The organism is Sphingomonas sp., assembly GCF_003248515.1.
Classification (GTDB): domain Bacteria; phylum Pseudomonadota; class Alphaproteobacteria; order Sphingomonadales; family Sphingomonadaceae; genus Sphingomonas_I.
The window spans coordinates 393,961-504,154 of record NZ_QFOB01000001.1 but is presented as its reverse complement, the minus strand read 5'-3'; the positions used below and the strand labels follow the sequence as shown (position 1 = coordinate 504,154).

The window sequence follows — 110,194 nt, the reverse complement described above, 5'->3', positions numbered from 1 at the left end:
AGGGGCGCGATGCGGGTTCAGGCGAAGATATGCGGGCTCTCGACGCCGGAGTCGGTCGAGGCGGCGTTGCACGGTGGGGCTTCCTGGCTGGGGTTCGTGATGTTTCCCCGCAGTCCGCGCAATGTTTCGCCGGATCAGGCGGCGGCGCTGGCTTCCGCCGTGCCTGCCGGGGTGGGCAAGGCGGCCGTGCTCGTCGATCCGGATGACGAGCTGGTGGCGCGTGCCATCGCGGCCGGGATGAGCCTGCTGCAGCTTCACGGGCATGAAACGCCCGATCGCGTTGCTGCGCTGCGGCAACGATTCTCAGTTGAAATCTGGAAGGCCGTTCCGGTGCGCACGCGTGCCGATCTGGCGGGGGCGGCTGCCTATCGCGGTGTCGCCGATCGCATTCTCTACGATGCCAAGACGCCGGATGGCGCGGCGCTGCCCGGCGGCATGGGGCTGCGCTTCGACTGGGCGCTGCTGCGCGGCCACGATCATCCGCTGCCCTGGGCGCTTTCCGGCGGGCTCGATGCCGGCAGCGTGGCGGAGGCCGTCTCGGTCACCGGCGCCCGGATCGTGGATGTCTCCTCGGGCGTCGAAAGCGCACCGGGCGTCAAGGATGTGGACAAGATCGCCGCCTTCCTCCAAGCGACCGCCCGCTTATGACTCTCGCCAACAGCCTCCGCTCGCAGCCCGATGCACAGGGCAATTTCGGCGCCTATGGCGGCCGCTACGTCGCCGAGACGCTGATGCCGCTCATCCTTGAGCTGGATCGCGAATATCGCGCGGCCAAGGCCGATCCGCTCTTCCGGGCCGAGCTGGAAAGCCTTGCCAAACATTATGTCGGCCGCCCCAGCCCCCTTTATTATGCGGAGCGACTGACCGAGACGATCCGCCGCGATGCGGCGCCGGGCATGGGCGCCAAGGTCTATCTGAAGCGCGAGGAGCTGAATCACACCGGCGCGCACAAGATCAACAACTGCATCGGCCAGATCCTGCTCGCCCGCCGCATGGGCCGCACGCGGATCATCGCGGAAACGGGGGCCGGCTCGCATGGCGTGGCGACGGCCACGGTCTGCGCGCGCTTCGGGCTCAAATGCGTCGTGTATATGGGCGCCAAGGATGTCGAACGGCAGCAGCCCAACGTCTTTCGCATGAAGCTGCTGGGCGCGGAGGTCATCCCGGTCACCAGCGGCGCGCAGACGCTGAAGGATGCGCTGAACGAGGCGCTGCGCGATTGGGTCGCCAACGTCCACGACACCTTCTACCTGATCGGCACGGTCGCGGGTCCACACCCCTATCCGGAGCTGGTGCGCGATTTCCAGTCGGTGATCGGTACGGAAGCGCGCGCCCAGATCCTGGAGGCGGAAGGCAAATTGCCCGATCTGCTGGTGGCGGCGGTGGGCGGCGGATCGAATGCGATCGGCCTGTTTCACCCTTTCCTCGATGATCCCGAGGTGGCGATGCTGGGGGTCGAGGCGGCGGGCCTGGGCGTGGATACGGATAAGCATGCCGCCAGCATCGGTGGCGGCAGCCCAGGCATCCTCCATGGCAATCGCACCTATCTGTTGCAGGATGAGGATGGCCAGATCATCGAGGCGCACTCCGTATCGGCCGGGCTCGATTATCCCGGGATCGGGCCGGAACATGCCTGGCTGCACGATATCGGCCGCGTCGCCTATGAAGGCGTGACCGATCAAGAGGCGATCGATGCCTTCACGCTGCTGGCCGGCGTGGAAGGCATCATTCCCGCGCTGGAAAGCGCCCATGCGCTTGCCGCCGTGCCCGCCAAGGCGAAGGCGATGCGGGAGGATCAGATCATCCTCGTCAACCTTTCCGGCCGGGGCGACAAGGATATGGCCACCGTTGCCGCCTCGCTGGGGGTGCAGATATGAGCCGCATCGCCGCTGCCTTCGCCCGCGCCCGCGCCGAGGGGCGCGCCGCGCTCGTCACGTTCATCACGGGTGGGGATCCCTCCGTGGAGGCGACGCCCGCCATCCTCGATGCGCTCGTCGCGGGCGGTGCGGACCTGATCGAGCTGGGCCTGCCCTTCACCGATCCGATGGCGGATGGCCCGGCCATCCAGCGCGCCAATCTCCGCGCTCTGGCGGCCGGCGCCACCACGGCGAGGATCATGGAGATCGCCGCCGGTTTCCGGGCGCGCCATCCGCACGTGCCGCTGGTGCTGATGGGCTATGCCAATCCGATGCTGCGGCGCGGGGCGGAGGCGTTCGCCGGATCCTGCGCCGAATCCGGCGTGGATGGCGTGATCTGCGTCGATATCCCGGCCGAGCAGGATGCCTCGCTCGGGCCGGCTTTGCGGGCGCAAGGGATCGCGTCCATCCGTCTCGCCACACCGACCACCGATGCCGTGCGCCTGCCGACCGTGCTGGAGGGGGCGGATGGCTTCCTTTATTATGTGTCCGTCGCCGGCATCACCGGCAGCCAGCAGGCTGCGCAGGCGAGCATCGAGGACGCCGTCACGCGGCTGAAGGCGTCCACCGATCTTCCCGTCGCGGTCGGCTTCGGCGTGCGCACGCCCGCGCAGGCCGCCGCGATCGGCCGGGTGGCCGATGGCGTCGTCGTCGGATCGGCCATCATCGATGTCATCGCGCAGGCCGCGGCCTCGGGCGGTGATCCGGCCGCCGCCACGCGGGAGATCGTGGCGGGGCTTTCCGGCGCGCTCGCCGGTGCAAGACAGGAGCAGGCCGCATGAGCTGGCTGGATCGCGTCCGCAATGCCGTTCCCTTCCTCCAGAAGAAGGAAACGCCCGACAATCTCTGGCACAAATGCCCGAGCTGCGGGACGATGGTGTTCACGCGCGAATATGAGGAAAATCAGTCGGTTTGCCCGAAGTGCGATCATCACGGCCGCATCGGGCCGGATGCGCGCTTCGATTCGCTGTTCGACAGTGGCGTCTATGTGCCGCTCCCCAATCCGCAGGTGCGGGAGGATCCGCTCAAGTTCCGCGATTCCAAGCGCTATGTGGATCGCCTGAAGGCGGCGCGGACGAATACGGGCGAAAGTGATGCGCTCGTGAATGCCAGCGGCCGGATCGAGGGGATGAAGGCGATCGTCGGCGTCCAGGATTTCGCCTTCATGGGTGGATCGATGGGCCTTGCGGTGGGCGCGGCCTTCGTGGTCGGCGTCGAGGCGGCGATCGCGGAACATTGCCCCTACATCATCTTCACGGCCGCCGGCGGCGCGCGCATGCAGGAAGGCATATTGAGCCTGATGCAGATGCCGAAGACGACCGTGGCGATCCAGAAGCTGCGCGAGGCGGGCCTGCCCTATATCGTGGTGATGACGGATCCCACCACGGGCGGCGTTACGGCCAGCTATGCGATGCTGGGGGATGTGCAGATCGCGGAGCCGGGCGCGCTCATCGGCTTCGCCGGCCAGCGCGTGATCGAATCCACGATCCGCGAAAAGCTGCCCGAAGGCTTCCAGCGCGCCGAATATCTGCTGTCGCATGGCATGCTCGATATGGTCGTCCATCGCCACAAGCTGCGCGCCGAGCTTGCCCGCCTGATCGGCTATCTCTGCGGGGATCGGGCCGCTGCCTGATAGGGGCGTTCGCTGATGGCGGACCACGCCGTTTCCTCCGATCCCGCCGTCCAGGCCCAGCTCGATCGGCTGTGGTCGCTGTCGCCCGGCGCCGACATTCTCGGGCTGGAGCGGATCACGGCGCTGCTCGCCCGGATCGGCGATCCCCATCGGTCGCTGCCGCCCGTCTTCCACGTCGCCGGCACGAACGGGAAGGGATCCACCTGCTCCTTCCTGCGCGCGGGGCTGGAGGCGGCGGGCTTCAAGGTCCATGTCTATACCAGCCCGCATCTGGTGCGCTTCAACGAGCGGATCCGGATCGCCGGCAGCCTGATCGATGATGCGCTGCTGGCCGCCCTGCTGGCCGAGGTGCTGGATGTCGGTGCCGATATCGGCGCGAGCTTCTTCGAGGTGACGACGGCGGCCGCCTTCCTCGCCTTCGCGCGGATTCCCGCCGATGCCTGCGTGATCGAGGTGGGGCTGGGTGGCCGGCTGGACGCCACCAACGTGATCGAACATCCGCTCGTCTGCGGCATCGCCCAGCTGGGGCTGGATCATCAGCAATTCCTGGGCGATCGGATCGAGACGATCGCCGCCGAGAAGGCCGGCATCGCCAAGGCGGGGGCGCCGCTGGTGACGCTCGATTATCCGGCGCGTGTCGCCGCGCCGATCGATCGCGCGGCGGAGGCTGCCGGCGCGATCCGGCTCGCTGCGGGGCGGGATTGGTCGGTCGACGGCACGCGCGGGCGGCTCGCCTATCGCGATTCGGCGGGTGCGCTGGATCTGCCGTTGCCTCGGCTGGCGGGAGCGCATCAGGCCGACAATGCCGGGCTCGCCATCGCGATGCTCCGCCATCAGCAGGCGCTTGCCGTGCCGCCGGCGGCGTTGCGCGCGGCGATGGGCTGGGCCGAATGGCCTGCGCGACTCCAGCGGATCGAGCGCGGTCCGCTTCCGACCCTGCTGGCGCCGGGCAGCGAGCTGTGGCTCGATGGCGGGCACAATCCCGCGGCCGGCCGCGTGATCGCCGAATATTTCCGCCTCCGCGTCGCCCCCGGCCGGCGCTTTCACATCCTGCTCGGCATGCTGGACAACAAGGATCTGGCCGGCTTTCTGGAGCCCTTCGCCGGCAGCGGCGCTATCATCCATCCCCTGCCGGTGGCGGGACATGCGCATCATTCGCCCGCTGCGATCGCCGCCGCCGCCAATCGCGCGGGGCTTGCGGCGCGCGCGGGCGGCAGCGTCGAACAGGCGCTCGGCGCGGTCGCGTCCGAGCATGATGATCCCGCGCCCGTCGTGCTCATCGCCGGATCGCTTTATCTGGCGGGCACCGTTCTTGCGGCCAACGGTTCGCCGCCTGCCTGATCTGTCCACCTTATTGCGATTGACTTGCAATAGCGGCAATGCCAGCATTCTTCCGTCGGACAAGGAGACGGTGATGCAAGCGAGCGGTTCCCAGGCAGCCGGGATGCTGCCCTTTACGGTTCCGGAGAGCGCCTATGCGCGGCTGCTGCTCTATGCGGTGCGGCGGATGGCGGCCGGCGGCCTGGATGATGCGTTCGCGGCGCAGGCCCTGATCGGGGGCTTCGGCATCAATTTCCGTCGCCCGCTGATCCTGTTGCGCGCATTCATGGGCGAATCGGCGCGGATCGCGGGCAAGAAGCTGATGGTCGCGCCCTGCTGCTGCGGGCGGATGACGGGCGACGAACGGGCCTTGCTCTCCTCGGTCGCGCTGGCGCAGGATCATCCGGAGCTGGCGCATGATGCGCTGTCGGAGACTCTCGGCGTGAAATCCTGCCTTGGCCTGCTCACGAGCGCACAGGCGGTGGCGGCAAGCTTCGCCGATCTCGGCATGCCGCTGTCGCCCGTACTGGAGAGTTGATCCCACGCGCCTGCGCTTCTCCCGCGATCCCGGCCGGCCGCTCACGGTGGGCGAGGCGGCGCTGGCGGCGCAGGCTTTCGGGGCTGGCCTCGATCCCGCGCGCGTGCGCGTCCATCGCGCGCGCTGGTGGCCGCTCCAGCCCAGAAACGTCATCATGGCCCCCGATGGGGACATATGGGTCCATCCGCACGACGGCCTGTGGCGGGAGGATTATGCGACGGCGGAATGGCCGCTGCGCGCGCTGTTCGTCCACGAACTGACGCATGTCTGGCAGCATCAGGCGGGCCTGTTCCTGCCGCTGCGCCGCCATCCCTTCTGCCGCTACACCTATGATCTCGCGCCCGGCCTCCCGCTGGAATCATACGGGATCGAGCAGCAGGCGATGATCGTCCAGCACGGCTGGTGGCGCCTCGCCCATGGCGAGGACCTTGGTCCCTATGGAGCGCTCCTGCCGGCCGTTCGTGGCTGAAGGGGGGCGGCCACCTAGCCGCTGGCAAGACGAAAACGATGCCGCAGGGCCAGCCGGTCCTTCAGCCCTTCACGCCGATCGCCGCGCATCCTCTACCAGCGCCAGCGCCAGCGCATCGCGAATCGCGCGGAGCGGGGAAACGGGCGGTACGGTCACGCCGCCCTTCCTCGCTTCCTCGGCCAGCTGCTTCTGCACGCCCTTGATCGTATAGCCGTCCTGATTCAGCAGCTGGTTGATGCGCTGCACCAGCGCCACATCGGCCGGGCGATAATAGCGGCGGTTTCCCGCGCGCTGGAGCGGTTTCACCTGCGGGAAGCGCGTTTCCCAGTAACGCAGGATGTGCTGCGGCAGGCCGAGCATCTCGGCCACCTCGCCGATCGTGCGAAAGGCCCCGTCGGACTTGCCGCTTTCCGACATCGCCGGCTGGATCAGCCGGCCTCGACGATGCTGTCGCGCATCGCCTGGCTCGCACGGAAGGTCAGCACGCGGCGCGGCGCGATCGGCACCTCGATGCCCGTCTTGGGATTGCGGCCCACGCGCTGCGCCTTGTCGCGCAGTACGAACGTGCCGAAACCGGAAATCTTGACGTTCTCGCCCCGATCCAGCGCGCCGCACATATGGCCCAGAAGATCCTCGACGATCTCGGCGCAGCCCGCGCGGGAAAGGCCGATATTCTCGTGGACGATCTCCGCCAGGTCGGCACGCGTCAAAGTCCCCGAATCGACCATCTTTTTCCCCCTAAACCCAGATTTGCCGTTCTAGCCCGGCTTTGCCGCTGCCAGCAAGTTGAAGCGATGCGGTGTAAGGGCTTGTTTCGGAGCGCGAGACGGCGCGCGCCCGTGCGCCCGTGCGAATCAGAAGCGCAGCGCGGCCGCGCCCCAGGTGAAGCCGCCGCCCATCGCCTCCAGCACCACCACGTCGCCGCGCCGGATCCGCCCGTCGCGCACGGCCTGGTCCAGCGCCAGCGGCACGGAGGCGGCCGATGTGTTGGCATGCTGGTCGACCGTGACGATCACCTTCTCGGCAGCGAGGCCCAGCTTGCGCGCGGTCGCGTCCAGGATGCGGCGATTGGCCTGATGCGGCACCACCCAGTCTATGTCGCGCGTCTCCAGGCCGGCCTTGGCGACGGCCTCTGTCAGCACGGCGGCGAGATTCACCACCGCGTGACGGAAGACCTCCTGCCCCTTCATGCGGAGCTTGCCGACGGTGCCCGTGGTGGAAGGGCCGCCATCGACATAGAGGAGCTGGTTGTGCCGCCCGTCGGCGTGGAGCGCGACCGAGAGGATGCCGCGATCCTCGCTCTCCTCCGCCCGCAGCACGATCGCGCCGGCACCGTCGCCGAAGAGCACGCAGGTCGTGCGATCCTCCCAGTCCAGGATCCGGCTGAACGTCTCCGCGCCGATCAACAGCGCGGTGCGGGCGCTGCCTGCGCGGATCATGCTCTCCGCCACGGAAACGGCGTAGAGGAAGCCGGAGCAGACCGCCGCGACATCGAAGGCCACGCAATCGGTGATGCCCAGCATATGCTGGATCTTGGTGGCGGAGGCCGGGAAGGTCTGGTCGGGCGTCGCCGTTGCCAGCACGATCAGGTCGATCGCGGAAGCGTCGATCCCGGCGGCGGCCAGCGCGTTGCGCGCGGCATCGGCGCCCAGCGTGGCGGTCGTCTCGTCGTCGCCCGCGATATGGCGTGCGCGAATGCCGGTGCGCTCGACGATCCACTCGTCGGATGTGTCGACCGTCTCCGCCAGTTCGTCGTTGGTCACGCGCCGCTTCGGCAGCGCGGATCCCGTACCGGCGATGACGGCACGCAGCGTCATGCGACCGTTTCCGCCGTGGCGCCGCGAGTGCGGGCCAGATCCTCGGCGATGCGATCGGTGATGCGCGCACGGGCGAGCTTGGCCGCCACCGCGATCGCATTGGCGAAGCCCACGGCGGATGCGCTGCCATGGCTCTTCACGACCGTGCCGGTCAGCCCCAGGAAGACGGCGCCGTTGCGCGTATTGGGATCCAGCCCCTGCCGCAGCAGGGTGATCGCGGGGCGCGAAAGCAGGAATCCGAATTTTGAGCGGAGCGAGCTGGTGAAGGCACGGCGGATCAGATCGCCGATGAAAGTGGCGGTGCCTTCCGCCGTCTTCAGCGCGATATTGCCGGAAAATCCATCGGAAACGATCACGTCTGCCTCGCCCCGGCCCAGCGCGTTGGCTTCGATGAAGCCGTCGAATCGCAGCGGCAGGTGCGGCGCGCTGCGCAGCAGGGCGGCAGCCTCGCGCACTTCGTCCGTGCCCTTCATCTCCTCGGTGCCGATGTTCAGCAGGCGCACCGAAGGCTCGGCCAGTTCATGGACGATTCGGCTATAGGCCGCGCCCATCACGGCGAACTGGAAGAGATTGCGCGCGTCGCATTCCGTGTTCGCGCCGAGATCCAGCATCACCAGATCGTGCGTGCCGAGCGTCGGCAGCAGGGCGGCGAGGGCGGGCCGGTCGATCCCGGCGATCGTGCGCAGCGCCACCTTCGCGGTCGCCATCAGCGCCCCGGTATTGCCGGCCGAGACGGCGGCGTCGGCCGCGCCGTCCTTCACGGCGGCGATAGCCAGGCCCATCGAGGTCTTCTTGGCGCGGCGCAGCGCGGCGCTCGGCTTTTCCTCGCCCGAAACGATTTCGGGCGCATGGCTGATCGTCACGCGATCGCCCAGCGCCCTGTGGCGCGCCACGATCGGCACGAGAATCGCCTCGTCGCCGAAAAGCGTGAAGGAAAGGGCCGGATCGTGGCGCAACGCATGGGCGACGCCGGCGACGGTCGTCTCCGGCCCAGTGTCTCCGCCCATCGCGTCGATCGCGAGATGCGGTGCCCCGCTCACGCCCGCTTCAATCCCCTAAGGATCGATCAGGCGCTGACCGGAAGGATCTCGCGGCCGTTATAATGGCCACAATGGCCGCACAGCACATGCGGCTGCTTCAGCTCGCCGCAATTCGGGCATTCCTGAAACGATTCGGCCTGCAGCGCGTGGTGGCTGCGGCGCATGTTCCGCCGCGAAGGCGAGGTTTTTCTCTTGGGGACGGCCATCTCGGCACCTGTTCTGCAGAGGTCAAAAAAATGCGCGACGGGCCAACGCCTGATCCCACCCGCGAACCGATCGGTTCGGGGAAGGCTTGGGGCCGGCTCGTCGCGAACGGTGCGCCCTATAGCGGATTCGGCCCGCGTTGCAAGCTGATGACGCACGCGGCAAGACTGTCTAAGCCGCCGCACCGGCCCGGTCCGGCCTTCTCCCGCCCCGAAAGAGGACCTTGCCCGATGGTGTTGCCGATCACGACCACGATGGCTGGAGCCGCCACCATCATCAATCTGTGGCTCGCCATTCGTTGCAGCCAGGTGCGCGTGCAGGGCAAGATCGATATCGGAGACGGGGGCAATCCCCGCATGCTGGCGCGCGGGCGGGCGCACGCCAACTTTGTCGAATATGCGCCCTTTTTTCTCATTCTGCTTGGCCTGATCGAATATGCGCGCGGCCCCGAATCGTGGCTGTGGATCGCATCGGCCTTGTTCATGGTCGCCCGCATCGCGCATCCGCTGGGCATGGAGCGGCCCTCGCCCAACAAGCTGCGCGCGGCAGGTGCCGTGCTCACCTGGCTGATTCTGCTGATTCTCGCTGGCTACGCGCTCTATCTGCCTTACGCCATGCCACGGTGAGGCCGGTGCCGATGCCGCCTTGGGCGCACCGGCATCACGGCCTAGCCTCGCGCCAGCACCGCATCCGCCACGAAGGGATTGCTCTTCCGCTCGTGCCCGAAATTGGACATCGGGCCGTGGCCGGGCACGAAGGCTGTGGCATCGCCCAGCGGCCACAGCTTGGTGGTGATCGCGTCGAGCAGATCCTGATGGTTGCCGCGCGGAAAATCGGTTCGTCCGATCGATCCCTGGAACAGCACGTCACCGACGATCGCCAGCCTGGACGGGGCATGATGGAACACGACATGGCCGGGCGTGTGACCGGGGCAGTGATAGACATCGAGCACCAGTTCGCCCACCGTCACCTGATCGCCGTCGACCAGCCAGCGATCGGGCTCGAAGGGCTTGCCCTCGATGCCATATTTCCGCCCGTCATCGTCGAGGCGGGAGATCCAGAAGCGATCCTCCTCGTGTGGCCCTTCGATCGGCACGCCCAGTTCCCTGGCGAAGATGCCGGTGCCGCCGCAATGATCGATATGCCCGTGCGTCACGAGCAGCTTCTCGATCGTCACGCCCGCCTGGGCGGCGGCCGCCTTCAGCCGCGGCAGATCGCCGCCCGCATCCACGAAGGCGCCGCGCATCGTCCTGGTGCACCAGATGAGCGAGCAATTCTGCTGGAGCGGCGTGACGGGCACGATGGCGGCGCGGAGCGGGGGCTGATCGGTCATGTCGCTCGAAATGAGGCCGCCGACGCTGGAGGGCAAGCCGCAAGCCCGTTTTCGGAACGGATCGCCTGTCGCGCTTTTCCGCCCCCTCGCTGGTGCGTTGGAGGCGGAAAAGAGCGGCGCGCGCAGTTTGCGGCGCGGCGGCTGCCCTCGTAAGGCCGCGCGCGATGCTCCCCGCGCCTCCTTTCGTGCTGCTCGACGATGCCCGGCCCGGCGGCCGCCCGCTCCTCTATCGCGATCCCGTGGAGATCGTCGTCGCGCGGACGCCCGCAGAGGTGCGCCCGGCGCTGGATCGGGTGCGCGCGCTCGTCGCTGCGGGCCATCATCTTGCCGGTATGCTCGCCTACGAGGCGGGGTTCGCGCTGGACGATCGCCTCGCGCCGATCGCGTGCGCGGGCGATCCGCTGCTGTGGTTCGGCGCCTTCCCGCCGCCCGAGGACCATCCGGGTGAGATGGCGTGGCCCGATCCGGCCGGCGCATGCGCCTCCACGCCCGAGCCGCTCGTCTCCCGCGATGCCTATGGCGAGGCGGTCGCCACGGTGCAGGGGCTGATCGCCGCCGGCGATATCTATCAGGCCAATCTCTCCTTTCCCGCGCGCCTGCGCGTTTGCGGTCACCCGGCCGCGCTTTATGCGCGGCTGCGCGCGGCGGCGGGGGCCGGGTGGGGCGCGCTCGTCGCGGATGGCGATCGCTGGCTGCTTTCCTTCTCGCCCGAAATGTTCTTCACGCTCGAAGGCGGCAGGCTGGCGGCGCGGCCGATGAAGGGGACCAGCCGGCGCGGGCATGATGCGCGGGAGGATGATGCGCTGGCCGCCGCGCTCGCCGCAGATCCCAAGCAGCGCGCCGAAAATCTGATGATCGTCGATCTGATGCGCAACGATCTCGCCCGCGTGGCGCGGGCGGGCAGCGTGCGCGTGCCGGAATTGTTCGCGGTGGAACGCTATCCCACGGTCCTGCAGATGGTGAGCCAGATCGAGGCGGATCTCGCGCCGGGGCGGGATGCGATCGATGTGCTGGAAGCGCTCTTTCCCTGCGGATCGATTACGGGCGCGCCGAAATTGCGCGCGATGGAGGCGATCGCGATGGTGGAGCGCGCGCCGCGCCATGCCTATACGGGCGCGATCGGCGCATTTGCGCCGGATGGCGATGCCAGATTCAATGTCGCGATCAGGACGATCGAATGGGGGGAGGGGAAGGATGAAGCGCGCCTCGGGCTGGGATCCGCGATCGTTTCCGATTCCCGTGCCGATGCGGAATGGACCGAATGCCTGCAGAAGGCGGCCTTCGTGAGCGCGGCGCTTCCGGCCTTCGATCTCGTCGAGACGCTGCGATTCGATCCCGAGGAGGGGCTGCCCGATCTGGAGCGCCACATCGCCCGCCTCAAGGCGAGCGCGCAGGCGCTCGGCTTCGCCATGGATCGGCACGCGCTGCGCAACGATCTCCACGCCGCCACCTTCCGCCGCACCGCCGAAAGCCGAGTGCGGGTGCGCCTCTCCCGCAGCGGCGCGGCCGCGGTGGAGGTGACGGGCGTTCCGCCGCGCCCGGCGGGCGAGGTGCGCGTTGCGATCCGCCCGCTGCCGGTGGATCCGTCGGACGTGCGGCTGCGCCACAAGACGAGCGATCGCGGCTTCTATGAGGAGATGCGCTCCGCCACCGGCCGCTTCGAGGTGATCTTCACCCTGCCCTCGGGCGAGATTACGGAGGGCAGCTTCACCACCGTCTTCGTGCCGGATGCGGAAGGCCGTCTGCGCACGCCGCCTCTGTCGCTGGGGCTGCTGCCGGGCGTGCTGCGCGATCGGCTGATCGAGGAAGGCCGTGCTTATGAAAGCCTGCTCACGCCGGCCGATCTGGAAGGGGCCTTCTTCGTCGGCAATGCTCTCCGGGGACTGATTCCCGCGCGATTGGGGTGAAAGGGGGCGCGGGCTTCGCTCCCCGCGCCTTCCGCGCATCTTTGTTTCAAGAAAGGTCGCCCGCGCGCTGCATGGCGGTTGCGGCGCCTGCATGCCCGCCTCTATAGGCGCACCGCCTCTTCCCTAGCGCAGGATAGATCCATGCCCTTCCTTTCGGCCGCGCTCGGCCGCATCTCGCCGTCTCCCACGCTCGCGATGACGTCGCGCACGCTCGAGCTTCAGGCGAAGGGCATCAAGGTCATCGGCCTGGCCGCCGGCGAACCCGATTTCGATACGCCGGATTTCGTGAAGGAAGCCGCGATCGAGGCGATCCGCGCCGGCAAGACCAAATATACCAACGTCGATGGCACGCCCGAGCTGAAGGCCGCGATCGTCGCCAAGTTCTCGCGCGAGAACGGCCTTGCCTACGAACCCTCGCAGATCAGCGTGAATTCGGGCGGCAAGCACACGCTCTTCAACGCGCTGGTCGCCACGGTGGAGGCGGGCGACGAGGTGATCGTGCCCGCGCCTTACTGGGTTTCCTATCCGGATATCGTCCAGTTCGCGGGCGGAACGCCGGTCTTCGTGCGCGCGGGCGCCAATCAGGGCTACAAGATCCTGCCCGAGCAGCTGGATGCCGCGATCACGCCGAAGACGAAGTGGGTGATCCTGAATTCGCCCTCCAACCCTACGGGCGCGGCCTATACCGAAGCCGAGCTGAAGGCGCTGGGTGAGGTGCTGCTGCGCCATCCGCACGTCTGGATCCTGAACGACGATATGTACGAGCATATCGTCTATGGCGATTTCAAGTTCACCACGATCGCGCAGGTGGTGCCCGAGCTTTACGAGCGGACGCTGACGGTGAACGGCTGCTCGAAGGCCTATTCGATGACTGGCTGGCGCATCGGCTATGCCGGTGGTCCGGTGGCGCTGATCAAGGCGATGTCGAAGCTCCAGTCGCAGTCGACGTCCAATCCATCGTCGATCAGCCAGGCGGCGGCGGTCGCCGCGCTGAACGGCCCGCAGGATTTCCTCGCCGATCGCAACGCCGCTTTCCAGCGTCGCCGCGATCTGGTCGTGCGCATGCTGAACGAGGTGGACGGCATCCATTGCCCGACGCCCGATGGCGCCTTCTACGTCTATCCGGACGTGACCGGCCTGATCGGCAAGTCCACGCCCAAGGGGCAGGTGATCGACAGCGATGCCGCGCTGATCGATTATTTCCTGGACGAGGTGCGCGTCGCCGCCGTCCACGGCGCCGCCTTCGGCCTCGAGCCGGCCTTCCGCATCAGCTATGCCACCTCGGAAGAGGCGCTCACCGAAGCCTGCACCCGCATCCAGGAAGCCTGCAAGGCGCTGCGCTGAGATTGGTTCCGGGCTCCGGCGAAGGCTGGAGCCCGGGGCTATCGGGCGCCGCGTCCGAAGCTGCGGGCTTCGGTTTCCGCTGGCGCATTCGGGGCTTCTCTCCGGCGCCCTTCAAACCAGCCCTGTAACTTTCCATATTGCGCCTTCGTATGGGGAATCATCCCCATCGGAGACGTGCCATGTCGCCCATTTCCTCCCGCCTTCTCGCCGGCATCGCCGCTCTCGGGCTCGGCTATGCCCTGATCGGGGGCACATCCAGCCTCGCCGCCGAAACGTCGCTGCGCGCGCCGGCGCCAGCCGTGGTGGCGCCCGCCACCGGCACCAGCGAAACGGCGTTGTTCGCGGGCGGCTGCTTCTGGGGCGTGCAAGGCGTGTTCCAGCATGTGAAGGGCGTCACCTCCGCCGTCTCCGGCTATACCGGCGGCAATGTGCGCGGCCCGGATTATGAGCGCGTCTCGGCCGGGGATACCGGCCATGCCGAATCGGTGAAGGTCACGTTCGATCCGCGCGTCGTCAGCTATGCCGATCTGCTGCGGGTCTATTTCTCGGTGGTGGCCGATCCCACCCAGCTGAACCGGCAGGGCCCGGATGTCGACACACAATATCGTTCGGCCCTGTTCCCCACCAGCGAGCCGCAGCGAAAGGTTGCGCAGGCCTATCTTTCCCAGCTCTCCGCCGCCAGGCTCTGGCAGAAGCCGATCGTCACCCGGATCGAGCGCGCCCAGCCTTTCTATCCGGCCGAGGCCTATCATCAGGATTATCTGACTCTCCATCCCGATGCCGGCTATATCCGCTTCAACGATCTGCCGAAGCTGGCCGCGCTGAAGCAGCTCTATCCCCAGATGTGGCGTGAAAAGCCTGTGCTGGTGAAGGGCTGATCGCTCTCCTCCCTTCCAGCGAGGGGAGGGGGCTTTCCCGCCGCCAGCGGGAAGCGCAGCATCCTGTCAGCCAGCGGCACCAGCGCTTGCGCCCGGCCGCCGCCCACCGCCCTGCGGATCACCGGATCATGCGCATCCATGCCGCCCGTCAGCGCGCCGAAGGCGGGCAGGATCAGCTTGGTCTCGCTCGCCACGAAGCAGCGCCGCGCTACATGCCGGCCGCGCAGCGTCAGCCGCAGCTTCGGGTGGAAATGGCCAGAAAGCTCAGGTCTCTTTTCGGCCGGATCCGCTTCGTGCGTCAGCAGCAGGCCATCCACCAGCGCCTCCGCCATCACCGCTCCACCGCAGCGATCGGCCATGTCGGCAGCGCCGCGATCGTGATTGCCTACGATCCAGTGCCAGCGCAGCGCACCGGTCAGCGTACGCAGCCGGGCCTGTTCGGATGGCGCCATCCGCGCGCAGCCCCCGGCATCGTGGAAGCTGTCGCCCAGGCACCAGATTTCGGCCGGCGCGCAGGAGGCGACGATCGCCTCCAGTTCGGCCAGCGTCGCGGCCGTATCATAAGGCGGCAGCATCTGGCCCGATCGGGCATACCAGCTCGCTTTCTCGAAATGCAGATCGGCCACCAGCAGCGCGCGGCGCGCGGGCCAGTAGAGCGCGCCGGAGCCCAGCGCGGCCAGCTCGACACCGCAGAACGAAAAGCGAACCATCGCCACGCCCATATCGTGCCACCAGCCGCCTGCGCAACCGGCCACTGGCGATGATCGGGGTGCATACCCACATCGGAAAGGCGCCAAGCTTTCCTTTCCGGCACTTCGGAGCTAAGGGGGCGCGATTTTTCAAGTCCCTTTTTCGATTAGAGGTTTTGTTTGGCGAAGGAAGAACTGCTCGAGATGCGCGGCCAGGTGGTCGAGCTCCTGCCCAACGCGATGTTCCGCGTCCGGCTCGAGAATGATCACGAAATCCTCGGTCACACCGCCGGCAAGATGCGCAAGAATCGCATCCGCGTCCTCGTCGGAGACGAGGTGCTGGTCGAGCTCACGCCCTATGATCTCACCAAGGGCCGCATCACCTATCGCTTCAAATAAGATGGGCGGCACGATGGTGCCCCCCGGCGCGAATCCGGGGCGTCTGATCCTCGCCTCCGCCAGCCCGCGCCGGCTGGATCTGCTGGCGCGCCTCGGCCTGGTGCCTGATGCGATCGATCCCGCCGACATAGACGAAACGCCGCTTCGGGCGGAGCTTCCGGCCGATCATGCGCGCCGCCTCGCCTCCGCCAAGGCCGAGGCGACGGCCGCGCGCCACCCCGGCTGCGTCGTGCTCGCCGCCGATACGGTCGTCGCCGCCGGCCGTCGCATCCTGCCCAAGGCGGAAGATGCGGCCGAGGTGGCGAAGTGCCTCGCCCTGCTGTCCGGTCGCCGCCATCGCGTGCTCACCGCGCTCAGCGTGATCGATGCGGATGGCGTCGCCCGGCATCGGCTTTCCACCACCATCGTCTGCTTCGCGCCGCTGACCGAGGCCGTGATCCGTGCCTATGCGGCAGGGGGAGAAGGCGTGGGCAAGGCGGGCGGCTATGCGATCCAGGGCGCGGCGGAAGGATTCGTCCGCCGCATCGATGGCAGCCATTCGGGCGTGGTCGGCCTGCCCCTGTTCGAAACGCGCGGGCTGCTGACGGCTTCAGGGCTGCTGACGGCCTGATCCATGGCCGAGTGGCTCCACGAGGCCGGCATCGGCGAACAGCGCGCCGCGCTCGTCGAAAAGGGCCGAATCGTGGAGATGCATGTCGATCCCGATGATGGCCGCCTGCGCGTCGGCGCGATCTGCGCCGCGCGGCTGGTCCGTGCCGCCGAGGCCGGTGGCCGCGCGCGCGTGGCCCTTCCCGGGGGCGAAGCCGATCTCGTGGCGGTGCCCCGCGGACTCAGCCTTGGTGCCGCGTTGGCGGTGGAGGTGATTCGCGAGGCTTTGCCCGAGCGGGGCGCCGTGAAGCTCCCCCGCGTCCGTGTCGCGGCCCAGGACGCTGTCGTCGGGGCCGGGCCGGATCTGCTGGCGCGAATCGCCGCGAGCGGCCTTCCCCTCCGGCGCCGCGACACGCCGGGAGAGGATGTGTTCGAGGCGCATGGCTGGTCCGAAAGGCTGGAGGAGGCGGCGAGCGGGATCGTCGCACATGACGATGCCCTGCTCCGCATCAGTCTGACGCCGGCGATGACGCTGATCGATGTGGATGGGGCGGGGCCGCTTGCGGCGCTCGCCATCGCCGGCGCCCGGCGGGCGGGAGAGGCGATTCGCTGCTTCGGCATCGCCGGCTCGATCGGCATCGATCTGCCGACACTCCCCGATCGCGCCGAACGGCAGGCCACGGCCGCCGCGCTGGATGCCATCCTGCCCCAGCCGTTCGAGCGTACCGCCGTCAACGGATTCGGCTTCCTCCAGATCATCCGCCGCCGGGAGCGGCGCTCGCTACTGGAGCTGATCGCCGCCGATCCGGCGCTGGCCGCTGCCCGCGCCCTGCTACGCCGGGCCGAACGCGCGCGTGGCGCGGGCGCTGTCGCGCTGGCGGCGCATCCGGCGGTGATCGCCAATCTCGAATCCCGGCCGGAATGGATCGGCGCGCTGGCCCGCAGGATCGGTGCGGACGTGCGGTTGCAGGCTGAGCCCGGCCTTCCCATGTCGGGCGCCCATGCCCAGCGCACCTATGTCTGAACCCCGCCGCCGCAATGCCTGTCCGGGCTGCGGCAAGCCGCCTGTCGAGGCGTACAAGCCCTTCTGCAGCCAGGGCTGCAAGGATCGGGATCTGCTGCAATGGCTATCCGATGGCTATCGCATTCCGGGCGCACCATCGCAGGAAAGCGAAGATAGAGGCGAAGACGGGGTAGACAGCTAGGCCGACCCGTCCCTATAGGCGCGCCTCCCAACGCTTCTCCTGCCCGGGTAGCTCAGTTGGTAGAGCACGTGACTGAAAATCACGGTGTCGGCGGTTCGATTCCGTCCCCGGGCACCACCGCGCTTTGGCTAGCGCGTGGAGATGTTTTCGCTTTTTGCCGGGGCCTTGGGCTTTACCCCACATTCCTTCCCTCATTTTGATGCGGACGGATAGCGAATGGCTGCGCGCGATGGCCCGCCCCAGGATTGCCGGAATAGCGCTTTTTTGCGATTCGCCATGCATGCCGCGATCGAGGCCAGCATGGATAGGGCGAGCCTTGCCGATCAGTGCGGCGTAAGTGCCAGCAGCGCGACGCGGTGGCGGCTCTTCGAGCGCCACGGGATCACGCGCAAAAGACCCGCCACGCGACGGAGCGGAATTGCTCATACACCCCGAGGCCGGGCGAGGCGTGGTTCGAACTGGAGCGCCATTTCCTGAAGGAGCGCGCATCGGGTGCCGTGCAGCCAATCGCAGGACGAGAGGATTTCTGCGCCAGACTATTCCACGAATCGTCAATCGAGGACGGTGCGACACCCGCCACATCTCAGCTGGCTCTGGACCGCCCAAATAGCGCGCACGCCGGCTCCTGGCGCGTGCCGTCGCCTCAGTCGAACAGCGAGGAGACCGAGCTTTCGTCCGCGATGCGGCGAATCGCTTCCGCCAGCAGCGGCGCGATCGTGTTCACGCGGATCTTCCTGGCGGCGGCCACGGCCTCGTTGGGGGCGATCGAATCGGTAATCACCAGTTCGCGCAGCGCCGAACCTTCCACACGCGCCACGGCACCGCCCGAAAGCACGCCGTGCGTCACATAGGCCACGACATCCTCGGCGCCCGCATCGCGCAGCGCGGCGGCGGCGTTGCAGAGCGTGCCGGCCGAATCGACGATATCGTCGATCAGGATGCAGAAGCGCCCGGTGACGTCACCGATGATGTTCATCACCTCGCTCTCACCGGCGCGCTCGCGGCGCTTGTCGACGATGGCGAGGGGGGCGTTGTTCAGACGCTTGGCCAGCGCGCGGGCGCGGACCACACCGCCCACGTCCGGCGAGACGACCATCAGATTCCGGTCGCCGAAGCGGGCCTTGATATCTTCGGACATCACCGGCGCGGCATACAGATTGTCCGTCGGGATATCGAAGAAGCCCTGGATCTGGCCGGCATGGAGATCCACCGAAAGCACGCGATTCGCGCCTGCCGCGGTGATGAGGTTGGCGACCAGCTTGGCGGAGATCGGCGTGCGCGGGCCGGGCTTCCGATCCTGGCGGGCATAGCCGAAATACGGAAGGACGGCGGTGATCCGGCGGGCCGATGCGCGGCGCAGCGCATCGATGCAGATCAGCAATTCCATGAGATTGTCGTTGGCCGGAAAGCCTGTCGACTGGAGCACGAACACGTCTTCGCCGCGCACGTTCTCGTGGATTTCGACGAACACTTCTTCATCTGCGAAGCGGCGGACGGAGGCGTCGGTGAGCGGAATCTCCAGATAATCGGTGATCGCCCGGGCGAGCGGCCGGTTGGCGTTGCCGGTCATCAACTTCATTGCGCGTGTCCCTCGCGGATATCGCGGCCGCTCATAGAGCCGGAGGGACATTTGGCAATCAGGTTACAGCCAGCCGCGCGACCGGAGCAGCGCGACGCTGTCCCGCGCGACGGGCACGTCGAGCCCGTTGGAGAGGCGCAGGATAGTGGCGCGATCCCGACGCTCCATGCCCGTCACGGCCGCGCGCGCTACCCACCAACTGCGATGGACGCGCTCGCCCTCCATCCCGGCCAGTTCGGAGACGGCATCGCGCATCCGCATCAGGATCAGCGTCGATCCCGCCTCGGTGTGCGCCCGCACATAATGATCCTCCATTTCCAGGCAGAGCAACGCCTGGCCCAGATGCGGCGGAAGCCTGTCGAGGAAGGCCGGCTGCTGTGAAGGGGGTGGCGCGGGCACCTCTCCGGAATATGGAGACGAGGCCGGAGCGGGCGAGAGAGAGGCGGGCGTCGCTGCCGCCGTGGTTTCCGCGAGCGCCGCCTCGCGTCGGGTGAAGAGCAGAAACTGGATCGTCGTCGCCAGCCCGCCGATCAGCACCACCTGCGGATAGGAATGGGCAAGCGACGCGGGATCGAGGCCATGGCCGAAGAGCAGCCCGATCATCGCGGTCAATGGCAGCGAGGCGATGATGCAGGCCAGCGCGATCGCCAGCACCAGCGGGATGTGCGTCTGTTCGGAAAGCGATCGCCCGGCGGCGATCACCGGGCGGAAGCAGGCATAGCCGCCGATCGCCATCACCAGCCACACCGCCACCCGCGTCGCGAGTGGCAGCGAAAATGTGCCGAAAGGCCCGAGCAGGCCCAGAACGAGCCCGATCATCGCCATCACGAGCAATTCCGCCGAAACCTGCCTCCATCGCGCCATGCGCAGGCTTGTACCACTCACGCTTCGTGAACGGTACATCCGCTTCGCTGGCGAAGGCCGGGGCGCATCCCGCGCAGCCGCGCTTGAGGATGAACGGGGTTCGGCCATTCAAGGGGCGATCCCAGGAGACCGACATGACGAGCCCCGCCACCACAGCCGCCGCGCCCGGCGCTCTTCCTCTTCCCGTCGTGGGGCCTGCCGCGCGGGGCCTCATCCTCGCCGGGGCATTGCTCGTCGGACTGCTCGTGGTGACGGCGGGAACGCGCCATTTCACGATCGGATCGCCGACGACATCCCTGTCCCCGATCTGGCTGCCGCTGCATCTGGCGACCGCGATCCCCTCCATTCCGCTGGGGGCATGGGTTTTGCTTCGCCGGAAGGGCGATCGGCTGCATCGTCTGCTCGGCCGGATCTGGGCTGTGCTGATGCTCGGCGCCGCGCTCACCAGCTTCGGGCTGGCGGGCATTTTCGGGCATGTCGGGCCGATCCACATCCTGTCGCTCGCGGTGCTCGTCGGCATACCGCGCGCCGTTCTGGCTGTGCGGGCGGGGCGGATCCGCTCGCACGTGCGCGGCATGACGATCATGTATGGCAGTGTCGTGCTGGCGGCGCTGTTCGCCTTCCTGCCCGGCCGGATGCTGGGCCTGTGGCTGTTCGGCTGAGGTTCAGAAAATCGCGCAGCTTATCGATAATGATTTGCAATATCTAAATTGGTCCGTATCGGGGCGGTTATCCGTTTCCGAACAAGGACCCTGCCCGAATGAACTTTCTCCTCGCGCTTCTCGCCGGTGCCGCGCCCGATGCCGGTGCGGCCGTGGAACCTCGCTCGGCCGATGATATCGTCGTCACCGCCCAGCGCACCGAGGGGAATGGCGATTATACCACGACGGTGCAGAGCACGGCCGTCCGCCTTCCGCTTTCCAAGCGGGAGACGCCGCAATCGATGAGCATCGTGACGAACGCGCAGATGCGCGATTTCCAGCTCAACGACGTCAATCAGCTGCTGACGACGGTGCCGGGCGTCAACGTGCTCGCGGTGGAGACGGACCGCGTTTATTATTCGGCGCGCGGCTTCGACATCCAGACCTTCCAGATCGATGGTGTCGGCCTGCCCTTCGCGTTCCAGATCCAGACGGGCTCGATCGACACGGCGATCTACGATCATATCGAGGTGATCCGCGGCGCGCCGGGCCTGCTGTCCTCGACCGGCAACCCTTCCGCCGTCGTCAACTTCATCCGCAAGCGGCCGACCAAGGATCTGAAGGCCACGTTCAGCGCGCAATATGGCTCGTACAACAATCTGCGGCTGGACGGAGACGTGAGCGCGCCGTTGACCAGGGACGGGTCGCTGCGCGCTCGCGTCGTCGGCGCACTCGTCGATACGGACAGCTATCTCGATCGCTATCATTTGCGCCGCTGGACGGGCTACGGCATTGTCGAGGGCGATATCGGCGCCAGCACGACCGTGAGCGTCGGCTACGGCTATCAGAACCACAAGAGCAACGCCGCGATGTGGGGCTCGATCCCGCTTTATTATACCGATGGCACGCGGATCGATCTTGATCGGTCAAGCAGCACGGCGCCGGACTGGTCGAGCTGGAACGTGATTGACCGGCAGATCTTCGGCGACGTGACGCACCAGTTCGGCGGTGGCTGGATCGGCAAGGTCACGGCGGTGCGCCGCGCGATCGACGAGCGGGATCAGCTCTTCTACGTCTATGGCAACCCCGATCGGGCCACGGGGCTGGGCGTATACAGCTATCCGGGCGCGTTCGACGGCCCGACGCGCAACCTGACGCTGGATGCCTATGTGGGCGGCCCGATCACGCTCTTCGGCCGCCAGCATGATCTGATGTTCGGCGTGAATCGCAGCGCGCAGGATTACAAGCAATATTCCTCCTATGATACCAGCACGATCGGCGTGTCGGTGCCGCTGTCCCAATTGCTGACAGGGAGCTTTGCGCGCCCCAGTTTCCCGACCAGCTACACGCTGAGCCTGAATCAGCACACGAAGCGCGAGACGGCCTATGGGCTGGTGCGCCTGAGCCTGGCGGATCCGCTGAAGCTGATGCTGGGCGCGAACGTGACCCGGGCGACCAGCGAGGGCGATTCCTATGGCACGCCGAGCAACTACAAGAAGAGCCGCTTCCTGCCTTATGCGGGCGTCACGCTGGATCTGACGTCGAACATCAGCGCCTATGCGAGTTTCACGACCATCTTCAATCCGCAGACGCAGGTCGGCGCGGACCGCGCCGTGCTGGCCCCCATCCAGGGCAAGAATCTGGAAGGCGGCGTGAAGGGCGAATGGTTCGGCGGGCGGCTGAATGCCAGCGCGGCCATCTTCCAGACCCGGCAGAACAATACCGCCGAGGCGGCGGGCTTCGATACGACGCTGGGCCAGACCATCTATCGCGGCGTTGATGCCAAATCCGAAGGCATCGAGCTGGAATTTGGCGGCCGCCTGACCGACGAGATCCAGGCGACCGGCGGCTATACGATTATGCGCGTGCGGGGCGAGAATGATACGCCGGTGCGCACCTTCGTGCCGCGCCAGACAGCGCGCTTGAACATTACCTATTCGCCGGCCGCGCTCTCCGCGCTCAAGCTGGGCGCCTCGCTTCAATATCAGAGCAAGATCTATTACGTGCCCGGCACCGTGGCGACGACCGGCGTGCCGATCAAGCTGCAGCAGAGCGGCTACGCGCTGCTCGATCTGCTCGCCCGCTACGAGATCAACGATCATCTGATGCTGAGCGCGAACCTGAAGAACGTGACCAATCGCAAGTATCTCACCTCGCTGGTTGTCGATCAGGGCTATTATGGCGCGCCGCGCACCGTGCTGGGCACGGTCACGGTGAAATATTGAGGCAGGACAGGGTATTCAGGGTAGCGGCATGGCGCTTTCGCAGGCAGCGGTGAAGGGATGGTATCTGGTCCATAAATGGACCAGCCTCGTCTGCACCGTTTTCCTCCTGATGTTCTGCGTCACCGGCCTCCCGCTGATCTTCGCGCACGAGATTGACGAGGCGACGCGCGCGCCGCAGCTGGCGCAGGGCATCGCGCCGGATGCGCGCGCCAATCTGGATGATGTGGTGAAGGCCGCCGTGGCGGACAGGCCGGGCTGGAAGACGCTCTACATGACCTGGGACGAGGACAAGCCGCTCCTCTACGTCACGGTCGGCCCCACCTTCGGCGCCCGCGCGGAGGAGATGAAGTACAAGCTCTTCGACGCGCGCACGGGGGCCGAGATACAGACCGCGCCGCTGGACGAGGGCGTAATGGCCTTCCTGCTCGATCTCCACGCGCATCTGCTGCTGGGGCTGCCGGGCGAACTGTTCCTGGGGGCGATCGGGATCGTCTTCCTCGTCTCGGTCGTCTCCGGCGTGGTCGTCTATGCGCCCTTCATGCGCAAGCTGCGCTTCGGTACGGTGCGCAAGGATCGCAGCGCGCGCCTGAAGTGGCTCGATACGCACAATATGGTCGGCATCGTCACCCTGGGCTGGGTCAGCGTCGTCGGGCTCACCGGCTTCATCCTCACCATGTCCCTGCCGATCACGATGATCTGGCAGGCGGACGAACTGGCGGAAATGTCTGCGCCCTATGCGGGCGCGAAGCTGCCGGATCGGCTCGCCTCGGTCGACAGGGCAGTCGCCACGGTGCGCGCGGCCGTGCCGGATGCGCGGGTGAGCTTCGTCGCGTGGCCGGGCACCGATTACAGCACCAAGCATCACTATATGGTGGCATTGGCGGGCGCCACGCCCCTGACCGAGCGGCTCGTGAACCCCGCGATGGTGGATGCCGAAACCGGCCGGCTCACCGATCTCAGGCAGATGCCGTGGTATGTGAAGGCGGTGTTCGTATCGGCCCCGCTCCATTTCGGCGATTATGGCGGCCTGCCGCTCAAGATCATCTGGGCTCTGCTCGATATCGCGGCGATCATCGTGCTGGGCACCGGGCTCTATCTGTGGCTGGGCAAGCGGCGCGTGTCGCTCGATCGGCGGGTGCTGGAATTGCGCACGGGCGGAATGTCCGTGCCGGAGCCGGCCGAATGAGGGAGCGGCCGGTTGGCGCGCAGGGCAATTGGCGGATCTTCCGCTGGCCGCTAGCGATCGGCCTCGCCAGCGCGGTGGGGCTGGTCGCGGCGCTGATCGGCGATGGCCCCTATGATATCGTGTCCTGGATCGCGCTGGGGCTGACGATCGTGGTGATGATCGCGGCATGGCGGGGCTGGTCCGCCGCCTGAGGGGCGGGAGCTTTGCGGCTTTCGGAACGGGTGCGGTTCGGCATCCTTGCCGGTGCCTTCCCTGATGGCGCAGCCGCCCGGCCGGTGATAAGGGCCGCCGCCTTCGGGGCGTGGCGGATCTTATGCACAAGGGACAGGAGCGGATCGGCTATCTCGATGGCCTTCGGGGCATCGCGATCCTGCTGACGGCCGCCTGGCACTTCATGGGCCCGATCTACCAGATGCACCTGCCCTATTCGCGCGCCTTCGAATGGTGGCCGGGCGTGCGCTATGGCTGGGCGGGGGTGAACCTGTTCTTCCTGATCTCCGGCTATGTGATCTTCATCACGCTGGAGCGATGCAGCGGCTTCGTCGATTTCATCCTTCGGCGCTGGGTGCGCCTGTTTCCCGCGATGCTCGTGGCCACGCTCATCCTCTATGCGGCGCGCCTGCCGATGGGCGATGCGATGCCGGGCGGCCATGCCGTGCCGGGCGATCTCGTGCCGGGCCTCGTGCTGCTCAACCCCTTCTATGTCCGCTGGCTGGGGCTGGAGGCGCATAGCCTGGATGGTGCCTTCTGGTCGCTCTATGTCGAGGCGGCCTTCTATGTGGTGATCGGCCTCGCTTTCTTCCGTATCGGCTGGGCGCGATCGATCGCGCTGCTGCTCATCCTCTATGCGCTCAGCCTGATCGTGCCGCATATCGTGAATCACCATCATATCGGCTGGGCGCGCATGCCGACGCTTCTTTTCTATCATGCCGGCTTCCAGAATTTCGGCTGGTTCGCGAGCGGCGCCCTGTTTCTCAAGGCGCGGGTGAACAGCGACAGGGGCCTGTTCTGGATGGCGGTGGCGATCGGCTTCTGCTCGGCCTGCACCACGGTGCTGCCCGGCGGCATGGAGAAATCCTCGCGCGCGGCGCTGTTCGTCAGCCTCGCTTTGTTCGCCGCGATCCAGCATGCGGCGCTGCTCCAGCGCGCGCTGGAGGCGAAATGGATCCTGTGGCTCGGCTTCGTCAGCTATCCTTTCTATCTCACACATAGCGCCATCGGCGTCGGCCTGATCGCCAAGATGGGCGGCGCGCTGCCCGGCCTGCCGGCGATCCTGCTGCCCTTTCTCGCGCTGGCGATCATGCTGGCGATCGCATGGATCGTCGCCGCCCGGCTCGAGCCGCCCATCGCGCGCCTGCTAAAGCCGCTGACGGACCGGATCCGCCGCCTGCTCGGCGTGGTGCCCTCCAGCCAGACGGCCCGCGCATCCGGGGAACCCGCATGACCATCGTCACACGCTTCGCTCCGTCGCCCACCGGCCGCATCCATGTCGGCAACATCCGGGTCGCGCTCCACAACTGGCTATGGGCGCGCAAGGCGGGCGGTCGCTTCCTGCTGCGCCTCGACGATACGGATCTGGCACGCTCCACAGAGGAGAATGCGGAGGCGATCCGGGCCGATCTCGCGTGGCTGGGCCTCGTGCCCGATGCCGAATATCGCCAGTCCGCCCGCTTCGATCTCTATGAGCGGCGCTTTGCGGAGCTGCGCGCGGCCGGGCGCGTCTATCCGGCCTATGAGACGGCGCAGGAGCTGGATCTCAAGCGCAAGATTCTCGCCGGGCGCGGCCTGCCGCCCATCTATGATCGCGCGGCCCTTGCGTTGACGGAGGAGGAGCGCGCCAGGCTGGAGGCGGAAGGGCGCCGGCCGCACTGGCGTTTCAGGCTGGATCATGACGCGCCGATCCGGTGGGACGATCTGATCCGGGGCGAACAGCGGATCGATCCCGCGCTGCAATCCGATCCGGTCATCCGCCGCGAGGATGGCAGCTGGCTCTACATGCTGCCCAGCGTGATCGACGATGCGGACATGGGTGTGACCCATGTGGTGCGCGGCGAGGATCATGTGACCAATACCGGGCTGCAACTGCAGATGTTCACAGCGCTCGGCGCGCCCGCCCCGGCCTTCGCGCATGAGGCGCTGCTCACGGGGAGCGAGGGCAAGCTTTCCAAGCGGCTCGGCGCGCTCGGCGCGGATGCGCTGCGCGAAAGCGGGATCGAGCCGCTCGCCATAGCCGCCCTGCTCGCGAAGCTCGGCACCAGCGATCCGGTGGAGCCCGTGGCGGAGATCTCCACCCTGATCGAGGGGATCGATTTCGCGCGCTTCGGTCGCGCGCCGGCGCGATTCGATCTCGATGAGCTGGCGGCGGTGAATGCGCGCACGATCCACCTGATGCCCTATGCGGCGGTGGCGGACCGGCTGCCGGCCGCGATCGGCGCGGCCGAATGGGCGGCGATCGCCCCCAACGTCTCCACCGTGGTGGAAGCGGCGGAATGGTTGCCCGTGCTGGCGGGCGACATGCCACCGCCAGCCTTGCCGGCGGAGGATGTCGCCTATCTGGCCGAGGCCGTCACCGTGGCGCGCGGGCTGGACTGGAACGAGGGCGTCTGGACGGCGCTCACCGCAGCACTCAAGGCGGCCACGGGCCGCAAGGGCAAGGCTTTGTTCCTGCCGCTGCGCCAGGCCCTCACCGGGCGGGATCACGGGCCGGACATGGCGGCCCTGCTGCCACTGATCGGGAAGGATCGGGCGGTGGCAAGGCTGGCGGCGGCCTCCGCGCGTGGCTGAGACGGGCGCTTTTCTCCCGGCTTCCTTTTGTATGTTTCTTCAATACGACAGTTGGAGTCGAGGCATGGAACAGCGCATCGTCGTCGCCCTGCTCGGGGAAGCGCCATCCTGTTCCTGGCGGCGATCGCGCTGGCGGCCACGCTTCGGCCCGCGGCGGACGGGCTGATCTGGCTGGCGGGTCGGGGCAGCGCCGCGATGGCCGTCTCGGGGCTCGCCTTGCTGATCGCGTTCAGGCTGCTCCGAAACCGGCAGGCGGGCTAGCCGGCCTGCGGGCTGGCGCTCCCGGCGCCCAGCCTTTATTCTGGCGCGCATGCCCGTTCTTCCCCGTCCAGCCCGGCCCAGGGCGCTGATCGCCGATATCAAGACGGCGTTTTCCGGCAATCGGCGCCATCGCCTGATCTTCGCCGCCGCCGCCGTGGGGATGACGTCGCTCATCATCACCGGCTTCATCGTCGAATCGCGCAGCGGCATCCTGCCCGGCGCCTCCACCGTCTATGCCGCCGACTGGTCCGAGAATCGCACCGATGCGGAAATCATCGCGCAGCAGAAGATCGACCAGAAAGAGATTGAGGCGGCCAAGGCCGAACGTCGCCGTCAGTTCAAGAAGGTGGACGATTCGCTGAAACGCTGGGGGCTTTGACGCCCGATCCACGCTGGATGGCGGCCGCACTCGCGCTTTCGGAGCGTGGGCGCGGGCGGACGGCGCCCAATCCCAATGTCGGCTGCGTGATCGTGAGGGATGGTATCGTGGTCGGGCGAGGCTGGACCCAGCCGGGCGGCCGGCCGCATGCCGAGGCGATGGCGCTGGCCGAGGCGGGCGCGCAGGCCCCGGGCGCAACCATCTTCGTGACGCTGGAGCCGTGCGCGCATCGCAGCGCGCGGGGCCCTGCCTGTGCCGATCTGCTGATCGGCGCGCGCCCGGCCCGGGTGATCGCCGCGATCGAGGATCCCGATCCGCGCACGGCGGGGGAGGGCTTCGCGCGATTGCGCGCGGCGGGAATCGCGGTAGAAACCGGCCTTCTGGCCGATGAAGCGCGGCGCGCCATGGCCGGTTTCCTCATGCGACGCGCGCATGGGCGTCCCTTCGTGACGCTGAAGCTCGCCACGTCGCTCGATGGGCGGATCGCGCTGGCGGACGGATCGAGCCGCTGGATCACGGGCGATGCGGCGCGCGCGCACGTCCATCTCGAACGCAGCCGCCACGAAGCGATCCTCGTCGGGCGCGGGACATGGGAGGCGGATGCCCCCCGGCTCGATGTGCGCCTGCCGGGGCTGGAAGGGCGCAGCCCGAGGCGGATCCTTCTGTCCTCGCGTCATCATTCCCCGTCCGGCGGGGATGACGGGGAATGCATCGGCGGGATGGATGCCATCTCCACCCTTTCCGGAGTGGACCATCTCTTCGTGGAGGGCGGCGCGGAGACGGCGGCGTCCTTCCTGCGCGCCGATCTGGTCGATCGCCTGCTCCTCTATCGCGCGCCCATCCTGATCGGGGCGGGAAAGGCGGCGCTGGGCGATATCGGGCTCACCCATCTGGCCGATGCGCATGGCCGCTGGCGGATGGAGGACGCGCGCATGCTTGGCAGCGATCGATTCGAAGCCTACCTGCGCCAGCGAAACTGACAGGCCCGACAGGATAAGTTGCTCGACTTCCTCCGCTGAAGGGCCGCTAGGAAAGATATGTTCACCGGCATCATCACCGATATCGGCACGGTCGAGACGATCGAGAAGAAGGGCGATCTGCGCATCCGGATCGGCACGCGCTACGATACTGCCTCGATCGATCTCGGCGCCTCCATCGCCTGTTCCGGGGCATGTCTCACCGTGGTCGAGAAAGGCCCCGGCTGGTTTGCCGTGGACGTGAGCGGCGAGACGATCGCGCGCACGGCGGGCGCCGTGTGGACGGAGGGAGGCCGGATCAATCTGGAGCGCGCCCTGCGCGTGGGCGACGAACTGGGCGGCCATATCGTGACCGGCCATGTCGATGGCGTGGGCCGTATCGTCGCGGCCGATCCGGTGGGCGGATCCACGGCGCTGAAAGTGTGGGTGCCCGATGATCTGGCCGCCTATGTGGCGCCGAAGGGATCCGTCGCCCTGGATGGCATATCGCTCACCGTGAACACGGTGGAGGATGGGCCGGAAGGCACGGTGATCGGCCTCAACATCATTCCGCATACGGCGGAAATGACGACATTCGAGATATTGGAACCCGGCCGCGCGCTGAACATCGAGATCGATGTGCTCGCGCGTTATCTCGGCCGGATGGAGGAACTGAACCATGCCCGCAAGCGCTGAGGTCGCCCGGTTGCGCCACGCATTCCTCTCGTCGCCCGAGGAGATTATCGACGAGGCGCGCAACGGCCGCATGTATATCCTCGTCGATGACGAGGATCGGGAGAATGAGGGCGATCTCATCATCCCCGCGCAGATGGCGACGCCGGATGCGATCAATTTCATGGCCAAGCATGGCCGCGGGCTGATCTGTCTGGCGATGGCCAAGGAACGGGTGGATCAGCTTGGCCTGCCGCTGATGAGCCGCAACAACGGCACGCGCCACGAAACCGCCTTCACCACCTCGATCGAGGCGCGCCATGGCGTGACCACGGGCATTTCGGCGGGCGATCGCGCGCGCACGATCGCGGTGGCGATCGATGCCGGCAAGGGCCCGGAAGAGATCGTGACGCCGGGCCATGTCTTCCCGCTGGTGGCGCGCCCGGGCGGCGTGCTGGTGCGCGCGGGCCATACCGAGGCCGCGGTGGACGTGTCGCGCCTGGCCGGCCTCAATCCCTCGGGCGTGATCTGCGAGATCATGAACGAGGATGGCACGATGGCGCGGCTCGACGATCTCGTCGCCTTCGCGCAGCGCCACGCGCTGAAGATCGGCACGATCCGCGATCTCATCGCCTATCGCCGCCGCTACGATCATCTGGTCGAGAAGGTGGCGGAAGCCGGCTTCACCTCGGATTATGGCGGCGAATGGAAGCTGCTCACCTATCGCGACAAGACGGACGGCACTCGCCATCTCGTATTGCAGAAGGGCCGCGTGATTCCCGGCGAGCCGACGCTGTGCCGCGTCCATTCCATCTCGATTCTGGATGACATGCTGGGCCGGCAGGGTGCCCGCAAGCGCATGTTGCAGCGGGCCATGGCCGAGATCGGGCGCGAGGGCGCCGGCGTGGTCGTGCTGCTCGTCAACCGGACGACGCCGGATATGCCCCCGATCGAGGGCGGCGAGGATATGGATCTGCGCAGCTACGGCATCGGCGCCCAGATTCTGGCGGATCTCGATATCCACGATGCGGTGCTGCTCACCAACGCGCACCGCAACATCGTCGGCATCGAGGGTTATGGTATCAACGTGGTCGGCGAACGGCCCATTCCGGAGGCGCTGTGATGGCCCGTTTCCTGATCGTGGAAGCCCGCTTCTACACGCATCTGAATGATCTGCTGCTCGAAGGCGCGCGCGCCACGCTGGAGGATGCCGGCCACTCGCACGAGACGGTCACGGTCCCCGGCGCACTGGAAGTGCCGGCGGCGATCGCGATGGCGGCGGAAACCGGGCGCTATGACGGCTTCGTGGCGCTGGGCGTCGTGATCCGGGGCGAAACCTATCATTTCGAGGTCGTCTCGAATGAAAGCGCGCGGGGCCTGATGGCATTGACGCTGGATGGCCTGCCGATCGGAAACGGCATCCTCACGGTGGAGAATGAGGCGCAGGCGCTGGCCCGCGCGCGCCGGACCGAGAAGAACAAGGGAGGCGAGGCGGCCCAGGCCGCGATCGCTATGCTCGCCCTGAAGGAGCAGCTCGGCTGAGGCCCGGATTGCGGGCGGCCGGGCGCTCGGGCATCTTCGGATGCGGAGGCCCTGCATGTTCGATCGCCTGTTTCTCGCGCATCCCCGTTCGGTCGGTGAAAGCTATGGCGAGCATATGCGGGTGGCGGGGCGCGTCGGCTTCCTGCTGATCGGCGGCGGGATCGCGGCGCTGATCCACGCCATCTTTCCCCGCTATCACCAGACCACGGGCAACAGCCTGATCCGCCGTCTGGCGGCCGAGCTGGACGGGCGCGGGTCGGCACCTGCGAAGGATTCTGGTCAGCCGGATTGACGTGAGCGCCTTCGCTCCAGGCGCGGGTTCAGGCGGCGCGGGGATCCGGAATGGCTTCCGGGCCGACGAGCCTGCGCACGGCGGTCATGAAATTGTTCACCGTCACGGGCTTGGAAATATAGGCTTCGGCGCCCGCGGCGCGAATCCGCTCCTCGTCGCCCTTGGCGGCATAAGCCGTCACCGCCATCACGGGGATCCCGGAAAGCGCGGCGTCGCGCTTCAGCATCTCGATCAGCTCGATCCCGCTCACGTGCGGCAGCTGGATATCCATCACGATCAGATCGGGTGAAAAAAGCCGCGCACGATCAATAGCTTCGCGCCCGTCGCGAACGGGCGTCGTTTCAAAGCTGTGTGCCTGCAAAAGATCGCAGAACAGCTTCAGATTGAGTTCGTTATCCTCGACAACGAGTACTTTTTTCGCCACGTACACCTCGCACTCTACGCCCGACTGAACGATCACGACTGCGAAACGATCCACAGTGTTGCACGAACGGAACGATGCGCCAACCGTCGCCTTGCGCGCTCTGGCCTGGATCCTGGGCGACGTGCAACGTTCTTCGCGGTTTTTGGCGCTAACCGGCCTCGCCCCGGACGATCTGCGCGATCGCATCGCGGATCCGGAATTGCATGCGGCGGTCGTTGCGTTTCTCGCCGGCCAAGAATCGGATCTGATCGCGTGCGCCGGGGATATCGGGCTCGCGCCGGAGGCGATCCAGGCGGCCGCGCGGGATCTGCGCGCATGAGCCGCCCGCTGCTCATCACCGATTGCGATGAGGTACTGCTGCACATGGTGCGCCACATGAGCGCATGGCTGGATGAGGTGCATGCGATCGATTTCCGGCCGACGGGCGGCTTCTTTGCGAAGGCTGCGCGGCGCCGCTCGGATGGATCGCTGGTTTCCGACGAGGAATTGTGGGCCTTTCTCGACGGTTTCTTCGCGACGGAGATGCAGCGGCAGACGCTCGTTCCCCATGCGCGCGAGGCGCTGGAGCGGATCGCGCGGGTGGCCGATGTCGTCGTGCTCACCAATCTGGGCGAGGAATGCCTGACCGGCCGGGTCGATCAGCTCGCCCGCTTCGGGATCGAGCACAGGATCGTCTGCAACGGCATGGGATCGAAGGGCGCGCCCGTCGCGCGGCTGATCGAGGAATATCGGCCGTCCGTGGCGGTTTTCGTGGATGATCTCGCGCCGCATCACGCTTCGGTCGCGCGCGCCGCGCCGGACGTGTACCGGCTGCACATGATCGCCGAACCGGATATTGCGGCGGAGGTGGCGCCCGCACCGGATGCGCATGCGCGGATCGATGATTGGGCGGAGGCGGTCGATTGGGTGCTCGCGCGCTTTCAGGGGCAGCCGGTTTCGGTTTGAAGGAAGGAATGGACATGAGCATCGACGATCGGCTGGCGGAACTGGGGCATGAATTGCCGGCGGCAGCCGCCCCGGTTGCGGCCTATGTGCCCACCGTGCTGGCGGGCGGCCTGCTGCATGTATCGGGGCAACTGCCCTTCCTCGATGGCGCGCTGATGGCCGGCCGCTGCGGCGAGGATCGCGACGAGGATTATGCGCGGAAGGCGGCCGAGCGGTGTGGGCTTATGCTGCTCGCCCAGGCCAAGGCGGCACTGGGATCGCTCGATGCGATCGAGCGCGTGGTGAAACTTGGCGTGTTCGTCAATTCGGCCGGCACCTTTGCGGCGCAGCCGAAGGTCGCGAATGGCGCATCCGAGCTGATGGTCGCGGTCTTCGGCGATGCGGGCAAGCATGCGCGCAGCGCCGTGGGCGTCCCGGCCCTGCCGTTCGGCGCGGTGGTTGAGGTCGACGCGATCTTCGCCGTCCGGGGCTGATTCCATGGCGGATGTCGTGGCGAGGATGGCCGGCGGGATCGCCGCCTTCTCGCCCGACGACTGGGATGCCTGCGCGGGCACGGACAATCCCTTTGTCAGCCACGGCTTTCTCTCCGCGCTGGAGGATTCGGGCAGCGCCACGGCGACGACGGGGTGGCAGCCCGTGCCGATCGCGATCGACGATGCGCAAGGGCGGCCGGCGGCGATCCTGCCCGCTTATGCGAAAAGCCACAGCCGGGGCGAATATGTGTTCGATCATGGCTGGGCGGATGCGTGGGAGCGCGCCGGCGGCCATTATTATCCCAAGCTTCAGATCTCCGTTCCCTTCTCGCCCGTGCCGGGGCCGCGTCTGCTGCTGCGCGACACGAGTCTCGCGGCGGGATTGATCGCGGCGGCGGAAAGCGTCGTCGTCCAGAATGGGCTTTCTTCCGCGCACGCCACCTTCGTCGCGCCGGAGCAGATCCCGCTGTTCGAGGCGGCCGGCTGGCTGATCCGCACCGATACCCAGTTTCACTGGGCGAACCGCGATTATGCCGATTTCGATGATTTCCTCGGCGCGCTTTCGTCCCGCAAGCGCAAGGGCATCCGCAAGGAACGCGCGATGGCGCGCGAGGGGCTGGATTTCGTGCACCTCTCCGGGGGCGAGATACAGGAGCGACATTGGGACGCCTTCTGGCGCTTCTATCAGGATACCGGCGCCAGGAAGTGGGGCACGCCCTATCTCACGCGATCCTTCTTCTCGCTGCTGGGCGAGCGGCTGGGCGACAGGGTGATGCTGATGCTGGCGCTGCGGGATGGGCGGCCCATCGCCGGCGCCCTGAATCTTGTCGGCGGCGAAACGCTCTACGGGCGCTACTGGGGCTGCACGGAGGACGTGCCCTGCCTCCATTTCGAGCTTTGCTATTATCAGGCGATCGACGTGGCGATCGCGCGCGGGCTGAAGACGGTGGAAGCCGGCGCGCAGGGCGAACACAAGCTGGCGCGGGGCTATGAGCCGACGCTCACCTGGTCCGCCCACTATATTCCCGATCCCGGGTTCCGGCGCGCCGTAGCCGAGTATCTGGAGCGCGAACGCGCGGCGGTGGAGCACAATGCCGGGGCGCTGGCCGAGGAGGGGCCGTACCGGAAGGGATAGGATCCCGTTCCGTCATTCCGGCCAAAGCGGGCCGCCGCCGCCTTTCTCCGCCATGCCGGCCGGTGCCGGCAGCGGGCGTGGTCAGGCCGCCTTGCGCTCGATCTCGCTGATCGTGGCGCGGGCGAGGCGCTGGGCCTCGACGATCTCGCGGCCTTCCATTTCGGCGGCGATCTCCGCGCGCCAGGCGAGCGCCGGGCGATAGCCGCACAGCGCCGCCACGTTCAGCCAGCGATGCGCCTGCACCAGATCCAGCGGCACGCCGCTGCTGCCGCTGGAATAGGCCATGCCGAGTTCGAACGCGGCTTCCGCGCTGCTCGTCTTGGTGGCACCATCGGTGCCGGTCACGCCGCAAATATTGCTCACCGTCGATCGTCCTTACCGAAGTTGCCTTCTCCCACATTAACGACATTGCGCGACGGGGCTTGAGTCCCTGCGCGCGCATTTTCATCCGGCGTTGCCGCGCGGGGCGCCTTCGCCTAGACCGCGCCCGTCATTTTCAAAGCTTGTGAGCGTTTCCGTGCCGGCACATCGCATCGTCTTCGCCAACGAAAAGGGCGGATCGGGCAAGTCCACCAGCGCCGTCCATGTCGCCATCGCGCTGGCGAGCGCGGGGCGGCGCGTGGCCGCGATCGATCTGGATACGCGCCAGCGCACGCTGGGCCGCTATCTCGACAATCGCGCCGCGATGGCGAAGCGGCTGGGGCAGGAACTGCCCGGCGCCCGCTATGATACGTTCGATCCCGCCCGGGGCATGCCGATCGCGCAGCGGATCGAGGAACTGGCGGATGGCATGGACGTGATCGTGATCGATACGCCCGGCCGTGACGACGATCATGTCCGCGCCGCCATCTCGATGGCGGATACGCTGGTGACGCCGATCAACGACAGCTTCGTCGATCTGGATCTGATCGGGCAGGTGGATGCGGAAACCTTCAAGGTCACGCGGCCGAGCTTCTATGCGGAAATCGTGTGGGATGCGCGCAAGGCGCGCGGCAAGCGCGATGGCGCCACGGTGGACTGGATCGTGCTGCGCAACAGGCTGCAGCATCTGGAGGCGCGCAACATGCGCCGCGTCGCCGCGGCGCTGGGCGAACTTTCCAAGCGCGTCGGCTTCCGCACCATTCCCGGCCTGTCCGAACGCGTCATCTATCGCGAGCTTTTCCCCAAGGGCCTCACGCTGCTGGATCTGGGCGTGATCGGTGCCGAAGCCGGCATGGGGCATATCGCGGCACGACAGGAATTGCGCGAGCTGGTCGCCGGGCTCCAGCTGCCCGCGATGGAGCCCACAGCGAGGATCGCCGAGCCCGCATGATGGGCCTCGTGCTCCTCGCCGCCGGCGCGGCCGGCTATTGGGCGTGGAAGACAGGGAAGCTGCGGTCGATGCGCGTGGGCGATGTGGCGGCGGCGGTGGCGATGCTGATCGCGGTGCGTTTCTTCAGCCGGGGCGATCTTCTGTCCGCCGTGGTCGCGGCGGGAGGTGCCGGCTTCTGGCTCTGGCTTCGCACGCGCAGCAATGGCAGGATGCGTGATCGGGGGATGAGCCCCGCCCGCGCCCGAGCCCTTCTCGAAGTGGGCCGGGGGGCGAGCGTGGCCGAAATCCGCGCCGCGCACCGTCGTCTGATGATGCGTGTCCACCCGGACGCGGGCGGCTCCACGCAGCTGGCCGTCGAAATTAATGCGGCACGCGACGCGTTGCTCGCAACGGAAGTGAAACGATAAACGTTCTTATCGCTGCACTGCGGCAAAGTAAGCCGGTCAACAGGAGGATTCATGACGCATCGCTTCGACCCTACGTCCCTGCGCGAATATGACATTCGCGGCGTCGTCGGAAAGACGCTGGGGACAGAGGATGCCTATGCGATCGGGCGCGGCTTCGCGACGCATGTGCGCCGCGCCGGCGGCACGCGCGTGGCGGTGGGCTGGGATGGGCGCGTCTCGTCCGAAAGCCTGCGCGACGCGCTGGTGAAGGGGCTCACGGAAAGCGGCGTCGATGTGGTCCGCACGGGCCTCGGCCCCACGCCGATGCTCTATTATGCGGAAGCCACGCTGGAGGTGGATGGCGGCATCCAGATCACGGGAAGCCACAATCCGGCCGATTATAACGGTTTCAAGATGGTGCTGCAGCACCAGCCCTTCTTCGGCGCGGATATCCAGTCGATCGGCAAGATGGCCGAGGAAGGCGATTGGGATGAGGGCGCCGGCGAGGTGACCGACGCCGATGTCGAGGATCTCTATGTCGATCGCCTGCTGGCCGGCTATTCGGGCGGCGAATTCCGCATCGGCTGGGATAATGGCAATGGCGCGGGCGGCCGCGTGCTGGAGAAGCTCGTCGCCCGGCTGCCGGGCGAGCATCACCTGCTCTACACCGATATCGACGGCAGCTTTCCCAATCACCATCCCGATCCCACCGAAGAGAAGAATCTCGCGGATCTGAAGAAGCTGGTCGCCGAAAAGGGCCTCGATTTCGGCATCGCCTTCGATGGCGACGCGGACCGGATCGGCGCGATCGATGGCATGGGCCGCGTCGTGTGGGGCGATCAGATCCTTTCGATCCTAGCCGAGCCGGTGCTGAAGGCCGTGCCCGGCGGCACGATCATCGCGGACGTGAAGGCCAGCCAGGCGCTCTATGATCGCGTGGCGGAACTGGGCGGCATCCCGCTCATGTGGAAGACCGGCCACAGCCTCATCAAGGTGAAGATGAAGGAGACGGACAGCCCGCTGGCCGGCGAGATGTCCGGCCACATCTTCTTCCGCCACGAATGGTATGGCTTCGATGACGCGCTCTATTCGGCAGTGCGGCTGATCGGCGCGGTGCGCGCGCTCGGCGGCTCGCTGACCGAGCTCAAGGGCAAGATGCCGGAACTGGTCAACACGCCGGAAATGCGTTTCCAGGTGGACGAGAGCCGCAAGTTCGCGGCGGTCGAGGAAGTGCTCGACCGGCTCGAGGCGGCGGGCGCGGAGGTGAACCGCACCGATGGCGCGCGCGTGAACACGGCCGATGGCTGGTGGCTGCTGCGCGCATCGAACACGCAGGACGTGCTCGTCGCCCGCGCCGAGGCGAAGGACGAGGCGGGCCTTGAGCGGCTGATGCACCAGATTGACGAGCAGCTTGCCCTTTCGGGCATCAAGCGCGGCCCCCAGGCCGGGCACTGAGTTCGTCGTGAAGAAGGTCGGGCGCGCATCCCGCGATGCGCGCCCGGCGCCCTTTTCTGTCCCGGCCTTAAGTGCCGGGGCGCCTCATCAGAAGCCGAGCGAGGCGTGCAGGAAGCGATCGGCGCGCGTGAGCATGTCGATCCGCGCGCTCGAATCGTCGAGCTGATGATCCAGCTCCGGATAACGCACCAGTTCGCTGCTTTTACCTTTCTCCCTTAGCGCGCCGTCCATCGCGATCGATTGCGCGACAGCGACGTTCATGTCCTTGTCGCCATGAAACATCAGGACGGGCGACTGAAAGCGATCCGCGTGGAGATGCGGTGATCCTTCCGACAGATGTGGCCCCCGCCCGATATAATCGCGGACGACTTCGGTGTTGGTGAAGCCGGCGGATTCGTCCCGCGCCATGAAAAGATCGGTGACCGGAGCGATCGCCACCGTCGCCTTGAACAGGCCCGGCTCCAGCACATTCGACTGGAGCGCCGCATAGCCGCCATAGGACCAGCCGACGATGGCTAGCTTGCCGGGATCGGCGATTCCTTCCTTCACAAGCCATTGGCCCGCCGCGGTCACGTCGCGGACCGCGATCTTCCAGGATTTGAAGCCGTTATCGGCATACCAGGCGTCCCCGAATCCGGTCGATCCGCGAAACTGCGGCTGGATCACGGCGAAGCCACGCGCCGCGAAGAATTGCGCAAGCCAGTCGAAGCCCCATTCGTCGCGCGCGGCGGGGCCGCCATGCGGCATGACGATCGCGGGCAGGCCCTTGCCCGTGCTTCCCGGAGGCAGCGTGAGATAGGCCGGCACCGATGAGCCGTCGCCCGCCGGATAGGCGATCGTACGGACCTTCGTCGTGGCGACGCCTTCCAGTTCCGGCCGAACCGGCAGCACTTCCGAAAGGCTGCGCGTCTTCCGGTCGAAGAGAAAGAAACGGCCGCCGTCCGTATCGCTGGATGCGCGGATCAGGAGTGTCGATTCATCCGCGCTGGCGCTTACGAAATTGACGAGCGGCAGGTTCGGCAGCGCTTTTGAAAGGCCGGCCGCGAGCGATTTGTACGCCGGGTCGAAATATTCGCCGGTCCTGCGATCGGTCACATATTCCACGCCGATCACGCGGCCATGGCGCCCGATGGTGATGACATCGTCTATGTCCACCCCGGGATTGGCATAGACGAGTTCGCTTGTGAGGCTGCCGTCCAGCCTGATCTTGTAGAGCGCCGCCCGGCCATCGAGCGATTTGATGGCGTAGGCGACGTCCTCCCTGCCATCCACGGCGATCGGTCGGGCCTCGGTCGTCGGCCCGCTGTATGGCACGCGTCCGAAGGCCCGCCAGCGGCTGTCGCCCGCGACGCGATAATAATAATCTGACCAGCCCCGCAGGACGCCATTGTTGCTGGCGGCCTCACGCGAAACGATCCGGACATGGCCATCGCCATCCGTCATGAACCCGGATGCGTCGGGGTCGGCCCGCTCGACCACCGTGGAATGAAGTGATCGCGTATCAACCCGATCGACGCCATAGCCATCCGCCGTCGAGGCCGATCGCCGCCCTGTCGTCTGTTCCGGAATATGATCGCGCAGCATCAGCACGTTCGGCGTCGAGCCATCCAGCCAGTCGATGATCCCGCCGGTGAACTGGCTGGTGCGGATCGTCTGGCCATGATTCTCGGCAGAGAGATTCTGCATGTTCTTGCCATCCGGATCCATCGCGATGACCCGGCTGAAGCCGGCCCTCCGGCCCAATGTCGTATCGAAACCCCGGAACTGGCAGACGATCCGGTCGTCGGACGACCAGCCGCACGAAGTGAGGGCGAGTTCGTTATTGGAATAGGTGACGGGTCTGGGCTTCCCCTCCGCGACGTCGAAGACATAGACGACGCGCGCCCGGTTCGCGGCCGAGGCGATCATCACGATCTTCTTGCCGTTCGGAGACAGCGCTGCCGAATAGAGATTCGGCCGCGTGCCGAAGATGCGGGCCGCCTGATCCAGCGGCATGGGCTCGGCGGCGGTGGCCGTGCCGCTCGCGCCGAGCGCCAGCGCGAGTGACAGCAATATCCTGCGGTTCATCCTGATTTTCCCCCGGGAAGGAGACATGCACCGGGGAGAAGGGGCCGATCAAGCGGCGCGCGTTGCGGGGCGCCTTGTGCCCGGAAAAATTGTCGCCGGGCGGGTTGCGGCTCCCGCCCGGCGACTGCCGACGGATGGGATGGGGCCATCCGTCGAACCTGTTTGGAGTATGATCCGTCCGTCGATCAGCCGGCATCCCCCGTCTGGGGAAGCGCCATCCGATCGACGTTCTTCTGCGTCTCCTGCTCTTCCTTGACGATGCCGGCCAGCGCATCCCGCACGCCCTGCGCATAGGCCGGATCAATTTTTTCGAAATGGCCCAGCTGGCGATCGATGATGAACTGCGGAATGCCGTGCATCGCGGCCGCGAGATTGCCGTAAAGCCGCGCCTTCTGCGCATCGTCGAACAGGGCCCACAGCGCGCGCGGCTGCTTGTAATCCTCATTGCCCTCGCGATGGTTCCAGCGTTTGGCGACGCCGTTCACCGGCAGTGGCGGCTCCAGATAGGAGGGATCCTCCACCGGGCCGCCGAAGCTGTTCGGCTCGTAATAGGCGTCCGGCGTGTCGTTCCTGTCCTCCATGAAGCGCAGCAGCCCATCCTTGTGATAGGTGTGCACGGGCGCCTGCGGGCGATTGACGGGCAGCGCCTCATAATGCGTGCCGAGCCGGTGCCGGTGCGCATCCGCATAGGAAAAGATGCGCGCCTGCAGCATCTTGTCCGGTGAGAAGCTGATCCCCTTCACCACGTTGGAGGGCGAGAAGGCGGCCTGCTCGATCTGGGCGAAATAATTGTCCGGATTGCGGTTCAGCTCCAGCTCGCCCACCTCGATCAGCGGATAATCGCCATGCGGCCACACCTTGGTGAGATCGAAGGGGTTGAAATCACTCGCATCGGCCTGCGCGGTCGTCATGATCTGCACGTACATCGTCCACCTGGGGAAATTCCCCGCGTCGATCGCGCCGTACAATTCCTCCTGATAGCTTTCGCGGCTCCGGCCGATCACCTCGCCGGCCTCATCATTCGTGTAGTGCCGGTGGCCCTGCTGCGTCTTGAAGTGGAACTTCACCCAGTAACGCTCGCCCGCATCGTTCCAGAACGAGAAGGTGTGGCTGCCATAGCCGTTCATATATTGCGGGCCGACGGGCAGGCCGTGATCCGAGAAGAGGATCGTCACCTGGTGGAGCGATTCCGGGCTCAGCGACCAGAAATCCCACATCGCCGTGGGCGAGCGCAGGTTGGTTCTCGGGTGGCGCTTCTGCGTGCGGATGAAATCCGGAAATTTATAGGGATCCCGCACGAAGAAGACCGGCGTGTTGTTGCCCACCAGATCCCAGTTGCCGTCCTCGGTGTAGAATTTCAGCGAGAAGCCGCGCACGTCGCGCTCGGCATCGGCCGCGCCCTGTTCGCCCGCCACGGTGGAGAAGCGCAGCAGCAGATCCGTCTTCTTGCCAATCGTGCCGAAGAGCTTGGCGTTGGTATATTGCGTGATCTCGGCTGAGGTGATGGTGAGCGTGCCGAACGCGCCCCAGCCCTTGGCATGGACCACGCGCTCCGGAATGCGCTCGCGATTCTGGTGGGTCAGCTTCTCGATCAGCTGATAATCCTGCAGCAGTAGCGGGCCACGCTCGCCCACCGTCAGGCTGTTCTGATTGTCGCCCACGGGCGCGCCAGCGGTGGTCGTCAGCGTCTTGCGGTCGGGGGTGTCGCTCATGGCCTGTCTCCTTTGGTGCGCCGTTGATGCGAAGATAACGGTGATCGATCAAATGGCAAAAACCGCTGTCAGATATCGATCCAGGCGATTTAACGTTTCGGAGCGGCTCGATCGGGCCGCTAGTCATCCTCATCCTCGAAGCCGATCAGGTCCAGCGCCCTGGCCCGGATCTGGCGGGTATGGCACCAGTGAACCAGCGCCTCCTCCCGCCCGTGCGTCACCCACACTTCGGAAGGCGCCACTTCCAGGATCGTCGCGGTCAGCTCGTCCCAGTCGGCATGGTCGGACATGACGAGCGGCAGCTCCACGTTGCGCTGGCGGGCGCGCTGGCGCACTCGCATCCAGCCGGATGCCATCGCGGTGATCGGATCGGGCAGGCGGCGCGACCAGCGATCATTGAGCGCGGAAGGCGGGCAGAGCACGACATGGCCCTTCATGTCCGCCGCCTTGATGCCGGTGGCTGGGCGCAGATCGCCCAACGGCACGCCGAGCGCGCGATAGAGATCGCACAGCCTCTGCATCGCGCCGTGAAGATAGATGGGATCATGATGACCCCGGCCGCGCAATTCCATGATGAGCCGTTGCGCCTTGCCGAGGGCATAGGCGCCGACGAGCACGCAGCGATCCGGATTGGCGTGGAGCGCGGCCAGCAGGCGATCCACCTCCGATCCCGCGTCGGGATGGCGGAAGACGGGCAGGCCGAACGTGGCCTCGGTGATGAAGATGTCGCACGGCACGGGCTGGAAGGGCGGGCAGGTGGGATCGGGGCGGCGCTTATAATCGCCGGAAACGACGATCCGCTCCGGCCCACGCTCCAGCACGATCTGGGCCGATCCGAGGACATGGCCCGCAGGCACGAAGCGCACGTCGATATCGCCGATCCGGATGCTTTTCCCATAAGCCACGGCCTGGCCGTTCTGCGGGCCGTAGCGCGCCTCCATGATCGCGATCGTCTCGGCGGTGGCCAGCACCGCATCATGTCCGCCGCGCGCATGATCGGCATGCCCGTGAGTCACCAGCGCGCGCCGCTGCGGCGTGGAGGGGTCGATCCACGCATCGGCGGAGGGCAGATAGAGCCCTTGCGGGTGCGGTTCGATCCAGGCGCCGATGCGGGACATGGTCGGCAAATGGGGATGGGGCGGCTGCGGTTCCATCGGCGGGCCACACGGATACGCGGCGCGCCTGCTTCGTTGAAACCCGCAGGAAAGGAGAGCCATCATGGAAGGCATCGGTACGGTTGCCGCATTGGGCGGCCTCATATTGGCCATCGTCCTGCTCTGGGCGGTGATCCGCAACCGGACGCGCACCCCGGCCGACCGGCGCCGCACCGAGGATGCGACGCGGGCGCTCAACCGGAGCATCGATCGGCAGGACAAGGTGACGGATCCGGATCCCGGCCGCTATTGAGAGCGGCGGCCGCTACACATTCGCGCCCGGCGCATTAGCTTGATCCCGTGCGCGCCCGTATGACCTCCCCGCCGCCTGTCCTCCCGAGCCTGTTTCGGGATCCATGGTCCACACCATCGGTGAGCGGTTCGTCCGTTCGCGGGCTTCGGGCAACTCATGTTGAAATGCGGCCGGCATGACAGGAGAGCAGGGTGCGCCGCTGCCGCCCGCGATCGAGCACTGGTTTTCCGCGCGCGGCTGGCGCCCGAGGCGACATCAGCTGGAGATGCTCGCCGCCGCTCGGGCGGGACGCCACGCGCTGCTGATCGCGCCGACGGGTTCCGGCAAGACGATGGCGGGCTTCCTGCCCAGCCTCGTCGATCTGGCCGAGCATCCCATGCAGGGGCTTCACACCCTCTACGTATCCCCGCTCAAGGCGCTGGCGATCGACGTGCGGCGCAATCTGATCGATCCGATCGCGGAGATGGGCCTGCCGATCACGGTGGAGACGCGCACCGGGGATACGCCCTCCGATCGCAAGGCGCGGCAGCGGGCGAAGCCGCCGCACATGCTGCTCACCACGCCCGAATCGCTCAGCCTGCTGCTGAGTCATCCGGATGCCGCCTTCCTGTTCGCGGATCTCAGGACGATCGTGATCGACGAGGTGCATGCCTTCGCCACCGGCAAGCGCGGCGATCTGCTGGCCTTGTGCATGGCGCGCCTCCAGCGTCTGGCGCCGGCCATGCGCCGGGTGGCCCTGTCGGCCACGGTGGCCGATCCCGATCAATATGCGGCGTGGCTCGCGCCCGATGGCGATATCGATGCGGTCCGGCAGGTGCGGGGCGATCCCGGCGCGGAACCCAACCTCGCCATCCTGCTGCCCGAAGATCGCGTGCCCTGGTCCGGCCATTCGGGGCGCTATGCGGCGGCGCAGGTGATGGCCGAGATCGAGACGCATCGCACGACCATCATCTTCTGCAACACGCGCAGCCTGGCCGAGCTGATCTTCCAGGATCTGTGGGCGGTCAACGAGCTGAAGCTGCCGATCGGCATCCATCATGGCAGCCTTGCCATAGAGGCGCGGCGCAAGGTGGAGGCCGCGATGGCCGAGGGCCGCCTGCGCGCGCTGGTGGCCACGGCGAGCCTGGATCTGGGCGTCGACTGGGGCGATGTCGATCTCGTCATCCAGATGGGCGCGCCCAAGGGATCGAGCCGGCTTTTGCAACGGATCGGCCGCGCCAACCATCGGCTGGAGGAAGCGAGCGAGGCCGTGATCGTGCCGGGCAACCGCTTCGAATATCTGGAGGCGCGCGCAGCGCTGGATGCGGTGGAGGCGGGCGAGCTGGATCATGAGCAGTTCCGCGCGGGCACGCTCGACGTGCTGGCCCAGCATGTGATGAGCCGCGCGTGCGCCGGCCCGTTCGACGAGGCGGACATGCTGGCCGAGGTGCGCTCGGCACTGCCCTACAGCGCGCTTTCGGAAGAGACGTTCGCGCAGGTGCTGCGGTTCATCGCCACCGGCGGCTATGCGCTGAAGGCCTATGATCGCTTCCGTCGGCTGGTGAGGGACGAGACCGGCCTGTGGCGGGTGAGCCATCCGCAGTTCGTGCAGCAATATCGGATGAACGCGGGCATCATCGTGGAGGCGACGATGCTCAACGTGCGCTTCAGGAACGGGCGGGGGCTGGGCAAGGTGGAGGAAGGCTTCGCGGCCACGCTCTCGCCGGGTGACACCTTCTTCTTCGCGGGCCTCAGCCTGGAGGTGGAGCGGATGGATACGGAGGACCTGATCGTCCGCGCGACGAGCCGGCCCGCGCGCATCCCCACCTATGGCGGCGCGCGCATGCCCATCTCCACCAACCTCGCCGATCGGGTGCGCCGCTATTTCGCCGATCCCGCGCAATGGCGCCGCTTTCCGGAGGATGTGCGCCAGTGGCTGGAAATGCAGGCGCGGCGGTCCCGTCTGCCCCAGCCGGGCGAATTGCTGGTCGAAACCTTCCCGCGGGAGGGGCGGCATTATATGGTCGTCTACAGTTTCGAGGGCTGGAATGCGCACCAGTCGCTGGGCATGCTCGTCACGCGGCGGATGGAGACGGCGGGGTTGAAGCCGATCGGCTTCGTCGCCTCCGATTATGCGATCGCCACCTGGTCGCTGGAGCCGGTGACCGATCCGGCGCCGCTCTTCGCCCCGGATATCCTGGAGCATGAATTCGTCGACTGGGTGGAGCAGTCCAGCCTGCTCAAGCGCGCCTTTCGCGAGGTGGCGGTGATTGGCGGGCTGGTGGAGCGCCAGCATCCGGGCAAGCGCAAGACCGGCCGGCAGGTGACCTTCTCTACGGACCTGATCTACGATGTGCTGCGCAAGCATGAACCCGATCATCTGCTGCTGCGCGCCGCCTGGGATGATGCGCGCGCGCGGATGACGGATGTGGGCCGTCTCGCCGATCTGCTCGATCGCGCGGCCGGCACGATGCTGCACGTCGATCTGCCCAGGGTTTCGCCGCTGGCCGTGCCCGTGCTGGTGCTGATCGGGCGCGAGCGCGTCGCCCAGGGATCGACCGAGGATGCGCTGCTGATCGAGGCGGAGGCACTCGCGGCCGAGGCAATGGCGGAGTGAAGGGCTGGACAAGCGGGTCCCCGCCCTCTTGGATGGCGCGGGGATGAGGAAAGGGGCCTTTTCAGCGCATGTTCGCCATCGAGGAGATTTATGACGCAGCCTTCGATCGGGCGCGCTTCCCGCATCTGATCCAGCGCCTTGTGGAGGCGATGGGCGCGCAGGCGGGCTTCATCGGCTGGAGCGATCTCGATCGCGACGCGGGCTTCCAGTGCCAGTTCGGCAACGATCCGGCCGCGCTGCAAAGCTATATCGAAACCTATGCCCCGCACGATATTCTGCGGCCGTATCTGCATGCCGTGCCCGAAGGTGTGTGCGCGCCGGCATGGGAATTGCTGCAGACGCCGGAGGTGCGCGGGAGCATCTTCTATCGGGAATATCTCGCGCCGCAGGGCATCGTCGACAATCTCGCCGTCAATCTGCTCAAGCGGCCGGGCATCGTCGCGCATCTCGCCTTGCTGCGCCGCGCGCCGGCGGAGCGCTTTTCCGGGGAGGAATGCGCGCGGCTGGGCCAGATCGTCCCGCATCTGCGCCGCGCCATCTATATCCAGAGCCATGTCATCCGCGCGGCCGATCATGCCGCGGGTGAACAGGCGGTGGCGGGGATCGCCAACAGCGCGCTGCTGCTGATGACGGCGGATCGTGTGCTGCTGGATGCCGATGCCTCGCTCGGGCGGCTTCTGCGCCTGCGGATCGGCGAGCCGATCGGGGACGGGATCGTCGGCGGGGCGGTGGCCCGCGCGCTGGAGTACAGGGAGCCGGTGGCGATCGAATTGCCGCCCGGAGAGGAAGCGGAGCCCCTGCGCCTGCTGGTGGAGGTGCGGCCGCTGGATACGAACCGGTTCGGCGATCTGGCGGGCGGGCCGGGCGCCGCCTTCGCCGTGCATGTGACGCGGGTGGACCGGCCCCGCCTGATCGCGTTTCCGGCGATCGGCGATCTCTATGCGCTGACGGCCACGGAATTGCGCGTCCTGCGCGACGCGATCGAGACGGGCGATATTACCGAGGTGGGAGACCGACTCGGCATGGCGCGGGCGACGGCGCGCACGCATCTCCACCGCATCTACGAAAAGACCGGCACGCGCGGTTTTGCGGGCCTTTCAAACCTCGCGCATCGCTTCGGACGGATCGCGACCTGATGCGGGATCGACGGAAGCGCCGCACTTTCGTTAACGCGGGGTAAACAGATGATGGACGCGGGCGAGGGCGCCACATCCTAGGCTTTTCTCCGGACAGGGGGTCCGGGGGAAAGTGACGGTATGCGTATCTCGTATTTCAGATCGATCGTGCTGGCGCCGCTTGTGGCGATCGGCCTGTCGGCGGCGGCGCAGGCCTCGGACATGACTTATTTCACGACCGTGTCCGATACCGATGTCGCGACCTTCGGCATCGGCCGCATGCGCAACTACGGAAATGGCGAGCTCGTCGTGTCGGGGCTGTCGGGCACGATCTCCAGCGCTTATCTCTATTGGCACGGGCCAACCAACTCGATCGATCCCACGATCAATGCCGCAACGAGCTTCGCCGGCAATGCGATCAAGGGCACCAACATCGGCTTTTCGCAGGATAATCTGTGGGATTATGCGAACAGCCAGGCCTATCGCGCCGATGTGACGTCCTTCGTCAACGGCAACGGCTCTTACTATCTCGAGGGCTTCGTCAACGGGTTCGGCGGCAGCAACGCGAACATCAACGGGGCCTCACTCATCGTCTTCTACCAAGATGGCGACGCGACCAACAATCGCGATGTCGTGCTGTTCGACGGCAACGATTCGAATTTCGACAACAGCTATGACGCCAATGGCTGGAACGCGACGCTCGCCGGCATCGATTACATATCGGGTGCGGCCTCGATGACGCTCAGCATCAGCGACGGTCAGAGCGTCTTTCCCGATGGCGAGCTGAAGCTGAACGACACGATCATCGCATCCGGAAACTGGGCCAACGGGAACACCGTCCAGCTTGGCGATGGCACCCTCCGCAACGGTCGGCTCTGGGATGTGCAGACCTATGATGTCACCAGCTTTCTCGCGCCCGGATCGAACACGCTGGATCTGAAGGTTGCACCCGTATCGGATGCGCTGAGCCTGATCGTCGCCCAATTCTCGCTGCCCGTGGGCGCGGCCCCGCCCCCGCCGACGACATCTCCCGTACCGGAGCCCGCCACCTGGGCGATGTTCATCAGCGGTTTCGGGCTCGTGGGAGGTGCCATGCGTCGCCACCGGCGGACCGGCGTCGCCTTCGCCTGACGGGCTTCGGGGCGCCCTTGCCGAAAATTTCGGCGGCAGAACGGCTTTCCGCGCCAACTCGCCGCTTGCCCGGAAGGCCGCGCGGACGTTAAGGCGTGCCTGCGCCCATGGCACACCCCTTTCCCTGGTTCGATCTCGCGATCATCATTTTCCTGATGATCCTGAACGGCGTCTTCGCGATGAGCGAACTCGCCATCGTTTCCGCGCGCAAGCCCCGGCTCGAGGCGCTGGCCCGCAAGGGACGGAGCGGCGCGCGGGTCGCGTTGGCGCTGGCGGGCGATCCGGGCAAGTTCCTCTCGACCGTGCAGACCGGCATCACCCTGATCGGCATCCTCGCCGGCGCCTATTCGGGCGCGAGCCTGGGCGGGCCGGTTGGCGAACTGCTCCTGCCGCTGGGGCTGGATGCGGAAACGGCGGCGCAGACGGGCTTCGTGCTCGTCATCATCGGCACCACCTATCTCAGCCTCATCGTCGGCGAACTCGTGCCCAAGCAGTTCGCGCTCCGGCAGCCGGAGATGATCGCCTCGATCGTCGCGCTGCCCATGATGTGGCTCTCCCGAATCGGCGCCCCCTTCGTCTGGGTGCTGGATCGGTCGAGCGCGCTGATCTTCCGGCTGCTGCGGCTGGATCGCGAGGCGGCCAATCAGGTGACGGCCGAGGAACTGCATCTCGTCGTCGCCGAAGCCTCCACCGCCGGCGTGATCGAGGAAAGCGAGCGCGCTTTCATCTCGGGCGTCGTCCGCCTCGCCGACCGCCCTGTGCGCGAGGTGATGACCCCGCGCACCAGTGTGGAATGGATCGATCTCGACGGCGATGCCGAAGAGGTGCGCGAACAATTGCTGGAAATGCCGCACAGCCGTATGCCGGTGGGGCGCGGCACCGTGGATGCGCTGGTGGGCGTGGTGCAGGCCCGCGATCTGCTGGGCGCGTCGCTCGCCGATACCAAGCCCGCGATCGAGACTCTGGTGCGTACCGTGCCGGTCGTGCCGGATCAGATGGACGCGATGGACGCGCTCACCGTGCTGCGCGAGGCGGACGTGCCGATGGCGTTCGTCCATGACGAATATGGTCATTTCGACGGGCTGGTGACGCCGGTCGATCTGCTGGCCGCGATCGCGGGCGCCTTCGCCTCGAACAATGACGAGGAAACGGATCCGCCGTTCGTGGAGCGGGCGGATGGCAGCTGGCTTCTGTCCGGCTCGGCTTCGGCCGATATTCTCGCCGATCGCCTGTGCATCGATCTGCCCGACGATCGTGATTATGCCACGGTGGCGGGCTTCGCGCTTTCCGTGCTGCGCCATTTGCCCACGACGGGCGAGACCTTCTCCCACGATGGCTGGCGCTTCGAGATCGTTGATATGGACGGCCGCAAGATCGACAAGCTGATCGCGGGGCGCGAATGACGGCGGCTCTTCCGCCCCGCCAGGTCGAATCCGGGGCGAGCATGCCGCGCGAAGAGAGCGCGCTTCCCCGAGGCGGCCGGACGCTCTAAAGCCCCGGCTATGTTCAATATCGATCCATCGGAGCTGATGCTCGTCGCCATCGTGGCGCTGGTTGTCATCGGCCCCAAGGATCTGCCGCGCGCGATGCGTTTCGTCGGCCAGTGGGTCGGCCGCGCGCGCGGTGTCGCCCGTCATTTCCGTTCCGGCTTCGACGAGATGGTTCGTCAGGCCGAGATGGAGGAGATGGAAAAGAAGTGGGCGGCCGAAAATGCGCGGATCATGGCTGAGCATCCGCCCGCGCCCCCGCCCGAGGAATATGACGACGCGCATTATGCGATGACGCCGCTTCCTCCCCTGCCCGAACATGGCCACGAGACGGGTGAGGCCGCGGACGCGAGCGGGCCGCCCGCGTTGCCCGCGCCGGATGAAGGCGCGCACGGCGGCGCGGCTGCGGCGGAGCAGGAGCCACCGGCCCGATCATGAGCATTCCCGACGAACTGGACGATACGCGCGCGCCCCTGCTGGATCATCTGATCGAATTGCGGCGCAGGCTGCTGTGGTGCCTCCTGGCGCTGGGGGTGACGTTCGCGATCTGCCTGTATTTCGCGCGGCCGATCTTCGCCTTCCTCGTCCAGCCGCTGGTGCGCGCCGGGCAGGGCCGGATCGTCTACACCCAGATCTTCGAGGCCTTCTTCGTCGAGGTGAAGGTCGCCTTCTTCTCCGCCGCGATGCTCAGCTTCCCAGTGATCGCCAACCAGATCTGGCAGTTCGTGGCGCCCGGCCTCTACAAGAATGAGCGCAGGGCCTTCCTGCCTTTCCTCATCGCCACGCCCGTCCTGTTCCTGATGGGGGCGGCACTCGCTTATTTCGTGGCGGTGCCGATGGCGCTGCATTTCCTGCTGGGTTTCCAGGGCAATCTCGGCGGCATCCAGCAGGAAGCGCTGCCTTCGGTGGGCAATTACCTCACCTTCATCATGCAGTTTCTGTTCGGCTTCGGGCTGGCCTTCCTCGTGCCGGTGCTACTGATGCTGCTGGAGCAGGCCGGGATCGTCTCGCGCAAGCAGCTCGTCTCGTTCCGCCGCTATGCGATCGTCGGCAATACGGCGGTGGCGGCGGTGCTTTCGCCACCGGATATCGGATCGATGATCATGCTCGGCGTGCCGCTGATCCTGCTTTACGAACTCGCGCTGGTCGCGATGTGGTTCACGGAGCGGAAGCGGAAGAAGGCCGACGAATCCAAGGCACTCGTCGAAAGCTGATCGCTTCGCCCGCCGTATCGGGAAAATGAAAAGGGCGCCGCACCGCTGTGGGAGCGACGCCCTTCGGGCTGTTTCCCGACGGGTTTATTTGGCGCCGTCGGCCGCGTTGCTGACGGCCTTGCCGGCCGAGGATACGTCCTTGCCCGCGCCTTCAACCGTATTGCAGGCGGAAACCAGCAGGGTGCCGGCGACGAGGGCCAGCGCGAATGCCTTGCGAACCATCCGAGTCTCTCCAGTTCGTGTCATCCCGGCGTGCGGGACCGCCGGATCAATGTTCCACGGTGCGGCATGTTCCACCGCCGATCCAAAGAGATCACGAATTGATTCAAAGGGATGGCTGGAAAACAATGTGGACCCGGAGGCGCCGCCGGGGGGAGGATCGGCGCGTCCGGGCCCATTTGAGCGGACAGCGAGAGCGGGGGGGCAAAAGGTCGCTATCCGGTGTTGAGAACGGGCCGGGCGGAACAAGGTTCCGGTCAATCCGGGCTGGCCGCGATTTTTTTCAGATCGCGGCGGCGTCGCGTTCCTCTTCGGGCACGATGCCGATTTCGATCGTGTAGCGCTTACCTTCCTCATCCAGCGCGAGCGAGGAGCGCAACTGGCGCGCGAGGCCGCCGGCGATCCGCTCGAAACGTTGCCGCTCCGTCCCTTGCGTCGCGGCTTCGGATACGAGCCCCGGCGCGCGCAGCGAAAGCAGCGCCCGATCGGGCCGGTCCGTCATGCGCACGTGGATCATCACCGGATCGGCGGGCGCATAATTCATCATCAGTTCCACCAGTTCGGTGATGAGGAAGGCGACCGGCACGGCCACGTCCTGGCTCACATGGGCAGGCGCCATATCCAGCATGATATTGAAATGACCGGCTTCCGCCGGCGCCGTGGCGCGAAGATTCGAGGTGAGTTCGCCGATCAGCGATCGCAGCGCGACCCCGCGATTTTCCTCCAGCTCGGCATAATGGTTGCGGTGGACCACGGCGAGCGCGTCCACCCGGCGCTGGATCGAGGCATAAGCGGCGGCGACCTCGCCCGTCGATCCGCGCGCATGGAGGGCGATCAGGCTGGCGACGACCTGAAGATTGTTCTTCACCCGATGATGGACTTCGCGGGTGAGGCGCACCTGGCGATTGAGCCCTTCCTCCAGAGCGATCTCGCGCGTCGCGATCTGTTCGGCGGCATAGCGGAAGGAATCGGCGAGGGCGGTGATCTCCATCGCCGGAGTCTGCAGGCGGGGCAGGGTGAGCGGGGCGGTGCCGAGTTGCGCGACGGAGCGCTGAAGCTGGCCGAGCGGGCGCAGCAGCAGGCCCTGCACCACGCTCCATCCGATGATCGCGGCGGCCGCCCACATCAGGATGGGGAGCAGAACGAGCAGGATTTCGATCGCGGATACGGTGCTGGCATAGATGGAGGCGACGAGATTGATCTGGCCGCCCGCGATCGATGCGCTCACGATGATGCGCTGGTCGAGCGGGCCGGCGCGATGCGAGGGGACCAACGGCAGATAGGCGGCGCCCTGGCGCAGCATCACGCCCTGATTGGAGCCGGACGGGCCGAGCGAGCGGGCCAGCTCGACCTGGGGCAGTTCGCCCACGCCATAGCTGCCGTCGCTCGTGCCCACGGTGAAGCGGATCCCGCCAGGCGGATCCAGCAGCAGCAGTTCGATCCCGATATTGCCCCGCGCGGGCGGCAGATCGCCCTTGCCGAAGCCCTTGCTGGCGCAGCGCAGGCGGCCGTCAGGCCCGAAAAAGGCGACGTTCGCGCCGGGCGCCAGCACCTTCAGGGTCTGCGCCAGCACGCGCTCGCACTGGCCCTCGTCCCCGCCGGCGGCGAAGGCGGCGGCACGCACGACATTGGCGCTGCGGATCACCGCCAGATCGATCTGGCGCGCCTCGGCCGTCGCGATCAGCCGTGCATCGGCTTCATGCTGGAGGCGCTTGTCATGGGCGGACTGGATGGATGCGAACAGCGCGACAATGCCCAGCGGCAGCAGCGCCACCGTCATGATGATGAGCATTTTCGCGCCGCTGGAGAGGCGAGCGATCACGGACGGGAAACCGGAAGGGACGACATCGGGAAGACGGCTCTCGCCGTCAGCTTAATTTGCCGAGGAGATCGAGGAACTCGTCGGGCACCTCTTCACGCACCGCATCTTCATAGGCGGTCTTCAGGGCGTTGGCGACGTGGGATTCCGGCCCGCCGGGCTTCTTCCTGCGGGAAGGCCTGTCACCGCCACCTGCTCCCCGCCCTTTCTTGTCCGCGACCAAGCCCTGCGCCCCCTGAATCATTGCGAACCTCGCGGGTTCGATCGTCGTTCGATAATCAACACCTGAGTTCCTCGCCACCTGCCGGAGACACCGGCCACCCGCCGGCGGCCCGTTTTTGGCCCGTCGACGAGGATGCGCATCAGCGGTGAAACAAAATTTGACCCCGTTGGTTCCAGCCTTGCGGCAAGAAAGTTGATCTTGCCTGCGCGGGGGAGAGGGCACCATCCGATATTCCCGTGCGTTCCGAGTTTTGCCTGCTTATTCCACCAGTTCACACGTCAGGAGCATTGCCGCCCATGTCGCTCGGCCAGGATCTCGCCCCGCATCTTCCTTTCCTGCGGCGCTATGCCCGCGCGCTGACCGGCACCCAGCAGCATGGCGACGCTTATGTCCGTGCGACGCTGGAGGCGATCGTGGCCGCCCCTGGCGATTTTCCGCGCGACGTGGATGTCCGCCTCGGCCTCTATCGCACCTTCCAGCGCATCTGGGGTTCGGTGAACGAGGCGGCCGGCGAGGGCGACGATGGCGATCCGCACGCCGGCATCGCCAATGCGCGCCTGTCGAAGATCACGCCGCGTTCGCGCCAGGCCTTGCTGCTCACCCAGCTGGAGGGTTTCACTCCGGAGGATACCGCCTATCTGATGGACGAGCCGACCGCCGAGATCGAGACGCTGGTGCGCGACGCCATTGCGGAAATCGAGCGGCAGACGCGCGCGGACGTGCTCATCATCGAGGATGAGCCGATCATCGCTATGGATCTGGAAACCATCGTCCGCGATCTGGGCCATAATGTCACTGGCGTGGCCGTCACCCGCGACGAGGCGGTGTCGCAGGCGCTCGCGCATCGCCCGGGCCTCGTCCTTGCGGATATCCAGCTGGCGGACGACAGCTCGGGCATCGATGCCGTGAAGGATATCCTGGCCGAATTTTCCGTGCCGGTGATCTTCATCACCGCCTTCCCCGAACGCCTGCTGACAGGCGAGCGGCCGGAGCCAACTTTCCTGATCACCAAGCCTTTCCAGCGCTCTACGGTGAAGGCCGCGATCAGCCAGGCCCTGTTCTTCGACGCGGCGACCGTTCCGGCCTGAGGCTCCACCCCGTTTCCCTCCGGCTTCCTGCGAAAGCGGATCGCCGGAGGGAACCGGCGCCGCATGCGACCGTTGGCTATGGGTAACGATCGCATCCGGAGAGCGGCCATGGCCGACGAAAAGGAAATCCACCTGACACGGACGGAGGCGCGAGCCGGCTCCTCCAATCACGTCACCCGCTATGTGCTGCCGATCAGCTTGGCGCTGGTCATCATCCTGTTCGTGATCATCCTCGCGATCTGGCGGTGAAGGGAATGGCTTTTCTGTCGGAGGATGCACTTGCGGTGCCAGTTGATCGGGACCAGATTTCAGAACGTCGGGGCATCGCCAGCCCGCCAGCGGGAAATGATGAGGACATGACCGACAGCCAGGAGGATGTGCCCGCCGAGGTGGAGCATGTTCCGCTTTCCGATTCCGAATTCAAGACGGAGCTGGCGCGAGTCATTCCGCATCTGCGCGCCTTCGGCCGCTCGCTTTCGGGCAATCGCGATCTGGCGGATGATCTGGTGCAGGAAACGCTGCTGAAGGCGTGGGCCGCGCGCAAGCGCTTCCAGGCGGGCACCAACATGCGCGCCTGGACCTTCATCATCCTGCGCAATCTTTTCCTCAGCCAGATGCGCCGCGCGCGCTTCAAGGGCGAATGGGATGATCTCACGGCCAGCAAGATACTCGCCGCGCCCGCCAGCCAGGATCGCCATGTCGATCTGGGCGATCTCCAGCGCGCCCTGCTGCATTTGCCCCAGCCACAGCGCGAGGCGCTGATTCTGGTGGGCGCGGGCGGCTTCGCTTATGAGGAAGCGGCCGATATCTGCGGCTGCGCGGTCGGCACCATCAAGAGCCGCGTCGCGCGCGGCCGCGTCGCGCTGGAGCAGTTGATGAGCGGCGGCGATCTGCCATCGCGCAGGCTGCATTCCAACAGGCCCGATGAAACCGCCTTGCAGGCGATCATGGGCGAAGTGGATGAATTGAGCCGGGGTCGCTGATCCCGTTGCGGGAGGCCGGCCCGGGGCCGGCCCCTTTCCCGATCATTTCAGCTTGGCGAGCAACCGGGCGAATTCTTCCGACAGCACAGGCACGGGATAGCTGTTGCGCAGCGCCGACCCCACGCCTTCATGCGCGGAGGGCCGTGGCACCGAAACCGGCTTCCTGTCACCACCCTCGCCGGGGGACGCGCACTCTGCGAATAAACCCATATCAAGTATAACGGGCGAAGCGGGCGCAAGGTTTCGTGATTTCGTCTTGAACTATAGGATGGTGCGTGGCGGACGGAATGACACGGCCGGATCTGGATGAGGCGATCGGCAAGGCGGAGCGCCATGCTCCGTTCCTGCGCCGGCTGATCGCCCGCCGCGGCGATGTGGTGGATCGTCTGGCGGCGGAGGGGCTGGGCGAGACCCTGGCCTTCGCGCAGGCGGAGGCGGACGCCGAAAAGGATGATGCGCTCGCGCTGCGGCGGCAGCGGCAGGCCGTGGCGCTGGCGGTGGCGCTGGCTGATCTAGGGGGCGCCCCGCTGGAGACGGTGACGCGCGCGCTCAGCGATTTCGCGGATCACGCACTGGATCGCGCGATCCGTGCCGCGATCAGGGAACGGGGCGGGGGCGGGAATGCGGACGGCTTCGTCGCGCTCGCGCTCGGCAAGCAGGGCAGCCGCGAGCTCAATTATTCGTCCGACATCGATCCGATCCTGCTGTTCGATCCGCGCACCCTCTGGTGCCGCCCGCGCGAGGAGCCGGGGGAGGCGGCGCAGCGCATCGCGCGCCGGATCGTGGAATTGCTGCAGCAGCAGACGATCGAGGGTTATGTACTGCGCGTCGATCTCCGGCTGCGCCCGGCCGCCGAGGCAACCTCGCTCGCCGTCTCGATCGATCTCGCCATCGCGCATTATGAGTCCAGCGCCCTGCCATGGGAGCGCGCGGCCTTCATCCGGGCGCGTGCGGCCGCCGGGGATATCGCGATGGGCGCCGCCATGCTCGATCATCTGCGCCCGTTCGTATGGCGGCGCGGCCTCGATTTCGGCGCGATCGGCGAACTGCGCGATCTTTCCCGCCGGATCCGCGATCATCACGGCAGGATCCGCGCGCCGGCGCCGGGCTATGATGTGAAGCGCGGGCGCGGCGGCATTCGCGAGATCGAATTCTTCGCGCAGATCCACCAGTTGATCCATGGCGGCCGGGAGCCTTCCCTTCGCGCACCCGCCACGCTGGATGCGCTGGCGGCGCTCTCCGCCGCCGGCCGGATCGATCCGGCGGAGGCTGGCCGCCTTTCCGATACCTATCGTCTGCTGCGCACGATCGAGCATCGCCTGCAGATGGTGGAGGATCGGCAGACGCATCGCCTGCCGGAGGATCCCGCCGCGCTGGACGATGTGGCGCGCCTGGCCGGGCTGGATGGCGGCGCGGCGCTGATCGCCCTGCTGGCACCGGCCACGGAGGCGGTGGGCCGGCTGTATGATGCGCTGGAGGCGGATGGGGCCGCGCCGCTGCCCGGCATCCCTTCCGATCTGGCGAAGCTGCTGGCCGATCACGGATTTCCCGATCCCGCGCAGGCCGCCGCGCGGATCGACGCGTGGCGCAGCGGGCAGACTCGCACGACACGCAGCGCCGCCGCGCGCGAGGCGCTGGAAAAGGTGCTCCCCACGCTGATCGCCGCGCTGGCCGAGGCGGCCGATCCCCAGGCGGCCCTGCTGCGCTTCGATGATCTGGTCGGGCGCCTGCCCAGCGCGCTCAACCTCTTCCGCCTGCTGGAGGCGCGGCCGAGCCTGCTCGGTCTGCTCGTGCGGGTGCTGGCGCTGGCGCCCGCGCTCGCCGCCGATCTCGCCCGGCGCGCCAGCCTGATCGATGGGCTGATCGATGCGAGCGCGCTTGCCGCCCAGCCCGCCGCGCCGGCGCTCGCCGCCATGCTCAGGCGGGGCGAGGCGGGGGAGGATTATCAGGGCCTGCTGGATCGGGTGCGCGCCGACGTGGGCGAGCGCCGCTTCGCGCTGGGCGTGCAGGCAGTGGCGGCGGCGGCCGATCCGCTTGCTGTGGGGGCGGGTTATGGCCGCGTGGCGGAAGCCGCGCTGGATGTGCTCGCCACCGCCACGATCGCCGAATTTGAAAAGGCGCATGGCCGGATCGTGGGCGGCGAACTGGTGATCCTCGCGCTCGGCCGCTTCGGCGGCGGCACGCTCACCCACGCCTCCGATCTCGATCTCGTCTATCTTTTCACCGGCGATTTCATGGCCGAATCCGATGGCGCGCGCCCGCTGGGCGCCACCCATTATTTCAATCGCCTCGCCAGCCGAGTCTCCGCCGCCATGTCCGTGCCCACGCCCAGCGGCCCGCTCTACGAAATCGATACGCGGCTGCGCCCCTCGGGCACGCAGGGGCTGCTCGCCGTCTCGCTCGACAGTTTCGAGCGATATCAGGCGGAAAGCGCGTGGACGTGGGAGCATATGGCGCTGGAGCGCGCCCGGCCCGTCTTCGGTTCGCAAAGCGCGCGCGCGGCGCTGGCGGGGATCATCGATCGCGCGCTCCGCCGGCCGCGCGATGCGGCGCTGCTCGCGGTGGATGTGGCGAAGATGCGGGCGGATATGGCGGTGCACAAGCCGGCCGCCGGCCCCTTCGATGTGAAGCTGATCGGGGGCGGGCTGATCGATGCGGAATTCGCCGTCCACCTGCTCCAGTTGCGCGAGCGGATCGGCATCACTCCGGATCTGGCGGTGGCGGCGGTGGATCTGGAGGCGGCCGGGCTGCTGGCGCCGGGCTTTGCCGATGCGCTGGCCCTTCTCACGCGGATGCTGATCGTGCTGCGGCTGGTCGCGCCGGGCGGCGCCGAGCCGCCGGAGCCCTCGCGCGCGCTGCTCGCCGAAGCCTGCGCGCATGCGAACTGGGATGATCTCCTGCTCGCTTACGATGCGGCGCGCGCCCTGATCGGCGGGGAATGGCGCCGCGTCGCCGGGATCGGCCGGGGCGTCGATCCGTAAATCGGGATGTCCGGTATTGATGGGGAGCGGCTCGTCCGCTTTCGGCAGGTCAAACCGTGAAGTGGTACTCGGTCGTTACCTCGTGATCGGCGATGAGCCTCAGCGCAGGAGGGCCGCCACCGTGCATCTCGCTCTGGGGATAATACCGCTCCCAGTAGCGGCCGTCAGCAATGTCACGGAACAGCCTCCTCCATCCACTGGCTTCCGGATGATCCTGAACGACATCGAGTATCCCGCCGGTGAGGCGTTCTATTCGACCGCAAACGGCGTCGCCCCGCACTTTGCCGTCGCTCTCGATCCATCGGCCGACCAACTCGGTCTCGTGGGGTGACAGTTCATCCATCGGCTTAGCCTAATGCCATAAGTGTTCTGTCGAATGTGGCGGCTATCGGGCGGTTCGATCAAGTCCGGCTGCGTCCGCAAATGAGGCGAAAGCGGCCGGGCGGTTTGCCCTGCGTAATGTTGGATTTGATGTGACACTTGGCCTGTCCACCCCAGCCGATGGAGGCGGACGTCATTGCCATCATCTTCCAGTATCACCGCAGAAATCGTTGCTCGCGGGCGCGAGAGCGCCCGCGCGCCTTTTGCGTCATATTGCATCGCGCGAAGGTGGTTCCGCCATGCGCCCGGTGGCACTAGTGGAGCGCGAAACGAGGAGGCTTTTCACAATGAGCGAAGGCGGCTTGAAGGAAGGCGACAGGGCCCCGGACGTGACGCTGCAGGCGGTGGACGGCGGCGCGCTGCCGCTTGCCTCGCTGCTGGGCAAGGCGCTGGTCCTCTATTTCTATCCCAAGGACGATACGAGCGGCTGCACGCGCGAGGCGATCGATTTCTCGGCGCAGCTGGCGGCGTTCGAGGCGGCGGGTGCCGGGGTGCTCGGCGTTTCGAAGAACAGCCCGAAGGATCATGCGAGGTTTTCGGCCAAGCACCAGCTTACCGTGCCTCTGGCGACGGATGCGGATGGATCGGTGTGCGAGGCGTTCGGCGCCTGGATCGAGAAGAGCCTTTATGGCCGCAAATATATGGGGATCGATCGCGCGACCTTCCTGATCGCGCCCGATGGCACGATCGCGAGGGTCTGGCGCAAGGTGAAGGTGCCGGGTCATGTGGAGGCGGTGCTGGCCGCCGCGCGCGCGCTGAAGGGCATGTGACCGTTTCTGGCGCCATGACGGAAGGTGGGAGCAGGTCGTCCGGGGGCGGCGAGCGCAGATCCCTGGGGGCGGCCTGCCGCGCCGTGCTGCTGGAGGCCGATCCGCGCGCCAAGGTGATGGCGGCGCGGGCGGCGGCGCGCGATTGGCGGCTGGGCCGGCTCGGCCATGGGTTCGATGTGGCGATGCCGGACAGGCCGGCGCGGGGCGCGCGGCCGGAATTGCTCGCCCCCTCGCGCATGCCGAAGCGGGGCAAGGGCGGCAGCCTCGCCAATCGCGTGGCGCTGCTCCATGCCCTCGCCCATATCGAATATGTCGCGATCGATCTCGCCTTCGATCTGGTCGGGCGGTTCGGCGGGGAATTTCCGCGCGCCTTCGCCGATCAATGGATGCAGGTCGCAGCGGAGGAAGCGATGCACTTCGCGCTGATCGATCGGCGCCTGCGCGCGCTGGGGGCCGCTTATGGCGATCTGCCCGCGCACGATGGATTGTGGGAGGCGGCGGAGGCGACGGCGCATGATGCCGCCGCCCGGCTGGCCATCGTGCCGCTGGTGCTGGAGGCGCGCGGGCTGGACGTGACGCCGCAGACGATCACGCGGCTTACCATCGCCGGAGACTATGATTCCGCGCGGATTCTTGCGCGAATTCTCAACGACGAGATCAAACATGTCGCCGCTGGCATGAAATGGTTCGAATCGTCCGCGCGGGCGGCGGGGCGCGTACCGGCGGAACGCTGGCGCGAACTGGTCGGGCGGCACTTTCGCGGCGCGATTAAGCCGCCTTTCAACGACTCGGCGCGGGCATCTGCCGGTCTGACGCCAGACTTCTACGCATCGCTTGCGGTGGCGGAACCAAGCCGACAGACCTGATCCTGTCGTTTCGGGAGGGGCATTCTCCAGGGCGGCCGCTTAACCTGACCGTGCGGGAGCGGGGGCTCTCATGCGGGCTAAGCAACCGTCGGGGATTGCATGACCGTACGTCTGAAGACCGCCTTCCGTTCGCTGCCCCAGATCCTCGTCGCTCTCGGCCTTCTCGCCGCCGCGCCGGCCGCCGCAGATACCGTCCAGACGCCGCAGGTAGGCGACAAGATCGTTGCCGATGGCGCAGCACTCGATTCGATCGATGATGCCGCCGCGGTTTCGGGTGGGGACGATGCCTTCCACGCCATGTTCATGGGCTGGAAGAAGCAGGATCAGATCGGCCAGGGCGTGATCGCGGTCCCCTCCGCCAAGCCGATCAATGCCGCCACCTTCACCTCCGGCTATGGTGTCCGCTCCGATCCGTTCCGCGGATCCGCCGCGATGCATGCCGGCATCGATCTTGCCGCGCCGCAGGGCACGGCCGTCTATGCGACGGCGGATGGCATCGTCGACAGGGCCGAATGGTCGAACGGCTATGGCAATCTCGTCGAGGTGGCGCATGGCAAGGGCGTTCAGACCCGTTTCGGCCATCTTTCGCGCATCCTCGTGAAGGCGGGCCAGCTCGTCCATCGCGGCGATCTGATCGCGCTGGTCGGCTCCACCGGGCGCTCCACCGGCCCGCATCTTCATTATGAAGTCCGCATCGATGGCCATGCCGTGAATCCGGTGCCTTTCCTGCAGGCCGGCGATTATGTCGTCGCGATGCAGGAGCGTTCCAGCACGATCGCCGCCGGCGGCCCCGACGACGTCGAGTGATGCGCTTGCCGGTCACCGGCACGCTCCCTATCTTCGCGGCATGAGTGACGCCGCCATCGATCTCACACCCTCCGCCGCCGAGCGGGTCGCAACGATCGCGACCAAGCAGGGCAAGCCGGCCATCCTGCGCCTTTCGGTGGAAGGCGGCGGCTGTGCTGGCTTCCAATATCGCTTCGGGCTCGCCGATGTCGTGGAAAGCGAGGATGAGGTGGCGGAGCGGGATGGCGTGCGTCTCGTCGTCGATCCCGTCAGCCTCGATCTGGTGCGCGGCAGTGCGGTCGATTTCGTGAAATCGCTGGGCGGCGCTTCCTTCCAGGTGACCAATCCGAATGCCGCTTCCGGCTGCGGCTGCGGAACGAGCTTTTCGATCTGATCGGATCGCCGTGGAGCTCTGGACGGCCGTCTTTCTGGGCTGCGGCCTCTTTGCCATCGTGCGGGGCGTGATCGATCTGCGGGACAGGCGATATGCGTGGGGCGGCCTCGGCGTGATCGCCGGGCTCGGGCTGCTTTTGACGCCCATCCCGACGCACGCCGTGAAAATCGATCTTCCGACGCCCGCGCATTCCTGAATCAGACAGGAGACGCCGGCCGCTCCGCTGCGCTATGGCGCCCGGCATGAAGATCGCGACCTTCAATATCAACGGCATCGGCGCGCGCCTTCCGCGCCTTCTCGAATGGCTGGAAGAGACGAAGCCGGACGTGGCCTGCCTTCAGGAATTGAAGGCGCCCGACGAACGCTTTCCACAGATGGACATCGCCGCCGCTGGCTATCGGGCGATCTGGCACGGGCAGAAGAGCTGGAATGGCGTCGCGATCCTCGCCCGGGAGGGGCTGGAAATGGTGGAGACGCAGCGTGGCCTGCCCGACGATCCCGATCCCAGCCACAGCCGCTATATCGAGGCGACGATAGACGGTGTAATCGTCGGCGCGCTCTATCTGCCGAACGGCAATCCCGTGCCTGGCCCCAAATTCGATTACAAGCTCGCCTGGTTCGATGCGCTGGCGGATCGCGCGAAGACGCTGTTTGCGGGCGAGAAGCCGGCGGTGCTGGCGGGCGACTGGAACGTCATCTCCACCGACGACAAGGACGATGTCTTCTCGGCCGCGAGGATGGCCGATGATGCGCTGTCGCAGCCCGAAAGCCGGGCGGCCTTCCGCCGGCTGCTCCATGCCGGCTGGACGGACGCGATCCGCGCCATCCATCCCGCCGGGCCGGTTTATACCTTCTGGGATTATACGATGAACGCCTGGGCGCGCGACGCCGGCTTCCGCATCGATCATCTGCTGCTGAGCCCGGCCGCGGCCGATCGGCTGGTGGATGCAGGCGTCGATCGCGAAACCCGGGGCAAGGAGAAGGCCAGCGATCACGCGCCCGTCTGGGCGGTGCTGCGATAGGAGCGATCGCTTGTAAACGAGCTTCGCGATTGCTTCGCCGCACTCGCGATTAAAAGGCGGTCAGACGCTGAGACCGCGTCGCTATGCCGCACGCCCCGCCAGAGAGGTGAGCTTTTCGCCCAGTGCGCTCGGCTCGCCCGTCAGGCGGACCAGCTTGACCCGGCCCGTCTCTCCCGAGGCGATGATGACGTCGCTTCGCCGGAGCCCCAATTGCCTGGCGAGGATGCGGATCAGTTCGGCATTGGCCGCCCCGTCCACCGGAGGGGCTGCGATCCGGACCGACAGCAGGGATCGCCCGTCCGTGCCGGCGATGATTCCGGCAACGGCGCTGCGCGAGGCCTTCGGCGTGACGCGGACGGCGAGCCTGAGGCCGCTGCCCTCCTCCGCCCAGGGCAGGGCCGTCACAGGGCCTTTTCGTAGATCCGGTAGGTCTTGTTGATGCGACTGTCGATCGCCTCGGCGATCGAGTTCATCCCCTGATTATCCTCGAGGATCCAGCCGATCTCGCTGCGCGTCGAGCCGTAATGGGCCACGGCGTCGCGGCGGATATATTCGATCATCATGAAGGCCAGCTGGCTGGCGAGGCGGCTCGCCTGCAGCTTCTTGAGCACGCCCATCAGCGGCACGCGCATCGTGTTCACCTGGGGCTTGCCCGAGAAGCCGCCATTGAGGCGCCACAGCAATTTGATGAAGCCGAACGGAAACAGCTCGCCGTTCAGATCGGCCTGGAGCTCGTTGAGGTTCGGCCAGGTCATCATGAAGGCGACGGGTTCGCCGTCCAGTTCGGCCACGTTGACGAGATCGTTGAAGATGATCGGCTTCATCTTCTTGCCGGCGAATGCGATCTCGCTCTCCGTGAAGGGCACGAAGCCCCAATTATCGCTCCACGCATCGTTGAGGATGGCGAGGATGATCGCGGCTTCCTCATTGAACTTCGACTTGTCGACCTTGCGGATCCGGATGCGCGGATTCTTCTCGCCCGATTTCACGATCCGCTCGATCAGCGGCGGGAAGGGGCGGGTGATGTCCAGCTCCCAGGTGTGGAGATCCTTCACCTTGGCATAGCCGGCGGCCTCGACCCACGCTTCGTAGCGCCTGTCGTCATGGCCCATCATCACGGTCGGCGGCTGATCATGCCCCTTGATGAGGAGGCCGGGCTCCTCCCAGATCGACATGGAGATCGGCCCCAGCGCGCGCTTCACGCCTTCGCCCCGCAGCCAATCCTCGGCGCGGGCGATCAGCAGGCGGGCGGTTTCCTGATCCTCGGCATCGAGATAGCCCCAATTGCCGCTGTCGGCGCCGCCGCCCTTGTCGGCCGGCATCGGTGTCCAGGCATAATCGATCGAGGCGGAGATGCGGCCGACCACCTCGCCGCCGCGCTCGGCCAGGAAAAGCTGCGCCTTGGCATGTTCGAAGAAGGGATTCTTGCCCGGCGTGATGAGGCCCATCGCCTCATCCTTCAGCGGCGGCACCCATGCCGGATCCTCGGCATAAAGGCGAAAAGGCAGGTTCACGAAGGCCTTGCGATCGGCCTTCGTCACGACCGGGCGGATCGTGACGCCGCTGGCGACGGATGCCATCAGTGCTTGATGCGTGTCGAGGGGTGGCCGGTGGCGACGCCGCCGGAAAGCTGGGCCACTTTCGGCCAACGCTTCGCCACTTCGGGCGTGTAGCCCAGATTGAAGACGGTGGCGCTCTTCTTCCGCTCGGAAACCTTGGCGTAGCTCGTGCCGAACAGGCGATCCCAGAAGAAATTGGTGATGCCGAAATTGCCCGTCTCGTCATGGAAATGATGCGCCATGTGGCGCTGTTTCATCATCACGAGCATCGGATGCTTCGGCGAATAGGCCAGATGCTGGATGCAGTGGCAGAATTCGTAGAAGCAGGTCGTCAGCAGGCCGGTCGCGAAAGCGGCTGCCGCACCGCCGAGCCCGCCCAGCAGCCAGCCGATCGGCGCCGTCGCCAGGAAGATGGTCGGCAGTGTCGTGTGGAGCGCGCCGAACAGGATTTCCAGCCGGTTCGGATCCTGGTGATGATCGTAGTGGATGCGCTTCCATGTGGCGGCGAGCATCGGCACCTTGAACATCCACTGGCTGTGCAGCACCCAGCGATGGAGCGTGTACCAGACGAGCGGATAGAGCAGGATCGAGATCACGACCGCGGCGATCGTGGGCAGGGCGGCCGCCGGATGCGCGATGAAAATGCCGGCCGAGACGATCGCCAGCAGGATATAGGCGATCACCGCCGGATACTGGAAGAAAGCCACCACCAGCTGGCGCATGTTCATGCGATCCAGATGATGCTCCCGCTTCCAGAAGCCGGGCTTGAAGGCATTACTCGCCACGATCGATCCACTCTCGTTGTCTGACGCCCGGCCAGGGGCCGGCGCGATATGGTGAATGCCTCTGCGCGCGCAATAAGGCGCTTTTGCGACAGCAGGGGTTCCCCTTCGTGGAGAGGCCGCCGCCCGGCGCAGCCGCACCCTCACGCCCTTTGGTGGAGGCGGGCGCGGCGAGGGGCGGAATCAGTGCCCGCCGCCCGCCGGCGGCCCTCCGCGCGGGCGGGGTGCGAACCAGACGAAGGTGGCCGCCAGGAACAGGAGCAACGCCGCGCCCTGATAGATGTGGATCAGCGACAGCGCATAGCCCTGCCCCATCACCAGCTGCTCCAGCAGGCCGCGTGCCTTCTCGCCCGTGATTCCGGCGGCGGCGGCCTGCTGCTGGAAAATATCGGTATGCAGGACGTTCGTCAGTTCCGAGCGCTGCTGCTCGGCGCCATTCTGCCAGAGCGTCGTCGCGATCGAGGTCCCGAACGCACCGGAAAGCGTGCGCGCGAAATTCTGGAGGCCGGCGGCGCCCGGCACCTCATCGGGATCGACCGCCGCCAGCGCGATCATCGTGACCGGCACGAAGAACATCGGCATGCCGATCCCCAGCAGCAGATGCGGCAGCATCAGGTGCCAGTAATCCACATCGGTCGACCAGTTGGCGCGGATCAGCATCGTGATGCCCATCCACAGCACGCCGATCGTGTAGATGCGGCGCGGATCCGTCTTGGCGACGAGCTTGCCCACGATGGGCGACATCACGACCGCGAATAACCCCTGCCAGGCGACGACATAGCCGGACCAGGTGGCCGTATAGCCCATCGCGCCCTGCAACCATTGCGGGGTCACCACGATGGCGGAGAAGAAGATCGCGTAAGTGAGCGACAGCGAGATCACCGACATCGTGAAGCCGCGATGCCGGAAGACGCGCAGGTTCACCGCCGGCTGCGGCTCCGTCATCTCCCAGATCACGAAGGCGACGAAGCCGATCGCCGCGATCACGGCCAGCGCCTTGATCATGTCGGACGAGAACCAGTCATGGTCGCGGCCGATATCCAGCATGATCTGGAGCGCGCCCACCCAGATGACGAGCAGGATCATGCCGCCCTTGTCGATCGGGGCATTGCGGGTCGGCGTTTCGAACGGCTTCAGCGTGAAGAAAGATCCGCCAACGCAGAGGATCGCGATCGGAATGTTGATGAAGAAGATCCAGTGCCACGACCAGTTATCGCTGATCGGACCACCCAGAAGCGGCCCCGCGATCGGCGCGACGACGGTCGTCATCGCCCACAGGCCCATGCCCTGGCCGCGCTTTTCCGGCGGGAAGACGGCCATCAGCAGGGTCTGCGTGAGCGGCATGATCGGTCCGCCGCAAATGCCCTGGCCGATGCGGCAGGCGACGAGCATGGCCAATGTCGTCGAAAGACCGCACAGCACCGAGAAGATGCCGAAGCCCGTCATCGCGACGAGATAGGTGCGCACCGTGCCGAAGCGCGCCACAAGCCATCCGGTGAGCGGTACGCAGATCGCTTCCGCCACCGAATAGGAGGTGATGACCCAGGTGCCCTGATCGGGCGAGATGGCCAGGCTGCCGGCGATATGCGGCACGGACACGTTGGCGATCGAGATATCGAGCACCACCATGAAGTTCGAAAGCGCGAGGATCACGCCCACCAGCCACGGATTGACCGTAGGCGCGCCCAGCGGCTTCGGCGCGACGGCCGCGCTCGCCATGATCAGTGCTCCGAAACGTCGATGTCGACATCCATGGACAGGCCGACGCGCAGCGGATGATCCGCCAGTTCCTTCGGATCCAGCGCGATGCGCACCGGAAGGCGCTGGACCACCTTGATCCAGTTACCGGTGGCATTCTGCGCCGGGATCAGCGCGAAGGCCGATCCGGTGCCGCCCGCCATGCCGATCACCTTGCCATGATATTCCACGCTGCCGCCATAGATGTCCGCCTCCAGCGTCACCGGCTGGCCGACACGGACCTTCTTGAGCTGGCCTTCCTTGAAGTTCGCATCGACATACATGGCCGAGGACGGAACGATCGTCATGACCGCCGTGCCGGGGGCGACGCGCTGGCCCACCTGCACGTTGCGCTGGGCGACGATGCCGCTGATCGGCGCGCGGATCACGGTGCGCGTGAGATCCAGCTTCGCCGCATCATAGCGGGCACGGGCCGAGGCGACGTCCGGATTGGATTCGGTCGGGCCTTCGGTCAGCGCCTGGTTGGCGGCGAGCTTCTCCAGTGAAGCCTTGCGGTTGGCGAGCGCCTGATCGACCGCCGCGCTGGACACGAGCAGGCGGGCTCGTGCCGTGGCGAAGGCGTTGCGCGCGGTCGTCAGTTCATCGCCCGAAACGGCGCCGGCACCGGCCAGCTTTTCGCGGCGGGAAAGATCGGTCTGCGCCTTGTCGAAATCGGCCTGCGCGGAAACGCGTTCGGCCCGTGCCCGCTCGACATCGCTGTCGCGCGCGGTGACGTCGGCCGCGAGCGATCCGCCGGTGGAGCGCGTCTCGCTCAGCTTGCGCCGCGCGGAACCGAGATCGGCGGCCGCGCGATCGGCGGCGATGCGGGCATCGGCCGGATCGATCACGACGAGAATGTCCCCCTTGCGCACCAGCTGCGTGTTGGCGACGCGCACTTCGGCGACGGCGCCCGCGACGAGCGGCGTGATCTGCGCCGTATCGGCGCCGACATAGGCATTGTCGGTGGAAACGTGGCGTACGCCGATCAGGAAATGATACAGCAGCAGCAGCACCGCGACGACGCCCACGACAAGCGCGAGGATCGTCAGCAGGCGCTTGCGCTTCGCTTTCTGTTCGGCGGGATCGGGCTGTGCCGGGGCGGGGGCCGATGTGGCCGGCCGCGCGGTTTCTTCCTGCCGCTTAACCTCGGCCGGGATCTGGGGATTGTCTTCGGCCATCAGCCTTTTCCTTGTTCGCTGGCGAAGCCGCCGCCGAGCGAGCGGATCAATGCAATGTCGATCGTGAAGGCGCGCGCGCGAAGATCGGCGACGCGGCGGCGGGCCGCGACGACCGCATCCTCGGCGGTGAGCACCGATAGATAGGTGGAAAGCCCGCCTTCGTAGCGCAGGCGGGCAATGCGATAGGCGGCCTCGCTCCGCTCAAGCGCGGCGCTGGCATCCTTGTCCTCGCGCTGGAGGCCGGCGCGATTGCTGATCGCATCCGCCACTTCGCGCAGCGCCGCCAGCAGCGTGCGATCATAATCCGCGACGGCGGCGTCATAATCACCCCGCGTCGATCGATAATCGCCCGAGCGGCGACCCGAATCGAAGATCGGCAGCGACAAGGCCGGCGCGGCATTGCCGTAGATCGAATCCTTCTCGACCAGATTGGAAAGGCCGAGCGACTGGACGCCGATCAGCGCGGACAGGCTGACATCGGGATAGAAGGCAGCCTTCGCCGCCTTCACGCGCTGGTCTGCCGCCTCCACCCGCAGGCGCGCAGCAACGATATCGGGCCGACGGCCGAGCAGAGCGATGCCGGCATTGGCGGGTAAAGCCCCCGCAGCCGGCGCCGCCAGCTGCGGCCGGTCGATGCTCAGCCCGCGATCGGGGCCGGCGCCGACGAGGGCCGCGATCTGATGGCGGACCAGATCGATCGACGTATCGAGCGCGGTGATGTCGGCGCGGGCGGAGGGCACCTGGGAGTCGGCCTGCGCCCGCTCGCCTTCCGTATCCAGCCCGTTCGCGACACGATCGGCCACGAGCTTCGCACTTTCGGAACGAATGCGCGCCGCGTCCACCGCGACGTCACGTTCCGCATAGAGCTGCGACAGATCGGCATAGGCGCTGGCGATCGAGGCGGCGAGCGTGAGGCGCGCCGCTGTCGCATCGATCCGCACCGCATCCCGTTCGCTCAGCGCAGCGCGGCGGGTGGCGCGGTTGCGACCGAACAGATCGAGATCCAGCCCGAGACGGAGCGAGGCATCGCCGTTCGACTTCCAGCCCTTGGGGACAAATTCCTTGGGAAAGCCGTTATTGTAGCTCTGCTTGACGGTGCCGGCCTTGCCATCCGCATCCAGCGTGGGGCCGAGCGCCGCGCCGGCCGCCTGCGCCATGCCTTCAGCCCTGGCGACGCGCGCGGCGGCGGTCGCGATATCGGGCGATCCGGCAAGGCCTTCCCGGATGAGCGCCGTAAGCTGGGCATCGCCATAGGCCTGCCACCAGCCCTCGCCGGGCCACTCGCCCGATTCGGCTGGAAGCGCCTGCGTGCTCGCCAGTGATCCGGCCGCGCGCGGCTGGGGCGCGGCCCCGAGTTGAGGGACACACGCCGCCAGCATCGGCATGGCGGCGAGGAGGGAGGCGGCGGTGCGCCAGGGGGAAAGATGTGATACCATAGAGTACGGTTTCGGCGCCTGCGCTTCCGTCGATAGCTTGTCAACAGAAAAGTGTACTATATAGTATCGTCATGAGAGAGAGTTGCCTCACCGACCGGCGCAGCCGGCGCAAGGAAGTCAGGCGCGAGGCGATTATCGACATCGCGAAACGCGCATTCCTCGAAAATGGTTTCGCCGACACGTCCATGTCGGCGATCGCGGCGGATTGCGGCGGATCGAAGACGACGCTGTGGAGCCATTTCCCTTCGAAGGAGGATCTGTTTCTCGCCATCGTCGACAAGCTGGTCGGCCATTTCAGCGATGCGCTGGACGAGGCCCTTCTGGTCGGCGGCGGTACGGCTGCGGCGCTGAGGCGGTTTGGCCGCGTGTTTCTCGCCAAGATATTGTCGGAGGATGCGCGTGCTCTGAAGCGCATGATCGCCGCCGAAGGGCATCGCTTTCCGGATCTGGTGAAGGCGTTCTATGAACGGGGGCCTGCCCGATGCCGCGCGCGCCTTGCCCGCTACATGGCGGATGAAATGGCGGCGGGGCGATTGCAGCAGGGGGATCCGGAGATTGCGGCGCGCCAGTTTCTGTCGCTGTGCCAGGCGGGATGCTTCGCCGACGTGATCTGGCATCGCGGCGACACTTACTGCTCGACCCCGGAAGAAGATGTCGACATGGCGGTGGAAGGCTTTCTGAGAATCTGGGGCAAAACCGAATGACGTTGCCGCCGCTGGTCCCTGCCGGCGAGAATGATACGCTGATCTGGGGACTGACGACGCGGGAGCGTTTGCGGCGCATCGCCGCCGCACAGGGCTTCACGCTGGCGGCGAATGCCGGTGCGGAGGGCGCGCTGGTCGTCAATCTCGATTATGTCTTCGATCCGCTGTGGCTGAAATATGCCGCCGCCCGTCCCGGCCATGCGATCACGCGCGATGGCGTGCCCGTGATCGCGCATGTCACGGCCACGCAGCCTGATCCGTACGCGCTGGATGCCGTGCCGCAAGAGACGACCGAACTGGAGAACCAGACGCTGCGCAAGCGCGAGCGGCCGTTCATGGAAAAGCTGACGCCGGCTTCCGTCGGCCTGATCGAGCGGGCGAGCTACTGGGGCGCCTACAAGGGCGTCACCGACATATTGACCAAATATATGTGGCCCGAATGGGCATTCCACATGACGCGGATCGCCGCGCGGTGGGGGATCACGCCCAATCAGGTGACCACGATCAGCGCGGTTTTCTGTGTGATCGCCACCTGGGCGTTCTGGACGGGCGATTACTGGCCGGGGCTCGCCGCCGGCCTCTTCATGATGATCCTCGATACGGTCGACGGAAAGCTCGCGCGCTGCACGATCACTTCGTCGGCCTGGGGCAATATCTTCGATCATGGCATGGATCTGATCCATCCGCCCTTCTGGTGGTATGCGTGGGGCGTCGGCCTGATCGCCTATGGCCGGCGGCTTTCCGAGGAAGCCTTCTGGCTCTGCATGGCCGCGATCATGGGCGGCTATGTCGTCCAGCGGCTGATCGAGGGCGGCTTCATCGCGCTCTTCGGCATCCACATCCATGTGTGGCGACGCTTCGACAGCTGGTTCCGGCTCATCACGGCGCGGCGCAATCCCAACATGCCGATCCTTGCCGCCTTCCTGCTGGTCGGGAGGCCGGACTGGGGGCTGATCGCGGTCGCCTGGTGGACGATCATCTCGCTGGGCGTGCACGCGGTGCAGTTCGCCGAGGCGCTGATCTGGCGCGCGCGTGGCCGTGCGGTGCGGAGCTGGCTGGAATGAGCATGCAGCGCTGGACCGCGATCCTGCTTGCGGGGCAGCGGCCGGGCGTGGACCCGCTGGCACAGGCGTTCGGGGAAAGCCGCAAGGCCAAGGTCAAGGTGGCGGGCGAGGCGATGCTGAGCCGCGTCGCCAGGACATTGCTGGCGGCACCCGGGATCGAGCGCATCGTCGTGATGGCGCAGGCACCCGCGCAATTGTTCGACGGCGATTGCGCGTGGATGGCATCCGAGCCGCGCATCGGCACCGTCCATTCGGACAGCGGCATCGCCACCAGCGTCGCGGCGGTGGCGGGCGGCCCCGAAGCGCCCTGGCCGGTGCTGGTGACGACAGCGGATCATCCCCTGCTTACCGTGCCGATGATTGAGGCGATGATGGCAGGCGCCGGCGATGCGGACGTCGCGGTGGGCGTGGTCGGCCGGCGCATCCTGCTTGCCGCCTATCCGGAAAATCGGCGGACGTGGCTGAAATTCCGGGGTGAGGCCTGGTCGGGCGCGAACCTGTTCGTGCTGCGATCGGATCGTGCCCGCATCGCGCTGGGCCTGTGGAGCGAGGTGGAGCGCGATCGCAAGAAGGCGATGAAGCTGATTGCCCATTTCGGCCCGTGGCTGGCGATCCGCGCGCTGACGCGCACGATCACGCTGGAAGCGGCGATGCGGGCGGTGGGGCGCAAGTCCGGCCTTGTCGCCAAGCCTGTCGCCTTGCCTTTCGCGGAAGCCTGTATCGACGTGGACAAGCCCGGCGATCATGCGCTGGCGGAGCAGATCCTGGCCGCCCGGCGCGACGGCTGAACGATCAGATCGGCGCCTTGTCCGCGCCCTTGGCCGACAAGCGGCGCCCGTAATGGTGCCAGGTGAAGATGGCGAGCGCCCCGCGATAGGGGCTCCAGCGGCCGGAAAGGCTTCGCACCAGTTTCTCGGCCGGGCGCTCGTCATGCCCCAGCAGATGGCCGATCTCGATCTGCACGGCCAGATCGCCCGCCGGCCAGACATCCGGCCGCCCTTCCGCGAAGAGCAGATAGATTTCCGCCGACCATCGGCCGATGCCCTTGATCCGTGTCAACTGGGCAATCGCTTCCTCATCATCCGCCGGCAGGGCGGCGAGATCGAGTTCCCCATCCGCGACGAGGCCCGCGAGGCTCTTCACATAGGAAATCTTCTGGCGAGACAGGCCGACGGCGCGAAGCGCTTCATCAGGGGTGGCTGCCAGCGTTGCCGGATCCATCTCCGCCCCGATCAGCGCCTCCAGCCGGCGATAGATGGCGTTGGCCGAAGCGGTCGACACCTGCTGGCCGACGATCGTGCGCAGCAGGCTGACATGGCCACGCATGCCCGTCCTCGGCTCGGGATAGCCGTGCGTGGCCAGTCCCGTGGCGAAGGCCGGCTCCACCAAGGCCAGCGCATCGAGCCCCCGTCGCAGGTCCGCGGCGCTCAGGCCCATGCGGCCCTCCCACTTGCGCCACCATATCCCGCGACATAGGAGCGCCCGGAAGATCCACTTTTCGGAGCCCGCAAATGCCCAAGCTGATCGTTACACTGCGCGACGGAAGCACGCAGGAGATCGAGGGCGAAGAGGGCCTCTCCGTGATGGAAGTGATCCGCGACGCGGGCATTGACGAGTTGCTCGCCCTGTGCGGTGGCTGCTGCTCGTGCGCGACCTGCCACATTCATGTCGATCCCGCCTTCGCCGATCGGCTGCCGCCGATGAGCGAGGACGAGAGCGATCTGCTCGACAGCTCGGATTATCGCGACGAAACCTCGCGCCTTTCCTGCCAGGTTCCCTTCTCGGCCGCCGTGGACGGGCTGGCCGTCCGAATCGCCGAAGAAGACTGAGGCGTACGAAAACGGCGCGGGGCTCATCCCCGCGTCGCCAGCGCATAGAGCGCGATGGCGGCCGCGTTGGAGATGTTCAGGCTCTCCACGCGCGGGCTGATCGGCAGCCTTGCCAGTTCATCGCAATGCGCCTCGGTATTCTGGCGCATCCCTTCGCCTTCCGCGCCCAGAACGAGCGCAACCTTGGCCGTGCCGATCGCCTCGGCGAAGGAGCGGCGGCCGGCACCGGTGAGCCCGATGCGCCAATAGCCCGCCTCGCCAATCTCATCGAGCGCGCGGGCGAGATTCACCACGCGCACCCACGGCACGAATTCCAGCGCCCCCGAGGCCGCCTTCGCCAGCGATCCGCCCTCCGGCGGCGCGTGGCGATCCTGCGTGACGATGCCGAGCGCGTCGAACGCGGCGGCCGAGCGCAGCACCGCGCCCACATTATGGGGATCGGTCACCTGATCGAGAATCACGAGTGGGCGGCTGCCGCCTTCCCCGCGCTCCAGCAGATCGGCCAGCCAGATATCGTCCAGCGGATCCACCTCGATCACGATGCCCTGATGCGGCGCATCGTGCGGCACGAGCCGGGCGAGATCGGTCACCTCGGCGAAGCTGGTGGGCACATGGGCGGGAAAGCCGCCGAAGGCGGCCGCCGCCTCGCGCGTCACCCAGATGCGACGGACCGTCCGTTCCGGATTGGCGAGGGCGGCGGACACGGCATGGCGCCCCCAGAAACGGGGCTTGCCGGAAACGGGTTGGGAGGGGCGATGACCACGGCGCATGGAAATCCGATTAGCGCCTGATTGTGCTGAGCGCGAGCCCTACGCTCCCGGCCGGGCCGGGCAGCCGGGCTCGCGCAACGGGCCGAGATAGGGCTGGAGCGCGCCAGGCAGCCAGGCGCTCACCTCATCGATCCCAAGGCTGCGCAAATGGCCGGAATCGCTGAACTCCTCCGGCGTGCGCCCGATTTCCGGCGGGGTGAACAGCACCGCGCCCAGCCTGGCGTTCGGCGCAAGATCGACATCCTCGATATTGCCCCGCCACACCGGCATGTGGAGGAATATCAGTCCCGCGCATCGCCCCTTCAGATCGCTTGCGAGACGCGCTGAGAAGCTGTTTTCGATGATATTGTCGTCGCCGCCGAACAGCCGGACGAGCACCGGCACATGCGGGCGGATCGGCGTGATCTGGGCATCGAGATGATCGGCGGTGCGGATCGTATCGCGATCCACCAGCTTGCCATTTTCCAGACGGAAGCTCTTGGTTGTATCGAAGCCGGTGCCGCGATAGGCGGCCGGATCGAATTCCGGGTGAACGCCGAACAGGCCGGGAAACAGGGTTTGGCTGAACAGGCTCATCTGGCGATAGGGCAGGAAGGAGGCGTCATCCAGCCAGTAGAAATTGACCCAGATGGGTGAGCCGAGCACGTCCCCGATATCGCCGACATTGCGGAAGGCGGGATGCGAAAGCCGGCTGCGTTCGACAAGCGAAAGCAGGATCAGCCGGGTCTCCGGATGCGTGCGCAGCAATTCCCGCGCGATGATGTAATGGAGATTGCGGCCCTCCAGCGGCACGGCCAGATTGGCGACATGGATGGGCCGGCCCATCCGTTTCGTCAGCGCGCTTTCCAGTTTCGGCGCGCTGATGGCGGCTTCCACGCGCGAACTGCCGATGACGGCAACATCGATCGGCGTCGGATCATAATGGATCCGCTCGTAGACCCAGCGTAGCCGGGAGGCATCGCCCGAGGCGAATTGCTGGAAGGAGATGTAGCGATCGTGCGGCAGGGCCAGCGCCGCGATCGTGAACAGGATCACGGCGGCGATGATGCCCGCCAGCGCCGCGGCGGCGCGGGACGGGCTGATCAGCGGTTCGGCGGGGATCGTATCGGTCACCGGCGCGGCCTCAGAAGTTGAAGTAGATGAACGCCTGCGATCCGCGCTGGATGAAGGCGATGCCGAAGAAGAGCGCGACCGCCGCATAGGCATACCAGACGGGCGAGAAGCGGAAAGCGATCGTGACGCGGGCGGGATCCACCTTGCCCCACTTGTCCCAATCGAGCGCGGGCCGCACGCGGGTCATGATCTGCTCCGTATTGGGCAGTGTCCAGGCGATCAGGCCGCCAATCAGGATCATCGCCGCCATCGACCAGCCCATCGTGGCGGTGAGCGCGGGGGCCGATCCGCCGAGCCCGATCATGCCGGCGAAGATACGCATCGCGGCCGGCACGTCGGCCGATCGGAACGGTACTTCCGCCAGCGTGAAGGCAAGCACCGTCAGCACATTGTAGAGGATCAGCATCGCCTTCGTGTCAGGCTTCTTGCGACGCTTCTTGCGGGTCGCGAAATTATAGCTTTCGTTGATGACCATGAAGCTGCCGTGCATCGCGCCGAACAGCACGAACGTCCAGTTGGGGCCGTGCCATGTTCCGATCACGAGCATCGAGAGGAAGGTGGGCACCAGCGTCGTCACCGCATGGCCGGGCCAGCGGCCGAGATCGCGCGCGGCGGCGAAGCGCGTGAGCGGGATGGCTAGCGGCTGGAAGATGTAGACGCGCACGAACCGGCCCAGCGTCATGTGCCAGCGCTGCCAGAGCTCGGCGATGCTCCGGGATCGGAAGGGTGAGAAGAAATTGAGCGGCAGCAGGATGCCGAACATGCGGGCGACGCCGATCGCCATGTCCGAATAGCCCGAAAAATCGAAATAGATCTGTAGCGTATAGGTCGCGGCGGCGCCCCATGCGGCCAGAAGGTGCGGCGCGCTGCCGGCGGCGGCGCCATCGAAGATCGGATCGGCGATCAGGGCGGCGGTGTCCGCGATCACCGTCTTCTTGAACAGGCCAAGCGAGAAGATGACGAGGCCGACAAGGATGTTTTCCAGCACGCGGCCACGCGCCGGGCGCCCGGCCAGCTGGGGCGCCACCTCCTGATGGAGCGAGATCGGGCCGGCCAGAAGCTGCGGGAAGAAGGAGACGAAGCCGAGATAGGAGATGAAGCCCCCCGGCTGCGTCCGCCCGCGCGCGACATCCACCAGGAAGCCGATCTGCTGGAAGGTGAAGAAGGAGATGGCGAGCGGCGCGATGATGTGGAGCGGCGTTTCCGGCGCGGCGATCGAATTGAAGATCGCCGCGAAATATTTGAGATACAGGAGCAGCCCGGCATCGACGATCACGCCGGTGGCGACGATCAGGCGCTGCGTGGCCGGCCGATCCGCCGTGCGCGCGATGCCGACGCCCAGCAGGTAATTGAACAGCACCGAGCCGAGCAGCAGCGGCACATAATAGACCTGGCTGCGGGCATAGAAGCCCAGCCCCATGAGGATGAGGAAAGGCAGGCGCAGCCGATGCAGCGGCGAGGCTGCCAGCACATGATAGCCGATCAGTGCGACCGGCAGGAAGACGAGGATGAAGAAGACCGAATTGAAAGCCATGCCTCACCCCCCGGTGTGAAACGCGATGCTCATCCGCGCGTGATGGCCATCGGCAGATCTGGCGCGGCATAGGCGTCCAGCGGCAATTCCCAGAAAGTCGTTCCATCCGGATCGGATCCGGCGGCCGAAAAGCCGAGCTTGTCGAAATGGCGTTCGACCAGCCCGTTCTTGGCGGTGGGAATATAGCGGCCGGTGAGCCGCTTCGCCCCGGCGGCGCGGGCAGCTTCGGCGATGATCGCCAGGGCCGCTTCCTCCACCCGCCGGCCGAGCACCCGGCAGCTCATCAGCCACGTGTCGCAATCCCACGCCTCGGCGCCCTTGTCGAAGATGATGACCGAGATCATCCCATTGTCGCCGAACTTGTCGACCAGCCGCAGCTGGAGCGTGAACCTTTCGGGATCCGCCTCGGCCGCGCCGATATCATTCTCGCCATAGCGGCGCGTGGTGAGATTGAACTGGTTGGATTTGTTGACGAGCTGGCTGATGCGCGCCCGGTTCTGGAGATCGAAGCCGCGCGCATCGAGCTGCATCTCCAGCGAGGCGAGATAGTCGGCGATGTTGGTCACGGCGGCCATGGCCGAGCGACGTTCGCTGTTCGCGCGATACATTTCGGCGCGCTTCAGATCCTCGTCCGCGAAGGACACCGCCTCGAAATAGCCGGCGCGCGCGAGCAGGCCCGGATAGAGCGAGGGGTCCGCACCCACTTCCGGCACCGCGACTTCGGGAAGCTCGCGGCGGACGATCGCGCGTTCGGCGGGATTGTCGTCGAGGAAGACGAGCGCGTCCGTGCCGATGTTCAGCGTGGCCGCGATATCGCGCAGATTGGTGGCCTTGTCGGTCCAGTTGGCGACGAAGGCGGCGATATGCTCCTCACGCAGCAGCATGTCGGCATGTTCGCGGAACGGGAGGCGGGCATTGGCATCCTCGTTCTTGGAGCAGACGGCGAGGATCACGCCGCGGCGCCGGAGATCGAAGGCCAGCGTCTGGATGGCGAGGAACGCCTCGCCCGCCGCATTGCCCTGGCCGAGCTTGATCCCCTCGACGCCATCATCGCCGATGATCCCGCCCCACAACGTATTGTCGAGATCGAGGACAAGGCATTTGCGCGCCTTGCCCTTGGCGGCGCCCAGCACCCGGCACACATGATCGGCGTAGAGTGGAGCGACTTCGAGCGCGAAGGGCATCTTGGCGCTGTGCCAGCCGCGCGGATCATGCCAGCGGTCGAGCCCGTGGGATGCCGCGGCGAAGGCGATATCGATCAGCAGATCGCCGCCTTCCACCACCTCTTCCGCCAGCGCGCGGTTGAATGCCTCGATCATCGCGCGGGGCGATCCGGGCACACGCGCGTCATAGCCGCCGAACAGGGGATCGGCGGGCAGGGGGAGCGTCTGAAGGACGGCGACGGCGCCGATCGAATCGCGGATCCCGTCGCGCAACATACGCACCTGCCCGATCGCGGCCTTCACCGTTTCGGCGGCGCCATCGGCATCGAGGCGCGGGGTCGCAAGATTGAGCATCTGGGGATCGAGCGACAGCAGCACCATGTCCGGCCTGGCCAGGGCCACCGTGGAGGAGGGATCGAGCACGGACTGGACGACCTGGCCATAATCGGCGCGCACGAGGCGCAGCAGCAGGCCGTGACGCACGCCCGTGCCGACGAGCGCCATCGCTGCATAATCCAGAGTGTGCGATCCGATCAGGCCGAGCGTGAGCGGCGTGAGCGCGCCCTTCGGCACGCGATCCGCGATCTTGCCCATCAGCCGGCCGAAGCGATCGAGCTGATCCACGTCCAGCGCCGTGTTCGCGATCGTGCGCAATGCCACGGGATCGATCGCCTCATCCGCCCCGATCGCGCGCACCCGCGCGCGGAAATCCTCGGCGGGGGGAAGCAGCCAGGGCAGGATATCGATCGCTCCGGACATGATCAGCCGCTCGTCTTGGCGGTGACGGCGGCGACCAGCTCGCCCAGATTCTTGAACTGTTCGATCTCGCCGGCGGCGAAGCGGATGCCGAAGGCGCGCTCCACGGCGACCATGAAGCGGATGTGGCTGAGCGAATCCCACTCATCAATGTCGCCGGCCGTCAGGCTGTCGGCATAGGTCAGGTCTTCCTCGTCGAAGATATCTTCCATCAGCGGCACGAGCCGGTCGATCACTTCGTCACGCGTCATCGTATCTGTCTCCGGCCGGTTGAGTCGGCATTGCCTGTCGCAGCCTCTCTCGACAATCAATGCCAAAGGAAGCGTTTACGCTGCGTCATCCAGCGGAGGGCGATATATCCGGATCGCGCGGATCCGCCGCTCCGCATCGGGGGAGACGCGGATATTCACCTTGTGTGGCCCCTGGCGGATGCCGGTCGCGATCAGGTGCCGCTGCTCCACCGTGCCGGCCGTCAGCGGCACGGCCGGCTGATCGCGGCAGACGAAGGCGCGCCGCCATTCGACCTTGAAGCCTTCCGGCACGCCGCGATGCGCATGCGCCACGGATTCGGCCAGCGTCCAATCCTCCTTGGAGATCCTCACCCGTCCGGATGGGGAGACGAAATCGGAATCGCTGCTGCCGGCGCCGTCCGGCCCGCGCGCGGCGCTCGTCAACGCGAAACGGAAATGGGCCTGGCTCGGATCGAAATGCGTGAGCGTGAGCGTGAAGCGATCGGCCTGGTGATCGGCCGGGTCGATCGTCACCTGACGAAGCGCCGGCCACGGCCGAACCTCGGGCAGGGCGGTGGTCCGGCTCGTCTGCCAGCAGCCGTCCAGATCCTGCGGGCGCTTTCCGTCGATCGTCGCCGTCACTTTTCCGTCGAGCGGGCCGGAGGCGATGATCTCGATCCGGTTTCCGGTCATGTCGAATGTCCGGCTGGTGGCCGGCAGATCGGTGACGGCGGTCGAGCGCTGGCCGTTCCACGAGGCGACGGCGCGATCGAACCAGCGGCCGAACAGCAGCGCCATGACACTCCAGCCGCGCGCATTGGGATGGGGCGAATCCGCGATCAGGGCGGCGGCGGGGAGGCCGGTCTTTCCGAGATAGGCGATCCATTCGTCCCGGCGCGGCTCGACCGCGAAGCCATATTTCGCGGCAAGGCCCGGGATGACGGACCAGGACATGTGCGATTCCCAGTCGGTCGCGCGATACCAGAGCCGTCCCTTGCAGCCCGGGCGCGAGGCGAGGCTCAGGTGCAGGCCCTCGTCGCACAGCGGCCCGAGATCGGTGGACAGATGATCGGTCTGGACGATCAGATCGGCGGGGGTCGTTGCGCGGATCGTGCGGATGATCCGCTCATAATCGCGATGATCGCCATAGACATGGAAGACGATCAGATCCGGATAGAAGGCGGTCACGTCACGTTCGACCGTGCGCTTCAGTGTCTGCGCCGCGAAGCCGCCGATCGCGAGATTGCGGACGACGAAGCGCACGTTCGGATAAGTCTGCGTGAGGTGCGCGACCGCCTGCGCCGTCCATTTGGGCGTGCTGATCGACTGGCCGTAGAAAAGAAGGCGGACGACATGCGGCTCGGTCGACGTCGCGGTGCGGATCAGCCCGAGCGAGCGGGCGAGCGCCTCGGCGGGGGGCGGGGGCGTCGGCGCCCGCGATGGCGCGCATGTCGTCAGGGCGGCGCCAAGGAGCAACAAGGCCGAGAAACGACCGGCTCGATTTCCCCAATATCCCGCCACGCCGCGACGATGATGTCAAAATCGGCCGAAGACAAGCATTCGCTGTGCCTCCGCTTGCGCCGCGCCTCAGCCGGCCAGCGCGGCGCGGACGGCTTCGGGCGTGATCGGCAGGTGCCGCAGGCGCGCGCCCACCGCCGCGAAGATCGCATTGCCGATCGCGGGCGCCACCACCGTGACGGCCGGTTCGCCGAGACCGACCGGGACTTCGGTGCTCTCGATGAAGCCGATGTCCAGATCCGGCACATCGGCGATGCGGAGCGGCATATAGGTATCGAGATTGACGTCCCTGACCATGCCGTTCGCGAATTGCGTGCCCTCGTGCAGGGCCATGCTGAGGCCCCACAAGGCGGCACCCTGCGTCTGGGCGAGCGCGCCATCCGGATCGACGATCGTGCCCGCGTCCGTCACCAGCGTCAGCTTCTCGACGGTCACCACGCCCGATGCGCGATCCACGCGCACCCGGGCGGCGCAGGCCACCCAGGTCGGCATATCGCGTTCCTGTCCGAAGCTGGTGGCCAGGCCCAGCCCCGTATCGGCCGGAAGCCTGCCGCCCCAGCCGGCTTTCCGGGCGGCCTCCCGCACCACGCCCGCCTGACGCAGGGCGCCGCCCACGGCATTGGGTGCGCTGCCCGCGTTGCGGCCCTTGCCGTTCAGCAGCTTGAGACGGAACGCGAGCGGATCGACCCCGGCGTGATGCGCGGCTTCATCGATGAAGCTTTCCACCGCCCAGTTGGTCCAGCCCGGCCCCACCGAGCGCAGCCAGCCGGGCCGGAACACCTGATTGGCGAGATCATTGGAAATCGCGCGCACCCGCTGCTGCCCGACATCATACCAATGATCCGCGCCCGCAATCGCGAAGGGATCATATTTGCCGTTCTTGCCGGGGGCGAGGAAGCCCGAGGCCATCACCTGCGTGGGCCAGCCGGCGCAGGCATCGTGCGTCATGCCCATCACGCCGCCGGCCTTGTCGAAGGCCATGCGCAGGCGCTGGACGGAGGGCGAGCGCACCGAATCGAAGCGCGTATCATCCTCTCGCGTGAGCACCAGCTTGACCGGGCGCCCGAGCGCGCGCGCGGCGAGCGCCGCCGGCACCGTATAATCGCCGTTCAGCCGCCGTCCGAACCCGCCGCCCAGCATATAGGAGCGCAGGATGATCTTCGCCTCCGGCAGGTTCAGCGCCTTGGAAAGCGTGGGCAGGATCAGCGACTGCCACTGATTGCCGGTATGGATCTCCATCACGCCATCATGCTCGATCGCCAGCGCGTTCACCGGCTCCAGCTGGAAGTGCAGCACGGTGGAGGTGGTATAGTCCTGCTCGATGCTGCTCGCGGCCGTGCGGAAGGCCGTCGCGGTGTCGCCGGGGCCGACATCCAGATCGACCCCGCCATCGGCCTTGCCGATCAGCGCGCGGGCATGATCCTGAATATCCTGCTCGGAAGCGGTCGCGCCGTCCCCGCCTGCCCATTCCACCTTCACCAGATCGGTGGCCTTGATGGCGGCGTAATAGCTTTCGGCGACCACCAGAACCCAGCCGGGCACGGTTTCCGAAGGATCGTCCAGCGCGATGCTCTTCAGATAGCCCTTCACCTTGCGCGCGGCGCTGTCGTCGATCGATACGACCTTGGCACCGTTGCGCGTGGGCGGCAGCTTGGGCCGGGCATAGACCATGCCGGGCAAGGTCGCGTCGATGCCGTAGCGCGCGGTTCCATCCGTCTTGGTCGCGATATCGAGCGCCTTGACCGGCCGGCCGATCAGGCTGCGCTGCGATGCCGGCTTGATCGGCAATCTGGCGAGCTCGTCTTCGCTGAAGTGGCGCAGCGTGCCGCCGCGGCGCGCAATCTCCCCATAGGACAGCGAGCGACCACCGGCGACGACCTTGCCCGCTCTGGCGGCGCAGGCGGAAGGCGACACGCCCATCAGTCTCGCGCCCGCCTCGATCAGGGCGATACGACCCGCCGCGCCCGCCCGGCTGAACAGAGGGAAGGTCTGCCAAACCGACCAGCTGCCGCCGGTGACCATCAGGCCCCATTTCGGATCGCTGTCGACATGGACGATCCGAACCTTGTCCCAATCCGCCTCCAGTTCGTCGGCGAGGATGCGGGCCAGGGCCGTGCCGACATGCTGGCCCATCTCCGCGCGGACGATGTTGACCGTCACGATCCCTTCGGCATCGATCCCGAACCACAGGCTGGGATCGAGCAACGGCGGAGCGCCGGGAGATACGCCGCCGCCCGGAACCGCCGGATCCATCGCCGCATCCGCCAGCCGCGCGAAGCCGAAGGCGAGGCCCGCCCCGGCCGCCGCGACCAGAAAGCCGCGCCGGCTGAGCGGATGGCTCATCCCATCGTGGGAGATCATGCGGCTCATACGCCGACCTTCTCCTCGATCGCCGGGCCGCCCGCCATTTCAGCGGCGGCCTGGCGCACGGCGGCGCGGATCCGCACATAGGTCATGCAGCGGCACAGATTGCCCGTCATCACCGCATCGATATCCGCATCCGAGGGGGTCGGAAAATCCTTCAGCATCGCGGCGGCCTGCATGATCTGGCCCGACTGGCAATAACCGCATTGCGGCACCTGAAGCGCGCGCCACGCCTTCTGGACCGGATGCCGGGATGCCGGATCCAGCCCCTCGATCGTCGTCACGTCCGCCCCTGCGACAGCCGAGACCGGCGTGATGCACGATCGCGTCGCACGGCCGCCGACATGCACGGTGCAGGCGCCGCACATGCCGATCCCGCAGCCGAACTTCGTTCCGGTCAGCCCTATTTCGTCGCGGATCACCCAGAGCAGGGGGGTGTTGTCCTCGACGTCGAGCTTCACCGCCTTGCCGTTGATCGTGAAGCCGGTCATCGCCATCGTCTCATTCCCCTTGCTCCGCCTGGGCACGGATGGCCGCCACCTTCTTTTCCAGGTCTGGCCAGGGCGCCTTGCCGGTCCGCGTCGCGCGCAGCCAGGCCGCGATCCGCGCCACATCGGCATCGCTGAAGCGCGAGAAAGCCGGCATCACCACGCCGGGGGCGCCGTCCTTCGCGTCGATGCCATGAAGGACAACCTGGATAAGGTTGGTCGGATCATCGAGCGTGAGCGCGTTGTTGAGCGCGAGTTCGGGCCGCAGAGGATTGACCGTGTCGGCGCCATTATAGTGGCAGGATGCGCAGGCCGCGGCATAGAGGCGCGCCGCCGGATCATAGGTGAGGCCCGTGCCCGTCTTCCCGGCCGCCAAAGCCTTGGCAACGGCGGGCGCCGGATCGAGCGCCTTGCCGGCAGTGCCGTTCAGTTCGCCAAAATAGGTGGCGATCGCGTCGAGATCGGAGGGAGGCAGCTGCGCCAGCCCGTGCACCACCGGAGCCATCGGGCCGGCGGCCGTGCCGTGATATCGGCTGACCCCCGTACCGAGATAGGTGGTCAATTCGGCCTTGTTCCAGGGCACGGGCGCGGCATTCGTCCGGTCGAGCGCGGGCGCGACCCAATTGTCGATCGCCGCGCCGGCAAATGGCTTGTCCCGTTTCTCCGCGCCCAGCGGATTGCGCGGCGTGTGGCACGCGCCGCAATGGCTGATCCCCTCCGCCAGATAGGCGCCGCGATTCCACGCCGCGCCCTTCGCGGGATCGGGCTGGAATGGCCCGGGATGGAAGAAAAGCAGCTTCCACCCCGCCTGCAGCGCCCGGATGTTGAGCGGGAACGGAACGGTATTGGCGCGCGCCGGGGCCTTTACGGCCGGCTGCGTCATCAGGAAGGCATAGAGTGCGGCGATGTCGCCATCGGTCAGCTTGTTGAAATGATCGAAGGGGAAGGCGGGAAACAGGTGGCTGCCGTCCCGCGCGACGCCTTCACGCATCGCGCGCCGGAAGGCCGCCTCGGACCAGTCGCCGATGCCCGTCTCGACGTCCGGCGTGATATTGGTGGAATAGATGGTGCCGAACTGGGTGGCCATCGCATAGCCGCCGGCAAAAGGCTGGCCACCCCGCGCGGTATGGCAGGTGGAGCAATAGCCGGCCGCCGCGAGAATGGCGCCCTGCTGCACCAGTTGGGGAGAAAAGCTGGCCGGCGCAGGCCGTTCGACGGGCGCGATGGCGGAACGCCACGCCAATATCCCGAAGCCTGCAAGGCCGAGGAGGATCACGGCGGCGAGGACCGTGAGGATGCGCTTCATATCGAAAGCATTTCCGGCATGAGCATTTCATAACACTCCATATAGTCGGATGCTATCGCTGCGGTGCCACGCCGCGACGGTGTCCGTCGCGCGCACGAAGGCCGCCGGCCGCAGACTGCGGCGATCGGTTTCGATTACGGTAAGGCAATTTTCGCGCGGGCATGGCCAGCACATCCCATCGCGGGCGAACCGAGGCGGCGGAAGCCGGCTATTGGTATTGGGAGTATTTGGTGGACAGGGCTGGATTCGAACCAGCGTACGCTTGCACGGGCAGATTTACAGTCTGCTGCCTTTAACCACTCGGCCACCTGTCCAGAGGCGTCCCGCAAAGGAGGCGGCTCATTGGCGAAGCCCGTGCGGGCCGTCAACCCCACTTGGCCTCCGTCGGCGAAACAGTTGCCCGATGCGACAAGGTCCGTTGACGAAGGCGGCGTCCCGGTGGCAGGGAGCGCCGCAGCGCGCGGGTATAGCTCAATGGTAGAGCGGTAGCCTTCCAAGCTTCATACGCGGGTTCGATTCCCGCTACCCGCTCCATCCTCCTTGGCGCTACGCCCTGATCCGCAGCCGCGCGGTCCAGACCCTAGAAGCTCATTTCCTCGTAGATGCGCGAGAGATCGCCCGCCCATTCGCCCTCGTAGAGATCGAGCAGGCGCCGTGCGGGCTCCTTGCCGGAGGCGATGATCTCGCGGAGCGGATCGAGGAAGCCGGTTTCATTGTCGCCGGATGCGTTCAGGCGATTGCGCGCGGCCAGCCCGGCATGGGCGATATCGAGGATACGCCTTCCCAGTTCCTGGAAGGTGCGGCCGCGCGGGCCCTGCGTGGCGAGGCCGAGGCGCGGCACCTGCTCGCGAATGCGATTATGATCCTCGATCGTCCAGTGCTTGACCTCGTCCCACGCCGCATCCAGCGCCTGATCGTCATAGAGCAGGCCCACCCAGAAGGCAGGAAGCGCGCAGATCTTGCCCCACGGGCCGCCATCGGCGCCGCGCATCTCGAGGAAGCTCTTGAGGCGCACTTCGGGGAAGGCGGTGGAAAGGTGATCCTTCCAGTCCTCGATGCGCGGGCGTTCGCCGGGCAGCACAGAGAGCCTGCCGTCGAGAAAATCGCGGAAGGAGAGGCCGGCCGCGTCAATGTAGCCGCCATCGCGGAAGACGAAGTACATGGGCACGTCGAGCATGTAATCGGCGTAACGCTCGTAGCCGAAGCCATCCTCGAACACGAAGGGCAACATGCCCGTGCGGTGCGGATCGGTGTCCGTCCAGATGTGGCTGCGATAGGAAAGGAAACCGTTGGGCTTGCCTTCCTTGAAGGGCGAATTGGCAAAGAGCGCAGTGGCGAGCGGCTGCAGCGCAAGGCTGACGCGGAACTTCTTCACCATGTCCGCCTCGCTCGCATAATCGAGATTGGTCTGGATGGTGCAGGTGCGCAGCATCATATCGAGGCCGAGATTGCCGACACGCGGCATATGGCGCAGCATGATGCCGTAGCGGCCCTTGGGCATGATCGGCAGTTCGGCGCGCGTCTTGTCCGGCCAGAAGCCCAGGCCGAGGAAGCCGATACCGAGCTTCTTGCCAATCTCCTTGACCTGGGCGAGATGCCGGCCGGTTTCGGCGCAGGTCTGGTGCAGATTGTCGAGCGGCGCGCCGGAGAGTTCGAACTGGCCGGCCGGCTCCAGGCTGATCGCGCCGTCCGGGCCGGAAAGGGCGATGATGTTCTCGCCCTCGTAGACCGGCTCCCAGCCGAATTTCGTCATGCCGATCAGCAGCGCGTGGATGCCGCCCTTTTCCTCATAGGAGGGCGCGCGATGGCTGCCGTCATTCCAGTACACGAATTTCTCGTGCTCGGTGCCGATGCGCCAGTCGGGCTTCGGCTTCTCGCCCTTGGCGAACACGCCGATCAGATCGGCGCGCCCTTCGATGAGAGGATCATGGCCGGTGCCAGCGGAGCGCGTCGTCATGAGCGGCGCGATAGCTTGGGCCGAAGGCTTGCGCCAGCGGGATCAGCGCCAGTCGCCGAAGAGCGCCATCCATGCCGCCAGTGCCGCCGCCGCCGCCGTTTCCGCGCGCAGGATGCGGGGGCCGAGCGAAACGGGCGTGGCGGCGGGATGGGCGCGGATCCGGGCGCGCTCTTCGCCAGCGAAGCCGCCCTCCGGGCCAATCAGGATGGCGGCCGGCCCGGGCGTGACGGTCGCGATCGGCGCACCGCCCGATTCGTCCGCGAACAGCAGCGCGCGATCGGTGGGCCAGCCATCGAGCAGCGATGGCAGCTTCACCTGATCGGAGAGCGTGGGCAGCGCCGTGCGATCGCATTGCTCGGCCGCCTCGATCATGTGGGCGCGCAGCCGCTCGGGATTCGGCTTGTCCACGATCGAGCGCTGGGTGAGGACGGGCTGGAGGCGCGCCACGCCCAGTTCGGTCGCCTTTTCGACGAGATAGTGAAGTCGATCCTTCTTGAGGGGCGCGAAGAGCAGCCAGATGTCGGGCACCGCCTCACGCTCGCGGAGCTTGTCGGTGATCCTGAGGGTGATCGCGCGCTTGCCGCTTTCCGCGACTTCGGCGAGCCATTCCCCGGTGCGATCGTCGAACAGGCGGACGGGATCGTTGCCCTTCAGCCGCATGACATTGGCGAGATAATTGGCCTGCGCGCCATCGAGCGCGACGATATCGCCTCCGGCCAGCGGGCGATCGAGGAACAGGCGCGGTGTGCTGGCCGGTGGCCAGGCGGGTGTGGCGGGCATATTGCCGTCTGTAGCTTTGCCGGCCATGGGCGAGAAGCATGGAGACGATCGTTCCCGACAGCGAGGGCCGCGGGCTGCTCGCCCGCCTGCCCGGAAGGGTGCGAGATTTGGTTCAGCTGGCGCGGCTGGATCGGCCGATCGGCGCGTGGCTGCTTTTCTGGCCGGGTGCATGGGCGATCGCACTGGCGGGCCGGGCTATCGCGCGCTGGGATCTGATCCTGTGGTTCGGGCTCGGCGCGGTGGCGATGCGTGGTGCGGGCTGCGTCTATAACGACATCGTCGATCGCGATCTGGACCGGCGCGTGGCGCGCACGGCCGCTCGCCCGCTGGCGAGCGGGCGGCTCTCGCTGAAAATGGCGTGGGGCTGGCTGCTGACGCTTTCGCTGGTGGGCCTGATCGTGCTGCTGCAACTGGAGCGGACCGCGCAGATCATGGCGCTGGCGAGCATCGCGCCGGTGGCGGCCTATCCCTTCATGAAGCGGATCACCTGGTGGCCGCAGGCATGGCTGGGGATCGTCTTTTCCTGGGCGGCGCTGGTCGGCTGGCCGGCGGTGACGGGCACGGTTTCCGCGCCGGCGCTGTGGCTCTATGCCGGATCGATCCTGTGGGTGATCGGCTATGATACGATCTATGCCCTGCAGGATATCGAGGATGATGCACTGGCGGGTGTGAAGAGCTCGGCGCGCGCGCTGGGCGATCATGCCCGGGGTGGCGTGGCGGGGTTCTATCTCGGCGCGACGCTGCTTTGGGGAATCGCCTTGTGGCAGGTGCGGCCCGAACCGCTGGCACTGGCCGGGCTGCTGCCCATGGCGGCGCATCTGCTGTGGCAGGTGGCCGGGCTTCGCAGGGAAGACCCGGCCGATGCGCTGGCCCGCTTTCGATCGAATCGCTTTGCGGGCCTGCTGATGTTCCTCGCCTGCTTCGTTGTCGGAACGGCCACCTGAAATTCAGGCGGCCAGGGACGAAACCGTGCCGAGAGCCTGTTCGATCGAGGCGGACCGCGCATCGGCGCCGAGCGCGATGCCATCCGCCGCGATGAATTCCGGCGTGATTCCGATGAAGCCGAACACGCCGCGCAGATAGGTTTCCAGATGTTCGAGGCTCTCCGCCGGCGTGCCGGGGCCGTAATGGCCGCCGCGAGAAATGGCCACGATCACGCGCTTGCCGCCGGCCAGGCCCGCCGGGCCGGTTTCGGTATAGTGGAAGGTCTCGCCCGCCACGAGGATTCGATCGATCCAGGCCTTGAGCTGGCTGGGGAGCGTGAAATTGTACATCGGCGCGCCGATCACGACGATATCGGACGCGAGGAATTGCGCGAGATCGGCGCGGGCATCCGGATTGGCGGCGGGCAGGCTCGCCAGCGTGAGGTGCGGGATCGGATCGGCGGCGAGATCGCGCGACACGATTTCGATCGATGGATCGGACTTGCGGATCTGCTCCACGATCGAGGCGGTGATCTGGCGGCTGACCGAGCCTTCGCCGAGAATGCTCGAATCGAGATGAAGCAGTTTCATGAGCGGCCTTCCTGGTATAAAATCGTAACCAGGGATCGATATGTGACCGGGCGTGATGCCCGCAAGGAGGCACAATTTTGTCACCCGCTAACATGGATGTGACCTTGGATTGCGAGCATCAGCAGGTCTGGGGCCGCCCGATGGGCGCCCCGCTCGAGCATAATGTGGCCGGCTGCGCCAAGGTCGCGCCGATCCTTCAGCGCATCGGCGACAAATGGAGCATCCTGATCGTGGCGATGCTGAGCGGCGGGCCGCGCCGCTTCAATGAGCTGAAACGCGCGATCGGTGGCATTTCGCAGCGGATGCTGACGCTCAGCCTGCGCGGGCTGGAGCGTGACGGGCTGGTCACCCGGACGGTGACACCCACCATTCCGCCGCGCGTGGATTATGCGCTCACGCCATTGGGCCAATCGCTGGAGGGGCCCGTTTCGGCGATCAGCAATTGGGCGAGCGCGCATCATGGCGCGATCGAGGAAGCGCGCCGCCGTTTCGATGCGGCGAGGGACGATGCGTGAGCTGCGTCTTTCGTTCGGCGGCGGAGGTGCCTAAGGGCTTCGCATGACTTCCGCCACCGAAGACCGTGTCGCCGCCCTTGTCGAGGCCGCGCGTCGCGCCGGCGCCGATGCCGCCGATGCCGTTTACTATCGCAGCGAGAGCACGCAGGTGCAGGTGCGGCTGGGGCTGCTGGAGGATGTGCAACGATCGGACGGGGAAGAGATCGGCCTGCGTGTGTTCGTGGGCCAGCGATCCGCGAGCGTCTCCTCTTCGAGCCTGTCCGACGACGCGATCGCGGCGCTGGTGGAGCGCGCGGTGGCGATGGCGCGCGAGGCGCCCGAGGATCCCTTTACCGGGCTTGCGCCGCCCGAGCTGCTGTTGAGCGGCGTCGCGCCGGAGATCGACGGCGACGATGGCGACGATCCCGCCCCCGATCGGCTGCGCGCCCTGGCGCTGGCGGCCGAGGAAGCGGCCCGTGGCGTGGCCGGCGTGACCAACAGCGAGGGCGCGGGCGCCAGCGCGGGGCGCACGAGCATGGCGCTGGCGACGAGCACCGGCTTCGCGCGGGGCTTTTCCTCGACGGGCTATGGCCTGTCCGCCAGCGTGATCGGCGGCGAGGGCGCTGCCATGCAGCGGGACTATGGCTATCATTCGTCGCGCCATCTGGCCGATCTGGAAGCGCCGGAGCAGATCGGGCGCCGCGCGGGCGAACGCACGGTGGCACGCCTCAATCCGGGCAAGCTCGCTTCGGGCGCGATGCCGGTCATATTCGATCCGCGCGTGGGATCGAGCCTGATCGGCCATCTGGCGGGCGCGGTGACGGGCTCCGCCATCGCACGCAAGACGAGCTTCCTGCTGGGCAAGCTGGGCGAGCAGGTTTTCGCGCGCGGGCTTCACCTGCGTGACGATCCACACCGGCCGCGCGGCCTGCGCAGTCGTGCGTTCGATGGCGAGGGCCTGCCGACGCGCGCGATCGACCTGATCGACGACGGCGTGTTGACGACCTGGCTGCTGGACAGCGCTTCGGCCCGCCAGCTCGGCATGGCGCCCACCGGCCACGCCACGCGCGGCGGCGCAGGAGCGCCGGGTGCGGGCACGAGCAATCTCTATCTGGACAGGGGTGAGGTGTCGGTCGACGAGCTGATCGCCGACATCAAGCTCGGCCTGTTCGTGACCGAACTGATCGGCCAGGGCGTCAACATGGTGACGGGCGACTATAGCCGGGGCGCATCGGGCTTCGCGATCCGCGACGGCAAGCTGGCCGAGCCGGTCGCCGAGATGACGGTGGCGGGCAATCTCGCCGACATGTTCCTGAACATGAGCGTGGCCGACGACCTCGTCTTCCGCCGGGCGCACGACGTGCCGACCATCCGCATCGACGGGATGACCGTTGCCGGCGCCTGACGCCGATCTGATCGCCGCGATCGCGGATGCCGCCCGGGAGGCGGGTGCGCTCGCGGCACGACGCGCGACGGATTCCTATCGGCAGTGGGACAAGGTGCCCGGACATCCGGTGTGCGAAATCGATCTGGAGGTGGATGCGCTGCTGTTCGAGCGGCTGGGCGCGATCGATCCGGACGCCGCCTGGCTTTCCGAAGAGACCGCCGACAGCCCCGAGCGGCTGGGGGCCGCCCGCATCTGGGTGGTCGATCCGATCGACGGGACGCGTGATTATCTGCGCGGGCGGCCCGGTTGGGCGGTTTCCGTCGCGCTCGTCGAAGGCGGGCGGCCGATCGTGGGCGTGCTGGAGGCCCCGGCGCGGGGAGAGACGTGGATCGCGGCCGCCGGAAAAGGCGCGACGCTGAACGGCGAGCCGCTGACGGCGAGCACATGCGCGCAGCTTCCCGGCGCGCGCGTGCCGGCCGATACTCTGCCGAGGGTGGACGAGGATCTGTTGTCGGTGGAGCGGCCCAACTCGATCGCGCTCCGGATCGCGATGGTGGCGAGCGATCAGGCGGACCTTTGTGCCAGCCTGCGCTGGGGTGGCGAGTGGGATATCGCCGCCGCCGCGCTGATCGCGGAGGAGGCGGGCGCCGCCGTGACTGATCCGCTCGGCCGGCCGATCCGTTTCAACAAGCCTGTGCCGGAGGTGTTCGGTATCCTTGCCAGCGGGCGGGCCTTGCATCCCGCCGCGCTGGAGCGGCTCGCCGAGCGCGCGCATGCGGCCGATGTGAAGCGCTGATGCTGCAAGGCAGGCTGGCGCCGCGCGGCGACATGCTGCGCATCGCCCTGATCCATGCCGTCTATGGCGCGGGCTGGGCGATCGTCTCGATCATGGCGAGTGGCGGCGTATCGGTGGCGCCCGCGATCGCATTCCTGATCCTCGCCATCGGGCTCGCCATGATCGCGGTGCGGCGGTTGCGCGCGAGAGCGGTCGCTCCCGAGCCGCTGGATCCCCTGGCTGCCCGCTGGGTGAGGCGGATCCACGTCGTGACCGCGGTGGCGGCGCTGCTTTACGGCTGGCAGTTGAGCGGTGCGGGCCAGGAAGCGCGCGCCGTCGCTGCCGTGCTGGTGCTGCTGGGCGCGCATTTCGTGCCGATGTGGCTGGTGCTTCGCCGATCCTCGCTGCTGGCAATGGGAATGGCGTTGATCGTGATCGGCGTGCTCGTGTGGTGTGCGCCGGCGATGGCGGCGACGGGCGCCTTCTTCGCGGCGCTGATTTTCTCCGGAAATGCGGTTCGCCTGCTGCTGCGCTGAATGGGGGCGGCGCTGTGAAGAAGTTGTTGACCTTATCGTGCCATTAGGCCCGGACCGGCCTGAAAGGATGCCGGATCGGGCAGGGCGGCAAGGCATGGTTGAGGTGGTGGAGATCAGCATCGCGGACGAAGGCTCGATCGTGCGGGTCGACGGTGCCGGCAGCTGGCGGCTCGACTATCTCGACGGGCATTTCGAGCGGCTTGAACACATGCTGCTCGCCATTCGCAGGGCGAGACGGCGGGTTCGTGTCCTGGTCGATCTGCGCCAGGCGGTCGTCCAGTCCGCCGCCGTGGCCGAGCGCATCCAATATTGGACGGATCGGCTTTACGAGGCGGAGGATCGGGTCGCGATCGTCGTCGCGTCCAGCCTCCTCAAGAGCCAGATGCGCCGTGTCGCCGCGATCACCCAGCGGGAATTCTTCCTGTCCGAATCGGCCGGCCGCACATGGCTGATGGCGAACGATTGAGCCTGATCCCAATCCCAATCGCAATCCTTCCGCTTCCCGGCCGCCGCGAAGAGGACCCCGGGGTCTAGCGATCTGCGACTTTCGGTACGTTCAGGCGGGGAAGCTCGATGGCCGGGCAGCGATCCATCACGACCCTGAGCCCGGCAGCTTCGGCGCGCGCGGCGGCTTCCGCATTGATGACGCCAAGTTGCATCCACACGGATTTCGCTCCGGCCGCGATGGCGGCGTCCACCGCCTCTCCCGCGGCCGCCGGGCGGCGGAAGACATCGACCATGTCGATCGGCTCACCAATCTGATCGAGATCGCGCCAGACATATTCGCCATGGACGTGCTCGCCGGTGATCTGCGGGTTTACGGGCAGGATGCGATAGCCCCAGTCCTGCAGCACGCGCATCACGCCCCAACTGGGGCGATCGGGCCGATCCGACGCGCCGATCACCGCGATGGTGCGGGTTTCGGCGAGAAGTGCGGCGATATCGGCATCGGCGGTGAGCGGCATCGGATTCAGTTCCTTTCAAGCCTCTCCCTTCGTTTCGGGCACTCTGGCCGCGTGGCGATGGAGAACGGCTTTTTGACGGGCCCGGCACCAACGGTTTTGGGGCGGAGGTATCGACTAGAACACCGGTGAGGGCGAAGGGTTCAGCCACGCATCGAGCCTTTCGGCGATCGCGCGGAAGGGGGCGGCATCGGCATCGTCGCCTGCGGCGGGAGGCGTGCCCGCGTCGGACGCGCTCCGGATGCCGCGCGCCAGTGGAATACGGCCGAGGAAGGGCAGGCCGAGCGCCTGCGCTTCCGCCTCGGCACCGCCCTGGCCGAAAGGATCGGAGATCTCTCCGCAATGAGGGCAGGCATAGCCTGCCATATTCTCGACAAGGCCGATCACGGGAATGTCGGCCTTGAAGAAGAGATCGATCGCGCGCGTGGCATCGATCAGCGCCAGATCCTGCGGCGTCGACACGATGATCGCGCCGACAGGGCGATGCTTCTGGATCATCGTCAACTGCACGTCTCCCGTGCCGGGGGGGAGATCCAGGATCAGCAATTCGGTATCGCCCCAATGCGCATCGACAAGCTGGCTGAGCGCGCCGGCCGCCATTGGTCCACGCCAGGCGATCGCCTTCCCCGGCTCGATCAGCTGGCCCATCGACAGGATCGGAACGCCCCAGCGCGTGGGCACCGGGAACATGATCTTGTCCTTCGCGTCCGGCCGGTCATGCGCATCGAAGAGGCGGGGCTGCGAGGGGCCATAAATGTCGGCATCGACGAGGCCGACCTTGCGGCCCATCCGCGCCAGGGCGACGGCGACATTGGCGGCGACGGTGGACTTGCCCACGCCGCCCTTGCCGCTGGCGATCGCCACGATGCGGCGCGCGGGCCTGTCGGCGGTGAGCAGCACGCGCGCCTCCGTGACGCCCGGCACCGCGAGCAGCGCGGCACGCGCGGCCGATTCCAGTGCGGCGCGATCGCCTGCCGCAAGGCCCGCCACATCCACGATCGCATCGGCCCGGCTGCCTTCGAGGCGCGCGGCGGAGGCGCGGCCGGAGGTAACGAGGCCCTTGCCGGTTACGGGATCGGGCACGGTATCGAGGGCGGAAAGGAGGGGGTCGCGATCGCTCATCGGGGCCGGTTAGGAGCATTCGCCCGCCCAAGCACTGTTTTTCCGCAAGCCCGGCACCTATAAGGCTCTTCATGGATGCAAGCGGGCAGGCCGGCGTAACCGGTGCGGTGTTGAACGAAGGCGGCCCCTGGGGCGGCGGTTCCGGCGGAGACGGCGGGAGCGGTGGAGGCGGCGGACCGCCGCGCACCCCGTGGTCCGGTGGAGGCAAGCAGCCCTCGGGCAAGCCAGGCCCTTCCGCACTGGATGCGCTCGTCCGGCGCGGGCGGGCACGTTTCGGCGGCGGCGGCGGTGGACTCCCGCAGCTTCCCGGCGGATCGATCTGGCTGTGGGGCGTGCTCGGCATCCTCCTCCTCTGGGTCGCGCTGACCAGCGCGCACACGATCGGCCCGCAGCAGCGCGGCGTGATCACGCGTTTCGGCAAATATGTGGGCATGCTGCAGCCGGGCCTGGGCTTCTCCATGCCCGCGCCGATCGAAATCGTTCGCAAGATCGACGTCGACAATATCCACGTGATCGACATCGAGAGCGGCGCCGATGGCGCGAACGGCCAGAATCTGATGCTGACCGGCGACGAGAACATGATCGATCTCGCTTATTCAGTGCGCTGGAATATCCGCGATCCCGAACTCTACATGTTCGAGCTGGCCGATCCCGATGGCACGATCCGCGAAGTGGCGGAAAGCGCGATGCGCGAGCAGATTTCGAACGTGACGCTGAATGCCGCGATCGGCCCGCAGCGCGCGATCATCGAACAGCGCGTGGCACAGCGGATGCAGGAACTGCTGGATGAATATCGCGCCGGTGTCGCCGTGCAGGGCGTGGCGATCAAGCAGGCGGATCCGCCGGGCGAAGTGATGGACGCGTTCAAGGAAGTGTCCGCCGCGCAGCAGCAGGCGCAATCCTATCTGAACCAGGCGCGCGCTTATGCCACCCAGAAGACGGCGCAGGCGCAGGGCGAGGCCGCGGCATTCGATTCGGTCTACCAGCAATATAAGCTGGCTCCGGAGGTGACGCGCCGCCGCATGTATTACGAGACGATGGAGAAGGTGCTGGCCAAGACCGACAAGACGATCCTCGAGGCTTCGGGTGTGACCCCCTATCTGCCGCTTCCGCCGAAGGGAGCGGGCAAGTGAGCTTCGTGGACGCCATCCGTCGCAGCCCGCTTTTCTGGGCGGGCCTGCTTCTCGTGCTGTTCGGCTTTCTGGCGAGCATCTTCATCGTGGTGCCGGAGACCAAGCAGGCGTTGATCCTGCGCTTCGGCCTGCCGAAGCGGATCGCCAACGGCTATGATCCGAAAGAGGAATTCGGCCGGACGGGCGCGGGCATCGTCAGCCGCATTCCCTTCATGGAATCGGTCGTCTGGGTCGACAAGCGCGTGCTGGATTTCGACATGCAGCGGCAGGCCGTGCTTTCGACCGATCAGCTGCGGCTGGAAGTGGACGCCTTCGCCCGTTACCGGATCGTCGATCCGGTGCGGATGTTCGTTTCCGCCGGCAGCGAGCGGCGCGTGGGCGAGGCGCTGAAGCCCATCCTGGGCTCGGCGTTGCGCAACGAACTGGGCAAGCGGCCCTTCAAGGATCTGCTGAGCCCCGAGCGCGGCGAGATGATGGAGGACATACGCTCCGCCGTCGCCCGCGTGGCGCGCCAATATGGCGCCGAGATCGTTGACGTGCGGATCAAGCGCGCCGATCTGCCCGATGGCGCGCCGCTGGAGAGCGCCTTCAACCGGATGCGCACCGCGCGCCAGCAGGAGGCCAAGTCGATCGAGGCCGGCGCGCGGCGCGAGGCGCAGATCATCATGGGCGAGGCCGATGCGAGCGCGGCCCGCACCTATGCCGAAGCCTATGGCAAGGATCCGGCCTTCTACGATTTCTACCGCGCGATGCAGAGCTATCGCACCACCTTCGGCACGGATGACGATCAGCCGCGTGGGGGCAGCCAGATCATCCTTTCGCCGGACAGCGAATATCTGCGCCAGTTCAAGGGCGGGAAATGACGAGGCGGGCTTCGGTATAGCCGAACCCAGCCTCGCCGGCCGGCCGCGATCCTGACTTCCGGTGGTCCCGTTGTCGGGGACGCCGGACAAGGCGGGCGCCTCGCCGGGCGGGCCGAGATTCGGGAAATACGGATCCTTCGCCGTTCAAAATAGGTTCAGGGCAAAAGCAACAGTCTCTCACCGTCGCCCGACGCTCCAGTTTCACGGCCGGGCGTATATTTCCCAGGAGGATTGCCCAAGTGCGATACGCCTATGCCATCACCGCCGCCATGCTTCTCGGCGGTGCGGCTGCCACCGTGACCCTGCAGCAGCCGGTTGGCGCGCAGGTAGCGCAGAATGCCCCCTCGCAGATGGCCGCTGTCGCCCCGCGCGGCGCGCCGATGAGCTTCGCCGATCTTGCCGCCAAGCTTCAGCCGGCGGTGGTGAACATCTCCACCACCCAGAAGGTGCAGGTTCGCCAGCAGCAGAATCCGTTCGCCGGGACGCCATTCGACGATTTCTTCCGTCGCTTTGGTGGTCAGGGTGGTCAGGGTGGCCAAGGCAACCAGCCGCAGACGCGCGAGGCTGTGTCGCTCGGCTCCGGCTTCATCATTTCGGAAGACGGCTACATCGTCACCAACAACCATGTCGTCTCCGGCGTGCCGACGGAGCAGGGCAAGGTTACGGTCTCGTCGATCAAGGTGACGCTGACCGATCGCAAGGAATATACGGCGCGTATCGTGGCGAAGGATCCGACCTCGGATCTCGCGGTGCTGAAGATCGACGCGAAGGGACTGCCCTTCGTGCAGTTCGGCGATTCCACCAAGGCGCGCGTCGGCGACTGGGTGGTCGCGATCGGCAACCCCTTCGCGCTGGGCGGTACCGTGACGGCGGGCATCGTCTCGGCGATCCACCGCAGCATAGGTGCCGGCCCCTATGATCGCTACATCCAGACGGACGCGGCGATCAACCAGGGCAATTCGGGTGGCCCGATGTTCGACCTCAACGGCAACGTGATCGGCATCAACACCGCCATCTATTCGCCGACCGGTGGCAATGTGGGCATCGGCTTTGCGATTCCGGCCGAGCAGGCCAAACCCGTCATCCTGCAACTGATGAAGGGCGAGGCGCCCAAGCGCGGCTATTTCGGCGTCGTCATCCAGCCGATGACCGACGATATCGCCGCCGGCCTCGGCCTGCCTAAGGACGTGGGCGAGATCGTTGCGCGCGTCGAGCCCGGACAGCCGGCCGCGCGCGCGGGCATCCAGCAGGGCGACGTGATCGTGAAGGTGAACGGCACCGACGTGACGCCGGACAACACGCTCTCCTTCATCGTCGCCGGGCTGCCTGTCGGAAGCCGCGTGCCGGTGGATTATATCCGCGGCGGCAAGAAGATGACGACCACCGCCGTCGTCAGCCAGCGCCCGCCCGAAGACCAGCTCGCCAGCGCCGACGGCGATGACGATGATGACGGTCCTCTCGGCAATGGCCAGGAGACGCCCTCCATCAAGAATGCGCTGGGCGTGACGCTGCAGGCGATGAGCCCCGGCATAGCGCGCCAGCTGGGCGTGCCGGACACGACGGGGGGTGTGGTTATTACCTCGGTTGATCCTTCCAGCGACGCGGCGAGCAAGGGTCTCCAGCCCAAGGATATCATCGTCGCGGTGGGTCAGCGCCGCGTGACCACCGTTGCGGAAGCGGCGGGCGCCGTGGAGGCTGCGCAGAAGTCCGGCCTCAAGACGGTGCTGCTGCTCGTGCAGCGGGGCAACCGACCGGCGCGATATCTGGGGGTCGATCTGGCGGGCAAATAGGCCCGCCGGCGATCATGGGGCGGTGGCGGACGGAATCGCTACCGCCACCAGGTAACGGCGCGTTCGGCGAACAGTGCGCCGCGCTCTCCGTCTGGTGCCGGCTCGAAGCGGGCGCGATCCATGATGCCTTCGCATGTTGCCCGATCCAGCTCCGGCGCGACGCTCTTTACGACTGTGCAGGCGGTGGGCGTGCCGTTCGGCGCGAGCGCGAGCCTGACGCGGACGACCCCGCTGTCGTTCGCGCGCAGCGAGATGCGCGCGGGCTGATGGGCCGGGCTGGCCCCTTTCGCAGGCGACGTCTGGCGCTCGGCAGGCAGCGATCCGGCGATCCTTTCCGACACCGGCTTGCCGATCTCGCCATCCACGATCGGATGCGCGGGCGAAAGAGCCAGCAGGAGCGAGAGGATCGGGACCATCCCGGCATCGTATCGGATATCGGTTAACGGCCGATGGGATGATGGTGTTAACAGCTGATTGGGGATTTCGATGATCCCGACATGCGGCGGACATGCCGGTCGTAAACTGGTGTGAAGGGGCGCGCGTCCGGCTCGACTTGGCGGCGGCTCCGGCGCAAACGGGAGCGGCAAGAAGGAGCATGCGATGACCGATCAGACCGGGCTTTTCGTCGGCGCGACGGCGAGGGGCGAGCGACAGACGCTGGAGCTGAAGCGCGCCAATCGCCACGGACTGATCGCGGGGGCGACGGGCACGGGCAAGACGGTGACTCTGCAGGGGCTGGCCGAAGGCTTTTCGAAGGCGGGCGTGCCGGTGTTCGTGGCGGACGTGAAGGGCGATCTTTCTGGCCTCGCCATGCCCGGATCGCCCACCGCCAAGGCGCATGAGGCCTTCACCAAGCGCGCGGCCGAAATCGGCATGACCGACTGGACCTATGTCGACAATCCCGTGGTCTTCTGGGATCTCTTCGGCCAGGCGGGCCATCCCGTGCGCACCACCATCTCCGAAATGGGGCCGTTGCTGCTCGCCCGGCTGATGGCTCTGAACGAAGTGCAGGAAGGCGTGCTCAACCTTGTCTTCAAGGTGGCGGACGAGCAGGGGATGCTGCTGCTCGACCTTTCCGACCTGCAGGCGATGCTGGCCTGGGCGGCCGAGAATGCAGCCGACCTTTCCGCCAAATATGGCAATGTCACGCGCGCGACCGTCGGCACGATCCAGCGCCAGTTGCTCCAGCTGGAGGCGCAGGGCGGCGACGGCTTCTTCGGTGAGCCGGCGCTGGACGTGAAGGACATGATGCTGATCGACGATGCCGGGCGCGGCACGATCAGCGTGCTGGCGGCCGACAAATTGATGGCCGCGCCGAAGCTTTACGCCACCTTCCTGCTCTGGCTGCTTTCCGAACTGTTCGAGACGCTTCCCGAAGTGGGCGATCCGGACAAGCCCAAGCTCGTCTTCTTCTTCGACGAGGCGCACCTGTTGTTCGACGATGCCGCGCCCGCCCTGATCGACAAGGTGGAACAGGTGGTGCGCCTGATCCGATCGAAGGGCGTGGGCGTCTATTTCATCACGCAGAACCCGATCGACGTGCCGGATGATGTGGCCGGCCAGCTGGGCAATCGCGTGCAGCACAAGCTCAACGCCTTCACGCCGCGCGAGCAGAAAGCGGTGACGGCTGCGGCGCAGACCTTCCGGGCCAATCCGGGTGTGGACGTGGCAAGCGCGATCACCGAGCTGAAGGTGGGCGAGGCGCTTGTCTCGCTCTTGCTGCCGGATGGCGCGCCGGCGCCCGTTTCGCGCACGCTGATCCGGCCGCCCTGCTCGCGCGTCGGGCCGCTGACCGACAAGGAGCGCGCGGTGATGATCTCCACCTCTCCGGTGGCGGGCAAGTATGACACGCCGGTCAATCGCGAGAGCGCGGCCGAGATCCTCTCGCAGAAGGCGGGGGATGCGAAGGCGGCGGCGGAGAAGGCCAGGGCCGATGCCGAACTGGCGAAACAGCAGGCCGAAGCCGCCAAGGCGGCGGCGGCGCAGGCGAAGCTGGACGCGGCCGAGCAGGCCCGCCGCGACAAGGAAGCGGAGCGCGCGGCGGCGGCCCAGGCCAAGGCCGAGGAGCGCGCGCGAATCGCGGCCGAGCGCGAGGCGGCCAAGCCGACGCTGACCGACAAGGTGATCCAGTCGGCCGCGCGATCGGTGGCCTCATCCGTCGGGCGCCAGGTGGCCGGGCAATTGGGGAGCCAGTTGCTGCGTGGCCTGCTGGGGGGACTGTTCAAGCGCTGACCGCCTTCACGGCCGGTTAGGGCCTGCACCCTAGGGGAGACCGATCATTCGGAGGTTTCCCCTTGCCGCGCATCCTGCCCATCGCGATTTTCGCTGCCCTCGTCCTCCCGGGGGCTGTCCTCCCGGGAGCCGCACTCGCGGCGCCTGCGCCGGGGGACGATCCGTCGCCTTATCTGCAGGCGTTTCGGGACACGTGCCTGACGGCCTTTCCCGATTTCGACACGATTGCGAGGAAGGCGACAGAGCAAGGCTGGCAGGACAGCAAGCTGACCGTGCGGGGCGATCCGAAGGACCTGCCGATGAGCCTGCCGCGCGCCTTTCGCAAGGACGGGATGATGCTGTTTCTCACCACGATCGATTCGGGACCGTTGCAGCGCGTCTGCCAGATTGCCGGTACGGCCGCGACGAAGCTGAGAGGCGCGGACGTGGCGGAGGTGGTTTCTCCCGTACTGGGCGGCGCGGCGCCGGAGCCCGTGCGATCGAGGAGAGAGGATGCGGCCCTCTGGACGACCGCTCCGGGCATCAGTGTGCAGGCCGGAATCGCGATCTACGGGCGGATGCGCACGCTAACCTTCTCCGTACGCCAGCAGCGCTGAACGGGGGCTTCGCGCCGCTCTCGACGGTCGCACCGGCCGGGCCTACATTCGCGCCATGGCTACCACCCTAGACAAACCCACCGTTCCCACCGTGAGCCTTGCCGACGAGGCACGCGATCCGATCGGATTCGCGCAGGCGCTGGGTGGTTCCTTCGAGCGTTTCGGCTTCGCGATCGTCTCCGATCATGGCGTGCCTCCCGAAATCATCGCGGATGCCGATGCGAAGGCGAAGGCCTTCTTCGCGCTGCCGGACGAGGTGAAGCGCAAATATGCGAATGCCGGTGGTGGGGGACAGCGCGGTTATATCCCGTTCGGGATCGAGACGGCGAAGGGCGCCAAGGCGCATGACCTGAAGGAATTCTGGCATGTCGGGCGTGAGCTGCCCGCAGGAGATCCGCTGCGCGAGGTGATGCCGGACAATGTGTGGCCCGAAGAGATTGAGGGTTTTCGCAAGGCGGAGCTGGCGCTCTACAATGCGCTGGAGGATGCGGGCCGGCGACTGCTGACGGCGATCGCGCGCTATCTGAACCTGCCCGCCAATTTCTTCGACGCCACGATCGAGAATGGCAATTCGGTGCTGCGCCTGCTCCATTATCCGCCGATGGGGCCGGACGGCCCGAGCATTCGCGCCGGCGCACACGAGGACATCAACACGATCACGCTGCTGCTGGGCGCGGAGGAAGCCGGCCTCGAACTGCTGGACCGCAACGGCGACTGGCTGCCGGTGCAGCCCAAGCCCGGCGAACTGGCGATCAACGTGGGCGACATGCTCCAGCGCCTGACCAACAATGTGCTGCGTTCCACCACGCATCGGGTGCTGAATCCGGCACCCGAACGGCGCGGTTTCGCGCGCTATTCGATGCCCTTCTTCCTCCATTTCCGGCCCGATTATCTGATCGAGACGCTGCCGCAGTGCGTTGGCCCGGACCGGCCGAACCTTTATCCGCCGATCACGGCGCACGATTATCTCTACGAACGGCTGCGCGAGATCAAACTGGCATGAGCCGGCTTCTGGCTTTCGCGGCGCTCGCGCCCTTTGCCGCGACATGCGCGCAGGCACCCGAACAATCGGCCGGAGCCGAGCCGGTGTGCGTGAGGGCGGAAATCGTGCCGGGCTTCGAGAGCTTCGGAAAACCGGAGGCCGGCGCGCCGGCGCTCGGCAAGGCCGTGGCGCTGACGATGAAGTCGGCCGAATCCTCTGCCGCGAAAGGCGAGCGGCCTTTCAAGCCGGGAACCTATGAGGGCCATTGGCTGCGGACCGTGGCGAAGGCGGGTGATTATCGCATCGCGCTTTCGCAAGCCGCGTGGATCGCGGTGCGACGGACGATGGACGAGGTGGACTCCGCCGCGCACGGCCATGGGCCGGCCTGCTCCGGTATCCGCAAGATCGTGACCTTTCCGCTGAAGCCGGGGAGCTATCACCTGAATCTGAGCGAGGCGAAGGAGCCGGGCATCGTCGTGGCGGTGGCGCCGGGCGCCTGAGCCTGAAACCGCCCGGCCGGCGCGACGCCGGGCGGTCTTTCCGGGCTCGCGTCTTGGCGGTCAGCCCTTTTTCGGGGGTGGGGGCGCCGGAAGCCGGCGGCAGGCGGGCCAGTTGACCTTGCCGATTTCCGAGCATTGCCCCGCCTGGACGGAGCCGTCCGGACCGATGAAGACGCCGTAGGTTTCGCTTGACCTGGGCATGGTGCCGGCGAGCGTTTTCTTCGGCGGCGTGATGGCGCCGCAGCGTGCGACCCACATGGCGAGATTCTTGTGCGTCTGCTGGAAGGCGGCCGCCGTCACGCGGGGGCACCACAGACCATTATCCTGGATAGCGCGGCGGAGCGCGGCATAACGCTGGATCTCGGTAAGCGCGGCCATCTGGCGGCTGTAGCGCATCGCCGAATCCGGCGTCTGCGCGACGAGCGGGGAGGCCGTGAGCACGGCGGCGATGAGGAGGGGCAGCTTCATGCGGCAATTCCTGTGGCGGCGCATCTCGACTGGGCTCGATGCTGTGGGTTCTCGACTGTACCCCAACCCAACGGAAGGGAAGACGGTTGGTTCAGCCGCGCCCGCGATAGGTGGGCACGCCCTGATCGGGAAGCCACAGGCCTTCGGGAACGGGCCCCGACTGCCAGAAGACATCGATCGGGATGCCGCCGCGCGGATACCAATAGCCGCCGATGCGCAGCCACAGCGGCTGCATTTCCGCGAAGAGCCGCTCGCCGATGCCGACCGTGCAATCCTCGTGGAAGGCGGCATGATTGCGGAAGCTGCCGAGGAACAGCTTGAGCGACTTCGATTCCACGATCGTGGTGGCGGGCGCATAATCGATTACGAGATGCGCGAAATCGGGCTGGCCGGTGACCGGGCAGAGCGAGGTGAATTCCGGCGCGGTGAAGCGGACGAGATAAGGGCGGCCGGTGCGCGGATTGGGGACATAATCGAGGGACGCCGCTTCGGGCGAGGCGGGCAGGGCCGATGACTGGCCGAGATGGGTGAGGCTCATGGCCACCATGTAGGCGATCGCGGCGCGCGCGTCATCGGGCGAGCCGCAGCCGTCAGCAGATCATTCGATCTCCCACGCGCCGGCATGGCAGGGGCTTGGTCCACTCGGGCAATTCCAGCGCACCCACGCAGACCAGGAGGGCGAAGAGGGCCAGAGCCGTGGCGCGGGCAAGATGCCGGGACTTCATGGCCCATCGTCTAGGGGACATAGGTCAACGAGGGGTTACGCGCGCGATCAAGCCGGGTCGCGCTCCGCCGGCACAGCTTCTATTGTGCGGGCCATGGACATGCTCGTCACCCCCGCCTGGATCGCCGCGAACGGCGATGCCAAGATCATCGACGCCACTTATTATGCGCTGGAACCGGACCGCGACGCGCGCGCCGATTTCGAGGCCGGCCATATTCCGGGGGCACTGTTCCTCGATCTCGAGCATCTCGCCGATGCGGCCAATCCGCTGCCGAGCATGGCGCCGCCCGCCGCGCAATTCGAGGAGCGGCTTCGCGCGCTGGGCGTGAACGAAGGCGATGCGGTGATCCTCTACGATCAGGCCCCGCACAAGACGGCCGCGCGCGCCTGGTGGCTGTTCCGTCTGTTTGGGCTGACCCGCGTGGCCCTGCTCGATGGCGGGTTCGCCCGCTGGAAGGCGGAGGGGCGGGCGATCGAGACCGGCCCGGTGGTGGAGCCGGGTGGCGGCGACGCGAAGGCGCGGTTCATGCCGGCTCTGGCGCGCAACGTCGCGCAGGTGACGGCGATGCTGGACGCGGACGAGGGCGCGCAGATCGTGGATGCGCGATCGGCGGCGCGGTTCAGCGGAGCCGAGCTGGATCCGCGGCCGGGCGTGGCATCGGGCCACATGCCCGGCGCCGCCAACCTGCCTTATGGCCGCCTGTTCGAGGCGGATGGAAACTGGAAGGCGCCGGGCGCCGTCGCCGAGGAATATCGCGCGATCGGCGTGGATTTGGAACGGCCGGTGGTGACGACATGCGGCTCGGGCATCACGGCATCCATCCTGCTCTTTGGGCTGGCGCTGACGGGCAAGGCCGACTGGGCGCTGTATGACGGATCCTGGAGCGAGTGGGGAGCGCTGCCCGGGACGCCCAAGGAAAGCGTGGCGTGAGCGACGGAACGGAGGATCGCCCCGCGACCAGACTGGTGACCGCGGGACGGCGCAAGGAATGGACCCGCGGCATCGTCAATCCACCGGTATGGCGGGCGTCCACGATATTGTTCGACGATGTCGCCCACCTGCGTGCATCGGCGCGAAACCCCGATTCCGGCCTATATTACGGGCGGCGCGGAACGCCCACACAATGGGCGCTGGCGGAGGCGCTGACCGCACTGGAGCCGGGTGCGGCGGGAACGGTGCTCCACTCTTCGGGCGCGCAGGCGGTGGCGACCTCGCTGCTGGCGGTGCTGAGCCCGGGCGACGAATTGCTGATGGTCGATTCGGCCTATGAGCCGACGCGCGCCGTGTGCAACGGGATCCTGCGGAAGATCGGCGTGACGACGCGCTTCTACGATCCGCAGGCGGGCGCCGACGAGGTGGCGGCCCTGTTCGGAGAGAAGACGAAGGCGGTTTTCCTCGAAAGCCCCGGCAGCCTGACGTTCGAGGTTCAGGACGTGCCCGGAATCGCGGCGAGGGCGCGCGAGGCGGGGATCGTCTCGCTGATCGACAATACATGGGCGACATCGCTGATGCTGCCGGCGATCGCATGCGGCGTGGACATCGCGATCACGGCGCTTACCAAATATGTCGGCGGCCATTCGGATCTGATGATGGGTGCGACCACCGCGCGCGCGGGCTTCTTCGAGACGGTGCGCAAGACCAGCCAGGGATTGGGGCAGGTGGTGGCGCCGGACGATGCGGCTCTGTGCCTGAGAGGGCTGCGGACGATGGAATTGCGCCTGCGCGCGCACGAGGCCGGCGCGCTCAAGGTCGCACGCTGGCTGGAGGGGCGGCCCGAAGTGGGCGTGGTGCTGCATCCCGCTTTGCCCTCCTGCCCTGGACACGAATTGTGGCGACGCGATTTCCTGGGCTCCTCCGGCCTGTTCAGTTTCTCGCTGAAGCAGGCCGCCGATGCGGCGCGCACACGCTTCATCGATGGCCTGCGCCATTTCGGCATCGGCTATTCCTGGGGCGGCTATGAAAGCCTCGCTCTGCCGATCGACCCGAGCCCCATTCGCACGGCGCGCCGCTGGACGGGCGAAGGCGCCTTCATTCGCCTGCACATCGGGCTGGAGGATGCTGACGATCTGATCGCCGATCTGGAAGCCGGAATGGGGAGGCTCTGACGCAGGCGCCCCACCGGCCGGGTTCATTTCCAGACTGTTGCTGAAACGCAACGTACCGTGAGACTAATGAGGAGTTTCGCCTCACCCCTTGTTGTACTCAGCAACATATTGCGCCAATGGCCCTGTGTCGGAACGCAGTCCCCCCGCTCCCTTGGGAGGCAGAGGAGAGGACGCATCCGGCGCGCAGCGGAACGTGACGAAACTCACGAAAGGGATTTCCATGCGCTCGATTCTCGTCGGCTCCACGATTCTGGCGGCTGCCTTCCTTGCGGCGCCGACGCTGGCGCAGGATGCGCCGGCCAGCGATTTCACCATCACCGGCGGCGCGACACTGACCAGCGACTATCGCTTCCGCGGCGTTTCGCAGACGGACAAGAATCCGGCGATCCAGGGCACGATCGGCATCAGCCATTCGAGCGGCTTCTACATCGGCACCTGGGGTTCTTCGATCGACGATTATGTCGCGGCGGGCAGCGATCAGGAAATCGATCTGTACGGCGGCTACAAGAAGACGTTCGACGGGACGACCGTGGATGTCGGCCTGCTCTATTATTACTATCCCGGCCCGAGCGGGAACACCGACTTTTTCGAGCCTTATGCGAACGTTTCGCGCACCTTCGGCCCGGTGACCGGCAAGGTCGGCCTGAATTATTCGTGGAAGCAGCACGCGCTGAGCTGCGGCCTGTGCTCCAGCGCGCGCGAGGACAATCTCTACACCTATGGCGAGCTTTCGGGCGGCATCCCGAATACGGGCGTGACGCTGACCGCGCATCTGGGCGAGAGCTGGGGCCGCAGCTACCTGACGGCGGGCCTGAAGAACTATACCGACTGGAGCCTGACGGCGGCCTACACCTGGAAGAACCTGACCTTCTCGGTCGCCTATGTCGATACCGACTTCAAGAAGGGCGAGGCGGTCGATTTCTCGGGCAAGAATGTCGCCAAGGCAGGCGTGGTCGCCGCCATCGGCGTCGCCTTCTGATCCAGCCGACCGGCGTGCCGAGGCCCGCTCTCCTCGTGAGGGCGGGTCAAGGCGCGATCTAGAACAAATAGCGAACAAATGCTTGACAGCGCGCCGCTGATCGGCTAGGGAAAAGGAACGCTGGAGAAATGCGCCGACGGCCTGGCCCGGCGCCGCGAGGATCCGCCGTTCGAGGCGCGGTCCGGGGCGATATGCCTTTCCGGTTCTGGAGACAGCGATGGACGAAGGGAAGCGGAGCGCGGGTGCGCGACCGGCGGCGAAGCCGTGCGCCCTGACGGCGCGGAAAGCGCAGACGAACGGGCCGGAGCGGGGGCGTGCCACCGTGAAGAGCCAGGTGCCCCGGACGGTGAAATGGTCCGCCAGGCGCGAAGCCATGTTTCTGGAGGCGCTGAGCCGGACGGCGAATGTGCGCGCGGCGGCGCGGGCATCGGGCCTGTCGCCCGCGAATGTCTATAAGAAGCGCGCGGCGTCCGATTCCTTCCGGGCGGCCTGGGGCGCCGCGTTGCGTGAAGGCTATGTGCGGCTGGAAACAGACCTGCTGGATCGGGCGCTGAACGGCGTGCGCAAGGACAAGTGGGAGCGCGGCCAGAAGGTTGGCACGACGCGCGAATATTCGGACGCGCTGGCGCTTGCTCTCCTGAAGCAGCATCGTTCGGCCGTGACCGGCGAGGCCGCGCCCGCGCCGATCGGCCTGGCGGAGGCCGAGGCGGCGCTGATCGCGAAGCTCGGGGAGATGAACCGGCGTCTGGGGGGCGCGGGATGACGGCTTTTCCCGGAGGACCCTGGACGCGCACGCAGGCGATTCTGGACATCATCGGGGGCGTGCAGGATCCGGCGGCGACATTGCCCGAAGGCGCTTCCGTGGCAGAGCGGATCGCGGCGCTGGATAAGCGGGATCGCGCACGGTTGGGAGGCGTGGCGCGCGAACTGATCGGCCTGATCGGGCGCTGGGACTATGCGGCGCGCGCCGCGCAATGGCCCCCCGAAGGCGATTGGCGGACCTGGCTCATTCTGGCGGGGCGTGGCTTCGGCAAGACCCGTGCCGGTGCAGAATGGGTGCGGATGCAGGCGGAGATGCATGGCGGGGCAAGAATCGCGCTCGTCGGTGCTTCGCTGGCGGAGGCGCGCGCCGTGATGATCGAGGGCGAGAGCGGACTGCTGGCAATCGCGCCTGATCCGGGCCGCATCACATGGGAATCCTCGCTGCGCCGGCTGACGTGGGACAATGGCGCGCAGGCCACGCTCTTTTCGGCTGGCGAGCCCGAAAGCCTGCGTGGTCCGCAGCATCATTTCGCCTGGTGCGACGAGATCGGCAAATGGCCACGCGGGGAGGAAGCCTGGGACAATATGGCGATGGGGCTCCGCCTGGGGGCCCATCCGCGCGTGGTGGCGACGACGACGCCGCGCGCCGTGCCGCTGGTGCGGCGGCTGAACGGTATGGCGGGGGTCGCGATCACGCGGGGGCGTACGCAGGACAATCGGGCGCATCTGGCGCCGGCATTCCTGGCGACGATGGCCGAGCATTATGCGGGAACACGCTTCGGACGGCAGGAACTGGATGGCGAACTGATCGAAGAGATAGAAGGCGCATTGTGGAGCCGGGCGGCGATCGAGGCGTGCCGGCTCCGCGAGGCGCCGCCCTTGTCGCGCATCGTGATCGGCGTGAACCCGCCGGCCGGCGCAGGTTCCACGAGCGATGCATGCGGAATCGTGGTTGCCGGGCTGGGGGACGATGGCTGCGCCTATGTGCTGGACGATGCCAGCCTCCAGGGCGCCTCGCCCGAAGGCTGGGCGGCCGCCGTGGCGCGGGCGGCGGAGCGCTGGTCGGCCGACCGGATTATCGCCGAGGCGAATAATGGCGGGGCGATGGTGGAGAGCGTGCTGCGCGCGGCGGAGGAGACGCTGCCCGTGCTGCTCGTCCACGCGGCGCACGGCAAGGTGGCGCGGGCGGAGCCGGTACAGGCGCTCTACGCGCGGGGGCGGATATTCCACGTCGGCGCCTTCACCGCGCTGGAGGATGAGATGGCCGGGCTGCTGCTGGGCGGCGGCTATGAGGGGCCGGGACGTTCGCCCGACCGGGCGGACGCCATGGTGTGGGCGATCACCGAATTGCTGCTGGGAAAGAAGACGCGGCCGGGCGTGCGCAGTCTTTCCTGACTGCGAGGTCGGGGGGACAGCATCGCCCCCCAATACACAGGCCCTTTCTTCCCGGTCTGCGTGGGAAGGGCCTTTCCAGGAGACAGACATGCGACTTTTCGGGAGGCGGGCGGAGGCGTCCGCGCGGCCGGCGCTTGTGCGTGCGGTGGGCGGAGTTGCCGGTGGGGCGTGGCCACGATCCTATGAGGCGCAGGTGCGCGAGGCCTATCTGGGCAATGCGATCGCCCAGCGCGCCGTGCGGATCGTGGCGGAGGGGGCGGCGGGCGTGCCGCTCTATGCGCAATCGGGGCCGGAACGCGCTGCGGCGTTGGTTACGCCGATGATCGTGGAGACGATCGCGGCGCATTTGCTGCTGCACGGTAGCGCCTGCTGCCGATCGATCTTCCGACGGCGACGATCGGTGGAACGATCCGGATGACGGCGCTCGCCACAGGATCCGTCGGGCCACCCGCGATGCGCGAAACGGATGTGATTGGCCGGAGTCTGCGGCCACCATGCCCGGTCGCGCTGGCCGCGAGCCGGCTTGCGGATGGCGCGATCCGCCTGAACTGGATCCGTCGCAGCCGCCAGGGCTGGGCATGGCTGGACGGGACCGATGTATCGCTGGGCGAGGACAGCGAGCTTTATCGCCTGACCCTTTCGGGGGACGGCATGGACCGCGTGATCGACTGCGTGGCGCCGCATTTCGACCTTGTGGCGGGTGAACAATCGGCGGGGTTGCTGGCCGGCACGAGCCCGCTTGCCGTCTCGATCGCGCAGGTGGGGCGTTTCGGCATTTCTCTTCCGGCCGCGACGCGGACATTCATCCTTGCAGGAGCCTGACCATGAGCGAGACGACGCCACGCCTTTCCATGCCGTTGCTCCAGGCGGGGCAGGCGCAGAAGGAAGTGCTGCATAACGAGGCGATCACGCTGCTCGATGCGCTGGTCGCCGGAGTGGTCGAAGGAAGCGGCGATAATGATCCGCCCCTCTCGCCGGCTCCCGGATCGACGTGGATCATCGGATCGGCGCCATCCGGGGACTGGACGGGGCAGGCGGGCGCCGTCGCGCTTTGGACGGCGGGCGGATGGCGTTTCGTGGCCGCGAGGGAGGGCATGAGCTTTCGCCTTCGGGACAGCGAACTCAGGATCGAGTGCGGTGCCTCCGGCTGGGGGAGTGGGGCGGTTCATGCCACGTCGATTGTCGTGGACGGCGAACAGACCGTGGGACCGAGGCTTTCCGGCATATCCGATCCGGCCGGCGGGGCCATCGTCGACGCAGAGGCGCGCGGGGCGCTGGCCGCGATACTTGTGGCTTTAAGGACACACGGTTTGATTGGTTCCTAAAAAATATCGCAAAGCATGAAACCGACTGGCATAAACCGGGTTTAGCGGATTGTTCGCCGTCCCAGACCCATTGCGCAGCCGTGCAGCGGGGACATTTCGGCAACAGTCCACGTTCTTGCGCCTTGCGTAAAGACATGGTGATGAGTAGGAACCGCGCTGCTCCCCACGAGCAGTGTGCAGAAAAGGGGTTTGAGATGCGCAGAATTGCCATGATGGCTGTTTTGGCCTCCACGGCGCTCGCAGCGCCGGCGATGGCCAAAGACAAGGCGTGGTATGTTGGTATCGAAGGCGGCGGCATGATCGTCGAAGATACCAAGATCAATATTGGCGCGGTGGCGCCGGCAGCAACTGCCAACCACAAGACCGGTTTCGATATCGACGGCGTCGTCGGTTACGATCTCGGCATGGTCCGCCTTGAAGGCGAAGTCGGCTACAAGCGCGCCGAGGCCGCTGGCCATGAGACCACGACCGTTATCGGTGGCCTGCCCGCCGGCCGCTATTTCGGTTATGCTTCGGGCTCGACCGAAGTGCTCAGCTTCATGGGCAACGCGCTGCTCAATTTCGGCGCGGATGACTCGGTCAACGGTTATGTCGGTGCCGGTGCCGGTATCGCTCGTGTGAAGTATGACTCCTATCGCCTGTACGGCGGCATTCCCTATGCCGACGGCAGCGACAGCCGCTTCGCATGGCAGGTCCTGGCTGGCGTCCTCTATCCGATCACGGACAAGATCGACATCGGCGCCAAGTATCGCTTCTTCAACGTCTATGGCGTGCGTGTTGCGAGCAACACCTTCAACGCACTGGCCGCTGGCGAGACCAAGGCGAAGTTCCGCTCGCACAGCCTGCTGGCGAGCCTGATCTACAACTTCGGCGAACCGGCCGCACCGCCGCCGCCGCCGCCGCCGCCGCCTCCCCCGCCGCCTCCCCCGCCGCCGCCGCCGCCGCCGCCGCCGCCGGCCACTCCGGGACCGTTCATCGTGTTCTTCGACTGGGATAAGTCGGCGATCACGCCTGAGGCTTCGTCGATCCTCGACAACGCCGCCCAGGCCTATGCGACGACCGGTCAGGCTTCGGTCATGCTGGCCGGCCACACCGACAAGTCCGGTTCGGACTCGTACAATGTGGGCCTGTCGCAGCGTCGTGCGGATGCCGTGAAGGCATACCTCGCTTCGAAGGGCGTGCCGGATACCGCAATGTCGACGGAAGCGTTCGGCGAGAGCCGCCCGCTGGTCGACACGGCCGATGGCGTCCGCGAGCCGCAGAACCGGCGCGTGGAGATCACCTTCGGTCCGGGCGCAGGTCAGTAATCGACCTGGCCTGCCGACAAGGCGGTCAAAGACAGAGGGGTCGGCGGGAACGCCGGCCCCTTTTTCTTGTCTTCCGATGCCGTCGCATCCGATTGGGGGGATGCCATCCTGACGCACGCCGCGCGCGCTGATAGGCAAGGGGAGTGGGGCGTGCCCGAGCGTTGCTATGCCGCGCGCCCGAGCGGATAGCGCTCGACAACGACATAGGTCGACCCATCCCGGCCGAGGATGCTTTCGTACAGATAAAGATAGTCGAAGCGGGCGACCTCGACATGCAGGCCGGCATTGGCGCGGAGCCAATCATCGGCCGGCATTGCGATGCGCCCGAGTCGGGCCAGTGTGATATGGGGCCGGAACGCGCGGGTTTCGGTCGGTAGTCCGACCGAGACGAGCGCGCGATCCACCGATTTCGCCAGGCGATCCAGTTCCGGTGACGACGTCATCGCTGCCCAAAGGCTGTTTGGGCGTCCCTTGTGCTCGAACGCTCCCACGCCGCGCGCGCCAAGCTCCAGGCACGGTCCGCGAACATGGCCCAGCACCGCGATGATATCCTCCATCTGGTGGCGATCCACCTCGCCGATGAAGCGCAAGGTGAGGTGGAGTTGTTCGTCGCTCTGCCAGCGGGCACCGGAAAGGCCGTGCATTGGCGTGCGCAGGGCCGCGCGCATCGCGGGAGGCGGCCTCAGCGCCGCGAAGAGCCGGATCATTTCGTGTTTCTCAAGTATTTCCCGCCGGCTATCCTTAAGCCTCTATTCAACCGGCCACCAGCAATTCGGCGATCGGCGTGGTACTGTCGCGCCCGGATCCGCATCACGTCCCTTGAATCGGACGCGGTTCGGGCCGATATTCGGCGGAGCGCCGATCGGGCGCAGGAGGAGTTTCTTCGAGATGGCAAATCGGTCCGACCCCTGGGGCACGACCG

Annotated in this window: 122 protein-coding genes and 3 tRNA genes (1 of these 125 cut by a window edge); 81 read left to right on the top strand and 44 right to left on the bottom strand. The window is 66.9% G+C overall.

Features of this window, described 5'->3' with window-relative positions:
* Positions 1-9 precede the first annotated feature (9 nt).
* The 7 genes from DI605_RS02590 to DI605_RS02560 all read left to right on the top strand — a co-directional run bounded on the left by DI605_RS02590 (position 10) and on the right by DI605_RS02560 (position 5,876).
* Positions 10-648 (top strand): phosphoribosylanthranilate isomerase, encoded by a 639-nt coding sequence (locus DI605_RS02590; protein ID WP_293968645.1) that lies wholly within the window; start codon positions 10-12, stop codon positions 646-648.
* Entirely contained in the window at positions 645-1,877 is a 1,233-nt protein-coding gene (gene trpB / locus DI605_RS02585) for a tryptophan synthase subunit beta (RefSeq protein ID WP_293968643.1), read from the top strand. Before DI605_RS02590 ends, trpB begins: the two co-directional genes overlap by 4 nt.
* Positions 1,874-2,698: a tryptophan synthase subunit alpha gene (gene trpA, locus DI605_RS02580; RefSeq protein WP_293968641.1), complete on the top strand. Its 825-nt coding sequence runs from the start codon at positions 1,874-1,876 to the stop codon at positions 2,696-2,698. Before trpB ends, trpA begins: the two co-directional genes overlap by 4 nt.
* Positions 2,695-3,549, top strand: a complete 855-nt coding sequence (gene accD, locus DI605_RS02575) for an acetyl-CoA carboxylase, carboxyltransferase subunit beta (RefSeq protein ID WP_293968639.1) — start codon at positions 2,695-2,697, stop codon at positions 3,547-3,549. The genes trpA and accD overlap by 4 nt, the downstream gene beginning before the upstream one ends.
* A gap of 15 nt (positions 3,550-3,564) precedes the next feature.
* Positions 3,565-4,890 carry a folylpolyglutamate synthase/dihydrofolate synthase family protein gene (locus DI605_RS02570; protein WP_293968637.1) on the top strand — a complete coding sequence of 442 codons (1,326 nt, stop codon included), beginning with the start codon at positions 3,565-3,567 and terminating at the stop codon, positions 4,888-4,890.
* A gap of 73 nt (positions 4,891-4,963) precedes the next feature.
* Positions 4,964-5,407, top strand: coding sequence for a DUF6628 family protein (locus DI605_RS02565; RefSeq protein ID WP_293968635.1), 444 nt, complete (start codon positions 4,964-4,966; stop codon positions 5,405-5,407).
* A gap of 46 nt (positions 5,408-5,453) precedes the next feature.
* Complete coding sequence (locus tag DI605_RS02560; RefSeq protein WP_293968633.1) at positions 5,454-5,876, top strand: vgr related protein; 423 nt, start codon at positions 5,454-5,456, stop codon at positions 5,874-5,876.
* A 69-nt stretch (positions 5,877-5,945) separates the two neighbouring features.
* Here the strand turns inward: DI605_RS02560 and DI605_RS02555 are convergent, their stop codons facing one another.
* From DI605_RS02555 to rpmF, 5 genes are all read right to left on the bottom strand, one after another.
* A complete protein-coding gene (locus tag DI605_RS02555) occupies positions 5,946-6,293 on the bottom strand; it encodes a MerR family transcriptional regulator (protein ID WP_293968631.1) in 348 nt (115 codons plus the stop codon).
* A gap of 11 nt (positions 6,294-6,304) precedes the next feature.
* Complete coding sequence (locus DI605_RS02550) at positions 6,305-6,604, bottom strand: integration host factor subunit alpha (protein ID WP_293968629.1); 300 nt, start codon at positions 6,602-6,604, stop codon at positions 6,305-6,307.
* Between the two features lie 126 nt (positions 6,605-6,730).
* Positions 6,731-7,693 carry a beta-ketoacyl-ACP synthase III gene (locus DI605_RS02545; RefSeq protein ID WP_293968627.1) on the bottom strand — a complete coding sequence of 321 codons (963 nt, stop codon included), beginning with the start codon at positions 7,691-7,693 and terminating at the stop codon, positions 6,731-6,733.
* On the bottom strand, positions 7,690-8,733 hold the full coding sequence (gene plsX, locus DI605_RS02540) for a phosphate acyltransferase PlsX (RefSeq protein WP_293968625.1): 1,044 nt from the start codon (positions 8,731-8,733) through the stop codon (positions 7,690-7,692). Before plsX ends, DI605_RS02545 begins: the two co-directional genes overlap by 4 nt.
* Positions 8,734-8,759: 26 nt before the next feature.
* Complete coding sequence (rpmF, locus tag DI605_RS02535; protein ID WP_293968623.1) at positions 8,760-8,939, bottom strand: 50S ribosomal protein L32; 180 nt, start codon at positions 8,937-8,939, stop codon at positions 8,760-8,762.
* Positions 8,940-8,969: 30 nt separating this feature from the next.
* On the opposite strand from rpmF, the gene DI605_RS02530 reads away from it, so the two are divergent.
* Positions 8,970-9,563, top strand: coding sequence for an MAPEG family protein (locus DI605_RS02530; protein ID WP_367120022.1), 594 nt, complete (start codon positions 8,970-8,972; stop codon positions 9,561-9,563).
* Between the two features lie 41 nt (positions 9,564-9,604).
* Here DI605_RS02530 and DI605_RS02525 read toward each other — a convergent pair whose 3' ends face one another.
* A complete protein-coding gene (locus tag DI605_RS02525) occupies positions 9,605-10,270 on the bottom strand; it encodes an MBL fold metallo-hydrolase (RefSeq protein ID WP_293968619.1) in 666 nt (221 codons plus the stop codon).
* A 164-nt stretch (positions 10,271-10,434) separates the two neighbouring features.
* On the opposite strand from DI605_RS02525, the gene pabB reads away from it, so the two are divergent.
* The 3 genes from pabB to msrA all read left to right on the top strand — a co-directional run bounded on the left by pabB (position 10,435) and on the right by msrA (position 14,399).
* Positions 10,435-12,177, top strand: coding sequence for an aminodeoxychorismate synthase component I (gene pabB / locus DI605_RS02520; protein ID WP_293968617.1), 1,743 nt, complete (start codon positions 10,435-10,437; stop codon positions 12,175-12,177).
* A gap of 141 nt (positions 12,178-12,318) precedes the next feature.
* Positions 12,319-13,521: a pyridoxal phosphate-dependent aminotransferase gene (locus DI605_RS02515; protein ID WP_293968616.1), complete on the top strand. Its 1,203-nt coding sequence runs from the start codon at positions 12,319-12,321 to the stop codon at positions 13,519-13,521.
* Between the two features lie 179 nt (positions 13,522-13,700).
* On the top strand, positions 13,701-14,399 hold the full coding sequence (gene msrA / locus DI605_RS02510) for a peptide-methionine (S)-S-oxide reductase MsrA (RefSeq protein WP_293968615.1): 699 nt from the start codon (positions 13,701-13,703) through the stop codon (positions 14,397-14,399).
* On the opposite strand, the gene pdeM is transcribed toward msrA, so the two are convergent.
* Positions 14,354-15,109: a ligase-associated DNA damage response endonuclease PdeM gene (gene pdeM / locus DI605_RS02505; protein WP_293968614.1), complete on the bottom strand. Its 756-nt coding sequence runs from the start codon at positions 15,107-15,109 to the stop codon at positions 14,354-14,356. The genes msrA and pdeM overlap by 46 nt on opposite strands.
* Before the next feature lie 159 nt (positions 15,110-15,268).
* Here pdeM and infA point away from each other — a divergent pair, with 159 nt between their 5' ends.
* The 5 genes from infA (at position 15,269) to DI605_RS02480 (ending at position 17,397) form a co-directional block, all read left to right on the top strand.
* On the top strand, positions 15,269-15,487 hold the full coding sequence (infA, locus tag DI605_RS02500) for a translation initiation factor IF-1 (RefSeq protein ID WP_003049127.1): 219 nt from the start codon (positions 15,269-15,271) through the stop codon (positions 15,485-15,487).
* A 13-nt stretch (positions 15,488-15,500) separates the two neighbouring features.
* The gene (locus DI605_RS02495) at positions 15,501-16,097 is read left to right on the top strand and encodes a nucleoside triphosphate pyrophosphatase (protein WP_293968612.1); all 597 of its coding nucleotides are present in this window, start codon (positions 15,501-15,503) and stop codon (positions 16,095-16,097) included.
* A 3-nt stretch (positions 16,098-16,100) separates the two neighbouring features.
* Positions 16,101-17,099, top strand: coding sequence for a ribonuclease (locus DI605_RS02490; protein WP_293968610.1), 999 nt, complete (start codon positions 16,101-16,103; stop codon positions 17,097-17,099).
* Positions 17,077-17,280, top strand: a complete 204-nt coding sequence (locus tag DI605_RS02485; protein ID WP_367120021.1) for a DNA gyrase inhibitor YacG — start codon at positions 17,077-17,079, stop codon at positions 17,278-17,280. Before DI605_RS02490 ends, DI605_RS02485 begins: the two co-directional genes overlap by 23 nt.
* Positions 17,281-17,321: 41 nt before the next feature.
* Positions 17,322-17,397, top strand: a tRNA-Phe gene (locus tag DI605_RS02480).
* A 526-nt stretch (positions 17,398-17,923) separates the two neighbouring features.
* Here the strand turns inward: DI605_RS02480 and DI605_RS02475 are convergent.
* Positions 17,924-18,859 (bottom strand): ribose-phosphate pyrophosphokinase, encoded by a 936-nt coding sequence (locus DI605_RS02475; protein ID WP_293968606.1) that lies wholly within the window; start codon positions 18,857-18,859, stop codon positions 17,924-17,926.
* Between the two features lie 63 nt (positions 18,860-18,922).
* On the bottom strand, positions 18,923-19,723 hold the full coding sequence (locus DI605_RS02470; protein ID WP_293968604.1) for a LytTR family DNA-binding domain-containing protein: 801 nt from the start codon (positions 19,721-19,723) through the stop codon (positions 18,923-18,925).
* Between the two features lie 134 nt (positions 19,724-19,857).
* On the opposite strand from DI605_RS02470, the gene DI605_RS02465 reads away from it, so the two are divergent.
* The 13 genes from DI605_RS02465 (at position 19,858) to DI605_RS02405 (ending at position 30,661) form a co-directional block, all read left to right on the top strand.
* Positions 19,858-20,385: a DUF2306 domain-containing protein gene (locus tag DI605_RS02465; RefSeq protein WP_293968602.1), complete on the top strand. Its 528-nt coding sequence runs from the start codon at positions 19,858-19,860 to the stop codon at positions 20,383-20,385.
* 98 nt (positions 20,386-20,483) lie between these two features.
* Entirely contained in the window at positions 20,484-22,589 is a 2,106-nt protein-coding gene (locus DI605_RS02460) for a TonB-dependent siderophore receptor (RefSeq protein WP_293968600.1), read from the top strand.
* Between the two features lie 28 nt (positions 22,590-22,617).
* Positions 22,618-23,775 carry a PepSY domain-containing protein gene (locus DI605_RS02455; protein WP_293968598.1) on the top strand — a complete coding sequence of 386 codons (1,158 nt, stop codon included), beginning with the start codon at positions 22,618-22,620 and terminating at the stop codon, positions 23,773-23,775.
* A complete protein-coding gene (locus tag DI605_RS02450) occupies positions 23,772-23,966 on the top strand; it encodes a hypothetical protein (RefSeq protein ID WP_293968596.1) in 195 nt (64 codons plus the stop codon). Before DI605_RS02455 ends, DI605_RS02450 begins: the two co-directional genes overlap by 4 nt.
* 122 nt (positions 23,967-24,088) lie before the next feature.
* Positions 24,089-25,219 carry an acyltransferase gene (locus tag DI605_RS02445; protein WP_293968594.1) on the top strand — a complete coding sequence of 377 codons (1,131 nt, stop codon included), beginning with the start codon at positions 24,089-24,091 and terminating at the stop codon, positions 25,217-25,219.
* Positions 25,216-26,559, top strand: a complete 1,344-nt coding sequence (locus tag DI605_RS02440; RefSeq protein WP_293968592.1) for a glutamate--tRNA ligase — start codon at positions 25,216-25,218, stop codon at positions 26,557-26,559. The genes DI605_RS02445 and DI605_RS02440 overlap by 4 nt, the downstream gene beginning before the upstream one ends.
* 51 nt (positions 26,560-26,610) lie before the next feature.
* Complete coding sequence (locus tag DI605_RS02435; protein WP_293968590.1) at positions 26,611-26,820, top strand: hypothetical protein; 210 nt, start codon at positions 26,611-26,613, stop codon at positions 26,818-26,820.
* A 49-nt stretch (positions 26,821-26,869) separates the two neighbouring features.
* Positions 26,870-27,199, top strand: a complete 330-nt coding sequence (locus DI605_RS02430; protein ID WP_293968588.1) for a hypothetical protein — start codon at positions 26,870-26,872, stop codon at positions 27,197-27,199.
* 17 nt (positions 27,200-27,216) lie between these two features.
* Entirely contained in the window at positions 27,217-28,179 is a 963-nt protein-coding gene (gene ribD / locus DI605_RS02425) for a bifunctional diaminohydroxyphosphoribosylaminopyrimidine deaminase/5-amino-6-(5-phosphoribosylamino)uracil reductase RibD (RefSeq protein ID WP_293968890.1), read from the top strand.
* Between the two features lie 57 nt (positions 28,180-28,236).
* On the top strand, positions 28,237-28,851 hold the full coding sequence (locus DI605_RS02420; RefSeq protein WP_293968587.1) for a riboflavin synthase: 615 nt from the start codon (positions 28,237-28,239) through the stop codon (positions 28,849-28,851).
* Positions 28,835-29,950, top strand: coding sequence for a 3,4-dihydroxy-2-butanone-4-phosphate synthase (gene ribB / locus DI605_RS02415; RefSeq protein WP_293968585.1), 1,116 nt, complete (start codon positions 28,835-28,837; stop codon positions 29,948-29,950). The genes DI605_RS02420 and ribB overlap by 17 nt, the downstream gene beginning before the upstream one ends.
* Positions 29,950-30,369, top strand: coding sequence for a 6,7-dimethyl-8-ribityllumazine synthase (ribH, locus tag DI605_RS02410; protein WP_293968583.1), 420 nt, complete (start codon positions 29,950-29,952; stop codon positions 30,367-30,369). The genes ribB and ribH overlap by 1 nt, the downstream gene beginning before the upstream one ends.
* Before the next feature lie 55 nt (positions 30,370-30,424).
* Positions 30,425-30,661: a DUF6356 family protein gene (locus DI605_RS02405; protein ID WP_293968581.1), complete on the top strand. Its 237-nt coding sequence runs from the start codon at positions 30,425-30,427 to the stop codon at positions 30,659-30,661.
* 28 nt (positions 30,662-30,689) lie between these two features.
* Here the strand turns inward: DI605_RS02405 and DI605_RS02400 are convergent, their stop codons facing one another.
* Positions 30,690-31,085, bottom strand: coding sequence for a response regulator (locus DI605_RS02400; RefSeq protein WP_293968579.1), 396 nt, complete (start codon positions 31,083-31,085; stop codon positions 30,690-30,692).
* A gap of 55 nt (positions 31,086-31,140) precedes the next feature.
* Here DI605_RS02400 and DI605_RS02395 point away from each other — a divergent pair, with 55 nt between their 5' ends.
* From DI605_RS02395 to DI605_RS02380, 4 genes are read left to right on the top strand one after another with little or no spacing between them, the layout of a single operon-like run.
* A complete protein-coding gene (locus DI605_RS02395) occupies positions 31,141-31,404 on the top strand; it encodes a DUF3572 domain-containing protein (RefSeq protein WP_293968577.1) in 264 nt (87 codons plus the stop codon).
* Positions 31,401-32,030 (top strand): HAD family hydrolase, encoded by a 630-nt coding sequence (locus DI605_RS02390; RefSeq protein ID WP_293968575.1) that lies wholly within the window; start codon positions 31,401-31,403, stop codon positions 32,028-32,030. Before DI605_RS02395 ends, DI605_RS02390 begins: the two co-directional genes overlap by 4 nt.
* Before the next feature lie 14 nt (positions 32,031-32,044).
* On the top strand, positions 32,045-32,503 hold the full coding sequence (locus DI605_RS02385; RefSeq protein WP_293968573.1) for a RidA family protein: 459 nt from the start codon (positions 32,045-32,047) through the stop codon (positions 32,501-32,503).
* Between the two features lie 4 nt (positions 32,504-32,507).
* Positions 32,508-33,638 (top strand): GNAT family N-acetyltransferase, encoded by a 1,131-nt coding sequence (locus DI605_RS02380; RefSeq protein ID WP_293968571.1) that lies wholly within the window; start codon positions 32,508-32,510, stop codon positions 33,636-33,638.
* Positions 33,639-33,719: 81 nt separating this feature from the next.
* Here DI605_RS02380 and DI605_RS02375 read toward each other — a convergent pair whose 3' ends face one another.
* Positions 33,720-34,001 (bottom strand): SEL1-like repeat protein, encoded by a 282-nt coding sequence (locus DI605_RS02375; RefSeq protein WP_293968569.1) that lies wholly within the window; start codon positions 33,999-34,001, stop codon positions 33,720-33,722.
* Positions 34,002-34,155: 154 nt separating this feature from the next.
* Between DI605_RS02375 and DI605_RS02370 the strand changes: the two genes are divergently transcribed.
* Genes DI605_RS02370 through pgmG form a run of 3 tightly spaced genes read left to right on the top strand, consistent with a single transcriptional unit; the run spans position 34,156 to position 36,791 of the window.
* A complete protein-coding gene (locus DI605_RS02370) occupies positions 34,156-34,950 on the top strand; it encodes a division plane positioning ATPase MipZ (protein ID WP_293968567.1) in 795 nt (264 codons plus the stop codon).
* Positions 34,947-35,357, top strand: a complete 411-nt coding sequence (locus DI605_RS02365; protein WP_293968565.1) for a DnaJ domain-containing protein — start codon at positions 34,947-34,949, stop codon at positions 35,355-35,357. The genes DI605_RS02370 and DI605_RS02365 overlap by 4 nt, the downstream gene beginning before the upstream one ends.
* A 51-nt stretch (positions 35,358-35,408) precedes the next feature.
* The gene (gene pgmG, locus DI605_RS02360) at positions 35,409-36,791 is read left to right on the top strand and encodes a phosphoglucomutase/phosphomannomutase PgmG (protein ID WP_293968563.1); all 1,383 of its coding nucleotides are present in this window, start codon (positions 35,409-35,411) and stop codon (positions 36,789-36,791) included.
* 87 nt (positions 36,792-36,878) lie between these two features.
* On the opposite strand, the gene DI605_RS02355 is transcribed toward pgmG, so the two are convergent.
* The 3 genes from DI605_RS02355 to DI605_RS02345 form a co-directional block, all read right to left on the bottom strand.
* Positions 36,879-38,858: an alpha/beta fold hydrolase gene (locus DI605_RS02355; protein ID WP_293968561.1), complete on the bottom strand. Its 1,980-nt coding sequence runs from the start codon at positions 38,856-38,858 to the stop codon at positions 36,879-36,881.
* A 185-nt stretch (positions 38,859-39,043) separates the two neighbouring features.
* Positions 39,044-40,570: a catalase gene (locus DI605_RS02350; protein WP_293968559.1), complete on the bottom strand. Its 1,527-nt coding sequence runs from the start codon at positions 40,568-40,570 to the stop codon at positions 39,044-39,046.
* Positions 40,571-40,689: 119 nt separating this feature from the next.
* On the bottom strand, positions 40,690-41,679 hold the full coding sequence (locus DI605_RS02345; RefSeq protein ID WP_293968889.1) for a ligase-associated DNA damage response exonuclease: 990 nt from the start codon (positions 41,677-41,679) through the stop codon (positions 40,690-40,692).
* 109 nt (positions 41,680-41,788) lie between these two features.
* On the opposite strand from DI605_RS02345, the gene DI605_RS02340 reads away from it, so the two are divergent.
* From DI605_RS02340 to tatC, 7 genes are all read left to right on the top strand, one after another.
* A complete protein-coding gene (locus DI605_RS02340; RefSeq protein ID WP_293968557.1) occupies positions 41,789-41,977 on the top strand; it encodes a hypothetical protein in 189 nt (62 codons plus the stop codon).
* Between the two features lie 175 nt (positions 41,978-42,152).
* Complete coding sequence (locus tag DI605_RS02335) at positions 42,153-44,573, top strand: ligase-associated DNA damage response DEXH box helicase (RefSeq protein ID WP_293968556.1); 2,421 nt, start codon at positions 42,153-42,155, stop codon at positions 44,571-44,573.
* Positions 44,574-44,641: 68 nt separating this feature from the next.
* Positions 44,642-45,709, top strand: a complete 1,068-nt coding sequence (locus DI605_RS02330; RefSeq protein ID WP_293968554.1) for a helix-turn-helix transcriptional regulator — start codon at positions 44,642-44,644, stop codon at positions 45,707-45,709.
* A gap of 120 nt (positions 45,710-45,829) precedes the next feature.
* Positions 45,830-46,819: a PEPxxWA-CTERM sorting domain-containing protein gene (locus tag DI605_RS02325; protein ID WP_293968552.1), complete on the top strand. Its 990-nt coding sequence runs from the start codon at positions 45,830-45,832 to the stop codon at positions 46,817-46,819.
* A 107-nt stretch (positions 46,820-46,926) separates the two neighbouring features.
* Positions 46,927-48,222, top strand: coding sequence for a hemolysin family protein (locus DI605_RS02320; protein ID WP_293968550.1), 1,296 nt, complete (start codon positions 46,927-46,929; stop codon positions 48,220-48,222).
* Positions 48,223-48,321: 99 nt separating this feature from the next.
* Complete coding sequence (gene tatB / locus DI605_RS02315; protein ID WP_293968548.1) at positions 48,322-48,744, top strand: Sec-independent protein translocase protein TatB; 423 nt, start codon at positions 48,322-48,324, stop codon at positions 48,742-48,744.
* On the top strand, positions 48,741-49,520 hold the full coding sequence (gene tatC, locus DI605_RS02310) for a twin-arginine translocase subunit TatC (protein ID WP_293968546.1): 780 nt from the start codon (positions 48,741-48,743) through the stop codon (positions 49,518-49,520). Before tatB ends, tatC begins: the two co-directional genes overlap by 4 nt.
* Positions 49,521-49,604: 84 nt before the next feature.
* Here the strand turns inward: tatC and DI605_RS02305 are convergent, their stop codons facing one another.
* The 3 genes from DI605_RS02305 to DI605_RS02295 all read right to left on the bottom strand — a co-directional run bounded on the left by DI605_RS02305 (position 49,605) and on the right by DI605_RS02295 (position 51,802).
* On the bottom strand, positions 49,605-49,742 hold the full coding sequence (locus tag DI605_RS02305) for an entericidin A/B family lipoprotein (RefSeq protein WP_293968544.1): 138 nt from the start codon (positions 49,740-49,742) through the stop codon (positions 49,605-49,607).
* Between the two features lie 280 nt (positions 49,743-50,022).
* The gene (locus DI605_RS02300) at positions 50,023-51,531 is read right to left on the bottom strand and encodes a sensor histidine kinase (RefSeq protein WP_293968542.1); all 1,509 of its coding nucleotides are present in this window, start codon (positions 51,529-51,531) and stop codon (positions 50,023-50,025) included.
* A 76-nt stretch (positions 51,532-51,607) separates the two neighbouring features.
* On the bottom strand, positions 51,608-51,802 hold the full coding sequence (locus tag DI605_RS02295) for a NepR family anti-sigma factor (protein WP_293968540.1): 195 nt from the start codon (positions 51,800-51,802) through the stop codon (positions 51,608-51,610).
* A 275-nt stretch (positions 51,803-52,077) separates the two neighbouring features.
* Between DI605_RS02295 and DI605_RS02290 the strand changes: the two genes are divergently transcribed.
* The 4 genes from DI605_RS02290 to glnE all read left to right on the top strand — a co-directional run bounded on the left by DI605_RS02290 (position 52,078) and on the right by glnE (position 56,833).
* Positions 52,078-52,869 (top strand): response regulator, encoded by a 792-nt coding sequence (locus DI605_RS02290; protein WP_293968538.1) that lies wholly within the window; start codon positions 52,078-52,080, stop codon positions 52,867-52,869.
* A gap of 108 nt (positions 52,870-52,977) precedes the next feature.
* Positions 52,978-53,118: a hypothetical protein gene (locus tag DI605_RS02285; protein WP_293968536.1), complete on the top strand. Its 141-nt coding sequence runs from the start codon at positions 52,978-52,980 to the stop codon at positions 53,116-53,118.
* A gap of 107 nt (positions 53,119-53,225) precedes the next feature.
* Positions 53,226-53,852, top strand: a complete 627-nt coding sequence (locus DI605_RS02280) for a sigma-70 family RNA polymerase sigma factor (RefSeq protein ID WP_293968535.1) — start codon at positions 53,226-53,228, stop codon at positions 53,850-53,852.
* Between the two features lie 287 nt (positions 53,853-54,139).
* On the top strand, positions 54,140-56,833 hold the full coding sequence (glnE, locus tag DI605_RS02275; RefSeq protein WP_293968533.1) for a bifunctional [glutamate--ammonia ligase]-adenylyl-L-tyrosine phosphorylase/[glutamate--ammonia-ligase] adenylyltransferase: 2,694 nt from the start codon (positions 54,140-54,142) through the stop codon (positions 56,831-56,833).
* 49 nt (positions 56,834-56,882) lie between these two features.
* Here glnE and DI605_RS02270 read toward each other — a convergent pair whose 3' ends face one another.
* Entirely contained in the window at positions 56,883-57,176 is a 294-nt protein-coding gene (locus DI605_RS02270; protein ID WP_293968531.1) for an Imm27 family immunity protein, read from the bottom strand.
* A gap of 325 nt (positions 57,177-57,501) precedes the next feature.
* On the opposite strand from DI605_RS02270, the gene DI605_RS02265 reads away from it, so the two are divergent.
* The 6 genes from DI605_RS02265 (at position 57,502) to DI605_RS02240 (ending at position 61,052) form a co-directional block, all read left to right on the top strand.
* The gene (locus DI605_RS02265; RefSeq protein ID WP_293968529.1) at positions 57,502-57,984 is read left to right on the top strand and encodes a peroxiredoxin; all 483 of its coding nucleotides are present in this window, start codon (positions 57,502-57,504) and stop codon (positions 57,982-57,984) included.
* Positions 57,985-57,998: 14 nt separating this feature from the next.
* Positions 57,999-58,850, top strand: a complete 852-nt coding sequence (locus tag DI605_RS02260) for a ferritin-like domain-containing protein (RefSeq protein WP_293968888.1) — start codon at positions 57,999-58,001, stop codon at positions 58,848-58,850.
* A 99-nt stretch (positions 58,851-58,949) separates the two neighbouring features.
* Positions 58,950-59,657, top strand: a complete 708-nt coding sequence (locus DI605_RS02255) for a M23 family metallopeptidase (RefSeq protein ID WP_293968527.1) — start codon at positions 58,950-58,952, stop codon at positions 59,655-59,657.
* Between the two features lie 40 nt (positions 59,658-59,697).
* Positions 59,698-60,030, top strand: coding sequence for an iron-sulfur cluster assembly accessory protein (locus DI605_RS02250; RefSeq protein WP_293968525.1), 333 nt, complete (start codon positions 59,698-59,700; stop codon positions 60,028-60,030).
* A 10-nt stretch (positions 60,031-60,040) separates the two neighbouring features.
* Positions 60,041-60,226, top strand: coding sequence for a hypothetical protein (locus tag DI605_RS02245; RefSeq protein WP_293968523.1), 186 nt, complete (start codon positions 60,041-60,043; stop codon positions 60,224-60,226).
* Between the two features lie 46 nt (positions 60,227-60,272).
* Positions 60,273-61,052 (top strand): exodeoxyribonuclease III, encoded by a 780-nt coding sequence (locus DI605_RS02240; protein WP_293968522.1) that lies wholly within the window; start codon positions 60,273-60,275, stop codon positions 61,050-61,052.
* 81 nt (positions 61,053-61,133) lie between these two features.
* Here the strand turns inward: DI605_RS02240 and DI605_RS02235 are convergent, their stop codons facing one another.
* From DI605_RS02235 to DI605_RS02210, 6 genes are all read right to left on the bottom strand, one after another.
* Positions 61,134-61,457 carry a DUF167 domain-containing protein gene (locus DI605_RS02235; protein ID WP_293968521.1) on the bottom strand — a complete coding sequence of 108 codons (324 nt, stop codon included), beginning with the start codon at positions 61,455-61,457 and terminating at the stop codon, positions 61,134-61,136.
* On the bottom strand, positions 61,454-62,632 hold the full coding sequence (locus DI605_RS02230) for an N-acetyltransferase (protein ID WP_293968520.1): 1,179 nt from the start codon (positions 62,630-62,632) through the stop codon (positions 61,454-61,456). Before DI605_RS02230 ends, DI605_RS02235 begins: the two co-directional genes overlap by 4 nt.
* Complete coding sequence (locus tag DI605_RS02225) at positions 62,632-63,339, bottom strand: sterol desaturase family protein (RefSeq protein WP_293968886.1); 708 nt, start codon at positions 63,337-63,339, stop codon at positions 62,632-62,634. The genes DI605_RS02230 and DI605_RS02225 overlap by 1 nt, the downstream gene beginning before the upstream one ends.
* Before the next feature lie 237 nt (positions 63,340-63,576).
* The gene (locus DI605_RS02220; RefSeq protein ID WP_293968519.1) at positions 63,577-65,112 is read right to left on the bottom strand and encodes a DHA2 family efflux MFS transporter permease subunit; all 1,536 of its coding nucleotides are present in this window, start codon (positions 65,110-65,112) and stop codon (positions 63,577-63,579) included.
* Between the two features lie 2 nt (positions 65,113-65,114).
* A complete protein-coding gene (locus DI605_RS02215; protein WP_293968518.1) occupies positions 65,115-66,308 on the bottom strand; it encodes an HlyD family efflux transporter periplasmic adaptor subunit in 1,194 nt (397 codons plus the stop codon).
* Positions 66,308-67,744 carry an efflux transporter outer membrane subunit gene (locus DI605_RS02210; RefSeq protein ID WP_293968516.1) on the bottom strand — a complete coding sequence of 479 codons (1,437 nt, stop codon included), beginning with the start codon at positions 67,742-67,744 and terminating at the stop codon, positions 66,308-66,310. Before DI605_RS02210 ends, DI605_RS02215 begins: the two co-directional genes overlap by 1 nt.
* 71 nt (positions 67,745-67,815) lie before the next feature.
* Here DI605_RS02210 and DI605_RS02205 point away from each other — a divergent pair, with 71 nt between their 5' ends.
* From DI605_RS02205 to DI605_RS02195, 3 genes are read left to right on the top strand one after another with little or no spacing between them, the layout of a single operon-like run.
* On the top strand, positions 67,816-68,448 hold the full coding sequence (locus DI605_RS02205; RefSeq protein ID WP_293968514.1) for a TetR/AcrR family transcriptional regulator: 633 nt from the start codon (positions 67,816-67,818) through the stop codon (positions 68,446-68,448).
* Complete coding sequence (locus DI605_RS02200; protein ID WP_293968512.1) at positions 68,445-69,512, top strand: CDP-alcohol phosphatidyltransferase family protein; 1,068 nt, start codon at positions 68,445-68,447, stop codon at positions 69,510-69,512. Before DI605_RS02205 ends, DI605_RS02200 begins: the two co-directional genes overlap by 4 nt.
* 2 nt (positions 69,513-69,514) lie before the next feature.
* The gene (locus tag DI605_RS02195; RefSeq protein ID WP_367120020.1) at positions 69,515-70,300 is read left to right on the top strand and encodes an NTP transferase domain-containing protein; all 786 of its coding nucleotides are present in this window, start codon (positions 69,515-69,517) and stop codon (positions 70,298-70,300) included.
* Between the two features lie 4 nt (positions 70,301-70,304).
* Here the strand turns inward: DI605_RS02195 and DI605_RS02190 are convergent, their stop codons facing one another.
* On the bottom strand, positions 70,305-70,949 hold the full coding sequence (locus DI605_RS02190; RefSeq protein WP_293968508.1) for a DNA-3-methyladenine glycosylase 2 family protein: 645 nt from the start codon (positions 70,947-70,949) through the stop codon (positions 70,305-70,307).
* A gap of 74 nt (positions 70,950-71,023) precedes the next feature.
* On the opposite strand from DI605_RS02190, the gene DI605_RS02185 reads away from it, so the two are divergent.
* On the top strand, positions 71,024-71,341 hold the full coding sequence (locus DI605_RS02185) for a 2Fe-2S iron-sulfur cluster-binding protein (protein WP_293968507.1): 318 nt from the start codon (positions 71,024-71,026) through the stop codon (positions 71,339-71,341).
* A gap of 23 nt (positions 71,342-71,364) precedes the next feature.
* Here DI605_RS02185 and DI605_RS02180 read toward each other — a convergent pair whose 3' ends face one another.
* The 10 genes from DI605_RS02180 to DI605_RS02135 all read right to left on the bottom strand — a co-directional run bounded on the left by DI605_RS02180 (position 71,365) and on the right by DI605_RS02135 (position 82,897).
* Positions 71,365-72,111 carry an RNA methyltransferase gene (locus DI605_RS02180; RefSeq protein ID WP_293968505.1) on the bottom strand — a complete coding sequence of 249 codons (747 nt, stop codon included), beginning with the start codon at positions 72,109-72,111 and terminating at the stop codon, positions 71,365-71,367.
* Between the two features lie 39 nt (positions 72,112-72,150).
* Entirely contained in the window at positions 72,151-73,224 is a 1,074-nt protein-coding gene (locus tag DI605_RS02175) for a hypothetical protein (RefSeq protein ID WP_293968503.1), read from the bottom strand.
* 10 nt (positions 73,225-73,234) lie between these two features.
* Positions 73,235-74,758, bottom strand: coding sequence for an MBOAT family O-acyltransferase (locus DI605_RS02170; RefSeq protein ID WP_293968501.1), 1,524 nt, complete (start codon positions 74,756-74,758; stop codon positions 73,235-73,237).
* A gap of 29 nt (positions 74,759-74,787) precedes the next feature.
* Entirely contained in the window at positions 74,788-76,680 is a 1,893-nt protein-coding gene (locus DI605_RS02165) for an HAD family hydrolase (RefSeq protein ID WP_293968499.1), read from the bottom strand.
* A gap of 2 nt (positions 76,681-76,682) precedes the next feature.
* A complete protein-coding gene (locus tag DI605_RS02160) occupies positions 76,683-76,928 on the bottom strand; it encodes an acyl carrier protein (RefSeq protein WP_293968497.1) in 246 nt (81 codons plus the stop codon).
* Between the two features lie 75 nt (positions 76,929-77,003).
* The gene (locus DI605_RS02155; RefSeq protein WP_293968495.1) at positions 77,004-78,386 is read right to left on the bottom strand and encodes an SGNH/GDSL hydrolase family protein; all 1,383 of its coding nucleotides are present in this window, start codon (positions 78,384-78,386) and stop codon (positions 77,004-77,006) included.
* A gap of 108 nt (positions 78,387-78,494) precedes the next feature.
* Complete coding sequence (locus tag DI605_RS02150) at positions 78,495-80,795, bottom strand: molybdopterin cofactor-binding domain-containing protein (RefSeq protein WP_293968494.1); 2,301 nt, start codon at positions 80,793-80,795, stop codon at positions 78,495-78,497.
* On the bottom strand, positions 80,792-81,280 hold the full coding sequence (locus tag DI605_RS02145; protein ID WP_293968884.1) for a (2Fe-2S)-binding protein: 489 nt from the start codon (positions 81,278-81,280) through the stop codon (positions 80,792-80,794). The genes DI605_RS02150 and DI605_RS02145 overlap by 4 nt, the downstream gene beginning before the upstream one ends.
* Before the next feature lie 10 nt (positions 81,281-81,290).
* Positions 81,291-82,583 (bottom strand): c-type cytochrome, encoded by a 1,293-nt coding sequence (locus DI605_RS02140; RefSeq protein WP_293968492.1) that lies wholly within the window; start codon positions 82,581-82,583, stop codon positions 81,291-81,293.
* A 228-nt stretch (positions 82,584-82,811) separates the two neighbouring features.
* Positions 82,812-82,897: transfer RNA gene (locus DI605_RS02135), tRNA-Tyr, on the bottom strand.
* Between the two features lie 146 nt (positions 82,898-83,043).
* Here DI605_RS02135 and DI605_RS02130 point away from each other — a divergent pair.
* A tRNA-Gly gene (locus tag DI605_RS02130) sits at positions 83,044-83,117 on the top strand.
* Between the two features lie 46 nt (positions 83,118-83,163).
* On the opposite strand, the gene DI605_RS02125 is transcribed toward DI605_RS02130, so the two are convergent.
* Both DI605_RS02125 and DI605_RS02120 read right to left on the bottom strand, forming a co-directional pair.
* Positions 83,164-84,540 (bottom strand): glutamate--cysteine ligase, encoded by a 1,377-nt coding sequence (locus DI605_RS02125; protein ID WP_293968490.1) that lies wholly within the window; start codon positions 84,538-84,540, stop codon positions 83,164-83,166.
* A 42-nt stretch (positions 84,541-84,582) separates the two neighbouring features.
* Positions 84,583-85,320 (bottom strand): 16S rRNA (uracil(1498)-N(3))-methyltransferase, encoded by a 738-nt coding sequence (locus DI605_RS02120; protein ID WP_293968488.1) that lies wholly within the window; start codon positions 85,318-85,320, stop codon positions 84,583-84,585.
* Between the two features lie 38 nt (positions 85,321-85,358).
* On the opposite strand from DI605_RS02120, the gene ubiA reads away from it, so the two are divergent.
* Positions 85,359-86,264: a 4-hydroxybenzoate octaprenyltransferase gene (gene ubiA, locus DI605_RS02115; RefSeq protein ID WP_293968486.1), complete on the top strand. Its 906-nt coding sequence runs from the start codon at positions 85,359-85,361 to the stop codon at positions 86,262-86,264.
* Positions 86,265-86,267: 3 nt separating this feature from the next.
* On the opposite strand, the gene DI605_RS02110 is transcribed toward ubiA, so the two are convergent.
* Positions 86,268-86,834, bottom strand: coding sequence for an NAD(P)H-dependent oxidoreductase (locus DI605_RS02110; protein WP_293968483.1), 567 nt, complete (start codon positions 86,832-86,834; stop codon positions 86,268-86,270).
* Positions 86,835-86,938: 104 nt separating this feature from the next.
* Between DI605_RS02110 and DI605_RS02105 the strand changes: the two genes are divergently transcribed.
* The 5 genes from DI605_RS02105 (at position 86,939) to DI605_RS02085 (ending at position 90,492) form a co-directional block, all read left to right on the top strand.
* The gene (locus tag DI605_RS02105) at positions 86,939-87,349 is read left to right on the top strand and encodes a winged helix-turn-helix transcriptional regulator (RefSeq protein ID WP_367120019.1); all 411 of its coding nucleotides are present in this window, start codon (positions 86,939-86,941) and stop codon (positions 87,347-87,349) included.
* 43 nt (positions 87,350-87,392) lie between these two features.
* Positions 87,393-88,733, top strand: coding sequence for a metallopeptidase TldD-related protein (locus DI605_RS02100; protein WP_293968481.1), 1,341 nt, complete (start codon positions 87,393-87,395; stop codon positions 88,731-88,733).
* Positions 88,720-89,511 (top strand): inositol monophosphatase family protein, encoded by a 792-nt coding sequence (locus DI605_RS02095; RefSeq protein WP_293968479.1) that lies wholly within the window; start codon positions 88,720-88,722, stop codon positions 89,509-89,511. Before DI605_RS02100 ends, DI605_RS02095 begins: the two co-directional genes overlap by 14 nt.
* The gene (locus DI605_RS02090) at positions 89,511-90,026 is read left to right on the top strand and encodes a hypothetical protein (protein ID WP_293968477.1); all 516 of its coding nucleotides are present in this window, start codon (positions 89,511-89,513) and stop codon (positions 90,024-90,026) included. Before DI605_RS02095 ends, DI605_RS02090 begins: the two co-directional genes overlap by 1 nt.
* Positions 90,027-90,120: 94 nt before the next feature.
* Positions 90,121-90,492, top strand: a complete 372-nt coding sequence (locus DI605_RS02085) for a hypothetical protein (RefSeq protein ID WP_293968475.1) — start codon at positions 90,121-90,123, stop codon at positions 90,490-90,492.
* Positions 90,493-90,556: 64 nt separating this feature from the next.
* Here the strand turns inward: DI605_RS02085 and DI605_RS02080 are convergent, their stop codons facing one another.
* Together DI605_RS02080 and DI605_RS02075 are read right to left on the bottom strand one after the other, a co-directional pair.
* Complete coding sequence (locus tag DI605_RS02080; protein WP_293968473.1) at positions 90,557-90,991, bottom strand: CoA-binding protein; 435 nt, start codon at positions 90,989-90,991, stop codon at positions 90,557-90,559.
* A gap of 114 nt (positions 90,992-91,105) precedes the next feature.
* Entirely contained in the window at positions 91,106-92,110 is a 1,005-nt protein-coding gene (locus tag DI605_RS02075) for an Mrp/NBP35 family ATP-binding protein (protein WP_293968471.1), read from the bottom strand.
* 71 nt (positions 92,111-92,181) lie between these two features.
* On the opposite strand from DI605_RS02075, the gene hflK reads away from it, so the two are divergent.
* From hflK to DI605_RS02060, 3 genes are all read left to right on the top strand, one after another.
* On the top strand, positions 92,182-93,243 hold the full coding sequence (gene hflK, locus DI605_RS02070) for an FtsH protease activity modulator HflK (protein ID WP_293968469.1): 1,062 nt from the start codon (positions 92,182-92,184) through the stop codon (positions 93,241-93,243).
* A gap of 44 nt (positions 93,244-93,287) precedes the next feature.
* The gene (gene hflC, locus DI605_RS02065; protein ID WP_293968880.1) at positions 93,288-94,106 is read left to right on the top strand and encodes a protease modulator HflC; all 819 of its coding nucleotides are present in this window, start codon (positions 93,288-93,290) and stop codon (positions 94,104-94,106) included.
* Between the two features lie 239 nt (positions 94,107-94,345).
* Complete coding sequence (locus DI605_RS02060) at positions 94,346-95,896, top strand: Do family serine endopeptidase (protein WP_293968467.1); 1,551 nt, start codon at positions 94,346-94,348, stop codon at positions 95,894-95,896.
* A 38-nt stretch (positions 95,897-95,934) separates the two neighbouring features.
* Here DI605_RS02060 and DI605_RS02055 read toward each other — a convergent pair whose 3' ends face one another.
* Positions 95,935-96,312, bottom strand: a complete 378-nt coding sequence (locus DI605_RS02055; protein WP_293968465.1) for a TonB family protein — start codon at positions 96,310-96,312, stop codon at positions 95,935-95,937.
* Between the two features lie 184 nt (positions 96,313-96,496).
* Between DI605_RS02055 and DI605_RS02050 the strand changes: the two genes are divergently transcribed.
* The 4 genes from DI605_RS02050 to DI605_RS02035 all read left to right on the top strand — a co-directional run bounded on the left by DI605_RS02050 (position 96,497) and on the right by DI605_RS02035 (position 100,206).
* Entirely contained in the window at positions 96,497-98,128 is a 1,632-nt protein-coding gene (locus DI605_RS02050; protein WP_293968463.1) for a helicase HerA-like domain-containing protein, read from the top strand.
* Between the two features lie 62 nt (positions 98,129-98,190).
* On the top strand, positions 98,191-98,724 hold the full coding sequence (locus tag DI605_RS02045) for a hypothetical protein (RefSeq protein ID WP_293968461.1): 534 nt from the start codon (positions 98,191-98,193) through the stop codon (positions 98,722-98,724).
* 55 nt (positions 98,725-98,779) lie between these two features.
* A complete protein-coding gene (locus DI605_RS02040) occupies positions 98,780-99,727 on the top strand; it encodes a 2-oxoglutarate and iron-dependent oxygenase domain-containing protein (protein ID WP_293968459.1) in 948 nt (315 codons plus the stop codon).
* Entirely contained in the window at positions 99,724-100,206 is a 483-nt protein-coding gene (locus DI605_RS02035; protein WP_293968457.1) for a hypothetical protein, read from the top strand. The genes DI605_RS02040 and DI605_RS02035 overlap by 4 nt, the downstream gene beginning before the upstream one ends.
* Before the next feature lie 60 nt (positions 100,207-100,266).
* On the opposite strand, the gene DI605_RS02030 is transcribed toward DI605_RS02035, so the two are convergent.
* Complete coding sequence (locus DI605_RS02030; RefSeq protein ID WP_293968455.1) at positions 100,267-100,674, bottom strand: hypothetical protein; 408 nt, start codon at positions 100,672-100,674, stop codon at positions 100,267-100,269.
* 91 nt (positions 100,675-100,765) lie between these two features.
* Positions 100,766-101,212, bottom strand: a complete 447-nt coding sequence (queF, locus tag DI605_RS02025; protein WP_293968878.1) for a preQ(1) synthase — start codon at positions 101,210-101,212, stop codon at positions 100,766-100,768.
* A 286-nt stretch (positions 101,213-101,498) separates the two neighbouring features.
* On the opposite strand from queF, the gene DI605_RS02020 reads away from it, so the two are divergent.
* The 9 genes from DI605_RS02020 (at position 101,499) to DI605_RS01980 (ending at position 109,272) form a co-directional block, all read left to right on the top strand.
* Positions 101,499-102,329, top strand: a complete 831-nt coding sequence (locus DI605_RS02020; RefSeq protein ID WP_367120018.1) for a sulfurtransferase — start codon at positions 101,499-101,501, stop codon at positions 102,327-102,329.
* A complete protein-coding gene (gene metC, locus DI605_RS02015) occupies positions 102,326-103,504 on the top strand; it encodes a cystathionine beta-lyase (RefSeq protein WP_293968453.1) in 1,179 nt (392 codons plus the stop codon). The genes DI605_RS02020 and metC overlap by 4 nt, the downstream gene beginning before the upstream one ends.
* Before the next feature lie 220 nt (positions 103,505-103,724).
* A complete protein-coding gene (locus tag DI605_RS02010; protein ID WP_293968451.1) occupies positions 103,725-104,483 on the top strand; it encodes a TorF family putative porin in 759 nt (252 codons plus the stop codon).
* A gap of 217 nt (positions 104,484-104,700) precedes the next feature.
* The gene (locus DI605_RS02005) at positions 104,701-105,246 is read left to right on the top strand and encodes a hypothetical protein (protein WP_293968449.1); all 546 of its coding nucleotides are present in this window, start codon (positions 104,701-104,703) and stop codon (positions 105,244-105,246) included.
* A complete protein-coding gene (locus DI605_RS02000; protein ID WP_293968448.1) occupies positions 105,243-106,640 on the top strand; it encodes a terminase family protein in 1,398 nt (465 codons plus the stop codon). The genes DI605_RS02005 and DI605_RS02000 overlap by 4 nt, the downstream gene beginning before the upstream one ends.
* 88 nt (positions 106,641-106,728) lie before the next feature.
* Positions 106,729-107,058, top strand: coding sequence for a hypothetical protein (locus DI605_RS01995; protein WP_293968446.1), 330 nt, complete (start codon positions 106,729-106,731; stop codon positions 107,056-107,058).
* Positions 107,055-107,462, top strand: coding sequence for a hypothetical protein (locus DI605_RS01990; RefSeq protein WP_293968444.1), 408 nt, complete (start codon positions 107,055-107,057; stop codon positions 107,460-107,462). The genes DI605_RS01995 and DI605_RS01990 overlap by 4 nt, the downstream gene beginning before the upstream one ends.
* 2 nt (positions 107,463-107,464) lie before the next feature.
* Positions 107,465-107,965, top strand: coding sequence for a DUF2793 domain-containing protein (locus DI605_RS01985; RefSeq protein WP_293968442.1), 501 nt, complete (start codon positions 107,465-107,467; stop codon positions 107,963-107,965).
* A gap of 194 nt (positions 107,966-108,159) precedes the next feature.
* Positions 108,160-109,272 (top strand): OmpA family protein, encoded by a 1,113-nt coding sequence (locus DI605_RS01980; protein WP_293968440.1) that lies wholly within the window; start codon positions 108,160-108,162, stop codon positions 109,270-109,272.
* Positions 109,273-109,436: 164 nt separating this feature from the next.
* Here DI605_RS01980 and thpR read toward each other — a convergent pair whose 3' ends face one another.
* Entirely contained in the window at positions 109,437-109,979 is a 543-nt protein-coding gene (thpR, locus tag DI605_RS01975; protein ID WP_293968439.1) for an RNA 2',3'-cyclic phosphodiesterase, read from the bottom strand.
* A gap of 181 nt (positions 109,980-110,160) precedes the next feature.
* Between thpR and DI605_RS01970 the strand changes: the two genes are divergently transcribed.
* Positions 110,161-110,194 carry the beginning of a Bax inhibitor-1/YccA family protein gene (locus DI605_RS01970; protein WP_293968437.1) on the top strand. 722 nt of this gene lie beyond the right edge of the window, so only the first 34 of its 756 coding nucleotides appear in the window; it begins with the start codon at positions 110,161-110,163; its stop codon lies beyond the right edge, outside the window.

Coding starts and splice junctions, on each gene's coding strand:
- DI605_RS02320 (WP_293968550.1), top strand. CDS start 46,927: ATGGCACACCCCTTTCCCTGGTTCGATCTCGCGATCATCATTTTCCTG.
- DI605_RS02185 (WP_293968507.1), top strand. CDS start 71,024: ATGCCCAAGCTGATCGTTACACTGCGCGACGGAAGCACGCAGGAGATC.
- DI605_RS02430 (WP_293968588.1), top strand. CDS start 26,870: ATGCCCGTTCTTCCCCGTCCAGCCCGGCCCAGGGCGCTGATCGCCGAT.
- DI605_RS02390 (WP_293968575.1), top strand. CDS start 31,401: ATGAGCCGCCCGCTGCTCATCACCGATTGCGATGAGGTACTGCTGCAC.
- tatB (WP_293968548.1), top strand. CDS start 48,322: ATGTTCAATATCGATCCATCGGAGCTGATGCTCGTCGCCATCGTGGCG.
- DI605_RS02040 (WP_293968459.1), top strand. CDS start 98,780: ATGGCTACCACCCTAGACAAACCCACCGTTCCCACCGTGAGCCTTGCC.
- DI605_RS02230 (WP_293968520.1), bottom strand. CDS start 62,632: ATGGCATCCGTCGCCAGCGGCGTCACGATCCGCCCGGTCGTGACGAAG.
- DI605_RS01985 (WP_293968442.1), top strand. CDS start 107,465: ATGAGCGAGACGACGCCACGCCTTTCCATGCCGTTGCTCCAGGCGGGG.
- msrA (WP_293968615.1), top strand. CDS start 13,701: ATGTCGCCCATTTCCTCCCGCCTTCTCGCCGGCATCGCCGCTCTCGGG.
- DI605_RS02525 (WP_293968619.1), bottom strand. CDS start 10,270: ATGACCGATCAGCCCCCGCTCCGCGCCGCCATCGTGCCCGTCACGCCG.
- DI605_RS02200 (WP_293968512.1), top strand. CDS start 68,445: ATGACGTTGCCGCCGCTGGTCCCTGCCGGCGAGAATGATACGCTGATC.
- DI605_RS01995 (WP_293968446.1), top strand. CDS start 106,729: ATGCGACTTTTCGGGAGGCGGGCGGAGGCGTCCGCGCGGCCGGCGCTT.
- ribH (WP_293968583.1), top strand. CDS start 29,950: ATGGCCCGTTTCCTGATCGTGGAAGCCCGCTTCTACACGCATCTGAAT.
- trpA (WP_293968641.1), top strand. CDS start 1,874: ATGAGCCGCATCGCCGCTGCCTTCGCCCGCGCCCGCGCCGAGGGGCGC.
- DI605_RS02305 (WP_293968544.1), bottom strand. CDS start 49,742: ATGGTTCGCAAGGCATTCGCGCTGGCCCTCGTCGCCGGCACCCTGCTG.
- glnE (WP_293968533.1), top strand. CDS start 54,140: ATGACACGGCCGGATCTGGATGAGGCGATCGGCAAGGCGGAGCGCCAT.
- DI605_RS02280 (WP_293968535.1), top strand. CDS start 53,226: ATGACCGACAGCCAGGAGGATGTGCCCGCCGAGGTGGAGCATGTTCCG.
- DI605_RS02005 (WP_293968449.1), top strand. CDS start 104,701: ATGGACGAAGGGAAGCGGAGCGCGGGTGCGCGACCGGCGGCGAAGCCG.
- DI605_RS02440 (WP_293968592.1), top strand. CDS start 25,216: ATGACCATCGTCACACGCTTCGCTCCGTCGCCCACCGGCCGCATCCAT.
- accD (WP_293968639.1), top strand. CDS start 2,695: ATGAGCTGGCTGGATCGCGTCCGCAATGCCGTTCCCTTCCTCCAGAAG.
- pdeM (WP_293968614.1), bottom strand. CDS start 15,109: ATGGTTCGCTTTTCGTTCTGCGGTGTCGAGCTGGCCGCGCTGGGCTCC.
- DI605_RS02550 (WP_293968629.1), bottom strand. CDS start 6,604: ATGGTCGATTCGGGGACTTTGACGCGTGCCGACCTGGCGGAGATCGTC.
- DI605_RS02300 (WP_293968542.1), bottom strand. CDS start 51,531: ATGCTCATCATCATGACGGTGGCGCTGCTGCCGCTGGGCATTGTCGCG.
- DI605_RS02210 (WP_293968516.1), bottom strand. CDS start 67,744: ATGGTATCACATCTTTCCCCCTGGCGCACCGCCGCCTCCCTCCTCGCC.
- DI605_RS02120 (WP_293968488.1), bottom strand. CDS start 85,320: ATGCCCGCCACACCCGCCTGGCCACCGGCCAGCACACCGCGCCTGTTC.
- DI605_RS02295 (WP_293968540.1), bottom strand. CDS start 51,802: ATGATTCAGGGGGCGCAGGGCTTGGTCGCGGACAAGAAAGGGCGGGGA.
- DI605_RS02365 (WP_293968565.1), top strand. CDS start 34,947: ATGATGGGCCTCGTGCTCCTCGCCGCCGGCGCGGCCGGCTATTGGGCG.
- DI605_RS02050 (WP_293968463.1), top strand. CDS start 96,497: ATGACCGATCAGACCGGGCTTTTCGTCGGCGCGACGGCGAGGGGCGAG.
- DI605_RS02380 (WP_293968571.1), top strand. CDS start 32,508: ATGGCGGATGTCGTGGCGAGGATGGCCGGCGGGATCGCCGCCTTCTCG.
- DI605_RS02350 (WP_293968559.1), bottom strand. CDS start 40,570: ATGAGCGACACCCCCGACCGCAAGACGCTGACGACCACCGCTGGCGCG.
- DI605_RS02000 (WP_293968448.1), top strand. CDS start 105,243: ATGACGGCTTTTCCCGGAGGACCCTGGACGCGCACGCAGGCGATTCTG.
- DI605_RS02255 (WP_293968527.1), top strand. CDS start 58,950: ATGACCGTACGTCTGAAGACCGCCTTCCGTTCGCTGCCCCAGATCCTC.
- DI605_RS02180 (WP_293968505.1), bottom strand. CDS start 72,111: ATGCGCCGTGGTCATCGCCCCTCCCAACCCGTTTCCGGCAAGCCCCGT.
- DI605_RS02205 (WP_293968514.1), top strand. CDS start 67,816: ATGAGAGAGAGTTGCCTCACCGACCGGCGCAGCCGGCGCAAGGAAGTC.
- DI605_RS02125 (WP_293968490.1), bottom strand. CDS start 84,540: ATGACGACGCGCTCCGCTGGCACCGGCCATGATCCTCTCATCGAAGGG.
- hflK (WP_293968469.1), top strand. CDS start 92,182: ATGGATGCAAGCGGGCAGGCCGGCGTAACCGGTGCGGTGTTGAACGAA.
- DI605_RS02470 (WP_293968604.1), bottom strand. CDS start 19,723: ATGGCGCGATGGAGGCAGGTTTCGGCGGAATTGCTCGTGATGGCGATG.
- DI605_RS02530 (WP_367120022.1), top strand. CDS start 8,970: ATGCGCGACGGGCCAACGCCTGATCCCACCCGCGAACCGATCGGTTCG.
- DI605_RS02545 (WP_293968627.1), bottom strand. CDS start 7,693: ATGACGCTGCGTGCCGTCATCGCCGGTACGGGATCCGCGCTGCCGAAG.
- DI605_RS02460 (WP_293968600.1), top strand. CDS start 20,484: ATGAACTTTCTCCTCGCGCTTCTCGCCGGTGCCGCGCCCGATGCCGGT.
- DI605_RS02260 (WP_293968888.1), top strand. CDS start 57,999: ATGACGGAAGGTGGGAGCAGGTCGTCCGGGGGCGGCGAGCGCAGATCC.
- DI605_RS02290 (WP_293968538.1), top strand. CDS start 52,078: ATGTCGCTCGGCCAGGATCTCGCCCCGCATCTTCCTTTCCTGCGGCGC.
- DI605_RS02170 (WP_293968501.1), bottom strand. CDS start 74,758: ATGGCTTTCAATTCGGTCTTCTTCATCCTCGTCTTCCTGCCGGTCGCA.
- DI605_RS02225 (WP_293968886.1), bottom strand. CDS start 63,339: ATGAACATGCGCCAGCTGGTGGTGGCTTTCTTCCAGTATCCGGCGGTG.
- DI605_RS02030 (WP_293968455.1), bottom strand. CDS start 100,674: ATGAAGCTGCCCCTCCTCATCGCCGCCGTGCTCACGGCCTCCCCGCTC.
- DI605_RS02385 (WP_293968573.1), top strand. CDS start 32,045: ATGAGCATCGACGATCGGCTGGCGGAACTGGGGCATGAATTGCCGGCG.
- DI605_RS02195 (WP_367120020.1), top strand. CDS start 69,515: ATGCAGCGCTGGACCGCGATCCTGCTTGCGGGGCAGCGGCCGGGCGTG.
- DI605_RS01990 (WP_293968444.1), top strand. CDS start 107,055: ATGACGGCGCTCGCCACAGGATCCGTCGGGCCACCCGCGATGCGCGAA.
- DI605_RS02465 (WP_293968602.1), top strand. CDS start 19,858: ATGACGAGCCCCGCCACCACAGCCGCCGCGCCCGGCGCTCTTCCTCTT.
- DI605_RS02285 (WP_293968536.1), top strand. CDS start 52,978: ATGGCCGACGAAAAGGAAATCCACCTGACACGGACGGAGGCGCGAGCC.
- DI605_RS02110 (WP_293968483.1), bottom strand. CDS start 86,834: ATGAAACTGCTTCATCTCGATTCGAGCATTCTCGGCGAAGGCTCGGTC.
- DI605_RS02455 (WP_293968598.1), top strand. CDS start 22,618: ATGGCGCTTTCGCAGGCAGCGGTGAAGGGATGGTATCTGGTCCATAAA.
- DI605_RS02590 (WP_293968645.1), top strand. CDS start 10: ATGCGGGTTCAGGCGAAGATATGCGGGCTCTCGACGCCGGAGTCGGTC.
- DI605_RS02165 (WP_293968499.1), bottom strand. CDS start 76,680: ATGTCCGGAGCGATCGATATCCTGCCCTGGCTGCTTCCCCCCGCCGAG.
- tatC (WP_293968546.1), top strand. CDS start 48,741: ATGAGCATTCCCGACGAACTGGACGATACGCGCGCGCCCCTGCTGGAT.
- thpR (WP_293968439.1), bottom strand. CDS start 109,979: ATGATCCGGCTCTTCGCGGCGCTGAGGCCGCCTCCCGCGATGCGCGCG.
- DI605_RS02150 (WP_293968494.1), bottom strand. CDS start 80,795: ATGAGCCGCATGATCTCCCACGATGGGATGAGCCATCCGCTCAGCCGG.
- DI605_RS02450 (WP_293968596.1), top strand. CDS start 23,772: ATGAGGGAGCGGCCGGTTGGCGCGCAGGGCAATTGGCGGATCTTCCGC.
- DI605_RS02270 (WP_293968531.1), bottom strand. CDS start 57,176: ATGGATGAACTGTCACCCCACGAGACCGAGTTGGTCGGCCGATGGATC.
- ubiA (WP_293968486.1), top strand. CDS start 85,359: ATGGAGACGATCGTTCCCGACAGCGAGGGCCGCGGGCTGCTCGCCCGC.
- DI605_RS02330 (WP_293968554.1), top strand. CDS start 44,642: ATGTTCGCCATCGAGGAGATTTATGACGCAGCCTTCGATCGGGCGCGC.
- DI605_RS02055 (WP_293968465.1), bottom strand. CDS start 96,312: ATGGTCCCGATCCTCTCGCTCCTGCTGGCTCTTTCGCCCGCGCATCCG.
- DI605_RS02495 (WP_293968612.1), top strand. CDS start 15,501: ATGGTGCCCCCCGGCGCGAATCCGGGGCGTCTGATCCTCGCCTCCGCC.
- DI605_RS01980 (WP_293968440.1), top strand. CDS start 108,160: ATGCGCAGAATTGCCATGATGGCTGTTTTGGCCTCCACGGCGCTCGCA.
- rpmF (WP_293968623.1), bottom strand. CDS start 8,939: ATGGCCGTCCCCAAGAGAAAAACCTCGCCTTCGCGGCGGAACATGCGC.
- ribD (WP_293968890.1), top strand. CDS start 27,217: ATGGCGGCCGCACTCGCGCTTTCGGAGCGTGGGCGCGGGCGGACGGCG.
- DI605_RS02265 (WP_293968529.1), top strand. CDS start 57,502: ATGAGCGAAGGCGGCTTGAAGGAAGGCGACAGGGCCCCGGACGTGACG.
- DI605_RS02100 (WP_293968481.1), top strand. CDS start 87,393: ATGACTTCCGCCACCGAAGACCGTGTCGCCGCCCTTGTCGAGGCCGCG.
- DI605_RS02085 (WP_293968475.1), top strand. CDS start 90,121: ATGGTTGAGGTGGTGGAGATCAGCATCGCGGACGAAGGCTCGATCGTG.
- queF (WP_293968878.1), bottom strand. CDS start 101,212: ATGAGCCTCACCCATCTCGGCCAGTCATCGGCCCTGCCCGCCTCGCCC.
- DI605_RS02405 (WP_293968581.1), top strand. CDS start 30,425: ATGTTCGATCGCCTGTTTCTCGCGCATCCCCGTTCGGTCGGTGAAAGC.
- DI605_RS02475 (WP_293968606.1), bottom strand. CDS start 18,859: ATGAAGTTGATGACCGGCAACGCCAACCGGCCGCTCGCCCGGGCGATC.
- DI605_RS02010 (WP_293968451.1), top strand. CDS start 103,725: ATGCGCTCGATTCTCGTCGGCTCCACGATTCTGGCGGCTGCCTTCCTT.
- DI605_RS02240 (WP_293968522.1), top strand. CDS start 60,273: ATGAAGATCGCGACCTTCAATATCAACGGCATCGGCGCGCGCCTTCCG.
- DI605_RS02445 (WP_293968594.1), top strand. CDS start 24,089: ATGCACAAGGGACAGGAGCGGATCGGCTATCTCGATGGCCTTCGGGGC.
- DI605_RS02190 (WP_293968508.1), bottom strand. CDS start 70,949: ATGGGCCTGAGCGCCGCGGACCTGCGACGGGGGCTCGATGCGCTGGCC.
- ribB (WP_293968585.1), top strand. CDS start 28,835: ATGCCCGCAAGCGCTGAGGTCGCCCGGTTGCGCCACGCATTCCTCTCG.
- DI605_RS02570 (WP_293968637.1), top strand. CDS start 3,565: ATGGCGGACCACGCCGTTTCCTCCGATCCCGCCGTCCAGGCCCAGCTC.
- pabB (WP_293968617.1), top strand. CDS start 10,435: ATGCTCCCCGCGCCTCCTTTCGTGCTGCTCGACGATGCCCGGCCCGGC.
- DI605_RS02250 (WP_293968525.1), top strand. CDS start 59,698: ATGAGTGACGCCGCCATCGATCTCACACCCTCCGCCGCCGAGCGGGTC.
- DI605_RS02035 (WP_293968457.1), top strand. CDS start 99,724: ATGAGCCGGCTTCTGGCTTTCGCGGCGCTCGCGCCCTTTGCCGCGACA.
- DI605_RS02420 (WP_293968587.1), top strand. CDS start 28,237: ATGTTCACCGGCATCATCACCGATATCGGCACGGTCGAGACGATCGAG.
- DI605_RS02335 (WP_293968556.1), top strand. CDS start 42,153: ATGACAGGAGAGCAGGGTGCGCCGCTGCCGCCCGCGATCGAGCACTGG.
- DI605_RS02145 (WP_293968884.1), bottom strand. CDS start 81,280: ATGACCGGCTTCACGATCAACGGCAAGGCGGTGAAGCTCGACGTCGAG.
- DI605_RS02215 (WP_293968518.1), bottom strand. CDS start 66,308: ATGGCCGAAGACAATCCCCAGATCCCGGCCGAGGTTAAGCGGCAGGAA.
- DI605_RS02355 (WP_293968561.1), bottom strand. CDS start 38,858: ATGAACCGCAGGATATTGCTGTCACTCGCGCTGGCGCTCGGCGCGAGC.
- DI605_RS02020 (WP_367120018.1), top strand. CDS start 101,499: ATGCTCGTCACCCCCGCCTGGATCGCCGCGAACGGCGATGCCAAGATC.
- pgmG (WP_293968563.1), top strand. CDS start 35,409: ATGACGCATCGCTTCGACCCTACGTCCCTGCGCGAATATGACATTCGC.
- trpB (WP_293968643.1), top strand. CDS start 645: ATGACTCTCGCCAACAGCCTCCGCTCGCAGCCCGATGCACAGGGCAAT.
- DI605_RS02325 (WP_293968552.1), top strand. CDS start 45,830: ATGCGTATCTCGTATTTCAGATCGATCGTGCTGGCGCCGCTTGTGGCG.
- DI605_RS02555 (WP_293968631.1), bottom strand. CDS start 6,293: ATGTCGGAAAGCGGCAAGTCCGACGGGGCCTTTCGCACGATCGGCGAG.
- DI605_RS02490 (WP_293968610.1), top strand. CDS start 16,101: ATGGCCGAGTGGCTCCACGAGGCCGGCATCGGCGAACAGCGCGCCGCG.
- DI605_RS02160 (WP_293968497.1), bottom strand. CDS start 76,928: ATGACGCGTGACGAAGTGATCGACCGGCTCGTGCCGCTGATGGAAGAT.
- DI605_RS02340 (WP_293968557.1), top strand. CDS start 41,789: ATGGAAGGCATCGGTACGGTTGCCGCATTGGGCGGCCTCATATTGGCC.
- DI605_RS02565 (WP_293968635.1), top strand. CDS start 4,964: ATGCAAGCGAGCGGTTCCCAGGCAGCCGGGATGCTGCCCTTTACGGTT.
- DI605_RS02075 (WP_293968471.1), bottom strand. CDS start 92,110: ATGAGCGATCGCGACCCCCTCCTTTCCGCCCTCGATACCGTGCCCGAT.
- DI605_RS02090 (WP_293968477.1), top strand. CDS start 89,511: ATGCTGCAAGGCAGGCTGGCGCCGCGCGGCGACATGCTGCGCATCGCC.
- DI605_RS02515 (WP_293968616.1), top strand. CDS start 12,319: ATGCCCTTCCTTTCGGCCGCGCTCGGCCGCATCTCGCCGTCTCCCACG.
- DI605_RS02220 (WP_293968519.1), bottom strand. CDS start 65,112: ATGGCGAGCGCGGCCGTCGCGCCGAAGCCGCTGGGCGCGCCTACGGTC.
- DI605_RS02140 (WP_293968492.1), bottom strand. CDS start 82,583: ATGAAGCGCATCCTCACGGTCCTCGCCGCCGTGATCCTCCTCGGCCTT.
- DI605_RS02485 (WP_367120021.1), top strand. CDS start 17,077: ATGCCCAGCGCACCTATGTCTGAACCCCGCCGCCGCAATGCCTGTCCG.
- DI605_RS02080 (WP_293968473.1), bottom strand. CDS start 90,991: ATGCCGCTCACCGCCGATGCCGATATCGCCGCACTTCTCGCCGAAACC.